The sequence below is a fragment of the Pseudomonas sp. RIT-PI-a genome (genome assembly GCF_001187875.1).
Classification (GTDB): Bacteria; Pseudomonadota; Gammaproteobacteria; order Pseudomonadales; family Pseudomonadaceae; genus Aquipseudomonas; species Aquipseudomonas coleopterorum.
Genome location: NZ_LGIR01000011.1, coordinates 452,160 through 567,502, shown reverse-complemented (window position 1 = coordinate 567,502; position 115,343 = coordinate 452,160). Strand labels below are relative to the sequence as shown.

Sequence of the window (115,343 nt, the reverse complement as noted above, 5' to 3'; positions counted from 1 at the left end):
CACCTTTTCGACGCCCAGGGCATTGCCGTGGCCAAACCGCTCCAGGCCGCTGCCTGATACAGGACCGATGATGAAACTCAATCGACAGAATCTGCACCAGCTCGCCGAACACATCCAGTTGCCGACCTACGATCCTGCGACCCGTGCACATGGCATCGTCCACATCGGTGTGGGCGGTTTTCATCGCGCACACCAGGCCTTCTATACCGATGCGTTGATGAACACAGGAGAGGCCGAACAGTGGGCGATCTGTGGCGCCGGACTGCGCAGCGAAGACCGCAAGGTCCGCGACGCCCTGGCCGAGCAAGACTTCTATTACACCCTGGTCGAGCTGGGCGATACCCCGGACACCGAAGTGCGCGTGATCGGCGCGATCACCGACATGCTCCTGGCCGAAGACGGCGCTCAGGCGTTGATCGATAAACTGGCCCAGCCTTCCGTGCGCATCGTCTCGCTGACCATTACCGAAGGCGGCTATTGCATCGATGACAGCAACGGCGAGTTCATGGCCCACCTCCCACAGATCCAGCACGACCTGGCGCATCCGCAGGCACCCGGCACGGTGTTCGGCTTTCTCTGCGCAGCGTTGAGGCAACGTCGCGATGCCGGTATCGAAGCATTCACCGTGATGTCCTGTGACAACCTCCCGCACAACGGCGCGGTCGCCCGCAAGGCCCTGCTGGCGTTCGCCGCGCTGCATGATCCAGCACTGCACGACTGGATCGCCAGCCATGTACAGTTCCCCAATGCCATGGTCGACCGCATCACGCCCATGACCAGCGATGCCCACCGCGCGCAGCTGCACGAGCGCCATGGTGTCGACGACAGCTGGCCGGTGGTCTGCGAGCCATTCGTGCAATGGGTGCTCGAAGACAAGTTCGGCGCCGGTCGGCCCGCGTGGGAAAAGGTCGGCGTGCAGTTCACCGACGATGTCACACCCTATGAAGAAATGAAGATCAAACTGCTCAACGGCAGTCACCTGGCCCTGACCTACCTTGGGTTTCTGAAGGGCTACCGCTTCGTTCATGAAACCATGAACGATCCACTGTTCGTGCGCTACATCCGCGCCTACATGGACCTGGACGTCACCCCGCAACTGGCGTCCGTTCCCGGTATCGACCTCGAGGGCTACAAGGACACCCTGATCGAGCGCTTTTCCAACCAGGCCATCGCCGATCAACTGGAGCGCGTCTGCTCGGATGGTTCTTCGAAGTTTCCCAAGTTCACCGTACCGACCATCAACCGGCTGATCGCCGATGGGCAGAACACCGAGCGTGCGGCGCTGGTTGTGGCGGCCTGGGCGCTCTACCTGGGCGGCGTCGACGAAAACGGCACGCACTACAGCATTCCCGACCCGCGCGCTGCGTTCTGCCAGGCACTGGTTGCCGACCCGGCCTCGCTCACCGAGCAGCTGCTGGGCGTCGAGGAAATCTTCGGCACCCGGATCCCGCAGTCGGCGGAGTTCGTGGCAGCGTTCGAACGCAATCTGCACAGCCTGCGTACCCAGGGCGTGCAGGCCACCTTGGAACATATGCTGGACGGCAAGGAGTAAGCGGCCATGTTTCTCGGGATCGACTGCGGCACCCAAGGGACCAAGGCGTTGATCCTTGACGCCGACAGCGGCCAGGTCATGGGCCAGGGCTCGGCTTCCCATCACATGATCAGCGGCGAAAACGGCCGTCGCGAACAGGAAACAGGTGATTGGCTCACCGCTTTCGAGCAGGCCACTGCCCAGGCGCTGGCTCAGGCCGGCATCGATGGTCAGCAGATTCTGGGTATCGGCGTGTCCGGGCAGCAGCACGGGCTGGTGTTGCTCGACGCCGATGGTCAGGCGCTGCGGCCGGCGAAGCTGTGGTGCGACACCGAAAGCACGCCGCAGAACGAGCGCCTGCTGGCCGAGCTGGGCGGTGAGCAGGGCTCGCTCGAGCGCCTGGGGCTGGTGATCGCGCCGGGCTATACCCTATCCAAGCTGCTCTGGACGCGGGAGCACCATCCGGAGATCTTCGAACGGATCGCCCATGTGCTGCTGCCCCACGATTACCTGAATTTCTGGCTCACCGGGCAGGCCCGCGCCGAATACGGGGATGCTTCGGGCACCGGTTATTTCAACGTGCGCGAACGCCAGTGGGATCTGGCCCTGCTGCAGCAGATCGATCCGAGCGGACGTTTGGAAGCCGCGTTGCCGCGGTTGATCGAGGCGCACCAGCCGGTGGGTACGATTCGCCCGGGCATTGCTGCGCGCCTGGGCATCAATCCCCTGGCCGTGGTCGCCAGTGGCGGGGGCGACAACATGATGGGCGCCATCGGCACGGGCAACATTCACCCTGGGGTCATCACCATGAGCCTGGGGTCTTCAGGCACGGTGTACGCCTACAGCGACCGCCCTGCCGTTTCGGAGGAACCGGCGGTGGCAAGCTTCTGCTCTTCGTCGGGAGGGTGGTTGCCATTGATCTGCACCATGAACCTGACCAACGTCACCACAGCGGTGCGCGAGCTGCTTCAACTGAACATCAGCGGATTCAACCAGGCGGTGGCACAGGCGCCGATCGGGGCGGAAGGCATCGTGATGCTGCCGTTCCTGAACGGTGAACGGGTGCCTGCCCTGCCCCACGCCACCGGGTCCGTGCTGGGCTTGACCACCAACAATCTGAACCCTGCGAACCTGTGTCGCGCGGCCGTGGAAGGCACGACCTTCGGCCTGCGCTATGGCCTCGATCTGCTGCGTGCCGGGGGCCTGCAGACTCATGCCATACGCCTGATCGGCGGCGGTTCGAAAAGCCCGGTGTGGCGCCAGTTGGTGGCGGACGTCATGGACGCGCCCGTCGTGTGTACCGAACAACCGGAAGCGGCAGCCCTGGGCGCAGCCATTCAGGCTGCCTGGTGCGTCGGTCAGGATCCTCAAGGGTTGGCTGCGTTGTGCAAACGCTGCGTGCGGCTGGACGACACCAGCCACACCCAACCTATCCCTGCCAATGTCCTCGCTTACCAGGTTGCCTATCAGCGTTACCGCGACCACATTCCGCTTTGATAACGAGCACAGGGGTGTAGCCATCTCGTAGGAGCGGTCATCGGCCGCGAAGCAGGCGCCGCGGTGTACCTGCTAAACCGCAGAAGCCCTTTCGCGGCCGCGGACCGCTCCTACAAGGCGGTTACAGGTCGGGCTGGATGATTTCGACCCAGTAACCGTCCGGGTCCTTGATGAAGGCAATGCTCTTCATCCGGCCATCGGTCAGACGCTTCTGAAAGTCCACGCCCAACGTTTCGAAGCGCTCACAGGCAGCGTGGATATCCGGCACCGACACACAGATGTGCCCGAAGCCACGGGGATCGCTGTTACCGTCGTGGTAGGCGAAATCCGCGTCGTTTTCGGTGCCGTGGTTATGGGTCAGTTCCAGAATGCCCGGCATGGATTTCATCCAGGTGGTACGCGCCTTGTCATCCACCGGGATGGTCGACTTGTCCACCAGCGCCAGGAAATACAAGCTGAACTGCGCTTCGGCGAAATCACGCTTTTCAACCAGACTGAAACCTAATACGCGAGTATAGAAGTCCAGCGACTTCTCGATGTTCTTGACCCGCAACATGGTGTGGTTGAAGACGAACTGGGATGTGGCGGCTTCAGGTTGCGCGGTAACACCGGGCACATTGTTCAAATGATCGAGGCTCATGAAGGCTTCCTTGAATGAATGGGCAGTAGCTGCAGTTGATGATACGGAACGGTGCGGATGATGCCAAACCAGATACGGCATCGAACGCGCGACACGGAGACGCGGGGGATTGAAACAGGAGGAAAGTGCGAAACGCGGGCAATAAGAAGCCCGCCGAAGCGGGCATTTGGGGCGCTGTTCCATCAGCGGATTTCATAGTGGAACAGTGGCTGTGAAAAGGATGTGAAAACATCGAAGAGCATCTGCTGTTTTTTGTGGCGCTGCCGAACGGTCACATCCGACTGTATAAAAGCATGCAACTCCAGTGCGATATAACTGGGGCAACCGTAGTTGCGTAAGCGCTGTACAGGAAGTGTATAAGTCAAAAGCGACGCGGCTTGCGCCGCTGCTACAGAGACCGCGCTCCCCTGTAGCAGCGGCGCAAGCCGCGTCGGCGGTACACCCGGTGCGCCTGGATGAATGCGTTGCGGCTTGACGCGGCTCGCGCCGCTGCTACAGGGGGCTTTCCCGTTGTATCAGGCCGGGGCGGACGTGCGGATCAGGTGATCGAATGCCGATAGCGACGCCTTTGCGCCCTCGCCGACCGCGATGACGATCTGCTTGTAAGGCACGGTGGTCACGTCACCGGCGGCAAAGATACCCGGCAAATCGGTTTCACCGCGGGCGTCGACCATGATCTCGCCACGGTTCGACAGCTCGATGGTGCCCTTGAGCCAGTCGGTGTTGGGCAGCAGGCCGATTTGCACGAAGATGCCTTCCAGCGCGATTTCATGATGTTCGCTGCTCTGGCGATCCTTGTAGCGCAGGCCATTGACGCGCTGTCCGTCACCGGTCACTTCAGTGGTCAGCGCACTGGTGATGACCTTGACGTTGGGCAGGCTGTGCAGCTTGCGCTGCAACACGGCGTCGGCACGCAATTGTGTGTCGAACTCGATCAGGGTCACGTGGGCGACGATACCGGCCAGGTCGATGGCCGCTTCCACACCCGAGTTGCCACCGCCGATCACCGCTACGCGCTTGCCCTTGAACAGCGGACCATCACAGTGCGGGCAGTAGGCCACGCCGCGGTTACGGTATTCCTGCTCGCCCGGCACGTTCATTTCACGCCAGCGCGCACCGGTCGCCAGGATCAGCGTCTTGGCCTTGAGCGACGCGCCGCTGGCGAAAATCACCTCGTGAGGTGCACCGTCCTTGCCCGGCACCAGTTTCTCGGCGCGCTGCAGGTTCATGATGTCCACGTCGTACTGCTTGACGTGCTCTTCCAGGGCGACAGCCAGCTTCGGACCTTCGGTTTCCTGTACGGAAATGAAGTTCTCGATGGCCATGGTGTCCAGCACTTGCCCGCCGAAACGCTCAGCCGCAACGCCGGTACGGATACCTTTACGCGCCGCATAGATAGCCGCCGATGCACCGGCAGGGCCGCCGCCGATCACCAGCATGTCGAACGCCTGCTTGGCGTTGAGCTTTTCCGCCTGACGATCACTGGCGCTGGTGTCGATCTTGGCCAGAATCTCTTCCAGACCCATGCGGCCCTGGCCGAAGTTCTTGCCGTTGAGGTAAATGCTTGGCACAGCCATCACCTGACGCTCTTCGACTTCGGCCTGGAACAGGGCGCCGTCGATGGCCACGTGACGAATGTTGGGGTTGAGCACCGCCATCAGGTTCAGTGCCTGGACCACGTCCGGGCAGTTCTGGCACGACAGCGAGAAGTAACTTTCGAACAGGAACTCGCCTTTCAGGGCAGCGATCTGTTCGATGACCTCGGCACTGGCCTTGGACGGGTGGCCGCCCACCTGCAGCAGCGCCAGTACCAGCGAGGTGAATTCGTGACCCATGGGGATACCGGCGAAACGCAGGCCGATGTCCGCTCCGGGGCGATTGATGGAGAACGACGGCTTGCGCGCATCGTTACCGTTGTCCAGCAGCGTGATCTTGTCCGACAGTGCATCGATGTCACGCAGCAGACCGAGCAATTCTTGGGATTTCGCGCCGTCATCAAGGGACGCGACGATCTCGATCGGTTGGGTGACCCGTTCCAGATAGGCTTTCAACTGGGCTTTAAGATTGGCGTCCAACATGAGGGCGATTTCCGTTTTGAGTGTTTCGAAGACGACAGTTGCCCGCCAGGGCGCTGAGCCCCGCGTGAGCGAGATACTTTTGGAAACGATGATACGAAAGCGGTCCGTTACGGAGGTGTCGCGATCCCGTAACGGATGTCGCGATCCCGCGGGAAGTGACCCGCGGGACACAGCTCGGGAAGCTGCTTAGATCTTACCAACCAGGTCCAGCGATGGAGCCAGGGTGGCTTCGCCTTCTTTCCACTTGGCTGGGCAGACTTCGCCTGGGTGAGCAGCAACGTACTGGGCAGCTTTGACTTTGCGCAGCAGCTCGGAAGCGTCGCGGCCTACACCACCGTCGTTCAGTTCGACGATCTTGATCTGGCCTTCTGGGTTGATCACGAAGGTGCCACGGTCAGCAATACCGTCGGCTTCGATCAGCACGTCGAAGTTCTTCGAGATGACGTGGGTCGGATCGCCGATCAGCGGGTACTGGATCTTGCCGATGGTGTCCGAGGTGTCGTGCCAGGCTTTGTGGGTGAAGTGGGTGTCAGTCGACACACCGTAGATTTCCACGCCCAGTTGCTTGAACGCTTCGTAGTTGTCGGCCAGGTCGCCCAGTTCGGTTGGGCAGACGAAGGTGAAGTCGGCTGGGTAGAAGAATACGACAGACCACTTGCCTTTCAGATCGGCGTCGCTGACCGGCACGAAAGCGCCGTTGTGGTAAGCGGTAGCGTTGAATGGCTTGACTTGGCTGTTGATGATCGGCATCGGTGACTCTCCTTCAGGGGGTTGAAATCGTGTTTGAATTCGATAGGGAGCATCCTAAACACATGCTCGCCTGATAGCTCATTGGCAAACTGGATGCTAGTGATTGGTTTTGCCTATCGAAGCTACCCATAATAAAGAAGAATTGTGAACGAGGGGCAATGCTGCCGCGTTTTGTCGACTTTTCTCACGTCTGCATACACGTCCTCCTTACAGCCATGCCCTCGCACCACGGCTAGCATGAGGCCCGCTTTCGCAGATGAGATCAACCAGGTGACTATCAAAACCATCGTGGCCGACGACCATTCGGCCGTTCGACTCGGGCTGCGCATCGCCTTGGAGCGTGCACCGCGTTCACGCTTCAGCGTGATCGATGAGGCCGAGAATGCCAGCCGGGTCCTCGAATCGTTGCAGCAGCATGCCTGTGATCTGCTGATCACTGACTACCACATGCCCCAACAGCACGGTGGCGACGGCCTCGCCCTGCTGCGTCAAGTGCGTCAGCGCTACCCACGCCTGCCGGTGCTGGTATTGACCACGCTGGACAACCCCATGGTCCTGCGCGCCATTCTCGACAGCGGCGCGCGAGGCCTGTACGACAAGCAGGAGTGCCTGAGCAACCTGAGCACGGCGGCGTACAGCCTGATGCGCGGCAACAACTACCTCAGCGCCCGCTTCACCCGACGCCTGGCCGAGCACGAAGTGGAACACAGAGGTACCCACGAGCGACTGTCGACGCGCGAGCTGGAAGTGCTGAAGCTGTTGGTGGGCGGCATGAGCGGGCGAGACGTCGCTGCGCATCTGGATCGCAGCGAGAAGACCATCAGCCGCCAGAAACGCTGCGCCATGGAAAAGCTGGGCATCAGCCACGATGCCGCGCTGCAGGAATACGCCGCCGTGGTTGGCCTGCCGGACTGACCGGCAGGCCCAAGGCTCAAGCGTCTACCGGTGTACGCATGGTGACGAACTCTTCGGCGGCCGTGGGGTGCACGCCGATGGTTTCGTCGAACACCTGCTTGGTCGCGCCCGCCTTCAAGGCGATGGCGAGGCCCTGAACGATCTCGCCGGCATCCGGACCGACCATGTGGCAACCCAGCACCTTGTCGGTATCGGCATCGACCACCAGCTTCATCAGGGTACGCTCCTGGCTGTGGGTCAGGCTGAACTGCATGGGCCGGAAACGGCTTTCGAAAATCTGCACCGAATGACCCTGTTCCCGCGCCTCTTCCTCGGTCAGGCCGACGGTTCCGATGTTGGGCAGGCTGAACACAGCGGTTGGAATGTGCCTGTAATCCACGGGGCGATACTGCTCCGGCTTGAACAGCCGACGCGCTACGGCCATACCCTCGGCCAAGGCCACGGGCGTCAGTTGCACCCGGCCAATCACATCACCCAGCGCCAGGATCGATGGTTCGGTGGTCTGGAACTGCTCGTCGACCTGGATGAACCCCTTGTCGTCCAGCTTCACACCGGTGTTCTCCAGCCCCAGGTTGTCCAGCATCGGCCGACGTCCGGTGGCGTAGAACACGCAATCGGCCGCCAACTCGCGGCCGTCCTTGAGGGTGACCTTGAGGCTGCCGTCGTCGAGCTTGTCGATGCGAGCGATGTCGGCATTGAACTGCAGGTTCATGCCGCGCTTGGTCAGCTCTTCGCTCAGATGTTTGCGCACCGAGCCGTCGAAGCCGCGCAGGAACATTTCACCGCGGTAGAGCAAGGTGGTGTCGCTACCCAAACCATTGAAGATCCCGGCGAATTCGACGGCGATGTAACCACCCCCTACCACGATCACCCGCTTGGGCAACTGCTCCAGGAAAAACGCCTCATTCGAAGTGATGGCATGCTCGCGCCCCGGCACGTCGGGGATCTGCGGCCAGCCACCGGTTGCCACAAGGATGTGCTCGGCGCTGAAGCGCTGGCCGTCCACTTCGACCGTATGCGGGTCGACCAGGCGCGCATGGCCTTCGATCAGCTTGACGCCGCTGTTCACCAGCAGATTGCGGTAGATGCCATTGAGCCGTTCGATTTCCTTGTTCTTGTTGGCGATCAGGGTCGACCAGTCGAACGAGGGTTTTTCCAGGTTCCAGCCAAAGCCGCTGGCATGGTCGAAGTCGTCTGCAAAGTGCGCGCCGTAAACCAGCAGCTTCTTCGGTACGCAGCCCACGTTGACGCAGGTTCCACCCAGGTAGCGGCTCTCGGCCACTGCCACCTTCGCTCCGAAACCTGCGGCAAAACGCGCTGCGCGCACACCGCCGGAACCGGCGCCAATCACGAATAAATCGAAGTCATAGCTCATGTTGCTCTCCTGGCACCTGCACGACCCGCCAACGGGCCGTAGCCATAAACAAGAACGCCGCTGTCCGAAGAGCAGCGGCGTCGATCATGCAAGCCGGTGAGGCGTCAGATGAACGCCTTGCCGGTTTTGTAGAAGTTTTCGAAACAGAAGTTGGTGGCGTCGATGTAGCCTTCCGCGCCGCCGCAGTCGAAACGCTCGCCCTTGAATTTGTAGGCCAGTACGCAACCGTTCTGGGCCTGCTTCATCAGGGCATCGGTGATCTGGATCTCGCCACTCTTGCCTGGCTCGGTCTGTTCGATCAAATCGAAGATGTCCGGGGTCAGGATGTAGCGGCCGATGATGGCCAGGTTCGATGGGGCATCTTCGGGCTTTGGCTTTTCAACCATGCTGGTCACGCGATAGATGTCTTCACGAATCATGTCGCCGGCGATCACGCCGTACTTGTTGGTTTCCTGAGGATCGACTTCCTGAATGGCGACGATCGAGCAGCGGAACTGGTTGTACAGCTTGACCATCTGCTGCAGCACGCCGTCGCCTTCCAGATTCACGCACATGTCGTCCGCCAGCACCACGGCGAACGCCTCGTCACCGATCAGTGGACGACCGCTGAGGATGGCGTGGCCCAGGCCCTTCATCTGCACTTGGCGGGTGTAGGAGAAGGTGCACTGGTCGATCAGTTTGCGGATGCCGACCAGGTACTTCTCTTTCTCGGTGCCCTTGATCTGGGTTTCCAGCTCATAGCTGATGTCGAAGTGGTCTTCGATCGCGCGCTTGCCGCGACCGGTGACGATGGAGATCTGGCTCAAGCCAGCTTCCAGGGCTTCTTCGACGCCGTACTGGATCAGTGGCTTGTTGACGATCGGCAGCATTTCCTTGGGCATTGCTTTGGTCGCTGGAAGGAAGCGAGTACCGTAGCCGGCCGCTGGAAACAAGCATTTCTTGATCATGTGAGTCCTTACAAAAGAGCAATGCTGACGAGGTACGGCACAGTCGGTTTCAGGCGTCGACTACTTCACAATGTCTGCCGCTGGCCAATTGATTGGTTGATAGAGAAATCCTGATGCATATAGTTCCACTGCAGGGTAAATATTGCTACATCGGTCGAGCAACGGAATTTTTCCTTGCACAACTACCCTTGCCGCTTGCCAGTGTATAGCATTGGGCCACCGCATAGCGGCCCCCTTGTCTACCTGAAGAATCCCGCCCCATGAACACCCTCCTGCGCACTACCCTGTCTTGCATCGCCGTGCTCGCCGTTTCGGCCTGCGCGAGTACTTCCCCCACCATTTTGAAGAACGGCCAACAGGGCTTGAACATCGACTGTTCGGGTCAGGCCATGTCCTGGGACAAGTGCGACGAGCAGGCGAGACTCGAGTGCCCCGGCGGCTACCAGACAGTAGCGACTCAGGGCGTGCCGCGACGTGCGGACGAGGCTGGGCTGGCGGATGCCGACCTGGGCAACTACCAGACCCGCAGCCTGGTGGTGATCTGCAAGTAGGATCGGCTCAGCCGGAAATGCATTTCTCGGCCGCCTGGCGCACGTCAGCCGGGCGCAGAGGCACATTGGACAGGCGCTCGTGCACCTTGATGCTGCTGCCGCCGGAACGATCGTCGACGATCAGCACGGCGGCCGGATCCTTGGAGAGTTTCTGCGGAACGATGATGCGATAGCCGTCGTGTTTCTGTTCGATCACCGACGGTCCGCGGCTGTCGCTCAACTGGGCAACCACACAGGTGGAATATTCCTTGGGGGTCTTGCCGGAAATCACACTCATGGTCTCGGGGCTTTTCTCGATGTCCGTCACGGTGGCACAACCACCGAGCATTACCACTGCCGTCAACCAGGCCCACTTCATGATGCATCTCCGTCATTAAATACCCTGTGACCGCAAGGTCATGAATTTGCTCCATGCATCGGTAGAATTTATCCGCGCTGCGATGCACATGATATCGTTGCGCTTTTTCGCGCACCTGTAACTGTGGAGAGCCCATGAAATTCGTTCACCAGCGCGAGCACCTCAATGAAGACGATCTGGTTGTCATCGAGTGCTCCCAGCGCTGCAACATCCGCCTGATGAGCGACGCCAACTTCCGCAGCTTCAAGAACGGTGGGCGACATACCTATCATGGCGGCGCGTTCGACACCTTCCCGGCCAAGATCACGGCGCCCAGTACCGGTTTCTGGAACATCACCATCGATACCGCCGGCACCAAGCTGTCGAGCGTCACGCGCAAGAGCACGTTCACCCACAAGATCAAGATCGTGCGCCGCACGGCTTCGAAATTCACCTGATGCAGGGGCACCCATGATCAAGTACGTGATCCGCTACAACCTCGACGGGCAGCGTCGCTGGGACTTCGCGCACCTGGAAACGGGCTCGCTGGAAGAAGCCAAGGCGGCGTTGGTCGCCCTGCATGGCGACGACGCCGCGAACATCAGCGACATCCATATCAGCAAGGCGCTCTGATCCCGCTGATGCGGGCATATCCTCTCCTGTGGGAGCGGGCTCTGCCCGCGAAAAGTTCACTGTGGTTCCGCAGGCACTGCGCGGTGTCCCCTTCGCGGGCAGAGCCCGCTCCCACAGCATGACCGCTCCCACAGGGTGAACACTTCCATGGGCATATGCATTCTGGTTCGGTGCATATACTCAAACGTCACTTTTACGTCTATTTACAAACTGTTATCTTCCGTCGGCTCTGCTAAGAGTGCGCGACCGTGCGCGTGCTTTTTCTGATGATGCGAAAGACAGCCTGAGAACAGGATCACCATGTACGTTTATGACGAGTACGATCAACGGATCATCGAGGACCGCGTCAAGCAGTTCCGGGATCAGACCCGCCGCTACCTGGCTGGCGACCTGAGCGAAGAAGAATTTCGCCCGCTGCGCCTGCAGAACGGCCTGTACATCCAGCGTTTTGCCCCGATGCTGCGCGTCGCCGTGCCCTACGGCCAGCTGACATCGCGCCAGACGCGCATGATGGCCAAGATCGCTCGCGATTACGACAAAGGCTACGCCCACATCAGCACCCGGCAGAACGTGCAGTTCAACTGGCCGGCCGTGGAAGACATTCCGGACATTCTCGCTGAACTGGCCACCGTGCAGATGCACGCGATCCAGACCAGCGGCAACTGCCTGCGCAACGTCACCACCGACCAGTTCGCCGGCGTTGCCGCCGACGAGGTGATCGACCCGCGCCCCTGGTGCGAGATCGTTCGTCAGTGGACCACCTTCCACCCCGAATTCGCCTACCTGCCGCGCAAGTTCAAGATTGCCGTCAACGGCGCCAGCACCGACCGCGCAGCGATCGAGGTGCACGACATCGGTCTTGAGCCCGTGCACAACGACGCCGGCGAGCTGGGCTTCCGCGTCCTGGTCGGTGGCGGCCTGGGCCGCACGCCGGTAGTGGGCGCGTTCATCAACGAGTTCCTGCCGTGGCAGGACCTGCTCAGCTACCTGGACGCCATCCTGCGCGTGTACAACCGCTACGGCCGTCGTGACAACAAGTACAAGGCGCGCATCAAGATCCTGGTCAAGGCCCTCACGCCAGAGGTCTTCGCCCAGAAAGTCGACGCCGAGATGGAGCACCTGCGTGGCGGCAGCACGACCCTGACCGAGGCCGAGCTGCACCGCGTGGCCAAGCACTTCGTCGACCCGGATTACAAGGCATTGCCTGATTTTGCGGCTGACCTGGCCCAGCTCGACAGCGAGCACCCCGGCTTCGCCCGCTGGCGTTCGCGCAACACCCTGGCGCACAAGAAGCCCGGCTATGTGGCGGTGACCCTGTCGCTCAAGCCGACCGGCGTGGCCCCTGGCGACCTGACCGACAAGCAACTCGACGCCGTCGCCGATCTGGCCGACAAGTACAGCTTCGGCCAGCTGCGCACCTCTCATGAGCAGAACATCATTCTGGCCGACGTCGAACAGGCCCAGCTGTTCAGCCTGTGGAACCAGCTGCGTGAAGGCGGTTTCGCCACGCCGAACATCGGTCTGCTGACCGACATCATCTGCTGCCCAGGGGGGGATTTCTGCTCCCTGGCCAACGCCAAGTCGATTCCGATCGCCGAATCCATCCAGCGTCGTTTCGACGATCTGGACTACCTGTTCGACATCGGCGAGCTGGATCTGAACATCTCCGGTTGCATGAACGCCTGTGGTCACCACCACGTCGGCCATATCGGCATCTTGGGCGTGGACAAGAAAGGCGAAGAGTTCTACCAGGTGTCCCTGGGTGGCAGCGCCAGCCGCGACGCCAGCCTGGGCAAGATCCTGGGTCCCTCCTTCGCCCAGGAAGCCATGCCCGATGTCATTTCCAAGCTGATCGACGTGTACGTGGAAAAACGCACTGAAGATGAGCGTTTCATCGATACCTACCAGCGGATCGGCATCGACCCCTTCAAGGAGCGCGTCTATGCAGCGAATCATTAAGAACAACGAAGTCGTCGACGAAACCTGGCACCTGCTGCCCAAGGACACCCCGTTCGACGGCATCAGCAACTGCGATGACCTGATCGTACCGCTGGCCCTGTGGCGCGAACACGGTCCGGCGCTCCAGGCCCGCGATGGCGGCCTGGGCGTGTGGCTGGACAGTGACGAGGAAGCCGAAGAGATCGGCGAGGTGGCCAACCAGTTCCAGGTCATTGCCCTGAACTTCCCGGCCTTCACCGACGGCCGCAACTACTCGAACGCACGCCTGTTGCGCGATCGTTATGGCTTCAAGGGTGAACTGCGCGCCATCGGTGACGTACTGCGTGACCAACTGTTCTACCTGCACCGTTGCGGCTTCGATGCCTTCGCCTTGCGCGCCGACAAAGATCCGTACGAAGCACTGGAAAGCCTCAAGGATTTCTCCGTGACCTATCAGGCGGCCACCGACGAACCGCTGCCCCTGTTCCGTCGTCGCTGAACGCAAAAAGGCTGGCGGGGCTCTCGCCGCGCCAGCCTTTTGCTCCTTCTTCCCGGATGTCCTTTACTGGACGTTCGCTGCAGTCACCTCTTCAGACAGGGTTCTGATCAACCCTCGGGTTGCCTTGGTACGACCCGTACTGATCGAGGCGTACATCTCCAAGGCCGCCTGATCCGTCATCACCACGCGCAGTGGCTCTCCTTGCGGCCCGGTCCACAGGGTTTCCGGGGCCAGATCGCCGAGTGCCTTGAGCACAGCGCCCAGGTTCTCCGGCTCCACACTGAACAGATCCAGCGTCTTCGCCTCTTCGAAATGGATCAGCACGTTCCCCCACAAGGTCTCGACCGCTTCGAAGCGCTGCGGATACACCCGACGCAGGTACAGGCTCCAGAACGGCTGTTCGGCGAGCCAGTCCAACAGCCCGCTGGCGGTTTCATCCGTGAGCACTGCGTTACCCACTTGCCGGGTTGTCTCGGTGGAGAGAATTTCGCTGTACAGCATCGATGGCTGCGCACGCAGTGCCAAACGCGCCTGCAGACGGTTACGCAGCAGCAAACGAATCTCGACCTCGTCCGGGGTGCCATCAAGCAGTTGCGCGTCCGTGATCTGATCCATGGCGTGCAGCGCAGGTGTTTCCGGGCTGTTCTGAATCAGGGCGGCACGTCGATTCAAGCGTCCCTGAGTGATGGCCGCGGCATACTCATCCACCAGTGCCGCCCGGTACAGCTGGCGTCCCAAGCCCAACAACGGCTGCAGCATCGCCTCGCCACCGGCCACGGCCGAGGACGCCGCCTGCCAAGCCAGGGTTCGAGTCTCGAAATAATCCAGCACAACGCTCATGCCGTCCCCGCAACTGCCGTCTACCAGCGTCGCATGCTCGAACAGCTGCTCGCGCAAGTCACCCGTCCCCAGCCCGTCGCCTACTGCCTGGGCATCGGCAACCACCGCGCGCATCACCGACCACATTCGCGCCTTGAACGGCTCGGGGTGGCGTTTGTAGGCGTCGGTGGAAGTCAGTCGGGCCATCACTCGATAGAAGGCAGCCGCTTCCGGGGTGCTCTGGTCCGCCTCGATACTGGCACGCAAATCGGCGGGGCAGTCGGCTAGCCAGGCATTGCTGGCCTGCTCGTGTCCGCTGCCTGTCGTGTTGCGCTCGCCCCATTCGAAGCTGACGCGCGCCCGTCGCAAGCGCCGCCGCGAGAGCTCCGAAAGCGGGTTGCGGTCGAGGTTGAAGTGGAACTGCTCACGCAGTATGAAGGAGCGCATCATGCTGACGTAGGTGGTTCCACCGATGTCGGGCAGCTCGGTGAGGTTGTTGTCGCTCAGGATGATCCAGCGCAATGGCGTGGCGTGACGGTTCATCAGGAAGCTCAGACCCTCTGGCCACTCGGTGATACCGGTGGAACGCAGGATCAGCTTCTCCAGCATGCGCATGCGGGTAACGTCCGGCGCCTGCCCCAGCTCGGTGAAGCTCAGGTTCAGGGACTTGAGGCGTGTCAGCCGGCTGATTGCCTGACGACCCTGATCCGTCAACGTCTGGAACGTGTTTTTCAACGACAGCTCTTCCAGTTGATTCATGCGACCCAGGATCGTCATGCCCCGGTCGTCGATGGTGAACGTATTGTTGGCCAGAATCAGAGAACGCAGTTGCTTGAGTCGCGCAAGGCTGGTCATCGCCTGCTCGCCGATGAGTATCGCCTGCGCGTGGCCGTCTACCACGCTCGGCACATAGGCGCGATCCAGATTCAACACCCGCAGGGCGCTGTTGCCATCCTCGGTCAGGTCGGCGAACACATCCGCTGCCGGCTCCAGCACATTGAGCTGCAGGTCCAGGTGTTTCAGTGCCTTGAGCGCTTTGATCTGCGCGGGGATGGCGCGTAGAAAGTTCTGCGCCAGGGACAGTTTTTCAAGCATCGGGAAGCGCGAGAGAAAGAAGGAAGGGTCTTCGGCCAGGCTCATGCGCTCCAGCTTCAGTTCGACGATATGGCTGAAATCCGCGGTGATCAAAGGCAAAGCGCCAATGACCCTGCCGCTGAGGTTGACGCGCAGGGTTTCGCCACGCCACGCCCTGAGCAGGCGCGTACGTGCCTCGGCGCGTGCGACGGCATACTCGGGCAACGCTTTGCTCCAGAGATCCAGCGAGCTGTCCAGTACCTTGTATTCCTGCTCCAGTCGCTGAATCGCCAGCTCGAAACTCTCACCCGGCCTGCGCAGCACTCGACGCAACTCGGCCATGTCTCGGTAACTGAGGCTGGGGTACAGCGCTCGCAAGCGTCGACGCTGGCCCCACGAGGCATCCCCTCGCCCACTGAGCGGGTAACCCGCCCCGTGTTCGGTGAGCAAGGGCAGCTTGAACCAGGGCTGTAGAACCCTTTGCCCGAGCAATTGACCGGCCCGCGTTCGATCGGCCGCGGCCAGCGCGGCCAAGCGCGTGCGCAGCCCCTGGCTGTCCCAGCGCGAAAGCGACAACGCCGTGAGCTCGGTATCCGGCAGGGCACTGCACAGCGCCCCGAACACATCCTGCTTGCCGGCCAGCGCCTGCTCCCGTGCATCGAACGCCTGGTATTGGCCATCCTGGCTGACCAGATACTTCACCTCGGTGGCCGACTCAGCGCCCACCGAGGCCAGTTCACGGCCCTGGACGTAGCCGGCACGGAGCTCGATCCGAGTGTTTCCCGACCAGCCCGGGAGGTGCGCGAGCAGGCCGAGCGCCAGGCTATCGCGATCCTCGGATGTACAGGACGGGTCGATCAACCCCTCGCAGGCCTCATTCAGACGCTGTTCGCGCAAGTACAGGCGCGCCTGTTCGGCCAGGCGCACCGACAGCCGTCCGCTGCTCTGTAACTGACTCACCTCCCAGTCCTGCGCCTTTGCCGCCAGGTCATTGGCCGCACGTCCGGACAGGCCCGGGAACAGGCGCTTGACCGGCGCCGCCTCGGTGGTCACCGTGGGCTCCTGCTGGGCGTAGAGCCCGGCGGCAATGTCAGCGCTGGCCGCCTGCACTTCATTGGCCAGGGCTTGCGACAGTGCCGAGGATTGACCTTGTACCGTGTTCTCCACGCTGTCGGCAAACAGACGCTGTTTGCGGGTGGTATCGAGTTGCTCGACGATGCGCTCGCACAGGTTGCCCGCCAGCCAGTCGCGGCGCTGGACCACAATCGGCTCGGCATCGTTCGGGCCGTACTGCACGAAATGGCCATCGTCCGCGACCACACGCACTGCCCAGCTTTCCTGCCAGCCGGGTATGCGCTGCAGCAGCGGCAGGCAGTAGGCGGCGCCCTCCCCTGGAGGCTGTGCCTGGCGAACGTTCGCCACCAGGCGCTCGACATCGCGCCGGGCGCGATAACGCAGCAGCGCGTCCTGCAACAGCGCGGGAGCAGGCTGTCGATTCACATGGATGTCGCGCAACTGTTCGGGAGTAAACCCGCAAGCATCGCTGACCTGCAGCAGTTGCACATCGCTCAACCGATCGGTGATAGCGCCGAACCGACGCAACAGTCGAGCACCTTGCCATTGCAGTGGCTGCTCGTGAATGTGCTGCCAGGCCCCGGCCTCGTTGTGGGTCAGCACCGGACGATAGCTGTCGCGCAGCTTCGGGTGTTCGATCACCCAGTTTCCGCTCGCCTCATCCAGCACTTGCTGGTAGTAGTGCTCATCGATGCGTACGTAGGTGCGCTCATCGAGCTGATATTGGCCTAGCGCGTTGGGCGTAACCTCGGCAGGCAGGTTGATGTCAGCGGCATACGCCGTCAGATCCGGATGCAGCAAACGTCGCGTGCCGGCACTGTCGGTGACCGGGACGAGCGCTTCCATGAACGGCGAGTGGGCCAGGGCGATGCCTGCAGCCGCTCCGCTGGCCAACAGGGCTACGTTCTGCGCCACCGCGCTGAATTGGCTGATCGCTTCCACCGTCTGTCCGTGCTTCCAGTCATCGACCCCCAGGCACAGGTTCTTGACCAGTTCCACCGCACCCACGGCCAACCCCAGTTCACCCGCGCCAGGTATCACGAACGTGGCGACATCGAAGGCGCTCGCCAACAGACCTTCCCACCACGCCAGGCGCTGTTCACGGGCCAATTGATCCTCGTCATCGGTCGGCACCACCGCCAGCCGCGCACTCTCACCCAGCTTGATCAGTTGCTGGCTGTACAGAAGGTGCACAAGCTTGCCCTCGACGGGATACGCGCGCAGGCCGATGTCCGCCGCAGGGTCGGGGACCGGCGGCTTGGCGAACTCGCCCGGCACGATCCAGGGTATCGGCGACAAGGTATTGACCAGCCGATCGGTAAAGGCCGCCTGGCTGCGCTGGGCGACGAAGCGCGCGAAGTGGTCACGGTAAGGCACCGCGCGCAATTTCTCGCGCAACGTATCGGCAAAGGCCTGGCGCGAAGCATATTCCTTGAGTGCATGGTCCGGCTCGCCGGGCAGGTAAGCCAGGCAAGCCGGCCCGCCCACCTGCTCGATCAGCACCATGCCCAGCAGGCTGTAGCCGGTGCTCAGCGGTGTGTGCAGCAAGCCCAGCTGGCAGAACTGCAAGGCCTTGCCCTCCCAACGCGGGGGCTGCAAGTCCGCCGGCTGCGTGATCTGCTTGAGCGCCTGGTAGGCCGCTTCGCTGATGTCTCCGCGGATACGCGCGGTGACGGCCGCTGCATCCAGATTGTCGGCAATGGCCAGGCTGAAGGTGGTGGCGGTGTCGGCCTGCTCGGCGTCCGCACTGGGTGTCTGCCCGAGGGGGCGAAACACCGACTTGAAGTGCTCCTGGTACTGACGGCCCAGATCCAGCGTGCGCACCAACGCTGCAAAATCATGCACGTCAAGCTTGACACGGGCACTGTCCGGGTAGCGATACAGCAGGCTGCCGTCGTCGTTGAGGGTAAAACCGAACGCGCCTACGGGCAGAATGACCGAACCGGCTTCCAGCCCACCCGGCTTCGCTTCGCTTGGCAGGAAGTTCTGCAATGCCGCTTCAAGCAGGGTCTGGTGCCTGGGGGTCAGCTGGGTGGTCAACCCGTGGCGAGTACGCACCATGCGAATCAATTCGTGCTTGTCGACGTCCAGCCCCAGGGTTGGATAGGCCTTCTGCAACGCCGCCTGCAGCAGCGGCGCGCAGAACGCCGCAGGCGTCTGGAGGCGCGCGCTCAACTGCGCGGCATTCGCACTGGACCGCGCACTGAGCAGGGAACTTGCGAAATAGGCCTCGCGTAATTCCGGTACTGCTGTCGTCAACCACGGCGGCAGTACCGTTTCGATCAATGACTGATAGGACGCGATTTCGCCGGTTACGGCAGGATCAAGGGTCATGGCTGTGCTCCATGGCAATGCCCGCTACGGGGTTGTAGCGGGCGAAGCACCAGTGGAACAAAGCCCAAGGCTGGGTTTGCGGTAGATAGGTGTGCCCGCTCAGCCGCCCATGGCCTGCTCGGTCAGCGCCCGCAACAGGCTCGCTTCAGCGGCGTGTTGCTCGACCTGCAGCGCCACCAGTTGCTCGTCGTACCCTTCAGCGTACGGTGCCGCTTCCAGCGCCTGCTGCCGCGCAACGAATGGCGCCAGGGTCTGTTCCAGGCGATCGGCGAACGTGCGGCGCAGGTAGCCCAACCAGTAGTCCTGCAGCATGTGCCACTCCAGCAAAGCCTCCCTGGTCTCAGCCTGATGAACCTGTTGCGCGGCGGCTTCGAGCTGCTGTGCCGTAACCGGTTCGATATTGGCGAACAACATGCCATGGGGCTGATTGGGCAATTCCAGGCGTTGCGCCAGGCCAATTCGGTACGCCAGCAGCACCTCGACCTCCTCGAACTCGTCCGGCTCGATCTGCCGTTCGCGTACCCGTCGCTGCACCTCGGCCCGCGCCAGCGATTCGACCCGGCTCAGGCGAAACAGGCTGCGCGAGGTGGCGAGCAGCTCAGTGGCCCGTTGCGGACCGTCCAAGGTGGCATCGTTGGCCCTGGCAAACAGCAGCTGTGCCTCAAGATCATTGAACAGCGCGATGACTTGATCGCCGCAGGTATCCGGGCGCTGCGCAAGTGAGAACAACTCGTCGCGCAACGCCGGTGATTGGGCAGCGCCGTCGATCACAGCCCAGGCGCGACTGGCCAGGTTGTCCGGTGCAAGCGTCCGGTCCGCAGTTTCGCCCAAGCGGTCGAGCAATTGGATGAAACGTGTCGATTGAGGGTGGGCGCGAAGCTCACGGAGCCGCTGTAGCCCTTCAGGGCTGGCAGTGGCGGCCAATACGTCGAGGTACTTGAAGGACACGCCCACGGCTTGCAGCCGGCGGACACTGAGCTCGCTCAGCCCGGCATAGGAGAGGGTCAATGGGGTCGTCACCTGCGGTTCTTCCCGGAAGAATGCCAGCTCGGCCAGCGACGGCACCTCGGTAATGGCATTGTCGTCGAGCGCGACGCGGCGCAACGTCAGCGGATCGCGCGACATCAGCTCAGTCAGCCCTCGAGGCCACTGGGTCAAACCGCAGTCACGCAAGTTGAGGGCACCGATGACCGGCAATTCCGCCAGGTCCAGGTGCTCGCCCAGAGGATTGCCCGACAGGTCGAGGTAGTCCAGCAATGGCATCGAGCGCAGCGCTTGCATGGCAGTTGGCGTGAGCTGTAAATCATTGTCGCTCAGCCAGAGGTTTTCCAGGTTGGGCAGCCGGGCCAACGTCGGCAGGTGCTCGGCCATGGCGACAGTGTCGGTGCCGCTGAGCCCCAGGTAGCGCAGAGGCGTCAAACTGCTCAACGTCTGCACGGCGGCAGCAGGCAGACGCATCGGGTTGTTGCGCAGGACCAGCGCCTGAAGTCGGTCGAGCCTGCGCAGGGCATCGAACATCGTCGGTGAAGCGGTGAGCCGGTTGTTCTCCAGCGCCAAGGACTCCAGATACGGCAAGGCGGCCACGTCGGCTGGAATCTCGGTGAGCAGGTTGCCTTGCAGATCGAGCACGGTGAGGTTGGGAAAATTCAGCAGAAAGCCTGCCGGCAGGCTTGCATGCCCCGCTCCTTCCAGGGTGATGTAGGACACATGGCTGAAATTGGCGGTCAATGTCGGCAAGGTCCCCACACGCAGTTCCGACAAGTCGAGCAAATACTGCGGTGGGCCGCCCGCCATGCCTTCCACTCGTGGAGCGACGCGGTGCCAGGCAGCGCGCAGGCGTTGTGCGGCCAGGCTGCGGTCTGCTGCTTCCACGGCTACCGGATTACCGTCTTCATCCGCCACGGTGGCCGGCTCGACAGCCCACTGGTCCAAGACGGCCTCCAGTCGTGCGCCCTCCGCCTCGCGGCGCGCTTGCATCAAGTCTGCAGCCATATGAGGCAGATCCGGTGCCTGCACTGGGCGCCCACGACCACTGAGGCGATAGCCGATCCTCCCGTCATCCAGTCGCTCTGGCCCATTGAAAACGGGCGCCCGACGCTGGCCTATCAGGCGTGCGGCGCGGTCACGATCGGCCACGGCAAGGCGGACAATGCGCTCGGCAGAGGCGGCAGCACGTTCGCTTTCAGGCAGCAGATCGAGCAGCCCCTGGCGCAGCTTGACGCTGCCGGGGTGGGCCATGGACGGCAACACCAGCCCGCTGATGGCACGGTTCAAGCGCACTTCACGAATGCCTTCATGGGCCATCAGCGCCAGACGCAGCGGTACTCGCTGCTGCATCAGTTGCTTGCGCTCCTGGGCGTTGGCCTGGCGATACAGTGCTTCGCCCAATTCCCGAGGCAGGCCCGGGAAATCTCGGTGCAGGGCGTGAACGGCGGACTGCTCAGGCCAGTCATGGGGCAGCGGCTTGAGGCCTTGGGCGGCGCGAAAGTCTGCGGCAGCCAGGCGCAAGGTGGCCGGAAGCGGCAGGCCTCGGCCGTGGATCTGGCGGATCTGCGCAGCAGTGATTCCCGTGACGTGGCGAATGCGCTGCAACGTGCCCGCCGAGAAGTCTTCGAACAGCGGGCCCAAGCGCCTCATGGCCTGCTCTACGCCCCAGCGCGCCGGGTCTTCATGGGCCACCCGCCACGCACCTTCGCCATTGTGCTCAAGCGCCAGGCGCAGACCGTTTTGCGGGTCGGGATGCTCCAGGTACCAGCGGCCGGGCTTGGCATCCTCGCTTAGCCGGTACGCAACGCCGTCCAGCTTGATATAGCGGTCAGCGCCATACCGATACTGGCCGGCCCGGTCTGGGCCCAGGTGCGCGGGCAAGGCCTGCGGGTCGGCAAAATCGGTCAGTTTCAGGTTACTCAACCGTGTAGTGCCGTGGCGGTCGATGACCGGCAGCATCCCTTCGACGAAGGGTGAGCGCGCCAAGGTGATTTCGGCGACCGAAGTGGCGGCAATCAGTGCCGCGTTCTCGGCCACATCGAACAGGTGATCCAGTGCCTGCTGGGTCTGTCCGTGCTCCCAATCATCGATGCCCACGAACACCTCGCCGAGCAGTTGAGCGACGCCGACGGCCGCCATCACTGCACCGACGCCGGGCACGAAGAACGCTGAGGCGTTGAGCAAGGTGGTACCCACTTCCAGGTACTTGAGCAACCGCGCCTCGCGGGCGGCCTGGTCGACATCGGCCGTAGGCACGATAAAGGCACGTGCGTTGGCTGCAACCAGGCTCAGAATGTCTTCGTACAGTCGCTCGACCAAAGCGCCGGTGCGGGGTTCGAGGCGCAGGCCAATATCGGCGTTGGGGTCATCGACGCGGCCTTTGGGGGTCCACAGGGAAAGCGCTTCGGGCCGTAACGTGTCGTTCAAACGCTCGAAGAAACCGTGACGGTCTGCCTCGCCAATGAACCGCGCGAAATAATCGGCATAACCCGGACGGCGCAGTTTGTCGCGCAGGGCATCGGCGAATGCCTGCAGGCTGGCGTATTGCTTGAGTGGAGACTCGGGATCACCCGGCAGGTAGACCACGCAAGGCGCCTGCGCGCTGGCAGAGGCCTGAACGATGAATGTGCCTGACAGCACCGTACCCCCTCTGAACCAGGTGACCAGAGCGCGGAGGCCGGAAACCACGACAGGAGTACCGTTCCAAATGACATTGCTGGCAGACCCATCCAACAGCTGCTGCAGCACCTGTTCACACTGGGCAGTGATGTCACCGCGCAGCACTGACCTCAGGATCTGCACCTGCAGATCGCTGCGAAAGCCGGCTTCCAGCAATTCGCGTGCATCACCGGATTCCGGCTCGAGCGTTTGGAACACCTGCTGCACATGATCTTGGTAGGCTTGGCCCATATCGATTTCTCGACAGGCAAGCGCAAACTGATCAGGTGTGATGGGCAGCACCTGGCTGCGGTCCAGACGCCAGGCGAACTGGGGACCGACCAGCAACTCCAGGGCACGGGGCGGCAACAACATCGTGTCGCTGTCATAGGCTCCCTTATCGCTTTCCTCAGGCCCGAAGTTGGCCATGGCCACTTCGAGCAGTGTCTGGCGCCGCACTGACGTCACGCGCCGGTCGATACCATAGCTGCGCTCGAACCGGACCCATTGCATGCTGCTCAGGTCGACGTCCAGGTTGAAGCGCGAGCGCAAGGCCGGGCCCAAACGCTCGGCGGCAAATGCGGCAGGCGCCTTGAGGGTGTTCATCAGACGTTGCACCTTGGCGTCAGCGGCGTGACTCACGTTCAGTGCTTGCTGGTACTGGGCGCGGCATTGGGCACTGGCGCCGGTCAGCCAGGTGGGCAGCAGACGAGCAACAAGATCATGATGAGCAGGCGTAGCGCCTGGGCTCGGGGAAGGGATTTGCAGGGTCACGGCACGGCTCCAGAGAGATTACCCGGCAGCGAAAGACTCCCGGGCAATCAGTGGAGCAAGGTTTACATCAGGCTCTGCACTACATAAGGCTGACCGCTACCAGAAGCGCTGCTGGGTGAGCTTGCCCCATGCCTTGCTCGCCACGTGCTCGAGCGAACTGCTGGCCGCCAGCCCCACACGCTCCTGCAGGCTTTTGCTCTTGGCGTAATGCAGGTGAAAGACTTCGGCCTGCTTGGCGCGCTCGGCCAGGTACTCGTCACTGGTCTTGAGCTCATCCACCAGTTGCTTGTCGAGCGCTGCCACGCCCAGCCAGACTTCCCCGGTGGCGACGTCGTCGATGGACAACTGCGGCCGGTAATGGGCCACGAAGCTCTTGAACAGCTTGTGGGTGACGTCCAGGTCTTCCTGGAATTTCTCCCGGCCCTTCTCGGTGTTCTCGCCGAACACGGTCAAGGTGCGCTTGTATTCGCCGGCCGTCAGCACCTCGAAATCGATGTCATGCTTCTTCAGCAGCTTGTTGACATTGGGCAGTTGCGCAACCACGCCGATGGAGCCGAGGATCGCGAACGGAGCGCTGATGATCTTTTCACCGATGCAGGCCATCATGTAGCCGCCGCTGGCAGCGACTTTGTCGATGCACACCGTGAGCGGCACCCCAGCCTGGCGGATGCGCGCCAGTTGCGAAGACGCCAGGCCATAGCTGTGGACCATGCCCCCGCCGCTCTCCAGGCGCAGCACCACTTCGTCATTGGGCGTCGCGAGGGTCAGCACGGCAGTGATTTCATGACGCAGGTTTTCGGTGGCCGAGGCCTTGATGTCACCATCGAAATCGAGGACGAACACCCGATGCTTGCTGTCGGGCTTTTTCTTCTTGGCTTTCTTGTCGGTCTTGGCCTGCTCCTTGCGCAAAGCCTTGAGCTTGTCCTTGTCGAACAGTCCGGCTTCGAGCCGTTCGCGCAGGCCCTTGTAGAAGTCATTCAGCTTGCTGACCTGCAACTGCCCGGCCGGTTTGCGCCGGCCCTTGGCACGCAGCGAGGCAATCGCGGCCAGCACCACCAGGATGGCAACGACCAGGGTGACGGTTCGGATCAGAAAACCGGCGTAATCGGCGAGAAACTCCACGGTGACTCCTTACATGCATGACGCCCGCCAAACCAGGGGACGATTGAATGGGCCCAGCATACCGGGGGGCAAAGCCTTGGGCCAGCCGTGAAACGATCGGCATCAAACAAGCCTTTCAAACGCACGTATGATTTTTCGTTGACAGCTGTCGATGCCCCCCCTAACCTCGCAGGACGTTCACTGTCACATCGAGCCTTGGCCCCCCAAGACTGCGCGCTTGCCGCATGCTTCCAACAGGCACACTTCCAAAAAAGGACCGTACCATGACCTCCGTAGCCGACGCCGTACAAGCCATGAAAGCCAAGTTCAATCCAGCCGCCGCTCAAGGCCTGGATCTGGTGTTTGGTTTCAACATCACCGACGAAGACAAGCACTATGCGCTGCACGTGAAGGACGGCACCTGCGAACTGGAGGAAGGTGAAAACCCGGACGCCAACGTCACCCTGGTGATGGACAGTGAAACCCTCAAGGGTATCGTCAGCGGTGAAACCGACGGCATGCAGGCTTTCATGGGCGGCAAGCTGCGCGCCGAAGGCGACATGATGCTGGCCATGAAGCTGAGCGAGCTGTTTCCGGTCTGATCGTTTGCCGTGTCACCAGACGCCTCGGCCCGTGCCGGGGCGTTTTTGTATCCAGCCAAAGCCTCAGGCGACACATATCTACAGCTTTCAAGAATCGCGCAGGTCCTAGCGTAGGCGCTCCGCGAGCTGGCAATGACCGGCTTGCCCCACAAGGAGTCTGCCTCGATGTCCAACACCCTGCCCTGGTTCCATGCTCGCTCACTGGCGCAGCGCATGTCCCGCCACCTGCTGCAAGCCTTGGAAGAGGAACGCTTGAGCGTGATCGAGCACGACTGGCTGCGGCAACTGCCCGAACAGCCCAGTCTGCCCAATGGCATGCGCATCAGCCTGTTGACCAACGCGGCGCCAGGTATTTTCAGCGGTCTGATGATTGCCCATGCCGACATCGCCAAACCGGCGGTGTACTTCTACTCGCCGATGGCCGGGATATTGCCCTTTTTCGATCGCGACGAGCTCGAAGCGGCCTTGCTCGAACCCGGTATCGGATTCGAGCTGGAAGGTTCGTATGCGCGTTGGCTGTCGGTGTCCAGGACGCCCTTTCAACGCTGGATGGAAGCGATCATTCAGGCCAATGTCAGGCGTCTGAAGCCTCTGCTGGTGTGCCTGCGAGGCCTGCCGGCATTACGTACCGTGCTGGACCAGCAGTTGACCGGTGCCCTGCGCACTGCCCTGCCCGCCAGCGATCCTATCGTTCCGGCGTTGCACCGCGTGCAGCGCCGAGTGGGCACGCCCGGCGCCGTCGAAACCACCCAGAACCTGATCGAGGTCGGTCTGGATGTTCTGACCGGCCGCGCCGGGCCGTCCGTGGAGCATGTCTTCACGGGTGTGTATGGCCAGGCTTTGAGCGTCGCCGAAGCGGCCACCTTCACCACCACGATAACGACTACCGTCGCGACACTCCCCCGTGCTTTCGATGACGCGCTGGTCGGTTTCTGGGCGTCCACGCCGCCCGCGGCAGCGTCCAGCTACCGCACGCTGATGAGCCAACATCTGAAGCACAGCTACCTGAACGCGGTGCTCGAGATCCAGGCACATCTGGGCTACAGCCCAGCGCAGCGAACATTGCTGATGGACGCGGCCCAGGCCAAGCCCGGCGCGAACATCGTGCTGCAAGGCCTGAGCTTTGCCGCTGACCCGGCCAAAGCCGACCGCGCAGTGCCGTGGCCAGGCGTACTGGTGATCAGCGACAGAAGCGACACTTCGCTGGGCTATTGCGTGTACAGCTGCGACCAGGGCTTCACTCTGTGTAACGACTTTGCGGCGTTGCATCAGCACTTCGATACCTTGATCGCGCAAGCCCCGACCAGTCCACGAATCATCGCCAGCCAACGTGCGCTATTCAACGCCACCATTGTGCCGAGACCGCAGCTGATCCCCTTCCTCGGCAGCCCTTGGGAGGCCCTTGCCAACGGATTCATCGACCTGCAGCGCCGTCGCGCTCAGGACTGTTTCGCTACCCCTGCCCAGCTGCACGCCAACCCACTGGCCGCCCTGGCTCAAGCCACTGCGCTTCTCGATTTGCTCGAGCCGAACCTGGGCTGGCTGGGCGAGGCAGGCAAGCACGTCCGCCCAGCCAGCGCGACGGGCAAGGAGCCAGGCGACGTGCACGGCCAGACCTGGCTGCGCGAACTGCAATCAATGCAGCATCAACTGGATGGACAACGCAAACGTTCGCTGAGCCTGGTAGAAGGGGTGCAACGGTTGCTGGCACCCGGGCTACTGGCGATCCAGTCGACCCTGGGGGTCGACGAACTGCACCTGCGTATCGCGGGCGCCCCGCAATTGTCGTCGATCAGGCTGGTCGACTACTTTCTGGAGCGCTGCAGCGGGGCTATCGTCCAACCTCTGTCCAGCGTCGACGACGTGCTGGACGCGCGTGGCAATACGCTTCGATGGCCCGACACCCTGCAGATAGAAAGGCTGATCGGCGAACAAAGCCGTCGCCTGCCCCGCGCATTTGCGGGCTTGGCCGCTCGCCATGACCAAGCGCCCCACGCGCACTACCGCGGCACCTACGACCTGCAGGGGCAGCGACGAGCCATCACCGAGCGCTGCCTGCGCATCACACTGGGGTCGGCGCGGCGTGAAGGTCGAATCGACGAGAACATGCTCGGATGGTTGGACATTGTGCTGAATCGACCAACGGCGGCCTTGCGCAACGCATTGGACGTGGAGGTACAAAGCCTTTGCCTGCGCGCGCGTAGCGATCGCAGCGAGGTCGTGCTGAGCAATCTGTTCCTCGTCCATCGGCGTTCGCAACCCGAAGGCCCGGTACTGATGTGGTCAACCCAGGATGGCCTGCGGGCTTTCAGTTCTGCCCAGCAGATGAAAGAGACCGTTGCCACTGTCGTGACCCAGCCTCAAACGTCCCGACATCTGGCAAGCGGTCGCTACTTCAGGGACCGCTCAGGCCCTATTCAAGACAATGCCAAGCTGGGTGGTGCGTCCGACCTGACGACCCACATCCTGCGCGGGGATTTCATCGACGAACTGTGCGCACTTGAATTCAATCGACGCCTGTATTACCTGAAAAGCAATCTGGAGCTTGGCATCGACTGCCACTTCTCCACCCAACTGATGCAGGGCAATACCGATTTCGGACGCAGCGACGACACGTTGGCGGCGGCCCTTGAATGGCTGGGTACGGAAATCGCCAACAACCAACTGGTGGAACTGCTGCCCAACTGGCTGAAGCAGGCCTCGAAAGCACAGATCACTCGCTACACCGAAATCCTGAGGCGTTGTGTGTGGACCACTGACGTTCAAGGCAACTACCTGGCCAACATCCCCTATATCCTGGATTTCTCCCGAGACCGGTTGAAAGAGGCGATGCGCAAGGCGTGGCCCCAGGGACCCTATAACCCTGATCGGGTGCAGATCACGCTGACCGACACCAGTGGAGGGGGCGTGAACGCCGGTGGCGGTATCGCGCTGGGCAACACTGCCAGTGTGACGCGGTCGCTGACGCAATGGGCCGTCGACCAGTTCGGTGGCTCGCTGAGCAGCGCGATGACCATCGCGCTGGACCCACCCAGCCAAACCATCACCCCGCCGAGCACCTATCAGATTCGTACCTTGGTAGACCAGGCCGATATCGGTGGAGCCTATCGAACAATGCTCGCCGAACGGCTCGCACCTACGGCGTCTGACTATGCCGAACGTCGCCGCCTGTTCGCCCGCGGTGTGCCGCCGCAGATGCTGCGCTACGCCGCTGAACGGCAAATGCAGGGCAAGCTGAGCAATGAGGCCGTCAACCTGCTCGAGCAGGTCATGGAAATGCCCGACGGTCTGGCGCGCGAACCGCTTCACCACCACAACATCATCATCGCGCCGTTCGGTCTGGTAGCGGACATCGACGTTGCTGCCGATCGGGCCTGTGCGATGTTCCTCATAGCACCTGACGACAAAACCGCCGGGCCGGTGGTGCTGTACAGCGCCTATGGCGGCGAACAGACGCTACTCGAATTCGCGGACCGCGCCAGCCTGCTGGCTCAGGTGAAGACCGATAACGGTCTGCAGGCGCTGATCATGTCGCGGCTGCCCGAGCAGGCCAAGCCCCGCTACCAACACGGCGGCTTCAAGGAACCCCATATCCCATGGACCACGGAAGTCAGCGATGGCCAGCGGCCAGGGCGTCCGCCTGCGATCACCCTGTCGGACGAAGCCTACACAGGGAACGCGCTGTTTCTGATTTTCGAAGACACCATGAAGCTGATCCAGCTGGCAGCCAAGGAGCAGACCCTGTCCGCCGGCGAGGCCACCTGGAACGCATTCTGTCACTTGCTGGAGCTGGGCCTGCAACAGGGCTCGGTGATGTTGCCCAGCGCCGTGGCCTCCCTGGTGGCGCTGTATCAGGGCGTTGTGCTGGTACGTGATTCGGTAGAGGCCGCCAAGGAACAGAAATGGGGTGAAGCGGTAGCCGACCTGGTGGCTGCCCTGGCATCCGTCGTCGGGTCGCGCCAAGCGCTGGATGACCTGGAATGGCGCGACTCGTCCAAGCGTCGGCCCAGTGCAGAAGTGGCGGCCTCTGAGCAAGGCTCATTGGGGACATCCGGGCTGACCGCGCTGAAAAACGCTCAAGCCACCGATGTGGTGCTCTCGCAGCTGCACTTCGATCCGCTGCTCAACCTCTACAAAAGCGTCGACGGTAGCCATCGGTATGCCGTTGTAGGGGGGCGCGTGTTCGAGGTGGCGGACGCCGACGTGGGCTTGAAGATCATCAGCGCGCAAGGCGATGGCCCGACCATCGAGCTGGATGAACAGCAAAAGTGGCGGGTGGATGCAGAAGTGCTGCGCATGGGCGGGGGTTATTCCATCGCCGAGCACTATGACATCTGGGTCGCCGAGCAAAACCTGGTGGATCTGTTCATGACCCAGGCCGAGGGCGCCCTACAGATGCGCCAGCAATACCCTCGTCGTCATCGACAACTGGTGGACGCCCATGCCCACAGCGTGGATTGCCTGCGCAACACCTTGGCCAACCTGAATCAAGCAGCACCCCATATGCCGCTCGCTGCCGAAACCAACGCCGTGCTCACCGACATCTTCGAGGTCGATGTCACACCCGCCATACTCCATCAGATCCGCAGCAGTTGCCTGCGCCTGCTCAGCGAGTTCACCGCTCCCGGTTTGGACCCGCAGACATCGCCCCGCTATTGGATGGGCATGAACAAGCAAGGGCACGCTGGCACTCACGCGTTCGTCTGGGAAACCGATCCACTGCAGCGCATCTTCCTGACGGAGCAGTTTTACGTGCTTCCGCCGGAAACCGTCATGTACTCCAATCTGCATCGCAGCCAGAACGACATGTTCGTCCATCATCAGGCGTCTTCACTGCTGCATGAAGTCAGCCACCAGGTGCTCAAGACGGTGGATATCGCCTACATGGACAGCTTCAGACCGCTGCTCGAGCAATACGACAACCTGGGTGGGCCTTACAGCCAGGCACAATTGTATGCCCATAGCCTGAACCGCGTACGGCACGAGGCGCTGTCCTTGAGTACGCCGGACAAGACCCTGTTCACCCGTCGCGGTACCAATGGCCGGCGTGACTTCCGCAACTACGATGGGCGGCAGCGCGAAATGATCCTCAAGTTGTCAGGGAAATCGACGCTGGCTGAAGCCAGGGTGGCCTTTCGCGGCAATTCTGAGGTGCGTGCGAAGATCATCCTGGCGAATGCCGATTCGTTGACACTGCTGGTGCTTCGCCTGGGTCAGGAGGTGTTCGGCACCACGGGTTGATGCCTTGGGATCGATGTCCCTGTTGGGGCGGCAACGGCGCAGCGCGCAGTCCCGCCCCTTCCTGAAGATTTGTTCAGCTTCCGCTCGGCGCAAAGATCAAGCGCTCTGTTCAATAATGAGTATCATTATGTTACAAGTTAGCATCCTTATTACTCCTCGAGCGGTGCGAAGTGCTGGTTCCATTCTTGATCATGCTGCGCGAAGGGATTGAAGCCGCGCTTATCGTTGGCATCATCGCCAGCTACCTGCAACAGACCGGCCGTGGTCAATGGATGCCAGCGGTCTGGATTGGCGTCTTCCTGGCCGCAGCCGTGGCCCTGTTGGTCGGCGGTGGTCTGGAATTGATGAGCGCGGAATTTCCGCAGAAACAACAGGAATTGTTCGAAGCGCTCATCGGCCTGGTGGCCGTGGTCATCCTCACCTCCATGGTGTTCTGGATGCGCAAGGTCGCCCGTTCCGTGAAGCATTCGTTGCAAGCTGCGCTGGACCAGGCCCTGACCGGCTCCCGCCACCAGGTCACTGCGCTCATTGCCATGGTGTTCTTTGCGGTTGCCCGTGAAGGCCTGGAAACCGTGTTTTTCCTGCTCGCCGTTTTTCAACAGAGCGAGGGGCCTGGCGCGCCCATTGGCGCCCTGCTCGGCCTGCTGGTCGCCGTGGCGGTCGGCTTCGCCATCTACTCGGGCAGCATGCGCCTGAACCTGTCGCTGTTCTTTCGCTGGACGGGTCTGTTCATCCTGGTGGTAGCGGCCGGGATTCTCGCCAATTCCGTGATGGCCCTGCACGAAGCCGGGGTCTGGAACAGCTTGCAGACCGTGGTATTCGACATCAGCGCCACGCTGCCCATGGACGGTCCGACCGGATCGGTGCTGGCCGGCATGTTCGGCTATCAGGATGCGCCCACCGTCAGCACATTGGGCGCGTACCTGATCTATCTGGTCGTGGCACTGGTGGCGTTCTTCATGCCCCATGCCGCGCCGACGCCGGTTCCCTCCTCCCCTGCCACTCATCAGTAAGGCCTCCATGTCCAATCCAGTCAATGGCGCGCCACCGCGCCTGATGCGTCTGGCGCTCGCCGGATCGGTGGTCGTGATGATCGCCGCCGGCGGCCTGTTCTACTACGCCTCGCAAGTCGCTTCGAACAAACGTCAGGCCAGTGCCCAGAACGAAATCGTGGTGAACATTCATCCGCACAACTGCGAACCTGCTGCACTGACCGTGCCTGCCGGACGCACCAGCTTTCGCATCGTCAACCGTTCCGAGCGCGCCGTGGAATGGGAAATCCTCGACGGCGTGCTGGTGGTCGAGGAGCGCGAGAACATCGCGCCCGGCCTGAGCCAGGTGATCAACGCCAACCTGCAGCCGGGTGACTATCAGATCACCTGCGGCTTGTTGAGCAACCCTCGTGGCACGTTGAAGGTGACGCCGACGGCCGAGTCCGATGCGGCCGCCAAAGCGCGACCGTCGATGGTGGCATTCGTCGGACCGCTGTCGGAATACCGGGTGTACCTGGCGACCCAGGGCAGCGGCTTGATTCGCGCCGTGGATGCGTTGAACCAGGCCATTGTTGCCGGTGATCTGGCACAGGCGCGCCATCTGTATGCACCGGCGCGCGCAGCCTATCAACGCATCGCGCCCGCTGCTCAGCGTCTGGCCGAGCTGGACAATGCCATCAACGCCCGCGCGGACTACTACGAGAAGCGTGAGCAGGACCCGGCCTTCGGCGGCTTCCATCGCTTGGAATACGGCCTGTTCAAGCTGAACACCTTGGATGGCCTGGCGCCGGTGGCGAAAAAACTGGCAGCCGACGTCACCGAGTTGAAACGCCAGTTGCTGGCGCAACCGCTGCCGCCCGAACAACTGGTGAGCATCGTCTCGCGCAACCTGCGTGGGCTGGCGGACATTCGCACCAACGGTGAGGAAGAGCGCTACAGCCATACCGATTTGAATGGCTTCGCCGCCAACCTGGAAGGCGCGCGCAAGGTCATCGACCTGCTGCGTCCGCTGTTGGCCAAGTCGGCCGCCGAGTTGCTGCCGGGCATCGATGCCGCCGCCGACGAGCTGGCCATGCAGTTGGCGAGCCTGCGCAGCGGTGACGGTTACCAGAGCTACGAAACGGTCAGCGCCGAACAGCGCCAGCAGATTGCCGCGCAAGCCAAGGCCCTGGCCGATGCCCTCGACGGCATCGATCCGGCCCTTGGCCTCTCCACCCTGTAGCAGCGGCGCGAGCCGCGTTGGCGGCCTCTGCGGTGTGATGGAGTGGTTGCAGTGAAGCCCGACGCGGCTCGCGCCGCTGCTACAGGGGCTATGGCGAGCCGCGTTGGCGGCCTCCGCGGTGTTATTGGCTGGCCGCAGTAAAGCCCGATGCGGCTCGCGCCGCCGCCACACGTGCGGCGAATGGAAAAGATACGAGGTCAACAATCATGAGCAACACCGACAACCCGAATTCACCGGTCGACGCCCAGCGTCGGCGCGTGCTGCTGGGCCTGGGCGCTGCCGGCGCGGCACTGGCCGGCGCGGGGCTCAGCTGTCCGGCGATGGCGGCCCCCGCCGCCAAGGTCACCGAAGCACCGAAAAGTGAAAAGACCCAGGACCGCCACGACTACGAAGGCCAGCACCAGGCCGGGATCGTCACGCCACGACCGGCCGCCGGCATGATGGTCGCGTTCGATGTCCTGGCCAGCGACCGCGCAGACCTGGAGCGCCTGTTCCGCACCCTGGACGAGCGCATCCGTTTTCTGATGACCGGCGGCCCCGTCGCACAGGTCGACCCCAAGCTGCCGCCCCTGGACTCGGGCATCCTCGGCCCGGTGGTGGTGCCGGACAACCTGACCATCACCGTGTCGGTGGGCGAGTCGCTGTTCGACGAGCGCTTCGGCCTCACCGACGTCAAGCCCAAGCGCCTGTCGCGCATGGTCGGCTTCCCCAACGACGCATTGGAAGCCGATCAGTGCCACGGCGACCTGACCCTGCAGTTCTGTGCCAACACGCCGGACAGCAACATTCACGCCCTGCGCGACATCGTCAAGAACCTGCCCGACCTGCTGTTCGTGCGCTGGAAGCAGGAAGGCACCGTGCCGCCGCAGGCGCCCGCCAAACCGGGCGAACCCGAGCAGAGCGCGCGTAATTTCCTCGGCTTTCGTGACGGCTCTGCCAACCCGGATTCCAACGACAATCGGCTGATGAATGCGCTGGTATGGGTGCAGCCCGACAGCGACGAACCTGCGTGGGCCGCCCATGGTAGCTATCAGGCGGTGCGCATCATCCGCAACTTCGTCGAACGCTGGGACCGCACTCCCCTGCAAGAGCAGGAAAACATCTTTGGCCGGGTGAAGACCACCGGCGCACCCATGGATGGCCGGCTCGAAAGCGATGTGCCGGACTACGCCAAGGACCCCGAAGGCAAGATCACCAAGCTGGACGCACACATCCGCCTGGCCAACCCGCGCACGGTTGCGTCGCAGCAGAACCTGATCCTGCGCCGCCCGTTCAACTACTCGAACGGAGTGAACAAGAACGGCCAGCTGGACATGGGCCTGCTGTTCATCTGCTACCAGGCAGATCTGGAAAAAGGCTTCATCACCGTGCAGACCCGTCTCAACGGCGAGCCGCTCGAGGAGTACCTCAAGCCCGTCGGCGGCGGCTATTTCTTCACCCTGCCGGGGGTGACCGGCGCCCAGGACTTCATCGGCCGCAGCCTGCTCGACGCGACCAGAACCACCACGACCAACGCTTGACCACTTGAGACCACCGGGGAACCCCTCATGACAAAGACGCCACTCGCTCTGCTGCTGACCCTAGGCCTGTTGAACGCGCCGCTCTCGGCCTTCGCCGCGACCCAGTCGCCCCTGGACCTGGTGGGCCCGGTTTCGGACTACAAGATCTACGTGACCGAAAAGGTCGACCAACTGGCCGAGGAAACCGCCAAGTTCACCGACGCGATCAAGAAGGGCGACCTGGCCACCGCCAAGAAGCTGTACGCGCCAACCCGCGTTCACTACGAAGCCATCGAGCCGATCGCCGAGCTGTTCAGCGATCTGGATGCGTCGATCGACTCCCGGGTCGACGATCATGAAGCCGGTGTGAAGGCAGAAGATTTCACCGGGTTCCATCGCCTGGAATACAGCCTGTACTCGGAAAACACCACCAAGGGTCTGGATGCCCTGGCCGATGGCCTGCTCAAGGATGTGAAGGACCTGCAAACCCGCATTGCAGAGCTGACCTTCCCTCCGGAAAAAGTGGTCGGCGGTGCTGCCGCGCTGCTTGAAGAAGTGGCGGCGACCAAGGTGTCGGGCGAGGAAGATCGCTACAGCCACACCGACTTGTATGACTTCCAGGGCAACATCGACGGCGCGAAGAAGATCGTCGACCTGTTCCGCCCGCAGATCGAAAGCCAGGACAAGGCGTTCGCCGCCAAAGTCGACAAGAACTTCGCCACCGTGGACAAGATCCTGGCCAAGTACAAGACCAAGGACGGCGGCTTCGAAACCTACGACAAGGTCAAGGAAAACGACCGCAAAGCCCTGATCGGCCCGGTCAACACCCTCGCCGAAGACCTCTCCACCCTGCGCGGCAAACTCGGCCTGAACTGACCGCCCGCTGCTTCCCGCATGCCCTCATGAGGCCCCTCTTGCCAGGGGCCTTTTTGTGGGAACGGCTCTGCCCGCGAAGGTCATACCGCTGCACATCCAAAACACCGTAGGAGCGGTCATCGGCCGCGAAAAGACCAACGCGCTCTTCCTGACCCACCGCGGGGTTCCCTTCGCGGCCACGGACCGCTCCTACAAGCCGTATACACTGAACTGCTTGGCCGCCACCTTGATCTCCGTGACCGACATATACCGTCACCAATACGCCCTACCCAACTCATCACTGCACGCTACATTCAAACCTCCCGCCATGGAGGCCGTCATGCCACTCTACAAAAATTGCAGGTTACGCACGGGCCGCTTTTCGCAGCGCGGAGGCATCTATCTCTTGACCGCTGTAGTTAAACATCGCACGCCCGTATTCCGGGATTTTGTATCAGGTCGCTGTGTAGTCAAAGAGATGATGAACGCCCAGCACTGGAACCAGGCCCAATCGCTGGCTTGGGTGGTGATGCCTGATCATCTTCACTGGCTGATGCAACTTGAGGCTGCATCGCTGGAAAGCCTGATGCGCCAGGTCAAATCGCGGTCGAGCAAGGCAGTCAACGAACGGATCGCAAGGACCGGTCAATTATGGCAGGCCGGTTTCCACGACCGAGCACTGCGCAAGGAGGAGGATCTACTTGCCAGTGCCAGGTACATTGTGGCCAACCCGGTACGCGCTGGCTTGGTGAAAAGAGTCGGGGATTATCCGCTTTGGGATGCGGTCTGGTTACACAACCATCAACCACCCAGCTCCCCGCCCCTATGAGCGGTCCGTAACCTGTAGGAGCGGTCCGTGGCCGCGAAGGGAACGCTGCGGTGGGCCAGTAAGATTGCGTTGGTCTTTTCGCGGCCGATGACCGCTCCTACAGGTCGCAATCACTCGGCGGGTCCGTGGCCTGTGGGGCGTTGCGGTGGGTCATAAAGAGTGCGTTGCCTTTACGTCCGGGCGCCCAGCTCGGCGCAGACGGCCTGGGCGGCTTTTTGGACGGTAGGGACCAAGGACTGCATCTTTTCCAGCGGCATATACGGCACCGTGCTGGCGACACTGATTGCAGCCACGATCTGTCCGCTGGCGTCGCGGATCGGCGCGGCGACACAGCGGATCGAGGGTTCGTTGTCTTCCAGGTCGAACGCATAGCGACCCGCAACGTACGTTAGCATGCGGGCCTGAAACTGCGACCAGGTCAATTGCGGATGGTCGGGCCATAGCGCCGACTTCGCCGCCACCGCCTCTCCCTGCTCGAACAAGCGCTGCCATTCGGCTTCGCTGGCATCGAGCATCAACGCCTTGCCGATGCCGGTGCGTGCCAGCGGCATGCGATGCCCGACCCGCGAACGCATCTCCGGGCCATTGCGCCCCGGGGTCTTGTGCAGGTACAGCACCTCATCGCCGTCGCGAATCGCCAGGTGAATGGTGTCGCCGGTCAGGGCCGACAGCTCATCGAGCCAAGGGGTCGCCAGCATCACCAGCGGCACCTCCTCCCGCGCCTGGAAACCCAGCTCGATCAGGCGCGGGCCCAACAGATACCCCACCTGAGGCAACACCCGCAGGTAGCGCTCGTCCACCAGGCAACTGGCCAGTCTGTGGGTGGTGCTGCGGGTGGTGCCGATGCGCCGCGCGATCTCCTTGAGATCGCGGGCGCCGCTAGCCACGGCCTGGATCACCGCCAGACCGCGCAGCAAGGTCTGTGTGCCGGTCGGTACGGCGGGGGGCATGTCGTCCTGCATGGTCAACCTTCGCGTCGAGAAAAAGCAGGCGCATTATGTTCGCCTGCTTGCAAAGCGGTCAAAGCTCGATCCGCTCGACCTTGCCCACCAGCAGGATATAAGACAACGCCCCAACCAACGCCGTGACCGCGATGTAGGTAATCGCCGGCGCGAACGAGTCCCCCGTCGCCAGGAAACCGATGGCGATCGGCGTGGTGATCGCCGACAGGTTGCCGATGAAGTTGAACACCCCACCCGTAAGCCCCAGCAAACGCGCCGGCGCCAAGGTCGAGACCAGGGACCAGGTGATCGAGGCCAACCCGTTACCGAAAAATGCCAGCGCCAGGCAAGCGATCACCAAGGCTGTGGAATCCACATAGTTGGCGCCGATGATGCAGGTCGAGATCAGCAGTCCACCGATGATCGGCAACTTGCGCGCCAATCCGATGCTCGCGCCGCGACGGATCAGCCAGTCGGAGAAGAACCCGGAGCACAGCACGCCGACGAAAGCTGCCAGGAACGGCAGCGAGGCGAGCATGCCCGACTTGATGAAGTCCATCCCGCGGTATTTGACCAGGTAGGTCGGAAACCAGGTCAGGAAGAACCACAGGGTCGAGTTCAGGCAATACTGACCCAGGTAGATGCCCCAGAGCTTGCGCTTGCTCAGCACGATACCCAGGTCGGTCCAGCTGAAACCGGCCTTGGCCTGACGTGCCGATTTCTGCATGTCGACCAGGCCGCCGCCGTCGCTGATGAGCTGGATTTCGGCAGCGTTGGCGCCTTTGAAATCACGCGGCTCGCGGTACACGGTGTACCAGATCACCGCCCACACGATACCCACCAGACCGGTACTGACGAACACCATGTGCCAACCGAATTCGTGTTGCAGCCAGGCCAGCACAGGGGTCAGGAAGGCCAGGCCGACAAACTGGCCCGACGTGTAGAAACCGATGGCGGTGGCGCGTTCGCGCTCAGGGAACCAGGTCGTCACCACACGGCTGTTGATGGGATACGCCGGGGCTTCCAGCGCACCCACCGCCATGCGCAGTACGAACAGGGCGATGAAGCTGCCGGCGAAACCGAGCATGACCGTGGCGATGGACCACAGGGCCAGGGCCACACTGTAGAGAATGCGCGGCGGCACGCGGTCCACCAGCCAGCCACCGGGGATCTGCATGGCCGCGTAGGTCCAGCCGAAAGCCGAGAAGATCAGGCCGACGTGAACCGGATCGATACCCAGGTCGCTGGTCAGCGCCGGTGCGGCGATGGACAGGTTGCTGCGGTCCAGGTAGTTGATGACCACGGTGATGAACAGCAGCACCATGATGAAGAAACGCTTGCGGCTGGGCGTCGCCAGCGCCGGAGCGGTGGTTGCGGTTTGCGTGTGCATGGGGTGCCTCTTATTGTAGTTGTAGAGGGTGATGCGGCGCCCTGGCGGACGCTTTCGCAGGCAGATGGCTCACCGCCTGCCCCGCTCTCACAAAGGTGTCGATATCCGTGTGGGAGCGGGCTCTGCCCGCGAAGGCCGCGCCGCAATATCAGCGTCTTCTCACCACTCGGCAAAGCTGCCATCGGCGTGGCGCCAGATCGGGTTGCGCCAGCGATGGCCGATTTCGGCCCGCTCCCGCACGTACTCCTCGTTGATCTCGATGCCCAGCCCCGGCCCATTGGGGATCTTCACGAACCCGTTGTCGTAGTCGAACACCTCGGGATGGGCCACGTAATCGAGCAGATCGTTGCTTTCGTTGTAGTGAATGCCAAGGCTCTGCTCTTGAATGAACGCGTTGTAGCAAACCGCATCCAGCTGCAGGCAAGCCGCCAGCGCGATCGGACCCAGCGGACAATGCAGCGCCAGCGCCACGTCATAGGCTTCGGCCATGTTGGCGATCTTGCGGGTCTCGGTGATCCCCCCGGCGTGCGACGCATCGGGCTGGATGATGTCGACATAGCCTTCACTGAGGATCCGCTTGAAATCCCAGCGCGAATACAGACGCTCACCCAGCGCGATGGGCGTGCTGGTCAGCGGCGCCAGCTCCTTGAGCGCTTCATAGTTCTCGCTCAGTACCGGCTCTTCGATGAACATCAGCTTGAACTGATCCAGTTCCTTCATCAGCACCTTGGCCATGGGCTTGTGCACCCGGCCATGAAAATCGACGCCGATGCCTACGTTCGGCCCGACCGCATCACGCACGGCCGCCACACTGGCCAGGGCGCGATCGACCTTGTCGAAGGTGTCGAGGAACTGCAGCTCTTCAGTGCCGTTCATCTTCACCGCCGTGAAACCACGGGCGACGGCTTCACTGGCCGCCCGCGCCGTATCGGCCGGCCGATCCCCGCCGATCCAGGAGTACACGCGGATGCGATCACGCACCTGACCGCCCAGCAGATCGCTGACCGAAACACCCAGGGCCTTGCCCTTGATGTCCCACAGCGCCTGGTCGATACCGGCCAGCGCACTCATGTGGATCGCACCGCCGCGGTAGAAGCCGCCGCGGTACAGCACTGTCCAGATGTCTTCAATGTTGCGTGGGTCCTTGCCGATCAGGTAGTCCGACAATTCGTCGACCGCGGCAGCCACGGTATGCGCGCGGCCTTCCACCACCGGTTCGCCCCAGCCGACCACGCCTTCGTCGGTTTCGACTTTCAGGAAGCACCAGCGCGGCGGAACAATGAATGTAGTGAGTTTGGTGATTTTCATCGGTTGTCTCTCTTGTTCGATGGACGCTCAAGCGCCTGGAAATTTTACCGTTGCCGCCCGTACCGATTGCGTGGGAGCGGTCTTTGGCCGCGAACCAAGCGGCGTGGTGGATCAGTCACTGCGCTGTGCCCTCTTCGCGGCCGATGACCGCTCCTACAGGGGCGCGCAGCGTGTCAACCTTTCAGCGACTGCCACGCCTGCACATACGCCTTGGCGTTATCCGCGACCTGCTGCACCGTCATGCCCGGCTTGAACAGGCCCGAGCCCAGGCCAAAGCCCGCCACGCCCGCGTCGAGAAACGGCTGCATGTTGTCGGGGCTGATCCCGCCTACCGGCACCAGCGACGTGCCCTTGGGCAACACCGCCAATAACGCCTTGACCACCGCAGGTGTCAACGACTCGGCCGGGAACAGTTTCAACACATCGGCGCCCGCAGCGAGGGCGGCGAAGGCTTCGGTTGGCGTCACCACGCCCGGCGCCAGATACAGGTCGGCCTCCTTGGCCGCCTTGAGCACCACAGGGTCACTGTGGGGCATGACGATCAACTGCCCGCCTGCGGCTTTCACCTGCTGCACCTGTTCGGCCGACAGCACTGTTCCGGCGCCGATCAGGCAGTCGGCGGGCAGGCTGTTGCGCAACAGCCGAATGCTGTCGAAAGGCTGAGGGGAATTGAGCGGCACCTCGATGATGCGAAACCCGGCGTCATACAGCACTTCACCGATGGCCACCGATTCCTCGGGGCGCAGGCCACGCAAAATGGCGATCAGCCCGTTCTGGGCCATTGCTTGCTTGAGCATGTCAAACCTCTTGGAGCTGTTGAGCGACGAGCCCGGCGGCCAGCGCCAGGCTCCAGAGACCGCGTTCGGTGGCCTGTTCGGCCTGGCTGACGCTGGAAAAACCGCAAAGGGCCAGGGCTTGGCTGTAGCGCTGGCACAAGGCCCCATTACCGATCAGGACCACCGCCGGCAGCGCCGTCTGGCCACTGCGCTGGCGCAGCATTTCCGCCAACGCCCGCAGCTCGTGCCCGATCATCAGGCCGGACAGGTAGTCAGCCTGCTCGCTGCTGGACAACTGGCCGGTCAAGCCGAGGCTGCGCGCGCTGAACATGGTCGACAGCACGCCGATGCTGCCCTCGGCCGACATCGCCACAGCAACGCCGCGCTCGAAGGCCACGCTGTCGAACGACGCACTGCGCTTTTGCGTGCGGCCGAGAATGGTGTGGGCACTGGCAGCGGCGAACAGCTCGCCGGTCATGAAGGTGTCGAAATGTTCGATGCGCTGCTCGACCACCCTCGCCCACTTCGAGTGGCTGCCGGGAAGACCGACCAGCAGGGTCTGGTCGCGCTCGGCCGGGGGCAGCGACTGCAACAGACCGAAGATCTGGGTTTCCTCGCCGCGCATCACGTTGGGCAGCGCCGAGCGTTGCAGGACGCCGGGCACAAGGTGCACATGGATGCCGCGCAAGGTGCGTACCCATTCCATGCCAGCGGCCACGTCGGCGGCCTGGGCAGGGCTGGCGCAATAGGGGACTTCACGCCAGCCCTGGGCGCTGCCGACCATGCCGCAGGCGATCACGGCAACGTCGGGGTAGGCGTCGAGCCAGTCGCCACAGGCTTCGTCGAAGGTCAGTTCGAAACCATCGCGGGTGGATTCACCGCAGATGGTTCGGGGGATGGTGGATAGCTGCATGATGCCGCGATCCAGCGAGCGCTGGTCGAGTACATGGCCTTCAGGGCCGAGCAGATAGGCTCGCAGGGAACTGGTCCCCCAATCGAGTGCAACGAGTTGCGGCTGCATCGCTTCACCTTGTTTGTTTTTGGTAGTGAATGGCGGTGTGTGATGGCCGACTATAAATCCATTCGAACAGAAATCTCAATATATAATTATCAATCCCATATATAGGGATACACCTGTGGAAGCAGGCTCTGCCTGCGAAGAATTCACCGCGCCCTACCTGCCAGATCCCTGTGGGAGCGGGCTCTGCCCGCGAAGAATTCACTGAGGTGTAACTGGCAGAACGCGGTGCTCCATTCGCGGGCAGAGCCCGCTCCCACAGTTCTGCTTCTTACAGTTCTGCTTCTTACAGTTCTGTTGCCACAGTTCTGCTCCCACAGCTTTGCTTCTCACAGATCTGCCTCACCAGTTCTGCTTCAACAGGTCTGCTGCCTTAAATCGGCCATAAAAAAACCGGCCTGAAGAAGGCCGGTTCGTTGGAGTCAGGCGTACGCCTGCAAGGGGCGGCGTCTGCCGAAGATCCATGCGGTGCCGATGCCAACTGCGCCCATCACCACGCAGTAGCCTACGCACACCCAGGGGCTCCAAGGCATCAGAGCTATCAGCAGCAACGGTGTGGTGCTCGCCCACAGTGCATAAGCGATGTTGTAGGTGAACGAGATACCCGACACGCGAACTTTTGCCGGAAACAGGCCGACCATCAGCGACGGCACCACACCCACCACCCCGCACCCCAGGCCTGCCAACGCATAAGCCAGCGCCAGACTGCCAACGCCGGCGACCAGACTGGCGTACAGCGCAGTAATGCCCAGCGGCAGCAACACGCTGTAAAGAACCAGCGCACGCCAGGCGCCAATGCGATCGACCAGCAGGCCCGCCAGCACGCAGCCGATGTTCAGAAACACGATGCCCAGGCTGCTCAACGCAAAGGTATGCCGGGCATCGAGGCCGAAACGCTGCTGCATCACCGTCGGCGTGATCACCACCAGCACGACCACAGCCGAGGTCAGCACGCACGTCAGCAATACCGCCGGAATCAACGATGCGCGATGCTCGCGTAGAACGGTGCGCAGGGAAAACTCGCTAACTTGCTCGCTGCGCGCGCGCATGGCCAGAAATACCGGCGTTTCGCTCAGCAAGCGACGCAGCCAGACCCCTACCACGCCGAATACGCCGCCGAGCAGGAACGGCAGACGCCAGGCCCAATCGAGAATCTCCTGTGGTGTGTACACCCTCGCCAGCACGGTGGCGGTCAGCGCCCCCAACAGGTAGCCGAAGGTCAATCCGGCCTGAAGAAACCCCAGCGCATAACCGCGTCTGCGCAGCGGCACGTGTTCGGCGACGAACACCCAGGCACTCGGTACCTCCCCTCCTACGGCTGCGCCCTGCAGGATGCGCAAGGCAAGCAGCAGCAGCGGCGCAAAGTAGCCGATCTGAGCATAGGTCGGCATCACCCCGATCAGCAGGCACGGCACCGCCATCATCAGGATGCTCAGGCTGAACACCCGCTTGCGCCCTAACCGGTCGGCAAAATGCGCCATGAGAATGCCGCCCAAAGGACGGGCCAGGTAACCGGTCACGAAAATACCGAAGCTCTGCAGCAAGCGCAGCCATTCCGGCATCTGTGGGGGAAAGAACAACTGACTCAGGGTCAGCGCGAAGAAAACGAAAATAATGAAATCGTAGATTTCCAGCGCGCCACCAAGGGCCGCCAGACCGAGGGTCTTGTGGTCGCTGCGGTTAAGCAGCAGTGGCTGGGCTGAGCTATCGGCAGGCATGGGCAAATCCGCAGGTGACCGACGACGCGTATCCTCGCGCCTGTCAAAGGCGCGCAGGATAGCAAAAAGCGTCGGACGTGGCAGGCGCGAACGGCTACAGCGGAGGGGCGCTCAAGGATTTACGCGTGCGAAGACCGTCCCCGATTACCCGTACGCGGTGCTCCAACGGGGCCTTGGGCGATTCGACAATGGCCATGAACGTTCGCAGAGCTTCAAGATCAGGCAACTGCCTGACGCTGGTACGCAACGGCTCGCCGCTGGCATCGGTCAGTTCCGTTTCGATCTGCTTCTGGCTCTCATACAGCAACGCATGGCGGACCAACTCGGTGTTCTTGCAGAACCGTGGCAGATCAACACCTGAGCGCACCGCCATGTCGGTGTTGGCAATCAACAGATCGAATGGCTCATAGGCGCTTTGCACCATGGTCAGCAATTCGTCGAGAGAACGCACGGGTACGACCCTGAAATAGCCCAGATTGTTGAGCGTTCGCTCGATCTGCACCGCTTGCTGCCCTAGCTCGTCGGCAATCAGAATGCGCAATGTCTTGTCAGCCATCATCCACTTCCCAGGCACGGGCGCGGGACGGTCCCTTACCCGTCGCGCCAAGCCACTACGGCGAGTGCAACGCAACTCGCGTTTTCCTATGAATATCACCCTCGAGGGGTGGCCCGCCGGCAAGCTTACTCTCCCAATCACCCGTTCGGAATGAAAAACGTCGAGCATTTGACGATAATTTACAAACCACCTTTGAGATCTATTGCAACCTGATGTTTTAGAAGCTTTTTTTATGTATTACGAGACGTATGTCAGGTAATTTTCCGACGATCAGCACAGTTCCAGCGTAAAAATGCAACGTCCACATGGAACGAGCGTCACAGACCCACGCTCATAGCTTAAAATCTTCCCACCGCGAAAGATCACTACATCGGTGCCCGGCTCGCCCAGATTGCCGTTGATACAGGAGTTGACGTATTTTGATCACCGGACCCTGTGGGAGTCGGCAATGATTCGCTTTGCCATCATCGCTCCACCCCTACCCAGCCATTTCCAGCCGCTCGAACACTTGGCCATGGAGCTGATCGAACGCGGTCACAGCGTGACGTTCTTTCATCGATCCGACGCCCGAAGCCTTCTGCGTTTCGACCGAATAAAATTCCACGCCGTCGGCCACAAACGCGTTCCTGCGGGGAAGCATTCCGAGAGCCAGGTATTCGCGCCGTATTTCGATACCCTGCTCGGCCGGCGGCGCAACTATGCAGACATGGCTCAAGTGACACAGATGCTGTGCGAAGAACTGCCGGCGGCTCTACGCGAAGATCGCATCGATGCCCTGCTCTGCGATCAAATGGAAGCAGCCGGAGGGCTAGTCGCCGAATCCCTTGGCCTGCCGTTCGTTTCCATCGCCTGTTCCCTGCCGGTAAATCGCGAAGACGCCACAGTGCCGTTGGCCGTCTTTCCCTATTCCTACGAGCGTGGTGACGATGCGCTCAAGCGTTATGCCCGGGCCGAACGGCGTCACGACTGGGTGATGAAACCTCTGCGCCAGGTCATTGCGCGCCAGTCCGCGGCGCTTGGCCTGCCAGTCCGCGAGAGCCTGCATCAGTGCCTGTCGCCGCTGGCGCAGATCAGCCAGACAGTGCTGGAGTTCGATTTCCCTCGGCCCAACCTGCCGCCCTGGTTCCACGAAGTCGGTCCGTTGCGCCGAGTTTCGGATGAAATGAATCACCTGCCCTACACCCTGGACAATACCCGGCCGTTCGTCTTTGCAACCCTCGGCCGCCAGCATGGCAATCGGCTCGGTCTGTTCAAACGCATCGCCCAGGCCTGCAAGCTGCTCGATGCGCAGTTGCTGGTGATGCATTGCGGCGGGCTCACCCATCGCCAAAGCGACCAACTGTTGCGGCATGGTGCCACCTGGGTTACGGACTTCGCCGACCAAGCGATGTTGTTGCAGTACGCCGACGTACTGGTGACCCACGGCGACCTCGATATCGTGCTCGAGGCCGTCGTGGCGGAAACCCCCATATTGGCCTTGCCCATCGCAGCCGACCAGCCAGGTGTTGCGGCGCGCGTGGCCTACAGCGGTTCCGGCGTGCACGCCAGCAAGCACAGCAGCAGCCGGGAACTGGCGGAGCATCTGCGTCATTTACTGGAGAGCCAATGGCCGGAGCTTGAAACCCTGGCCGATGCCATCCACGTGATGGGGGGAACCGAGCGAGCGGCGGATATCGTCGAGGCGGTTATCCCCGACAAGTCCAAGCTCTACCTCATCAGCTCTCGTTGAGGGCCTGGCCATAGGTTGGCTCAGGCTCAAAGCGCAAGCTTCTCGCGATTGCGATCAAACAAGGCTTTGCCTATGCCTTTCACTTCCAGCAGCTCATCTATGGAATCGAAAGGCCCGTAAGCTTCGCGGTGTTTCACAATGGCTTCTGCCTTTGTCCGCCCTATCCCTGAGAGTTCACGCTTGAACGTCTCGGCATCGGCAGTATTCAAGTTGACTCTGTTTGGCAGCGAGCGCTGACTGGCAGCAAGCGTCGATGCTTCAGCCCTGGAAACAGGCGCCGCCTGAACCAGCACTGCGCAATGTGCCAACATGACAACTAGCAAACAGGAAAAAAACCTTCTGTGCACTGTGTACGCTCCATGATTCACGTGAGGTAAGCGGCATTCCAAAGCCGCTCGCACACACTAGCCAATGAAGCCAAACATTCCACTCGCGTGCTGTCAGGAAATATGTCTCAGGGCGGGACATCCTGAAGATCCGAGCGCTGCCGCCCACCTTGGCAAGTGTTAGCAGATGTGCGCCGTTACACTCAACCGGGTAGCCGCGTTGCAAGTTCAGGCTAGGGTCTGTGTGAAAAGTCTTGAGACAAGTATCAAGGCGTTTCACACAGAGCCTAGGATGACCGGCGCCGGGCGTCGAACCAGGTGCGCCAGTAAGCAATGGGGTGCAGGTAACGGTTTTCGCGCTTACCCATACCATGCTTGCCAGTGAAATCTTCCTCGGCATAGTCTCCGTTAATGCGGACACGTGATGCAGTGGTCGCCAGCAAGCATATCTTGGCATTGGCTTGCTGAAGAGCGAACTTGAGTAGACGTTCGGAGTGCAACTTGCGACCCGTGGCCTTGGAAAACTCGAAAATGCGTTCGATTCGGCGACCGTAGGCCCGGTAAACGTCACGCCCGCAAATCGCGAATCGATCATTCAGGCCGCCCCACCACTGCCAGTTGGGGATGTAGGCATTCAAACGGCGCGCGTCAGGCTGATCGAATACATAGCTGGGCAGAGGATCGTGATACTTGAGGTCAGGCCGAACAAAGATGACGAAGTCCGGATCGAACGCTTCCACCCTTGCAGTAACGCTATGCAAGGAGTGCAGTTGCAGCAGCAGGTTGCGGACCGAGGCGTGCTCATCCCCCCAGGTATCGCCCAGTGCCTTGATCCGTTCGAACTCCCACCGCTCCAGCACACCGGTGTCTCGTTCGAGCGCTCCGGTCATGGTCAGGAACGGATCATAATTGGCAGCGATCAGGGCACCATCCTCTCCCGAGCGTCGGTTCGAAACGGTGTCGGTCTGGTACAGATGATAAAAGCACTGCACGTTCGCCCCTTGTGGGATCTGTGCAAGCACCTGCTTCTGGATCGACGGGAAGCATATTGCAGAATTTCTGGGGATGCCAAAGAACGCGACGGCCACTTTCAACACGTGATCTTTCCTGAACGGGTGTGGGTACACTTTTTATCGGCGTTTGAACAAGCGATGCCACCAGCTTGGCTGGCGCTGCAGAGCCAGGGTTTCAACGTCGGCGTTGGCCAGCCAGGCCCGCTCGTAGTCCCAGGCATGCCCGCTCCAGAGCTTGCCGCCATCATTGGAGTAGCCGAGGGTCAGCAGACGGAAGTCCATGCCCTGGTCACGGCGCAGCCAGTCGAACAGTACCAGCGCATTGAACCCCGTCGACGGGCCGACGAATCGTTTGCCGTTGGCATGGGCACTGGGATAATTCCACAGCGCAGGCAACGGAATGCGTTCGCGAAACAGCGAGACACCTTTGACAGGTGACATGGGATGGGCAACACCCACCAGTATCGTAAAGCAGCGAGCCTCGGGAGCTTGCCACAGCGCCTGCACTCCAGGCCCATAAGGCAGACCGAAGAAATACTGGTCAGGCGCATTGTAGCCATGGATGAAGATATTCGCGCTCAGACTACTGAGCAGCGGCCACTTCAGGCAGGTATTGAAACTGACCACTGCATCTCGGGGGCCGAGCGCCAGGGCGTCGACGTCGGCCTGGCCAATGGCAGGATTATTGGCCACCAGCACCACCCGCTCGGCACTGCGCAGGCAGTCGAGCAAACCTTCGTCGAACGCACCGAGGATATCCTGATCCCCCCCGGGCAAGGCGGCCAGGTCCATATCGCCGTGGTTCACTGGCTCGGCACCTTGAGCCCGAAACGCATCTTCACCCACCACTGCGTCAGCGGCCCGGGCGCTTGCCAGCGACGCATCGGCGCCTGGATCGCCGCTGCCAGATCCCGTCCCACCCGCGCGAAGCTGTAGTTGTCGCGGGCGAATGCCTGGCCATTTTCAGCAATCCTCGCCGCCAGCACCGGGTCGCTCTCAAGCAAGGCAATTTTTTCCAATGCCTCGGCCTCTGAACGGTAGAACACCACGTTGTGCATGTCCTCGAACCCCAGCAGGCGGTCCTCCTCACCCTGACTCCAGGCCAACAGTACGCAACCACAGGCCAGCGCTTCGAAGTTCTTGATCATGAACTCGCCCATACCGATATCGGCACTGACGAAGACCTTGATGCGGTTGAGTGTCTGCAGGTACTCCTCGCCCGATGCGGTCTTGGCGATCAGCATCCCCGTCTTGCTGGCCAGGGACTCGAGGATGGCGCGGCGTTGCGCATATTCCTTGCTTTTCAGGCTGCCCAGAAAGCCCAGGGGAATGTCACGCGCTCCGCCCAGATTGTGCAGCATGGCGTCGTCATAGCCCTTGGAAATGAACAGTGCGTCTATACCTTCGGCCTGCATGCGCTGCGCGACCACCGCACCGGAGACCAAAGCCCGGCAAGCAGGCAGGCGAGCATACAGACGGGAATACATGTGGCGGTATTTGCTGTTGGGCATGTAGTTCTGATAGGCGTCATGTTCCAGGAATATCAGTCCGGGCACACACTTCAGGACTCGCCATTGAGGCGCTAGACGCTTGACGCGGGAGAACACCACCACGCGGTCGAAGTTCTGATGGTTCACCGACGCAAGAAACGGCCCCAGGTTCATCTGCTGCGCCTTGGTGAGCCGCATGATCACGCAGTCATCACAATGCTGGCGAATAATGTCGTACAGGCGGTCAAGCAGCACACGCTGCTCGTCCATCACCAACAGCAAGACTTTCATACCTCTACCTCAGTACACGAATGCATCGACGCCACCTGCCTGCGCAGTGATCCAAGTGGATGTGACATCAGCGTCCAACCACCGTCACGGTCTTGCCTTTTCGCTGGGGGAAGCTGGCCAGAACCTTCATGTGATGTTCGGCCATCCACGCCTGCAACCAGGGCTCGCTTTCGGCGGCTTCGAAAACGAAGTACTGGTAACGCTCGAGACTGCCAGGAGCGATCGCAGTCTCACGTGGGAGCGTGGGCTGCGGATACCCGCGCCCGGCGTAGTAGGAGATACGCCCATCTTCATAGAACACCGGCGTCTGCTCTTCGATGTGCTGCGCAACCCATTGGCCAGCGGCGACGAAGTTGGTTTTCTTGCCGCCCAGGGAGATGACGTTCGCCAGCATCATCAGTACGCCCAGCACCAGCATTGCCTTGCCCAATTTCGGATACGCCTGGGCCAGGCGCGCCAGCGCAACCGCGAGCAGTGGCAGGAGCAGCACATCGAGGAAGCTAAGGTAGCGGCCGATCATGAACTGCGAATGGATGAAGAACAGCATCATGACGACCAGATAGGCCGCCGCCACGTAGGCAAAAGGACGGAAAGACTTCCAGTACAGCTGCCAAAGGCTCCAGGATCGTGGCCAGAGAAACGGCAGGGCAAACGGTCCCATCATGCTGACTGTCTTGATCAGAAGCGACGCCAGCAGGCCGAAAAAGACGATGCGACCGGCTTCATCGACAGAGTATTTGTTGATCAGTGAACTACCGAACTGATGGGCCAGTGTATTGAAGTTGGTCAATATCGATTGCGGGCTGATCAACGCCATCATGAGTTCGATACGACTGGACTGCCAGTCTACATACACCGCCAACACGGCCAGTACCGGAACGAGCAGCACCAGCGGCAGGCAGAAAAACTCCAGGAATTGCCGGCGCCGCCCGCTGATGAACAGATTTGGTAATTGCCACACACCCAATGCAACCAGAAGCGTCAAAGCTTCGAGCCGGAACAGCACGGCGGCAGCGACGGCCAGGTAGATAGCCGAGGCGCGCAACCAGCCACCACAGGTTTCCCAGCGCAGCGTGAGCCACAGCGCCAGCGTACAGAAGAACCAAAAGCCATCCTCGCGGATGATGTCCCAGCGAAACTGGTTGATCGCCGGCATGGCGAGCACGACAAGGCACGCCCACCAGGTCGCCTCTGGCACACGCTGGCGGATACAGTCGACCAGCAGCGTACAGGTGCCGGCCATGAACAGCGCGCAATACAGGTGGGCGCACCACTCCAGCGGCAGGCCGGTCACCGAATGCGTGCCCGCGATCAGCAGCGCAAACCAGGGCCAATTGAACATCTCCAGCGCAATACTTGAACCGTGGAGACTCGCCTGGTAAGCAATGTCCATGTAGAACGCGGCATCACGCGCCAGGATGTCGGTGCCTGCCATCGCTATGAGCGACAACACCAGGCTGCCGATGAAGGTCAACCACAAAGGCGAAAGCTTGTTGAATACCGAAGACGGTGAGTTATGTCTCGCCGCTGAAACCGCTGACCACATGCAGGCTAATCCTTGAAGAACAAATTGATGGCCTTGCGCAGGTAAACCCAGCGCAACGCCTGCGGGCCACTGAGGTACAGGGCTCGTCGGTAGTAATGGAGCGCTTTGGAGCGTTCCTTCTGGCGCAGTGCTGCGCGAAACAGAGAAAGGTAGCGCTGCGCCTGGTAACGTCGGCGCAGCGGCTGGCATTCTGCCGGTAGCGTTGAAAACACTTCCGTAGTCATTGCCAAGGCCAACGACTCTTCATCCCGTCGGTCGTTGCGCAAGCTGTCAGGGTGTTTGTGGATGCGGGCGATCACCTGGTCCGTGATCATGATCTTCTGCGCAGTCACCAACAGATACGCGAACACGGGAATGTCCTCGCCAGAGCGCAGTTGCTCCGCGTAGGGTCGCTTGATCAGGAGTTCGCGGGTGATCAGGATGCTGCTGGGCGCAAATGAAATACGCTTTTGCAGCAGATACCGACAGATCTTGGCCTTGGCACTCATGTCGGGCACCGGGGCGGGAAGCCGAGTGCGTTCGCGGCCGTCCGGATGGACTGACACGTGGGCACCGATGATCACGTCGGTGCCAGGAGTGGCTTTCACCATCGCGCGCAGCACCGCGATTGCACCTGGAATCAGTTCGTCATCGGCATCCACTGGCAGGATGAAACGACCTTTCGCCACGCGGATGCCATGGTTGCGAGCCGCTGCCGCACCGGCGTTCGGTTGGTAGAGATAGTGTATGGATGCAAAGCGTGGCAAGTAGCCGTCCACGATCCTGGCGGTGTCATCGGTAGAGCCATCGTCCACGATGATCAGTTCCAGATCATCCGCCCACTGATCGAGAATCGAGTCCAGGACGCGATGTAGGTATCGACCGTAGTTGTAGGTGGGCACGACGACGCTGATCAATGTCGTAGGTGGCGTCATGCGGGAGCCATCGCCTGCAATGGTTTACCCAGATCGTGGCAACCTAGGTCGCATCGGCGCTCGAGCCTTGAGGCGCAGCACATGCCGAAGAGGGTCGAAACCAAGGACATAACCTCTATCAATCTAGGCGCCGCGGTGCAGACGGAGGGCCCTAGGAACTTAAAAAACCGAGTATAACCCAAACCTACCGCTCGTCGCTGATGGCTGCGCGGGAGCGGTTGTCGGCATCGGAAAGGCCGGCGCGGCAGGTCAATCGCTGCCACCACGGTGCTGCTGCAGGTGCAGCCAATCGACGATCTCGCCTTCTGGCGCGTACCCGCTCACCGCTTCCTGCAGGATCTCGCGAACCCGGTCGAAATCGGTGTCGTCGAGTGCGCGCAGCAACGCGGCCAGTTCACCCTTGAGCCCCTCCCACGACAAATGATCCTCATGGGCACTCATGATCATCGGGTGTCGGGTGGCAACCACGTTGTTGCCGATCAGCAGCTCCTCGTACAACTTCTCTCCCGGCCGCAACCCGGTGAACTCGATGCCGATGTCGCCCTGCGGATTCTGTTCGGAACGGATACTCAAGCCCGACAGGTGAATCATCTTCTGTGCCAGGTCGATGATCTTCACCGGCTCGCCCATATCCAGCACGAACACCTCGCCCCCGCGCCCCATGGAACCGGCCTGGATCACCAATTGCGCGGCTTCTGGAATGGTCATGAAATAGCGAGTGATATTCGGGTGGGTCACCGTCACCGGGCCACCGGACTTGATCTGCTTGTGAAACAGCGGGATTACCGAGCCTGAGGACCCGAGCACGTTGCCGAAACGCACCATGGTGAAGCGCGTCTTGTTGACCCGCGCCACATTGGCCGGGTCGCCGAACAGCACCGGTGCCACCTCGCGGCTGAGCGCCTGCAGGGTCATCTCCGCCAGGCGCTTGGTGCTGCCCATCACATTGGTCGGGCGCACGGCCTTGTCGGTGGAGATCAATACGAAGTTGGCCACTCCGGCCTGCAGCGCTGCCTGGGCGCAATTCAGCGTGCCGAGTACGTTGTTGCGCACGCCTTCGGCGATGTTGTGTTCCACCATCGGCACATGCTTGTAGGCGGCCGCGTGGTACACCGTGTCCACCTTCCAGGTGGTCATCACTTCGAGCAGCTTGGCCTGGTCACGCACGGTGCCCAGGGTCGGCAGCATTTGTACGTTCAGCCCTTCGCGAGTCGCACGCTGCTCCAGCTCGCCGCTGATGGTGTAGAGATTGAATTCGCCATGGTCCAGCAGAATCAGCAGCGCCGGCTCCAGGCCCAGAATCTGTCGGCACAGCTCGGAGCCGATCGACCCCCCTGCCCCGGTCACCAACACCGACTTGCCGGCAATGCAGTGCTCCAGCAGGTCATCCTGGGCAGGCACCGAATCGCGCCCCAGCAGGTCCGCGATGTCCACTTCCTGAATGTCGTCGACCTTGACCTCGCCGCTGGCCAGCGCCGTGAAGTTGGGCACGCTGCGCACATGCAGGGGAAAGCCTTCGAGAAAACTGAGAATCTGGCGCCGACGCGAACGCGAGGTCGACGGCAGCGCCAGCAGCAGTTCTTCGGCGCCGGTCATGTCGATCATGCGTTGGATATGCTTGGGCTTGAACACCTGAAGACCGGCGATCACCCGGTCGGAAATGCTGGGGTCATCATCGATGAACGCCACCGGACGCATTACCCGGCCCATGCGCAGCGCGGCGACCAGTTGATTGCCCGCCACACCTGCACCGTACACCGCCACCTTGGTCAAGCGATCGTCGCGCCCGGCGAACGGCACGTTGTGCACCGCGTTGAACCAGTCGCCCATGAAGTACTGACGCATCGCCAGGCGCAGGCCGCCGATGATGACCAGGCTGATCCACCAGTAGTTGAAGATGATCGAGCGCGGCACCACGGTCTGGTGATTGCTGTACCAATACACCACCAAAGCCAGGATCAACGACGAGAGGCTGACCGCCTTGACGATGGCCACCAATGCATCGTTGCCAAAGTAGCGCATCACCGCTCGATACATCCCGAAACGAATGAACAGCGGTATCGCCACCAGCGGCGCGGCCATGAACAGCCAATCGTGCGCCCGAATCGGGTTGTACATGTCCTCGACGCCCAGGCGCACCAGGAATGCCATCCACAGCGCTACCCAGACCAGCACAATGTCCGTGACCACCTGCAGCATGCGCTTCTGGCGACGTGGCAAACCCAGCAAGCGTGTACGTAACTTATCCATCGACATTCGACCCAATTGGCCCCTGACCCTGACGGTCGGTTGCAGCAACTACGTAACCATAAGTGCGATCAGTGGATTGCACCAGCGCGCGGACGCAATTTCATATGCGTTCCAATTCGCCCGCATGATAACGAAAAGCAAGCCACAACAAAGGGATGTATGCAATGACGGTGCCCAGCACAGAGTTTAGACCGAAAACCGTCACATACAGGGCGATGGGTAACAGCCACCCCAAGGTGATCAACGCCGTTGCAACGGTGATCGGCAGGTGCCTGCCGTAAACCCGTGAAGCGTACTGATAGGCATGGCTTCGGTGGGCCTGGTACACCTTGTCGCCGCGCAGCAGGCGGCGCAGCAGGGTGAATGTCGCATCGACGATGAACACCCCCAGCAGGATGACCCAGGCCCAGAAATAATTCGGCTCGACCCACGCGGCCTGGACCGAAAGGATGGCCAGCACCAGCCCGAGAAACCCGCTGCCCGCATCGCCCATGAAAATCTTCGCCGGCGGCCAGTTCCACAGCAGAAAGCCCGCCACCGCTGCAGCGAGCAAGGCCGGCAGCCACATCAACTGAGGGTGCCCGCCCACGGCATAGATCACGCAGGCCCCGGCGCACACGCAGATGGCCTCGACACTGGCGATGCCGTCGATACCGTCCATGAAGTTGTAGAGGTTGAGCATCCACACCAGATACAAAAGGCCGAACGCCCACCACACCGGCGCAAGGCCATCGACTGCACCGAGCACACCGGGCATGCCGCCCAGCCACATCAAAGCCCACGCGCCCGCACCGAAATGCCCAAGCAGACGCCAACGCGCGGCAATGTGATTATGGTCGTCGAGAAAACCCACCACCGCCACCAACGCACCACTGCCGAACAGCGCCAGCCAGGAGCAGCTGTCCAGCGTTACATTCAGGGTCAGCAGCGTTATGGCCGCAAGGAACACCAGCACGATGGCGACCCCGCCGCCGCGCGGTGTCGGCACCGTGTGGGAGCTGCGCGCATTGGGTACGTCCATCAGGCTGCGCGCCAGCGCATAGCGGCGCAATGCGTAGGTCAGCCCGTAGGCCATCACCAGAACGATTACCAACCACAGCAGCATGCTCATCGGCGTCGCGCTTCCACGTAGGGCCGCGCGGTGGCGAGCAATGCATCGGCCATTCGGGTGGAGGGTTCCCAACCCAACAGCTGGCGATTCTTGTCGATGTCCACTTCCAGCGACTCGAACAGACGCTGCGTGACTGCGCCCTGCCCCAGGGCTTTCGCCACGCGGCTCATCCACGGCAGCGGCACATCGAGCAGACGCGGCTTCTTGCCCAGCGCCGTTGCCATGGCTTGCACCAGACCTGCGGTCGACACCGCTTCGCCGTCACTGACCAGGAAGGTTTGATGGGCGGCCGCTGGATGCTCCAGGCAAGTGCATACCAGGTCTACAAGGTTATCTAAAGCGACCAGGCTGCGGCGATTGCTGGTTCTGCCGAATGGCAACGGTACGCCTTTGTTGACCAGGCTCATCAGCGCCTGGAAGTTCGCCCGTACGCCTGGCCCGTACACCAGCACCGGACGAATGATCACCACTTCCATGCCCGTAGTCTCAGCCAGCGCACGCAGGCCCACCTCCGCTTCCAGCTTGGACACCCCGTAGGCGTCCTGCGGTGCCGGCTCGTCGTCGGCACGAAACGGCCGGCCCGGCTCGGTGGCTTCGCCATTGACCTTGATCGAGCTGATGAACATGAAGCGTCGAACCCCGGCCTGAGCGGCCTGACGGGCGAGGTTCAAGGTGCCTTCTACGTTGACCCGGCGAAACGCCGCCAAGGGGTCGGCCTGGGACTCGCGCATGACATGCACCCGCGCAGCGGCGTGGACCACACTGTCGATGCCGGCCAGGGCGCTGGTCCAATCGGTGTCGGTGGCCAGGGTCGGAACCACGCACCCTTCAACGCCCAGAGGCAGTTGCGTGTAGGCGCGGCGAACTGCCGCCCGCGTGTTGGGGCAGCCCAGCTGCACCAGACGCGCCGCTACGGCGGCGCCGACGAAACCCGACGCGCCAGTGACCAAAACAGGTTTCGAGATCATGAGCCAGTACCTTGGTCGAGTGGGTTAACGCTGCAATACGTCGTGATACAACTGCACATAACTGTCCGCCATTCCTTGTGCGGTAAATAACTGCTGGAAACGCCGGGCCGCGGCGGCGCCCATGGCACTGGCCATGGCCTCGTCGTTCCACAGGGTCTGCATGGCCGCTGCCAGCGCCTGCGGATCGCGGGGTGGAATCGCCAGCCCGGTTTCACCGGCACGATTGATGTAGCTCATGCCGCTGCCGATGTCGCACGAGATCATCGGCTTGCCGTACATCGCGCCTTCAAGCAGCGAAATACCGAACGACTCGGAGCGCAGGTGCGAAGGAAAGACAAAGGCGTGGCACAAGGTGAGCAGCGCCGCCTTGTCTTCATCCGGCAGGCCGCCGAGAAAATGCACGTTGCTCACGTCCAACTGCTGGGCGTAAGCCTTGAGTTCGGCCTCCAGGTGGCCACCGCCGAGAATCACCACCGGCAGCCCAGTGGCTTTTGCTGCGTCCAGCAGGTAGTTCAAACCCTTGTAGTAACGCAGCGCGCCAACGAACAGAAAGAACTTGCCCGGAAAGCGACCACGCCAGTGCGTCAGGCGCTCGGCGCTGGGTTGGGGATAGGTCGCCGGGTCGAGGCCGAAGGGAATGACCGACAGTTTCTCGGGAAAACGCTGCAGTACCGGGCTGCTCGCCGCGTAATCAGGCGAAGACACGACAATGCGGTCCATGGCCCCAAGAAAGCGGTTCATCAGCGGCTGGTACAGCTTGAGCAAAGTCTTCTGCTTGATGATATCGGAGTGGTAACTGACCACCGACGGCTTGCCCGTACGGCTGGCAAAATGCACCAGGTCCATGAACGGCCATGGGAAGTGGTAGTGGATCAGGTCCGCCTGGCTGGCCAATGCCTTGAAATCGCCCAGCGCCGACCAGGAAAATCCGGTGGAAGCCACATGCAGATCAAGTTTCGAGCGATGGGCGATGTGGTGCCCTACCCGCTCGTTGCGTGCGGCGCCGCGATCACTTAGGTACAAGACCTCGGACTGCACACCGCCAGCGGCACAGCCTTCGGCCAGCTGAAAGATCACCTGCTCGACGCCGCCCATGGAATCGGGAAAGTAGGTCTTGAAAAAATGCAGCACCTTGATCATCGGTTTTCCAGCGTCTTGCGATAGGCGATCAGCGTTTGTGCGGTGCAACGGTCCCACGAGAAGCCGTTGGCGTGGGCCAAGCCCCGTTGACGTGCGTCCGCGCGCCATTCAACGTCTTCCAGTGCCTGAGCCATATGCTTCGCCAAGGTCTCGACATCCATCGCTTCGCACATCAGGGCCGCATCACCTGCCACCTCCAGCAGCGAGGAGTTATCTGAGCAGACCACCGGCACGCCCGAGCTCATCGACTCCAGCACCGGCAGGCCGAAACCTTCGTACAGCGACGGAAACACGAACAACCGTGCGCCTGCGAACAGGATCGGCAGGTCCTCGGCGGACACGAATCCTAGATAACGCGCCCAGCCCTGGCGCTGCGCCGACTCGATGCGCGCAAAAATGGCGTCGTTGCGCCAGCCCCGATAGCCGGCAAGAATCAGCGGCCAACGCTGACGCGTGGCCAGCGGCAAGGTTTCATAGGCCGTGAGCAGCGTTTCGATGTTCTTGCGCGGCTCGATGGTGCCGGCAAACAGGCTGTAACCCTCATGGGTCAGGCCATAACGGGCGAGCACTTCGCTGGTTTCGGCGGCGCTGCGTGGATGAAATTCCGGGGAACTGGCCAGCGGTACGGCATCGATCCGCTCGATGGGCCAGTCGAAATACTCGGCCAATTCGCGCCGAGTGAATTCGGAATCAGTGATCAGGCGATCAGCCCGCTTCAAGGTCAGCCGTAGTTCTTTCTGCAGGTAGCGCGCCAGCTGTGGTGCATGACACTGGGACCAGGTGAACGGCGACAAATCGTGAAACGTCGCGATGCGAGGCCCTTTGAACGGCGGCAGATAGTAGTTGGGGCTGTGATACAAGTAGTCGCCATGAGCCTTCAAGGCCCGGGCCTTGAGCAGCGGCATCAGCAGGCGATAGGCCTCGATGGCGAGAAAGTTCTTTTGCACCGCACGCTTGAGGCTGTAGCCACTGCCAGAGGCATCGGCCGCACTAGGCAAGCCTGGCAGGAAACTGCGACCAGCAAAGAACTGCAGGTCAGTGATCTCGGGGCTTTTCTGCAGACGCCGCGCCAATTCATAGGTGTAACGACCGATGCCCGTCAGCGGAAAGCGGACAGGCTCGACGGAAAGGACAACCTTCATTTATTGGGCAGCCAACATCCATTGCAGGGTGTCGCGTAAGGGCGGGGTCTGCCAGTCGCCGACCAGCGAGCGCAGGCGAGTATTGTCTCCGCACAGCGTCTTAACTTCGTTGGCGCGCACAAACGCGGGGTTCACTTCCACGCGGATGCGGTGGCCAGTGATGCTTTCGCACAACTCGATCACTTCGCGCAGAGAATGGGTGACACCCGAGCTGACGTTGACGGTCTGCCCCAAAGGCTTGTTTTCCAACAGCCCGCGGTAGGCAGCCACCAGCGCACGAACGTCGCTGAAATCGCGCCATACATCGAGGTTGCCCAACTCGATGACTTCGGCTTTGCGGCGGAAGTGCGAAACGATCTTGGGCAACAGGAAATTGTCCGCCTGCCCCACCCCGGTGTAGTTGAACGGCCGGGTAATGACAATCGGCAAGCGGGTTTGCCACAGGCTGGCCATGTATTCCATGGCCAGCTTGCTGACGGCGTAATCGTTGGCCGGCGCGGGCGCCGTGCCTTCGTCCAGCATGCCTTCGGATGCATTGCCATACACATTGGCGCTACTGGCCAGCAATACACATTCAGGCGCCTTGCCCGAAGCGGCGAGCGCTTCGAGCAAGTTGCGCGTCCCGATCAGGTTGACCTGATAGAACGCATCAGCCACACCATGGCCCACGAACGCCAGCGCGGCGAGGTGGACCACATAGTCAGGCTGCAGCTCTGCCAGCAAGGCGGCGAGCCTGGGCGCATCGTTCAGGTCGGCCTGGTAGTAACCAGGCTCCTCTGACGGCTGACTGCCCAGGCCGATGACTTCATACCCATGGGCCGTCAACTCGGCCGCCATGTAGCGACCGGTGAAACCCTGGATACCAGTGATCAATGCACGCTTGCCGACATTAGCCATCAGAACGAGAACCCTTGCTCATTGCGGCGCAGGTCGGCCTCGACCATCATGCGGCACAGCTCTTCCAGCGACGTTTTCGGCGCCCAGCCCAGTACTTCCTTGGCCTTGGCCGGGTTGCCGATCAGCAGGTCGACTTCGGTCGGACGGTAGAACTTCGGATTGACCGACACCAGGACCTTACCGGTCTTGGCGCACAAGCCCTGCTCGGCTTCGGCTTCGCCCTGCCACTTGATCTCGATGTCCGCGGCCTTGAATGCCATGGTGACGAAGTCACGCACGGTTTCGGTACGGTTGGTGGCCAGCACGAAGGTGTCCGGCTCGTCGGCCTGCAGCATGCGCCACATACCTTCGACGTATTCCTTGGCGAAACCCCAGTCGCGCTTGGCGTCCATGTTGCCCAGTTCCAGGGTGTCCTGAAGGCCCAGCTTGATCTTGGCGACGGTGTCGGTGATCTTGCGGGTCACGAACTCACGACCGCGCAGTGGCGATTCGTGGTTGAACAGGATGCCGCTGGTGGCGAAGATGCCGTACGACTCGCGGTAGTTGATGGTCATCCAGTGGGCGTACAGCTTGGCCACACCGTAAGGGCTGCGCGGGTAGAACGGGGTTTCCTCGATCTGAGGAATGGCCTGCACCTTGCCGAACATCTCGGAGGTCGAAGCCTGGTAGAAGCGCGCTTTCGGGTTGACGATGCGGATGGCTTCCAGCAGGTTCACAGCGCCCAGGCCGGTAATTTCGGCGGTGGTCAGCGGCTGTTCGAAGGAAACACCCACGAAGCTCTGCGCGGCGAGGTTGTACACCTCGGTGGCTTCGGTGGTCTGCAGCAAGCGGATGCTGGCGGACAGATCGGTCAGGTCGTACTCAACCAGGTGCAGGTTGGGGTTGTTCTGGATACCCAGCTCTTCGATACGCCAGAAGTTGACGGAGCTGGTGCGGCGGTAGGTGCCGTAAACGGTGTAGCCCTTTTCCAGCAGCAGTTCCGCCAGGTAGGCGCCATCTTGACCAGTGATACCAGTGACAATAGCTTTCATGCGAATTAACCAACTCCATTTAGTGCCGACGAGGCAGCGAAAGAGAAACCGAACAACGCTTGCGGCAGCGCAAAGCACCGGCGCCTTATCTGTAAACCGCGGAGTATACATATACCCGCCAGATCAGCCCAGTCTCCCCGCCTGCGTCATCTACCGTGCGACCTGATACGACCCCTGTAGCAGCGGCGCGAGCCGCGTCCGGGGGCTTCGCGCTCCAACTGACACACTGCGGAAGCCGCCGACGCGGCTCGCGCCGCTGCTACAGGGGCCCCGCGAGCCCGTCCGGGTGCGCAGTGTTCCAACTGACACACTACGCAAGCCGATGCTACAGGGGATGGATCAGGATTTGGTTTTCACCTTGGCAACGTCGCCACCGGGCAGGCCTTGCTCGGGCTCTGGGCTGAGCCAGACGTTGACACTGTCGACACTCTCTTGGTTCAACTGCCCGCTCCAACGATTCAACATGAAAAGGTTGGTAATGAAGTCATATTGGGATTTGAGCAAATCCCTGCGTGCTCTGAACTCGTTCTGCACACTGGTCAACACGTCCACCGCGTTCACTACGCCATAGGCAAAGGCCTTCTGCGCCGCAATGCTGGACTGCTGGGCCGATGACAAGGCGTTCTTGTTGGCGCGGATCTTTTCCACGCTGGCCTGAGCGGTGAGGTAGGCCGTGGTGGTTTCTTTCACCACCTGTCGACGCACACCTTCAAGCTCCTGCTCAGCCGCCAACTGGTCGTCGTACAGGCCACGGACCCGGGCGGAAGTCGAACCGCCACTGTAGATCGGCACTCTTACCCCCAGCGTCGCAACATAGCTGTCGCTGCGCGGAGTCAAGGTATTGTCATAACCCACGTCACTTTGCTGGGCACTTAAGCTCACGCTCAGTTGCGGGTAGTGTCCGCCCTTCCCTTCTCGCACCGCTGCATCAGCGGCTTCGGCACCACTCTGGTAGGCCTTGAGCAAGGGGTTGGCCTCCATCGCTTGAGAAACGAAATTGGCCAAAGGGGCGACTGGCGCCTGCAGCGCCACATCATTGCGCACACGACTCAAACGCTCATCGATGCGGCGCCCGACAATCTCCGACAAGGCTTCGCGACTCACCTGCACCTGATTACGCGCATCCACTTCCTGCGCTGCCAGTGCATCGACCCGCGCTTTGAGATCCAGCTGATCGGTGATCTTGGCCATCTGCCGTTCATACAGCATGTTCACTCGATCAAGGTTCTTCTGCGTCGCCCGACGTTCGGCTTGCACAAGTTCCAGCTCGTCATCGGCAGCCAAGGCAACGAAATAGCGCTTTGCCAGATCCACAGTAGCTTCGGCGTGGGAATCTTCAGCCTGGGCACCTTTCTGCGCCGTTACACTTTTGGCCTTCTGCCAACCTTCCCAGGCGGTCTTGTTGTACAGGTACTGGGTCAGGCTCAACGAATAGCTTTTGTTGTCATAGATTTCCCGCGCCGCATCATCCTTGCGCAGAATCCGGTTGACGTTGCTCTGCGCCGACAACTGCGGCAGCAGACCGCCCAAGGCCTCGCGTTGCTGCTCGGATGCGGACCGCGCCCGGGCATAGGCTGTCAGTACGCGCGGATCTTCCAGGCGCGCCTCACGATAGAGTCCGGCCAAGTCGAGCGCGTAGGTCAACGCCGACACGGGCGGTTTGGGTGGCAAATCTTTGGGAACCACCGTTTCCGCCCCCACTGCTTGCAACACGAACATGCTCAACATCACACCAGGTAGCAAACGCAGCACAGTCATTCCTCGATCATCGACTTGGCGAACATGTTGCGTGCCGGCTTGAGCAGGTATTCAAGCATCGTCCGGTCACCGGCGTTGATCAGCACCTCGGCAGGCATACCGGGCTGCAATTTGCGATCACCCAGCTTCTTCATGCCGTCATCGGACACTTTCACCCGAACCAGGTAGTAGGCTTCGCCGGAACGCTCGTCCTTCAAAGCATCTGCAGAAATCCGCGTGACTTCACCCTCGATCACCGGAGTAGTGGCGTTGTTGAATGCACTGAATCGAATGTCCGCGCGCTTACCCATCTCCAGACGATCAATATCGGCCGGTGCTACACGCGCCTCGACAATCAGTTCAGCCGCTGCTGGCACGATATCCAGCAATGGTGTGCCCGCACTGACTACACCCCCAACGGTGTGCACCTTCATGTCCAGCACCATGCCGCTCTCAGGGGCGCGGATGACTACGCGCGAAAGGCGATCATTGAGCGCCGTTTCCTTTTCTTGAAGATCGAACACCTGGGCCTGCACGTCCGATAGCTCATTGGCCACGTCAGAGCTGAATTTCTTGTTCAACTGCACGATGGACAGCTCGGTCTCGCTAATCTGTAGCTGCGTCTTGACGATGGTCGACTGATGATCGGCTACCTCCGTCTTGAGCATGTCTAGCTTGCGCTCCGATTCGAGCAACCGCTGATTATCGACGAAGCCCTGGGACAAAAGATCTTTGAGTTGCCCGATCTCGCCGTTGTAGGACTTCTCCAGGTTTTGCTTGGTCTTGATCATCCCCTGCAAGCCTACAATCTGCTGCTTGAGCTGACTGATACGTTCCCGCTGTACGGATATTTCGCTCAAGCGCGAGTCGTGGCGGGCCTTGAACACTTGCTGCTCACCCGCCAGCGCTTCCATGGCACGGTCCGAATCGGTTCCGGTCATCTGCACGGGCGGTACGGATTGCAAGCCATCTCGCTCCGCGCGCAAGCGTGCCTCTTTGTAACGCGCCACGATCAACTGGTTGCGCGTGGACTCGTATTCAGCACTCAACTGCCCTTCATCCAAAACAATCAGCGGGTCACCCTGCTTGACCATGTCGCCGTCACGAGCATTGAGTTCCTTAATGATGCCGCCTTCCAGGTGCTGGACGGTCTTACGGTAGGTCTGCACGGTGACGATACCGCTGCCATGCACGGCATTGCTCAAGGGTGCAACTGCTGCCCATGTGCCGAAGATTCCGAAAGTGACGAAGATGATGGTAAAGCCGATGCGGCGGATGCCGCGATCGGAGATGGGCATGTCATCGAAGTTGTGGTCGAACGTGGTAATTGCTTTGCTGGTCATCGATGAAATCCTTTCACACGCCGGTCGATTGGGTGTTGGTCGGGCCGGCGGGGGGCTTCGGTGCGGTTGGCGCGGCGGGCGCAGTCGGCGGGGTCGGCGCAACTGGGGCGCCAGGAGCACCAGGCATCGGCTGGGCCACACGTGGCTGGACCTTGTTCTGCTGCGCCGCCAACTCGGCGATCACCTTGTCACGCGGGCCATACATCGAAATGGTGCCGGCCGACATCACCAGGATGTGGTCGAGACGAGAGAGGATGTTCGGACGGTGTGACACGATGAAGACCGTCGAGCCGTTTTCCTTGACCTTCTGCAGGGCCACACCCAACGCTCGCTCGCCCACTTCGTCGAGGTTCGAGTTTGGCTCGTCGAGTACGATCAGCTTGGGGGTGCCATACAGAGCACGGGCCAGCCCTATCCGCTGACGCTGACCACCGGACAGATTCACGCCGTCGCTGCCGATCAGAGTGTCGTAACCGTTGGGCAGCATCAAGATCATCTCGTGCACACCGGCGATTTGCGCGGCAAAGACGACCTTCTCGGCATCAACCTTTTCGAAACGCGCGATGTTGTCGCTGATAGTACCTTCGAAGAGCTCGATGTCCTGCGGCAGGTAGCCAACATAGGGCCCTAGCTCATGCTTATCCCAGGTACTGATGTCGGCTCCATCGAGGCGCACGACGCCGTGCTGTGGAGGCCAAATGCCCATCAAGGCTCGCACCAGCGTCGACTTGCCTGCAGCACTCGGGCCGACGATGCCGACAATGGACCCAGCCGGTGCTACAAAGCTGATATTGCGGATGACCGGCGCTTTGGCGCCAGGCGGGGCCACCACCAGATTCTCGACCTGAATATGGCCTTGCGGGGCAGGCAAGGCCATGCGTTCAGGCTCGGCGTTGAGCTTGTTCAGCACTTCATTCAGACGGAGGTACTGGACCTTGGCTGTAACGAAGCCCTTCCAACTACCAATCATCTGGTCAATAGGTGACAGCGCACGGCCGAGCAAAATGGAGCCAGCCATAAGCAGCCCTGGATTGACTTCTTGAATGATTACGAGGTAAGCGCCGATCGCCAGCATGATGGACTGCGACCACATACGAAATGTCCGGGAGATGGAGGTAACTGCACCACCCTTATCACTCGCTTCGGACTGCAACATCAATATGCCTCGCTGACGTACTGCCCAGCGGTTCATCAGTGTTTCAAGCATGCCCATAGACTCGATGACCTCCGCGTTACGCAGATTTTTCGTCGTCGCCACGTTGGATTTGACACTTAGCTGGTTGGCATCGGCCAGGGCTTGGGTAGTGAAGCGGTGATTCAGAAATGCCAATACTACTAATATCACACCGCATGCCACAGTCATCCAACCGAACCACGGATGAAAAAGGAACATGACAGCGGTGTAGATTGGAAACCACGGCGCGTCGAAAAATGCGAACAGACCAGGACCTGTCAAGAATTGACGGAGAGCAGTTAGGTCGTTGAGTGCTTGGGCTGTTGCATCCATGCCGCCGCTGTTGAGCGCACGCTTGAAGCTGGCTCGATAGACGTCCCGACTGAGTAGTACGTCTAAGCGGTTACTGATCCGGACCATCATGCGCGAGCGGACCCATTCAAGCGCGCCCAGCGTGATCATTAAAAACGTCAGAATCAGGGTCAGCATGATCAGCGTCGAGCCGCTACTCGTCGGTACCACCCGTCCAGATATCTGGATCATGTAGAACGTCGGGACAAGCATCAGCGAATTGACAAAAAAGCTGAACACACCGATAGAAATGAAGCTGCTTTTGCAGGCCTTGAGGGCGGCCTGTAGGTTACTTTCCGGTAGACGACTCATAGTATCCGTACATAAAAAAGGCGAAAACGATGCGCAGTGTACCACTCGCACTACGCCATAGGGGACGTTCCTTATATAGCTGAACGGCAGCCTCTTAGAATCAGGGCTCGCGGAATGATAGGGAAACGAGTCGCGTGCGAATACAGCAATCTTCCTAATAATTTACTCAGCAAGCGTGTGAACTTAACGAATTCCTTGGGCTCAGGACGCCTACGGAAAGGATTCCGATGCAAACTCTAAGACGTCGATTCGGAATATAGGCAGCTGGGTGACTGACCGCCAACGCACCAGCCTTAGAAACGATAGCTTCAAGCCATCATGCAAACGCCTAAAATCTGTCAGAGCTTAAAACGATCTAGCTTAGAGTACGTAGGCCTATGATTTTTAACGTTTTCTCAGAATTCATCTTCACCAGACATGCAGCTGGAGAAAGACTACGCTCCTTCCGCAACACGTCGAAATGAATGAAATTCCGCCTGCTACATAATACTTAGACTGCGTGTAAGAAATTTTACACCAGAGGATTGACATCTCCCCCCTTCTGGCTCAATCATTCTCCACCGAAGGAACGCCAGCATTGGCCGGGTCATTTGTTACAGGTTTGCCGTTTTTAGATGGCACGTGTGTTCAAGCCAACAGGAAATGGAAATTCATGTCACTGCCTTCGCAAGCACTTGATGGCTTGAAAATCAGCTCGCGGGTTACCCTGCTTGAGCCCGGAATGTATATTTTCCGGTATGCGTCTCAGCCGCCAGCGGATAAGCCTGTTTGCATTTCGCTACAACAGGCGCCGTTGGGTAAAGGATCGATTGATTTCTTTCCTGCCGAAGGTGTAAGCAAAAACATGCTTACCCACTTGGGTGACACCATTGTTGCCCGAGTCAAAAGTGGCATCGCCACTGTCCTGATAACCGAATATCACATGTTCGACGCCGAAATCGACCCGGTCGATCTCCGCATCGACCGTATCGACACCTCCCCTGCCATCATGCGCAACTTTGCAGTGGTAGCGACGCCTGAACCCAGCCCGGCCTTGTTAGTGGAAGCAGCGCCCGCGGCCCTGCGGCTCATCGCCCACCTGCAAGGCGCCGGCGATGTGGAGTCGACCCAAGGCTGGGTCGGCGAACATGACGGCACCAAACGCCTCGAAGGTTTCAGCGTCATCTGGGAAAACAAGCCGGAAGGCGTGGATCTTGTCTACACCTCTACAGTCGCTGGGTCGGGACCCAGTCCCAACGTAGCTGCTGGGACCTTCAGTGGCACTCGCGGCAAGGCGTCTCCACTTATCTCCGCAGGGTTCAGCCTGGTCGGGCCAAACCGCAGTCTTTACGAACTCTCCGGTCACATCGTGTTCTCCGGTTCCATGCCGCAGCGCCTCGTATCCAATCAGATGATGTATGGCCCCACAGGCACCGAGCCTCTGGTGGCGCTGCATCTCTCAATAGATCCCGTCACGAAGACGAACGCCCCCCGCTATAAGTCTCCGTGGGAAAACTCTGCACTGAAGCAGAAAACTAGCAGCACAGGCCAGATGGCCTGAAGTAACAGGAATTACACATGCAATACGATCAGCCTTACTCCGCGTCCGAACTCAAAGGTTCGCTGGCCAACAACCCTACCCTGTTGTCCTCTACCACCGCCGCTGCCATCAGCACTCTCTTAGCACTGGACACTGCTGAATCTGTAAGTGTTGCTTCGTGGGACGGTGTGACCGCCCCAGTCTCGCCAGAAGGCACCGCTCCTGCACTGGTAAGCGCCACCATCGCAGGCGCAGCCGGTGAAAACGTTGCCGTTGCAATTCCTGCTGAGCTTTCCACGGCTCAAGCGTTCATCTTCGAAAGCGAAGCCAACTTGGTCGTATCCTTCGACGCGCCATCGGCCTCTACCTTTGCTGCATTTGCAGTTGAAGGCGATGTAGCTGCCGCTGCTGTTACGGATTCGACTCCAGACCTGATCGTTACTTCGGGCGATGGTAGCGATACCCTTATCTTCACTGGCGAACAGAATGTTTATGTTGACGGCCGTGAGGGCAACGACACGGTCATCACCGCCGGTGGCAACGACACCATCTACGGTGGCGCTGGCAACAACGTGATCATCTCGGGCGCTGGCGATGACCAGATCTTCCTGGCTGGCACTTCCGACGTCGTCAACGCTGGCGATGGCTACGACGTAGTGACCCTGCAGGGTTCGCGCGATGCCTATGACTTCGTTGCAGGCAACAGCTTCAACGTTGATGGCACCGGTCTGCAAACCGCTTCCATCACCAACGCTGAGTTCCTGGCCTTCGACAACAACGAGTCGATCGCTCTGGCAACTTCCGAAGATCAAGCCGCCGCTCTGCGCCTGTACCAAGGCATCCTGGGCCGCGACGCCGACGCAGCTGGCGCCAAAATCTGGGCTGGTGCCGCTGATCAGGGCGTAGCAACGGGTAGCATCGCTCAAGCGTTCCTGAACTCGTTCGAGTTCAAAGCTGACGCCAGCGAAGCCTTCGTTACCAGCCTGTATCAGAACCTGCTGGAGCGCACTGCTCCTGAAGCTACTGACGTCGACTACTGGTCGAACGTGCTGGCCAGCGGCGCGTCGCGTGCCGATGTGGCAGCTACCTTCGCCCTGTCGCCAGATGCCATCGCAGCTGATCAGACCAACAGCGAATACGTTGAAGGCCTGTACCAGTCGGCACTGGGTCGTGCATCGGACGCTGAAGGTCTGAACTCGTGGGTAACCGCACTGTTCAACGGCGCAAGCCGTGGCGACATCGCTCAGAGCATCGTGAATTCGACCGAGGCGGCTACCAAAGTCAACGCCGACTTCATCGACTCTCTGTATAGCAATGCGCTGGATCGTCCTGCCGATGCAGAAGGCAAGGCATTCTGGGTCGACTCCTTGGCTCAGGGCGTCACTCAGGCCGAAGTCGCTGTCGCAATCGTCGGTTCGCCAGAAGCGGTCGACACCATCGACAACGTCATCGTGATCCACGGCCAGGTCTAACCCACCAGTCGTAGCAAGCTGAATGTCGCCCGCCGCAAGGCGGGTGGTATTCAAAAAAGGGGCGACTTTCGGGTCGCCCTTCTTTTATTTTTAGTGAACACGCCAGCCATGTCCCCAAACCTCGACCGTGGGCGAGAAACGCTCATGGACATCTTTCATCGTCATCGCGAAGCGCAAGAGCCCGAACTTGCCGATGCGATGCTCGAGCTTGCGCTGCAGACGCCTGAATACCGTCCAGAAGCACTGATCTGGAAAGGTATCGACGCGCTGTCCAATGACCCCAAGCTGGCCTTTATTTATTTAAGCAACGCCGCTCACGCCCTTCCTGATCGTGCTGACGTGCATGCATTGCTGGGACGGAGCATTCTCGCGCAAGGTCAGCCTGAGCTGGCCACCCGCTACTTGTCTGCCGTGTGGCAAAAACTGCCCAATGATCCCTCGCTGCGCATGATTCTGTGGCAGGCACGTAGTCAGTCGGCCAATCCTGCTGAACTTCGCCGCACGATTCTTGCTCACCTACCGGATATCACAGCCCCTAACGAGCTGAATTTCGTACTCAAGATACTCGCTGCACAAACCGACGCGCCAAGCACGGTCGGCGTAGTGCGCTATCTGCCCGAAGAAAAGGAGATTCAAGGCTGGGCCGTCGACTTGCGCAATGTACACGCACCGGCCGCGCTAGTGCTTGAAGCCAACGCTAACACCCTGTCTGTGGTGGCCAACGTGGCCCATCCCTTGCTCACAGCCGCTGGCCTGCCTGCTACTCATGGCGGTATCCGTATCAAAGTGCCAAATCCCACATTGTCAGTCACCGTCAGGTTTGCTACAGGCTTGCCACTTCTAGGCAGCCCCGTGTCAGCCATGCCTACGTTCGCGTCTCCCCCACCGCTTCCCGATGTGGGTAAGCACCAACCAGTCGACGTTCTGATACCGGTCTACGATGGCCTCGAGGAAACGCTCGAGTGCATCAACAGCGCCATCGCTGCGCGCAAACTCAACCGCACCCCTCACAGACTCGTAGTGGTGGACGACGCTACGCCCGTGCCCGCACTGCGCAAGGCGCTCAAGGTATTAGCCAGCAAAGGCAAGATCACGCTCGTGCAACAGCCAGTGAACCTGGGCTTCATACGCACCATGAACCGTGCCATGGCGCTGAGCCCTCGGCAGGACATCGTCTGGCTGAACGCCGATACCCGCGTGCATGGCAACTGGCTGGATCGCCTGCGTGATACCGCCTATGGCTCTGACGATATCGCTTCGGTAACGCCCTTCACCAATAACGGCGAACTGATGAGCTTTCCGACCAGCCGTGTGAGTTCGCCCATGCCCACGGCCGAGGAACAGGCAGAGCTAGACCGGCTGGCAAGCGACATCGCCAGTCCTGCTGTTGAACTTGAAACCGGGTGCGGTTTTTGCCTGTATATCAAGCGCGCCGCCCTCGACGCGGTGGGTTACCTCGATGAAGTGCATCTGAGCCGGGGCTACGGCGAAGAAACGGACTGGTGTCTGCGGGCGCGCCGTTCAGGGTGGCGTCATATGGGCGCGACACATGTGTTCGTTGCCCATAAAGGGGGCGTTTCTTTTAAAGAGGAAAAGATGCTACGAGTGGCCTACAACAACGCCATTTTGCGCACGCGCTTCCCGACTGCCGAAGCTGATTATGAAGCCTTTTGCAAACGGGACCCGCTGCAACCAGCACGCAATGCCTTGCAAGGTGCGCGTCTGGGCAAGCTGTTGAAGTGGTTCAAAAGCGAAGTCACTCTTGCTGGTGCTTCCATACCTCTTTATCTCCAGCACGAGTCCAGCGACGACCTACCCCTTACCTTCAGCTACCACCAGGGTGATGCAGGGATAGTAGTCACCCTTGAGGCGGCAACTTACCCGCTTAAAACGTCGATCGACTACACCCTGCCCCGAGACAACGAGACACTGCTCCATACGCTTGCACTCCTTATCGACAACGGTGCAGACCGGATACTGAGATCGAAGCGCGAGCACATACCTGAAGAATTGCAGCAGCTGTTCACAGCACTGCGCCTGGACGTTTCGGATGAAGCCGCGGCGTCGATTGACTCTGCTGACTGCATGACTCACCTCCTGGACCAGCGCGCGATCATTGCTGACGATCTGTCGAGACCGGACTTCCTGCACAAGTGGCTCGATCTGGCACGAAAGCTTTCAAAGAATCCCGGTACGCACTTCCCCTGCATAGAAGGCGATACCCCCGCAGCAAGATCACTGCGCACCACTGGCAAGGTACGCGACCTGGTCATCCTCAACGGACTCGATCATGCGCAATGCGCAGCATTGAGTGGCTATGAGAAGTTGGTCAGCTTGAACCCAGGCTCGACTGCTGATGATCATTACCAGCGGATGGCTGCACTGTATGACTTGCCTTTGCACATGCTGGATCATGACAGCTTCACCGAAGCCAATCCCCATGTCTCTGCGCATCTGGACACATCAAGGAAAGAGGCGTCGAGCCTGACAGAACTATGAACGACTTGACTACCACCGGCATGATTTGCGGACAAATCACCGGACTGTATGGTGACGTGCTTCAAGGGTGGGCACTGAATCCCGCCAAGCCTGACATGCGCCTTGTGGTCGAGATCTACATCGACGGCAGCAGTGTGGCATTTGCTAAGGCCAGTGAGTTCCACCCCAACGTGGCCGCTAGCGATGACTTCAATGGGTTTGCCGTACAGCTTCGCGAAAGCTGGCTCGCCGGCGCCAGGACCATTTCGGCACGCGTCGCCAATCAAGAGAACTGGTTGGACGGTACGATCCAGTTGCCAACGCCCTCGCCCTCCGAACCGGCGCCTGCGGCTTCACAGGTCTGGCATACCGGCGGATTGAAAGTCAGTGGCTGGGCCTTCGATGCTAACGACCCCAACCGCACAGTGACCGTCACCGTGAGGAAAGGGACAGAGGTCGTGGCCACGGTTGCGGCTGACCGCCTGCATCACGCACTGACCTACAAGGCCAGTCGCAAGCACGGATTCGAACTCGATCTACCTTGGGCGCTCGCAGATGGCCAGGTGCACTCCCTCGAAGTGCTCAATGATCTGGGCCAGCCGTTGTCAGGCAGCCCGCTGACGTTGTGCTGCTGGCCAGAGGGAGTGGAAGCCCTCCTGCGTAATAATGCAGCGAGCGTAGGTGACGAAGCGCAAGTGGAGTTACTGGCAAAGGTCGCACGTCATCAGGAGCTTCTGTTGCCCAAAAGTGCAGGCTTTCATCACTATGCTGAGTGGTTCGAAGTCTTCCAGAAGCCAAGGCCTCTCAACGCAGAACTGAAATCCAAGTGCGGCGTGCTGATTATCAGCGAAGGTGACGCCCAGATGGATGCGATCTCGCAACTGAGTATCGAACAACAACGCTATCCAGCTGCGGCGATTGAAGTTGTGAGCTCGTCGGATGTAACCCCCGGCCTACGACGCCTGTTCGAACAGGGTTGCGACAGTGTCGTCCCGTTGAGCGCAGGCGATCGGCTCGCGCCTCACGCACTGGATCATTTGATCCCATTGTTGGACAACGAAACCGCTTGGGCCTTCGGTGATTGCGACTGCGATGGACTGGCTGGACAACGATCCTCGCCATGGTTCAAGCCGGTGTGGGATATAGATCTGTTTATAGGAGAGGACGTATTCTCGCCAGGTGCGATTTTTGATAAGGGTACGTTGGAGCAAGCCTTCAGCACAGTCAAGCGGCGTTCTGACAGCCCCAGTGCAAGTTGGCACAACTTTCTCGCAGCAGTAGCTTTTATTACTGAGACAGAAAAGCTGACCGTCGTCCACCTGCCTAAGGTTATATATCACCGCCACGCTAGCCGTGTCACAACTCCGGCGGATGCGTCGCGTTGCGAGTCCCGCGAAGGTGCAGTCGCGTGGCTGGTGGACTCGCTAGCGACCGGAGCGAGCGTGCAGCCTATAGCCGGCTTTCCTGGTCTGCTAAGAGCTTGCTGGCCCGTGCCAGAAGCATTACCACAGGTCTCCATAATTATACCCACTCGAGATCGGGTCGAATTGCTAAAGACATGCGTTGAAGGCCTATTGATGAAGACTGACTATCCAAACATAGAAATCATCATAGTTGACAATGATTCGAGTGATCCCGAAACCTTGGCTTATATGGCATGCCTGGAAGAAAAAGGTATTGTAAGGTTATCGTACCCGCACCCATTCAACTATTCAGCCATGAACAATAGCGGTGTGGAGATCGCGCGCGGAGAGTATGTTTGCTTATTAAACAATGACATTGAGATTCTAAACAAAGACTGGCTTCGCGAACTGATCAGCCATGGTATAAGAAATAACGTAGGCGCTGTCGGAGCCAAGCTACTCTGGCCTAACAGAATGGTACAACATGGCGGCGTAGTACTTGGGGTGGATGGAATTGCAGGTCATGCGGGATATTCTTGCAAAGACACCGATCCGGGTTATTTGGGGTTCAACCAGACAGCTCGTAGGATTAGCGCGCTAACTGCGGCATGCCTACTTATAAAAAAGAGCATCTATGCTGACATCGGAGGGATGGATAAGGAACGCTACCCAGTAACTTTCAATGACCTAGATATCTGTTTGAAAATAAAACTATGTGGCTACCATCTTATTTTTACACCCTTCGCTAAACTTATACATGCCGAGTCCTCTACCAGAGGAAAAAACGATGATGCTCAAAAGAAAGCTAGGTCGGCTAGAGAGTCCAAAAACTTTCTGAATCAGTGGTCATATCTAGTAGTAAATGACCCGTACTACAACCCAAGCCTTTGCCGAGACACACTATCAGGGCCGTATAATGGCCTATCCCTGACTTCCGAAGTTATGAAATCTAGGTCAAATAAGATATTTTTTTAAATAGAAGTAGCGCTCATTAAACATATAGCTATAACCAACCAATTTTAGACTTAGAGTGATAGAGCAATGAAACAAAGTCAAAAAGACCAGGGGAATCCAAGATTAGAAATCAAAGAAACCGATATAGATTTACTACACTTGCTGCACGAGCTTTTTGAAGCCCAGCAACTCGCTCACCGTTTCTATCTAGAGCTAAAAAAAGTCCAGATTGAAAATAATTTGTATGCAGAGCAAATTCAGCGACTATCACTGGCCTTGCCCAGAGACTGGTCTGACGAGCAGCTAATTCTATTAGGTTATACTCATGAAAACAATCAACCTGTCTGGCATTTTCGGTTTGAGAATGCGGAGTTGGCAGACATATATGTAAGCGGATTGGACTTCTATGTTACGGGTAGTCATGGCGCAGCGGGCTTGTTGATAAAAGAACCCCACAAAAATGTGCGAGCGATCGGTTTCCCGTTTAAAGCAAACCAGAGCGATATTTTTTTGCAGCCGGCAGCTGGCAGTTTAACACAACCTGCAAATCTAGCCATTAGCAATCTTTCGCCTGCGGAATGGCGTTTCTTTTGTGAGATAGTACGCAAACTTAAGACAATCATAGAGACACCGAACGGTAAAACCTCATACCCGAATGATGCCTATCTTGTTCACTCTTTAAATAACACCATGAAAGCATTGGCAGCATGGCCGCTAATACTTCGGTATGAAAATATTGACCTGGTAAATATCACTAACAACACATCCGAACTATCGCTGCAGATTCGACTGACGAACCTAGAGCTTGGACATTATCAGTGGGAAAGTCTTACCTATGTAATAGGAACGAAAGAACTAGAACACTGTTATTTCGGCGCTGATCCCTTTTTGAAATTTCCACCAGAGTCTCAGCAGGCATTCGACTACGCTCAGCAACCCAGCACCACCAACAAATTGCTAGATTTCTCTTTCCGAACAAACCAAGCCTTCGAACAAGTGCTATGGGATAGGCTGAGCGAAAAAGATAGACTACTATTAGCATCTTTAGCAAGTAGTCTCCCAAGGCAGCTTGAGTCGATAGAGAATAATGGGAATCCCATACCCAAAGGTATATCAGCTTGGACGATGATCGCTCAAAGAATACGACACTCATTTAATAATGCAAACTTATCTAGATCAAACTAATTCACATACTACTATTATCATGGTGCAAAATGCCAATCACCAATGAAGCACATGCATTATTTCGTGAAGCGAATACGGCATTTGAACTAGGCGACTTGGAGTCAGCTGCTGAAAAATACAGACGCCTCCTGTCGGAAGACGAACCCGTGCGTGGTTTTGCTACCTACAACTTGAATATCCTTCATTCGCTTCAGAAAGATAGCAGTGGAAACATCAGTAGCACAGAAACCGAAGCAATCAAGATAGATAATAACAAACTTAAGGACGCTGAGCGAACTAAGACTTTTTTGTACAGACCAAGTTCTCCAGCCATGGACGACTCAGAAATCGAAACATTGAGGAAACTGGGTGCAGCTTTACTTGGCCCTATCATAGCCTCGTACTTCAAAAATCTGTCGTCATATCTGGAAAAAAACAAAGACGTAAAAAGATTGCATTTTTTAGCTCGGGAGGGTTTCGTACTTCAACACATCAATTCCAGACTTCAGAAGCTTGATTTAATAAAAACGGTCGATACTACCTATCTATTATGCTCGAGAACCCTGCTTTTCAAACTGTGTCTAGGCAGTCCTGAGTTGTGGGACGCAGTTCTTGATCATCATTACACGGGTTCGATTAGAAAATTACTTTCTGACCGTTTCCATTTGGCCAATGATGAAATTAAAATTTTATGTGGAGCAAAAGGATTTCATACAGATCTCGACCGAGAAGACCTGGTTTTACCCCGAGACCGCGAAATTGTTAAAAATTTCTTTGATACACGCAAGATCGAGCTAGTTAGTATGATACAGCCAAAAACAAAAGCCTATCTCAACTATCTAAATAAAATTGGATTTGGTAAACGTCCTACCGAGCATGTGGTTGATATTGGGTATGCAGGTACGATCCAGAAAATACTGACCTCGCTTACGGACAAAAGGACTATTGGCCACTATTTTATTACCACTACTAAAGCTATTGACGGCCCCACAAGCGGATTTATTGGGCATCTGCTGAGCAATCAAGAATTTGGTCTTGGAGTACCGATATTGGATCGGTCGTTATTTATAGAGTCAATGTTAACCGCACCTCATGGACAGGTTGTTGATATCACAGAAACGTCTGGCACTACTGAGTTTACATTTGGCAAAAAAACCGTAGCGCAAATCAAGTACTTTAAGCTTTTTGAAATCATCGAGGGTGCTACGACATATGCGATTCGAGCTCTTCAAAATAAGACAACGATGACACCGGACGAACTGAATAGCTACTATGGCAAGTTCGTATCTACTCCGTACATCTTCCCTCAGAGCGCGCGGGAACTGTTCGAAATTGATGACTCAATCAGCGGGCTCGGAACATTGAATCCAATCGATTTTTTTAAGGCGTAAAAAAAGTGCCTAATATTGCCAAGCTATATGAGAAAGCAATTGCATTAGACTTATTTGATGCGAACTGGTACACCGCCACATATAAATTATCATTCAGTAATGAATATGAGGCGTTCAACGACTATCTTCGAAAATCTCCATATGTAGACATTTCGCCGTCCCTCAACTTCAATAGCGCGTGTTACTTACGCGATAACCCAGACGTCTATCACTCGGGCATATCCCCTCTAGAGCACTATCTATCTACAGGATATATGGAAGGGCGATCCGTATTCCCACACAAAATCGAATGGACACCAAGGCATACAGTGTCTCAAGCTTGGGAAGATGAGCCTATAAAAAAGCAGCATCGATATGCGGTAGTACTCCACATCTTCTATGAAGATTTTGTAGACAGGTTCTATGATGCGCTATATGGTGTAAATTTTAATTTTGACTTATATGTACTGACTACCGAGGTCTCGCTCGTAGATCGGTGTCGGGAGAGGTTTTCAAAAAACCCCCGTATTGACAGAGTCTACGTTAACCATGTTCCAAATCGTGGTCGCAACTTCGGCCCTTTTCTTGTTGAGTTCGGCAAGGAGTTGCTTGAATATGATTATTTTCTACATATGCATTCGAAGAGATCTCTCTACTCGGGGCAAGAGCAAAGCCAATGGGCTAACTATCTGATCGAGTACCTCGCAAAAGACAAACACGTACTTTCTCAAGCACTTCAGATACTTGATCACCACCCAGAATACGGAATATATTATCCAGTAACATTCTGGAACTTACCCCCATGGGTCAATCATTGGCTACAAAACAAAGGAATCGGCCGACATGTACTTGCCAATAAATATGGGATAACGCAGTCCGAGGATTTTTTCGCATATCCGGCTGGGGGCATGTTCTGGGCAAGACCGTCGGCACTCAAAGATATACTTGAGCAGGAATGGGCATACGAATCTTTCCCGCCTGAACCGCTCGCAGCCGATGGTACGGAGCTGCATGCTCTTGAAAGAATTATTCCTTACCTAGTAAAAAACAAGGGGTACAAACAGCTATTTTACAACCCAACTAGTGGCGACTTCACTGAAGATGATTCTTTTATTTACAGATCATATCTTGCAGACAACTATGGGCGCTTGCTTCATGCTGTGAATTGCCATCAGATTATTTCATTCGATGTATTCGATACGATCGTCTATCGAGATCATTTGGAGCCTGACATTGCAAAGTTCAAGATGGCTGAGATCTTGAATCTCGGCGTTTCTGGAATGAAGTTTGTTGAATATCGGAATCAAGCCGAGCTGGAATTGCGAATTGCCAACAACTTTTCTGGCGACGTAGGTATCTATGATATTTACTCAAAATTAGCACCAAGTCTGGCCACTGAGCTAAGCCCAGTGCAGCTTGCAGATCTCGAATTTCAACTCGACCTGGCCATGCTTAGCGGAAAAGCTACAATGGTTGAGCTCGTAAACGCTATAGCGGCCCAAGGGAAGACAATCTTCTTCATAACAGATACATACTATACTCGTGACCATATAGCGACCTTACTGAAGAAATCCGGAGTCACATGCCCGTATGAACTTTTTGTCTCTTCAGACCTTGGATTAAGAAAGGATTCTGGAACAATGTGGAATATGATCGATCGTAAACTGACCACAGAAAACAACAAGAATCGGTTTCTTCATATTGGTGACAGCGTGACTTCAGATGCACAGAATCCAGGAGATAGAGGACTGGGGAATTTCCATATACTTGCTCCGATGGACAAATGGGATGCTATGAACTACCCTAGCATTCGTAAAGAGTTCGACATAAAAAATATTCTACATGTCTTTAAATGGGGACCTGTTGTCAGTCAAGTAGGCGCTCACCCATTCATTTAGGAGACAAAAATCATGCGTCCAAAGATCAAGTTACTGGCCATTGCCAAAGACGAAGCCGCATACCTGCCAGAGTGGATTTTTCATCATCTCTATTTCGGCTTCGACGAAATAGAGATATTGGTTAATCGCACCAGCGATAATACGTTAAAACTGATGTCGGCTATCAAAGACCAGACACCCAGGGTGCGTTTTCAGTCTATAGACTGGATTGATCTGACCGCACCCAATATTTCAGCGCACATACAGCATATTGCTTACGCTTACGGATACGACCAAAGCAAACTCGACAACACGCACGTCATGTTTTTGGATATAGATGAGTTTTGGATCCCCTTGAATTTCAAGGACTCCATACACGACTGCGTTACGAGGCTTGCAGATGCCAGTGCAATATATTTTGAATGGTGCACTGAAGCAGGCACTCTTGATCCCTTCACCTACCTCCAAAGAGCTCACTCTTATAAGTTATCGAGACTCGGAAAATCTCTTATTCGCACTAATTCAAGAGTTAATAGAATTGATATTCACAAGCCCTTGCTCGATCCAGATGAACGCGTTGTCCTAGCAAATGGTGATGACTACATTGGATCTGAATCGGAAGGTTTGAATCATCAGTTCGTATCCCGTGATAAATCATCTATCAAAGATTATATTGTAGTACATCGCATGTCCAGATCTGAAATGGAGTATCTTTCGATGATCTACAACGGCATCCCTGAGGAGCAGGGTAGCTTTAAGCTAAATCGCGCCACCGGCTACGAAAAAATAGGAGAGGGTTTTACCACACTCGAATTTGAATCATCAGCGTGGGCTAGCTATGAGCTTGCTCGCGAACAATTTTTAGCGGGGGAAAATCTCAAAAAAATCATTTCAGAATCAGAAGAATTTGTTACTGCTCGATTCCAAAGAGCTTTAGCTGAACTACCGCACGCACTTAAAACGCATAGAGAAAGTCTCGAAAAAGTAATTCAGGGGCTTTCCTCACCAGCATTGGCTGATATACTTAACGACTATCACAACAGTAAAGATTTTAGGAGCTAAATAATCATGATCTTAGAGGAGCATGCGGACCATTGCTTAGTTCGGGTAGATGACGGCTTTCGCGTGCTTCTAGAGAAAATGGGTATTTTTCAGTATCGGCAAGGAATGGATAACCAAGAGAGAGGTATGTATCTTCATAGGTTGGCCGAAGGAGATATAGTTTGCGTTGGTAAACACGCTGCCATTGAGCAATACGCGACTGTAGCAGATGGTTACAACTTTTTTTCTTGCGGAGCGTTCACCTCATGTGCTTCGGAACTCCGCCATAATACTCTAGTTGGTAGATATTGCAGTATTGCGGAAAATGTCCGCCATTTTGGTTTTCGACATCCAATTGACGCGGTATCCACCTCATCTGCTTTTTTTAATTTTAACCGCGAAAATATCTCAGCTTATATTAGCGACGCACAGGAAAGAGATCATCAGCAGACTATAACACCGCGCGCTGTTCCTACGCCTCAGCCTGATGAGTTGCCGGTAGAAATTGGCAATGATGTATGGATAGGCATGAACGTTAGCTTGGCAGGTGGAATAAAAATAGGAGACGGCGCAATAGTTGCAGCATATTCAGTTGTAACTAAATCCGTAGCACCATATACGATTGTAGCTGGTATACCCGCTGTATTTAAGAGGTTTCGATTCCCCAAACATGTCGTCGATCGCCTAATTTCCAGTCGCTGGTGGGAATATGAACTTACCGATATGTATAAGTCTGGCTTGGATTTCAGTAATCCTGTCAGCTTTTTAGATAAGTTTGAGGATCAGCAGCATAGCCTTAGAAAGCTATCGGTCAAAACTCTTAGTTTGTATGCGACGACAAAGAAAATAGAGCTTGTGCAGCTTTTTGGACTAAACGTTGTCCAACAGCAATTTATAATGACTCAACATGGCACTATTCTTGTTTTTTGTCGCAACACCAATGCATTACGACATGTCACTACTAGAGAGCTTAATGAGCAATTCAGCTCGCTTACTCCGCTGATAGTAGCCGACAAATTCGAACCTAAACTTGCAGTAGTCGAGCACGGCAATATAATGATGTGCTCAACTACAGGAGTCGAGTTTTTAGGTTTGATAGAGCCCAGCGTTTGCGCCAACTATCAGTCAATTCTATTTATTCGCAACCAGCAAAAAAATCATTGTCAATTTAAATGCCAAGACGGATATCTAGGTGCCGCGCCTAATGGAAACGTCTACTTTGATGCGAGAGATGCAAATGAATGGGAAACATTTCAAATAATTTGACACGCTTAAAACATCCATTTATAGCGGGCATCAAAACTAAAATACGAAAATCTGAATAAATAAACTCTTCTAAGTAACATTCAGAATTCAAATTAAAAACTGGTGAAAGGCTTTATTCATACATCGCAGTAGTGCTTTTTATATATAGGCTTGGAAATCTTACTTCTTGGCATCGCTCGTTTTTTCGAACAATGGCTATTTTAGTACGGATTGGTTCGGTTATCGCCTGCTGCCAAGAATTGTTTTTTATGCTTTATCTAAACAGCCGACTGCACAAATCAAGCCGACACAATATCTCTATGCGTTACGCGATTTCGCCATCTGCAGCTATTGGTTTTGGCTAACCCATCACCCACCCATGGATAGGTTTTCCCGGGAATCGTGAGGTGCTACTGGGCCTGTGTATAGCCTCACCGCCATAGAAGCACTATGCGATATTCCGTCAATCAAGTTTGATCATCTGCGTGGGGATATCAGCTGCGGCCGTTTTCCGAATCACTTTCTGATCTTCTGGATCGCTCGCACAGTCGATATTGTCACTTCCAACCACCTCGCAGCAGAGTTTGATGATATTACTCTCGATTTCTGCGCCCGAGCCACTCTCCTACAGATAGAACTCCCTGCAATCAGAATCAGGAAGAAGCTACGAAGGAAGACTGCCGATTGACTCGAATCCCTGCATGACGGATCCCCTTGTGATACCGGCACAGAATCAGCGCGTGTTGCCCCATCGGCCAGCTCGTTAAGGTAGGAACAGCATATATATCAAAACGCGCCGGAGTGCCCTCCAGCGCGTCTTATGACACTCAGTTCAAACTAACCTTAAACTCGATCATCTGCTTACCCGCAACTGTCACAGGAGTCGCAGCATCGCCGCTGAACGTAACCTCTGGGGCCGTCCGGAGAGTGCTTTTCAGCTCGTCCAGGCAAGCCTGCACTTCCGTCAGGAAACACAAGGCATTCTGGGCTGGCTCTTTTTGCAGAGATTCCAGGATCTCTTGAGTCAATGCATGGCCACGGAACGCGCCGCCGTAGACCATGTGGGCATCGCCATCACGCAGCTCTTCGGCCTCGAACACGGTGGGCCAGACATCCCAGAAGCCGCCGATCACGAAGCGTGCCTGGGTTTCATGGGCTACCTTGGCGATTTCCTTCGAGTCGCTGCGCCAGCGCGGATTGACCAGCTCGTTGTAATCCGACTTGAAGCCGCCCAGTGGTAGGAACAGGCAAGCTATCAATCCTGCAATGCAGATAAACCCTACTGGGCGCTTTCTTTCTACCAAGTGGACGGCGATCGCATAGCCCATCAAAGAGGTCAGCAGGATGCCGCACGTGATGTAGTAGCGAATGTTGTAGGCATTGGTTTGCAGCCACTGTGTGCCACATAGCAATACGAACATCGCGACGGCCAACAGTGCGACACCCAGAAATTCAAGCATGGGTTTGTGCTTGTTGGTCACGAAGCAGACTACCGCTATGACCGCACAAACGCTCAGGACAGGCAGGTTGAGGTTCTCGGCCAGCACGCCAAATGCGTGTGGGTAGGCATCGAGGGTGAAGTTCAGGCCAAACGCGGTGGAGGGATCTCCGAACGCTTGTGCGTGGAACTTGGCGATCAGCACAGCGATGCAGTTGATGGCAAAAAAGGGAACGAACCGGCGCCATTCGGCCATGCGCAGCATACCGAAGCCAACAATCGCCGGGATCGAGTACATCAACAGGGCATAGTTAGTGGCATAGGCCACACTGCAAATGAGTAGCACCAGGATGGCTCTGGCGAGCACTGGCAAAGTCGACCAGAAAACCAGGTACGACACTGCAAACAGTACCAACGAGACACCGAAGGTATTGTGCTGGACGTAGACGTTGAACTGAGCGTACTGGCTCATCGAAACGATGAGGATAATATTGGTGATCGCTATCGCAGCCGCTATGACACGTGGGCTGCGTTGAATGAACACCAAAACGCCCAGAGGGGCCAGGTAGGCACACAGGCTGCGGAGAAAGATCTGGAAATGCAGATTCCATTCGACATCCTGGATGGGCGCCGCAAGGGCCGGAAACAGGTTCAGGAGGCGATCCTGCCCCCAGAAGTACCAGGTCAACTGCTGTGTGGAAATCAACGCCGTCAGCACGCCATCGCCGTCTTGGGTACCTGCCAAAGAACCGGTCAGCGGAAAAAGAAGCCCGGCCAGCAAAGCGGTAAATACAAGAAAGATGATAGCGCTGCGGTTACCATGCTCATCATGAGCAGAAACAACTCCTGTCATACCGTACCCCGGGCGGTCTTGGCGCCACAATTCAGGCAGATCTCTTCGACGGTCTTGGTCGAGGTCTTCTTCTCGTCGACGAACATCTTGGAGAAGTCGCATCCACAATGCTCACAGTGCAGCTGGTCGTTGCTGATATCGTGCGCCGGCTTGACCAGATGGCAGATGGCAGTGAGACGCAGCAGGTTGAACATGCCGCGGAAGATCTCCAAAGGTGGAATCTTCGAAACACCAGCATTGCGCTCATGGAAGTGGATCGGGCGTTCGCCCAGTCGCAGTCCGTGCAAATGCGCTTGAACGACCACCGCCAGGAAGAACGAGTAGCCGCCTACCACCAGGGTGTCGAAATCGATCGCGGTCAGGCGGGATACACGGAAGGCGCGATAAGACGTCGTGAATTCGGTGAGCTTGATACCCAGCAGCAGACGCGCTGCCTTGTTCGCGGCCTGGCTGACGCGCAAGCGGTAGCCGGTGTAGTCGCAGATGCCGCCCTTCGCATAGCGTGAGCCGATGACCATGTCGACATCGTCCTGCAGGCCGTCAATCAGTTTCGGAATATCTGCGGGATCGTGGGAGTGATCGCCGTCCATCGTGACCAATACGTCGTACTGATGGAAGATGGCGTATTTCCAGGCCAGCAAGTGCGCCGTACCCAGGCCAAGTTTGCCTGGGCGCACGATGACTTTGAGATTCGAACGAGCCAGACCTGCGAGAATATCCAGCGTGCCATCTTTGCTGTTGTCGTCAACTACCAAGATATCGGCGTCGGGCGCGGCGAGCTCAATTCGCTCGATCATGGAAGCCACGTTGCCTGCTTCATTATAAGTGGCAAAGAACACTAGTTTTTTCATGATTAGATGCTTATTCAGATTTTGACAGGTCGGTCCTTGGCTGAAAGAAGCTTCCAGACAAAGTTATACGACATGAAGTAGTTCCACAAAGACCCGACGACAATGCCGCAGAATGCAGAGACCATAGGCATTACTGTGCGGTCATACACCTCCCCGGAGATCAGCAGGCTCAGGCCCAGCCCCGCTGACGCAATCGACAGGTAAAGCATGTAACCGATCACGATGCGTTTGCCCGAAAGGCTGACGTCGCTATAGGTGGCACGATTGTTCATCAGGTAGTTGAACGTGGCGGCCACGGCCATTGAACAGCCGTTTGCATAGCGGAAGTTATCGGTCACGAAGTACATCAATGTCTTGAGTACCGACATGTGCACTATAAGGCCCAAGGATCCAACGATAAGAAACGAGATCAGCGTGAGCGGTAAAAGCCCTCTAACAATTTTATAGCCAATACCGCTGAGGATTTCGATAAGTCGTGGGATCACTGGTGACTGCCGCCTTGATGGGAATAAGTCCGTGGCCGTAGGCCGCATTTTTCAGACATGAAATGCGGCACACGGTATAAGAATTATGCGCCCCCTGCAACCTCGGCCTTCTCGCGCAAGACCGGCTGCATGGCAGCCCAGAGCGCGTCGGCGCTCTGGCTCCAGGTGAGCCATGGCATTTCGTCCGAGCGCGGATGATCGCCCGTACGATACAGCGCCAGCCACTCGAGTATGGCTTCGCTCAAGGCTTGTGCAGTGGCACCCTGGAAGTAGTGCGCGTGCTGGCCAGCAACTTCACGGAATACCGCAATGTCACGAGCGATGACTGGCAACCCGTGCTGGGCGGCCTCGATCAGCGGCAGGCCAAAACCCTCCCCTCTTGAACCCGCAATCAGACAGGTCGAGGCGTCGTAGATCGCTTCGAGGCTTTCATCGCTCGCCCCTTCGATCCAGAAAAGCTGCGCCCCACGCTGGGGGTGCGACTGCAGTTGATCGATCAGGCTTTCGACCATCCAACCCTGCTTGCCGATGATCACCAGATTGACGCGCTCACCTGCCTTCCACAGTCCTTCGAACGCTTCGAGCACTTGGATATGGCCCTTGCGCGGTTCCAGGGTCCCGACCATCAAAAACGTCGGTGACTGCTTGAGCTTGCTCAAGAGCGTGGACATGTCGTCAGCCAAACCCACCGAGGGCGCAGATTCCAGAATGTCGGCCCCTAGGTGAAACCAATCCAGACGTGGCGTGTGACCCGCAACGGGCGAATGTTCTCGCAGCCATCGGTCGAGATCGCTTTGTACGGCCTGGGAAATACTCAGGATGCCGTCGAAGCGGCTGACCACGTTCAACCAGTCAGTCAGCAGGCCGCCGCCATGCGCCGGGAAACAGTCCGGTAGCCCGAGCAGAAGCATGTCGTAGATCACGAATTGGATCTCTACGCCGGCCCGGTGCATTGCAGTCAGTGCCTGCACTTGGTTGGGCACGATGCTAGGCTGGAAATCGAGACCTATGAATGTATCGCCGGGACCAAAGGTGATGGGCTCATCCACCAGCGCATCCATCGGGCAGTCCAGGAACCCGAGCGTGAAACGTCGGGCATAGAAGTAGCCCGGTGCATCGGCTGTCGCATAGACCGGCTCGACGCGATAGCCCTGCGGCGGATTGAGCAACCAGTGACGAAGAATGCTGCGCACGACTCGCTGGATCCCGCTTCGGGCGTCTCGCTGGCACAGCTCGGAGATATCTACGAACAGTTGCTTCTGATAGAACCTGGGCAGCAGCGAGCGATCGATGCTGTTGGCCAGCAAGGCGCGATCGTGGGCGTCTTGCGGCTGTGCGTCGAACTCCTCCAATGCCTGGATTAAAGAAGGTACGGAGTGCGCGTTGTCTGCATAGAAGTGCTCGATCGCGCGAACGTACTTGTCGGCACAGTAACGCGGAGAGTGATTGCTGTGGACCTCCGCCTTGCCTTTCTGGGACAACAGCGATCGCTCCTCGGAATCGCGCCTCATACGCACCAGCGCTTCTGTCAGTTCAGCCACCTCGAAATCATCCGCCAGCTTCACCACGCACTGATCGGGCAAGTCCGCCATGCCTCCGTTGGCATTGGCTATGGTCGCCAGACCGTGGTTCATGCAGTCCAGAACCGTCGCGGACGTCTCGCCCCGGGAAAAGGTTCGTAACTGAACGCCGATGTCGGCCGCGACCAGATACGACTTGAAGGTCTTGTTGTCAGTCCAACCGGTGATCTTGACCCGCTCTCCACCACTCTGACTCTTGATCCGTTTGAGGATCTGCGCGCCGTACTCGCCGGTCTCGTTTTCGCCCACGAATATCAGCACGCATTTCGGGTCTGCGGCCATGGGTGAAGCCAGCCATGCGTCCAGAAGTCGATCGTTGAGTTTGCTGGGGCCCAACAGGCCGAAGCTGCAGACGATGAAGTCGTAGCCATCGAGACCCAACGCTCGGCGCGCTGCGGTCTTGTCGGCCGGCATGCTGTGATCCGGCACTCGCAGCAGCGGCACGTAGGCCCACTCGCTCTGATCACCTTCCCCATACCACTCGGTAGCCAGTCGCCGCGAGTGCTCGGAGTGAACGATGACCCCGACCGCGTCACGCAGCACACTGAGATTGCATGGATACGCCCAGACTACCTCGGCCTTCTGTTCAACCTTGAATCGATCCTGCACTGCTTTGTAGCCATGCGCCGAATAGAGTTCATGGACCCAGAAGCCAGGCACGATGCTGTGAAATTCCAGATGCGCGACGATGCCCGAAAGAAAGAAATCGTGCAGAACGATAGCGCCTGGGATGCGTTTGATCAGCTCGAACATGTGCTGATGAAAGCTTGAATTGCCGAAGTGGTACAGGACCCGGTCGTACACGCGGTGGTTACGTTGAAACCATTCGACGGAGCGAACCTGGCAATTCGCGTTGATCCACGCATTCGATATCTCATGCTGCGCGACGATCACATCGATATGGTAATGACGCGCCAGTTCCGGCAACAGCTCTGCGCTGTAATCGCTGATACCGCTGCGCTCAGGCGGCAATGGCGATACATAGGCGAGCCGGGGTTTGCGCACTGGATAGGTGGCGCCCTCATGGGCCGAAATATGGTCGGCTACGGCTCTTTCGAGCGCCTCTACCGCAAGGGCAGCCGTCTTTTCCCATGAAAATTTCGCGGCTTGGGCCAGCCCGTGACTTTGCAGTCTGCCGCGGAAGGCCTCATCAGTCAGGACCTGTTCAAGCTTGGAAGTGAACGCCTGTTGATCGCGTGGATCGAACAACGCTTCGTCAAGACCGATGACTTCCGGAACGCTGGAGGTATTGGCGCCGATGACAGCACAGCCGCAGTGCATGGCTTCCAGCGCCGGCAAGCCGAACCCCTCGTGCCAGGACGGGAAAACGAACGCGTGGCAGAGGTTGTAGAGTGCCACCAGGTCTTCTTCCGGCACAAAACCGGTGAGTACCAAGTCATTCGGTTTCAGCCCGGACTTTTTGGCCAGTTCCAGCAGCCTGGCCTTGTCGTGCGGTTGCACCGAGCAGACGATCGCAAGTTGATAGTCAGCTCGCACGCTCTTCGGCAAGCTGGCAAAAGCAGTGATCAAGCCTTCGATATTCTTGCGGTGATCGATCCCGCCGGTGTACATCAAAAACGGCCTGTCCAAATCATGCTTGCCAAACAGTTCGCTGCGCTGGGCCTCGGACAGTTCGATTTGCTTGAATGGTGAGTCGGCGGCTGTGGAGATGTTGGTGACCTTGGCAGCGGGTAACGAAAGATATTTCAGGCCTTCGCTGCGTGAGGATTCTGAGATGGCCAGGACCGCGCTCGCGCTCCTCAGATGACCGATCTTGTTTTCATACCACCGCTCGACGAGCGGGTTTTCAAGGTACGGTTCACGATTGATCAGGGGAATCAGGTCATACAGCACAACGGCCGTGGGCACGTTGGAACTGAGCATTCCAACGCTGGTGACTACATTGTCGACAAGCCCTTCGAACAGGCTGCAGACCAGAACGATGGACGGATTCAACGTCTCCAGAAACGCTTCTCTGACCAGTTCCGCAGCGCGCCGGCGTTTTTCGTTTGCGACGCTGATCTGGCCTACTTCACCGGGTGAATGCCACACCCTGATGTTTTGCGCAGGGATCACGTCAGCCAGAGTGCGACGCAGCTCATCTATGCTTTCGCCGAACGCATCGTTGAGGACTACGATGACTTCATGTTTACCCTGCGCGGCAATTGCCCGGGTCAACGACAGGCAGTAGCGACCGATACCGCGCTTGCGGTTTTCGGCCTGAGCGCCCTGCAGGTCAATAACAATACGCATTACTTCTCAACCTTAGAATTAGCCGCGCTTTCCAACGCTTGGTAGATGGCATTGGCACGCTGAGTCTGTCGCTGCGAGCCCGGTGCAGGCTCGCCCTGCATAGTTACGTTGAAATCGGCCATGGGCGTGACGGCAGCAGCGTAAGGCTGGCTGGCGGAGCGATTACGCGCCATGTTGCTCAGCCGTTGGTGCAGACGCGGGAATTTCTTCAGGCCTCGGTTCAACTTCATGCTCAGGCGCGGGCGCGCCAGCACGAATCGAACGGCACGACTGGCCAGACCGCGAATGATCCCCTTGATCGTGTGTCGAGGTGACCTCAGAACGCGCCCAGCCGTTCGCGCGCAAAAGCGCAGCGGGGCCGTGAGACGCCATGAGGTGCTGGCCAACAGAGCGCGTTGATGCGATTCATAGGCAACGGCACGCGTGTACCAGAGGTGGGCATTGCCCAGCGACTCATCAAGCTGACGCTGCAGCTCAGCGGCACGCGCTTCGGCTGCTTCGCAGCGGACTTTGGCTTCGTTGCCACGAGCTTCGGCTTCCTCGTAGCATGCTTTCGCTTCGTTGCCACGGGCTTCAGCTTCTTTGTAGAACTCTTCGATTTCTTTAGAGCGCGCCTCGACGGTGCTGTACACCGCTTCGGCCTGAATGCGTTGAACCTCCAGCCGAGCCGTCAGCTCTGCCTCTTTGGCCTGCGCTTCGACTCTCACCAACTGCAATGCAGCTTCATGCAATTGGCCGTGCATTTCCTGCAGTTGCTCGTGCACTTGCCCATTTAGACGCTCGGTCAGCACGTCCAGCTTGTGGGCTCTGATCTCGAGTTCCAGTGTGCGATCGGAAACTTGACCGACCAGGCTTTCCAGCCACACCCCATGCTGAGCCTGTGCTTGGGATTGAGTGCGTATTTCTTCGATACTGTTCTGGCGAGCATGGTCGTAGCGCTGAGCCAACGCATCGAGCGCAAGCCCATAATCTTTGCCGAAAGCTTCGTCGAAGGCTTGAAGCTTTTCCAGTGCGGCCGCTTTTTGCGCCACGATGGCGTAGTCAGGGCTGACTGCAGACAGGACCGCAAGCAGGTCCACGGGATGATCCGGATTTTTGAGCTGATCGGGCTCCTGCAGGCGCAGGAGCTTGGAACGTGAGAAACCGGTGTAATCGGTGAGAAAACTCAACAGCAGATGGGGAATCGGCCGCTCGTGCGTAGGATCCAGGTAAAAGCCGTTGGTGCCTACCGCGATGTTCTCGGCATTCGGTGTCTCCAGTATCAACACACCGCCCGGGATCAGCACGCGTAGTGCTTCGGCTACGAGTGTTTGCAGGTCTGGAAAAGGAATGTGCTCAGCAATGTGGAAGCCGCTGACGATCGCCAGACTGTTGTCTTCCAAGGTCGCTAGATAGCTCAATGCATCATTCTGCTGAGCCGGAAGGCCACGCTCTTGGCAGGCTTCCAACATCCCTTCATCGAGATCAATACCATTGGCGTCAAAACCGCAGCCGATCAGAATCTCCAGCCACTCGCCACGACCGCACCCCAGGTCGGCCGCGCGGCGGGAGCCGTCGCCTTCCAGCAGTGGCGTGATGAAGGGCAGATAAACCTTCAAACGCTGACTGATCAGTTCCCGCGTACCTCGATGACGATCTTCGAATGCACGGTAGAAATTTTCACTCACTTGACGTACTCCACCACGGGCGGCAGCCACGAAACACCCACGAAGGGGGACCGGTTCACGTTGACCACGTTGAACACCAGGGCGTGGTCCCGCCACTCGTAGTTATGCGCCATATGGCTGTCGGTTGTATGCAATGCCACCGCTACGGAGTAGGAGCCCACGCCTAGATTCGCGTCGAAGGCGAATCGGTATTCGAGGGTATCGCCAGCCTGCTGTGCGGCCAATTTGCAGCCAAGATGGTGAGTGTTGGTTCCATAGACTTCCTGACCAAGGCGATCCTTGATCATGTAGCCCACTACCAGTTCAGGAATGGCGACATTGACGTCTACCTGAATCCGCAAGGTAACCGGCTCGCCAACGGGCACGTACTCGACGGCAGCACCGGTCGCGTCGGCCAGACTGACGCTCTTGATACTTGCCTCGGCCGAACCTGAACGGGTCTGCACGGCACCGCTGTCCAGAGTGACCACCTTGACTGTGGAATTCTCTTTTTCTGCAATGATCGCATTGTAGAAGTCCATGACTTCTTCCGGCGGACCATCCTTGATGACGGTGCCGGACTCCAGCAGGATGGCTCGGTTACACAAGCCCTGGATGGCGCCACGGTCATGGGAAACGATGAGAAGCGTCGTACCCTGCTGCTGGAATTCGCGAATTCTGTCGAAGCTTTTGTGTTGGAAGTAACTGTCGCCTACCGACAACGCTTCGTCGACGATAAGGATTTCTGGCCGGAAAGCAGTCGCGACCGCGAATGCCACGCGCATCTGCATGCCGCTCGAATAGGTGCGCACCGACTCATCGAAGTACTCGCCGATTTCTGCGAATGCTTCGATATCGTCGATGACCGTGTCCATTTGCTCGCCGCTGAAACCCATCAGGCCAGCCGCATGGTAAACGTTCTGACGACCGCTGAGTTCGGGGTTGAAGCCCATGCCTAACTCAAGAATGGCCGCAATACGGCCATTGACCTGGATGCTGCCTTCGGACGGCTGCAGGGTGCCGGTGATCATCTTGAGCAGCGTCGATTTGCCGGCGCCGTTCTGCCCGACAATGCCGATCGCCTCGCCCGGCTGGATATCGAAGCTCACGTGCTTGAGCACCCAATGCTCTTCGCTTGGAGCTACGGGAAGGAAGAACCATCTGGCAATACGCTGCCATTCGGAACGGTACGACCTGTAGGCTTTGCCTAGGTTATTGACGGTGAGCAGGCTCATAATGCATCCACCATTTCAGCCGATGCTCGGCGGAAGAGGAACAGGCCCAGCAGCATCAAGCCGAACGCCAGGCCAAACGCAGACCAGATGTGATGCATGTCTGGTGATGTCCCATACACGAGTATATTTTGGTAGGAGGTCACGACCGGGTACATAGGGTTGTAGATCAACGCGCCGCGCAAGGCTTCGGGGATGATGTTCACCGAATACACGATAGGCGTGAACCAGAAGAGAATCTGCAGGACGATGGGCACGACTTGCCCGATATCACGAAGAAAAACGTTCAGCACGCCAAGTACCAGTCCGATACCGACGCCCAGGGCAACGACCGACAACGTCATTGGGATCAGCCAGAACATCTGCATCGTCGGAGCATGCCCAAGAATGGCGAACACCGCGAGCACTGCCACGAACAGCAGCAAGTTGTTCAGAAGGCAGGAACCGACGACGATCACGGGCAAGGCTATGCGCGGGAAGCGCATCTTCTTCATGAGATTTCCGTTCTCGATGAAAATGGTCAGGCATCTGGAGACGATTTCGGAAAACAGGTTCCAGGCCAACATACCCGCCATCAGGTAGAGCGCATAAGCATATTTGTTGTCGATGCCTGGCAGCTTGGCTGCCAGGACGTTGGACAGGATGAGGGCATAGATTGCAACTTGCGCCAATGGATGAATAATCATCCAAAGGCCACCCAAACGGCTTCGAGCGAAACGGGCGATGAACTCGTTCTTGATCGAACTAACCACGAAGCTTCGGTATTCCCAAAGCCCTCTCAACATGCCAAACATAATTATCCTTTGATCAAACGCTCAATCTCAGCGACACGCTGAGCCACCAATTCTTCGCTGCCGCGGCTTTCCACGTTCAGGCGCAGCAATGGCTCGGTGTTCGAACCCCGCAGGCTGAAACGCCAGTCGGCGAACTCGACGCTGATGCCGTCGATGCGGTCGACGCTGGGGTTCTGGGCGGTGTAGAACGCCAGGATCTTCTCGATCGAGCCTTTCACGTCGGCGACTTCGTAGTTGATCTCGCCGCTGCACGGGAACGCGGCGATGCGCTCGTCCACCAGTTGGGCCAAAGTCTTGCCGGTGACGCTCATCAACTCGGCGACCAGCAGCCACGGGATATTACCGCTGTCGCAGTAGGCGAAGTCGCGGAAATAATGGTGGGCGCTCATCTCGCCGCCGTACACGGCGTCTTCGGCGCGCATGCGCTCCTTGATGAAGGCGTGGCCGGTCTTGCTCTGGATGGCAACGCCGCCGGCGGCCTCGACCTGTTCGATGGTATTCCAGGTCAGGCGCGGGTCGTGGATGATCTTGCTGCCGGGGTGCTTCTTCAGCAGCATTTCAGCCAACAGGCCGACCAGGTAGTAGCCCTCGATGAAGCGGCCCTTGTCGTCGAAGAAGAAGCAGCGGTCGAAGTCGCCGTCCCAGGCGATACCCATGTCGGCGCCGTTTTCCAGCAAGGCCTTGCGGGTCAGCTCGCGGTTCTCCGGCAGCAGCGGGTTGGGCACGCCGTTGGGGAAGTTGCCGTCTGGCTCGCCGTTGATGACGATCAGTTCCAGCGGCAGCTTGGCCTTGAGCAATTCGATGGTCGGGCCCACGGCGCCGTTGCCCGGGTCAGCCAGGACCTTGAGGGGCTTGAGCGAGTTGACGTCGATGTAGGTCAGCAGGTGCTCGATGTAGGCGCTCTTGTCGAACACTTCGCGAACGTGGCCGGCGGTGGCCGCCTTGTCGTCGAAGTTACCGGCTTCCACGCGGGCACGGATAGCGTCGAGGCCAGTGTCGCCGCTGATCGGCTTGGAATGCTCGCGCACCAGTTTCATGCCGTTGTAACCCTTGGGGTTATGGCTGGCGGTGATCATGATGCCGCCATCGGCCTTGAGGTGGCTGGTGGCGAAATAGACTTCTTCGGTGCCGCACAGGCCCAGGTCGAGTACATCGGCGCCCGCCTCGGTCAGGCCCTTGATCAGGGCAGCGGCCAGGCCTGGGCTTTCCAGGCGCATGTCGCGCCCGACTACATAGGCCTTGCCGTGCAGCTCGGAGACCAGCGCGCGACCGATGCGGTAGGCGATGTCGTCATTGAGGTCGGCGGGAACCTGGCCGCGGATATCGTAGGCCTTGAAGCAACGGGTCTGAAGAGGGGGATACATGGCAATCGCTCGCTCTATGGGGCCGACGCGCAATCGGTGCGGACGTCGGTAGATTGGACGGTCGCTGACGAACGACCAGCACGATTCGGCCCCTGCGCATGTTTTTCGAACACGGGCAGAGGCCGAGGCGGAAGATGTCGGTCAGGCCTTGTCAACGCGGCCGTAGACGTCTTCGAAACGGACGATGTCGTCCTCACCGAGGTAGTCGCCGCTCTGCACTTCGATCAGGACCAGATCGATCACGCCCGGGTTTTTCAGGCGATGCTGGTGGCCGGCACGAATAAAAGTCGACTCGTTGGTGTTGAGCATCAGCTCGCGATCATCGTTGACCACGACGGCCATGCCGCTGACCACGATCCAGTGTTCGCTGCGGTGGTGGTGCATCTGCAGCGACAGCGACGCCTGTGGCTTGACCACGATGCGCTTGATCTTGAAGCGCTCGCCCTCTTCCAGGGTGGTGTAGGTACCCCATGGACGGTGCACGGTGCGGTGCAGCTTGTGCAGGTGGTGACCGTTGGCCTTGAGCTGGCCGACGATGTGCTTGACGTCCTGGCAGTGATCCTTGTGGCTGATCATCAGCGCGTCCGGAGTGTCGATGACCAGCAGGTCTTCGACGCCGACCAGCGCGGTCAGGCGGTCTTCGCTGTGGACGAAGTTGTTGCGGGCATTGTGCGACAGCACTTCGCCTTCGAAACGATTGCCCTGTGCGTCGGCGTCAGTCAGTTCGCTGACCGCGTTCCACGAGCCGATGTCGCTCCAGCCGATGTCGCACGGCACGGTGGCGACTTTGTCCGAGCGCTCCATCAGGGCGTAGTCGACCGAGATGTCCGGCACCTGGGCAAACGCATCGGCGTCCAGCGCCAGGCAGCGATAGTTCGGCGCTTCGCTCAGGCGCGAGGCTTCCTTGACGGCCACGGCGGCGGCCAGCACGTCCGGCGCATGTTTCTTCAGTTCTTCGAGGACGGTGCCGACCTTGAAGCAGAACATGCCCGAGTTCCAGAAGTAGTTGCCGGCGGCGACGTAGCCCTTGGCAGTTTCCAGGTCTGGCTTCTCGACGAAACGGGCGACTTTCAAGGTGCCGTCCAGGCCGGTACCGACGCCAGCTTCGATGTAGCCGAAGCCGGTTTCAGGGTACTGCGGCTGAATGCCGAAGGTGACCAGCCAGCCGTCGGCCGACAGTTTCACAGCCTTGGCGACAGCGGCGGAAAAGGCGTCTTCGTTCTGAATCAGGTGGTCGGCGGCCAGGACCAGCATGTGGGCATCGGGGCCGTGGGAATCATTGAGTTGCAGTGCGGCCATGGCGACGGCAGCTGCGGTGTTGCGGCCGAAGGGCTCGAGGATGAAGCCCTGGGCGTGGCCAGTCTTGTTGACGGTACGGTATTCGTCTTCGGTCTTGAACAGCAGTTCGCGGTTGGTGACGGTCAGCACTTCTGACACGCCGTCGAGCTTGGCGGCGCGCAGGAAGGTTTTTTGAATCAGGTTCTGGCCGTCGGGCAGCGCCATGAATGGCTTGGGATGGGCCTCGCGGGACACGGGCCACAACCGGCTGCCAACGCCGCCGGAAAGAATAACGGGGATCAGGTTCATGCGTATTGGATCCTTTGTTTGCCGGTGTAGCGGCACTGTGAAATCGATCTGTAGACCGTCTGTACATGGGGTAGATCACCCCTGCGCATCGAAGATCTGGCGGCTCCCTGCGCCGCAGACAACATATACGTCAAACCCCTAAAACCGCTCGCTGCTGATGAGTCAAGGAAGTGGCGGCTAGAATATCAGGAAATCCGGGGCCAAGCGCAAATCGTTCGCGCTTGGACAGCTGACCTGGCACGGTAGTTCAGCGACCATCACTTGGCGCTGATTTCAGCCAGCATGCGTCTCACGCCCAGTTCCCAATGGGGCAGCTCCAGACCGAAACGCTCGGTCAGTTTGCTGGTATCGAGCCGCGAGTTCAGTGGACGTCGGGCGGGCGTCGGGTAGGCGCTGGTGGGAATGGCTTCGACCGTTTCCACGGCCAGCTTGGTGCCTTGACTGCGAGCGTTCTCGATGACCAGCTTGGCGAACGCATGCCAGGACGTTTCGCCACTGGCCGCCAGGTGATAGGTGCCTGCCAAGTCGGGTTGGACGAGCGCCTTGGGAATTGCATGAGCCACGACATCGGCCAGCAACTCGGCGCCGGTGGGTGCGCCGATCTGGTCACTGATGACGCTGAGGCTCTTGCGATCCTTGGCCAAGCGCAGCATGGTCTTGGCGAAATTGTTGCCCCGCGGGGCATAGACCCAACTGGTGCGGAAGATGAGGTGCTTGCAGCCGGAGTGGCGAATGGCTTCCTCGCCGGCCAGCTTGCTGGCACCGTAGTAGTTGACCGGCGCCGTGGTGTCGCTTTCGCGCCAAGGCTGGTCGCCGCTGCCATCGAACACGTAGTCGGTAGAGTAATGCACCAGCCAGGCGTCCAAGCCTAGCGCTTCACGGGCGAGCACGGCGCTGGCTTGATGGTTGATCAAGTCAGCGGCTTGTTTCTCACTTTCGGCCTTGTCCACGGCGGTATAAGCGGCGGCGTTGACGATCACGTTCGGCGCGATGCGTCGTACCGTCTCAGCCAAGCCTTCAAGTGCCGCCAGGTCTCCGCAGAGCCCGGCTTCATCGATGTTCCTGCCCAGTGCGACCACCTTGCCCAGCGGCGCCAGCGCACGCTGCAGCTCCCAACCCACCTGACCGTTCTTACCCAGGAGCAATATTTTCACAGTTCACGCCCTTGATAATTCGTATCGATCCATTGCTGGTAGGCGCCGCTCTTCACGCGGTTCACCCATTCGGGATTATCCAGATACCACTGCACGGTCTTGCGGATACCGGACTCGAACGTTTCTACCGGCGTCCAGCCCAGCTCGCGCTGGATCTTGCTGGCGTCGATGGCGTAACGAACGTCATGGCCGGGACGGTCTTGTACATGGGTGATCAATTGCGCATGCGGACGGTGGGGAGACTGCGGGCAGAGCTCGTCGAGCAGGGCGCAGACCGTGTGCACGACTTCGATGTTCTGTTTTTCGTTGTGACCGCCGATGTTGTAGGTCTCCCCTACTTCACCTTCGGTCACTACCTGATACAGAGCCCGTGCGTGGTCTTCGACATACAGCCAGTCGCGAATTTGATTACCTTTGCCATAAATGGGCAGCGCCTTGCCTTCCAGGGCATTGAGGATGATCAGCGGAATGAGTTTTTCCGGGAAATGGCACGGCCCATAGTTGTTCGAACAGTTGGTGACCAGCGTCGGCAACCCGTAGGTGCGCTGCCAGGCGCGGACCAGGTGATCGGAGCTGGCCTTGCTCGCCGAATATGGCGAGCTCGGCTGGTACGGTGTGGTTTCGGTGAACAGGTCTTCGGGGCCTTCCAGGTCGCCGTAGACTTCATCGGTCGAGATGTGGTGGAAGCGAAAGGCCGCCTGCTGTTCGGCATCGAGCTGCGACCAGTACTGGCGCGCGGCTTCGAGCAGTGTGTAGGTACCGATGACGTTGGTTTCAACGAAAGCCGCAGGGCCGGTGATCGACCGATCGACATGGGATTCGGCGGCCAGGTGCATGACCCGGTCGGGCCGATGCTCGGCGAACACCCGATCCATTTGGGCACGGTCGCAGATGTCGACGTGCTCGAAGGCATAGCGCGGTGTGCGCTCGCTGCCCATGAGGGAATCCAGATTGCCGGCGTAGGTCAGTTTATCGACATTGACCACCGCGTCGTCGGTATTCGCCAAGATATGGCGAATGACTGCCGAGCCAATGAAGCCTGCACCACCGGTTACAAGGATTTTCACGTTAAACAACACCATCAAGTGGAGGAAAGGACGCGCTGCATCGATTCAGGACGCGTCTGTCGTAGGCGAACCCGCGCGAAGCCAGATGATACCAAACCACCCAAGGCGTGTCCGCACGGGACATGCAGGCCGCCAGCCAGGTCTGTAACGCGGCTTGTACAGACTGGCGAAAAAGATGTTACTGGAGGTAACTAGCATAGCTTGGAATGAGCATTACAGCTTCGCAGTCGAATTTCGCGAGGCTATTGACAACGTCCTCCGCGCTTTCGTGAATCTCAGTTCCGTTCATCTGACGAAAGGTACGTCCCGCGCCTGGATAGGCGAGCTGATAGAAACGGTTATAGTGCCGGCCTCGCACAAGGAGTGACGGATATGAAAGTGTTGGCAGGTATGGCTTTGGCGGCTTTGCTGGCGGGTTGCGGCACTATCAATACGGTATTTCGCGACGACGTGGTGACCAGTGACAACCTCAAGGAGGCGGAATCGTTTTGCGGCGCCGTGCCTCGGGTTTACAGCGGTGTGGTCTATAACTTCTGCCTGCTCAATGGCAAGGAACCAAGGCCTGGTCGAATCACTACCGGGCCGCAGATGGGTTTCGTGGCGGTGGACATGGCCATCTCGGCCTTCACCGATACGCTGATGCTGCCTTATACGCTGTACCGGCAGCACAACGATGGCAGCATCGAGGTGGTAGGCCGCTGACTGTGATTCTGGCGAGGGTTAGGGATTGAGGAAGCCGTCGAGGCAGGTGACGCAGGCACCGGTGACCTTGATCGACTGGTCGGTGATCGACAGCTGCAGCTTGCCGGCGCGACCCAGCGCGGCGCCTTGGGCGACCCGCAGTTGCGAGCCCAGCGAAGAGGTCTGGCCGGTGGCACGGATGAAGGCAGCGACCGCCCCGCTGCCGCTGCCACAGGCGGCGTCTTCGGTGATGCCGCAGGTGGGCGCGAACGTGCGAACTTCGATGTGCTCGTTGCTCCCCTCAGGGTGCGGACCGAAGATCACCACACCGGTGGTGCTGGTGCGGTGATCGTTGATGGCCATGCGCGCCAGGTCGGGTATCACGGCCAGCACGGTTTGCGCATCGCGCAGTTGCACCACCAGCCATCGCGGACCCACGGTCACGAAGCACGGCCGGCGGTCACGCACTACGCTTACGCCGAGCACGGCCTGCAATTCGCGATGGTCGCTGTCGTTGACCGGCTGGATCGTTGCCGGTGGCAGTTCGAAGGTGATCAGTTGCGAGCCGTCGGGGCCGCGTGCGATGTCGACATCAATCAGGCCTGCAGTGCATTCCTGCACCAGCTTGCCGTTGCGAGGCTCGATGAGTCCGGCTTCGATCAGGGCGTGGGCGCTGCCGATGGTGGCATGGCCGGCGAACGGCAACTCGGAGTTGGGCGTGAAGATGCGCAGCCGGTAGTCGGCGTCGGGATGCGTGGCGGGAAGTACGAAGGTGGTTTCGGAAAGGTTGTTCCAGTGGGCGATCTGCTGCATCTGCTCGCGCGTCAGGCTTTCGGCCTGGAGGACGACCGCCAATGGATTGCCCTTGAATCGTTGGGTCGTGAAGACGTCGACTTGCTTGAACGCTAAGCGATGCATGGTCGGCCCTGCAGATGGGTGTGTGGAGGCAGTGATACGGCGATTTTCTGTAGCAGCGGCGCGAGCCGCGTCCGGCGGCACCGCGTTTTTCCAGACCCGCCGCATGTACCGCCGACGCGGCTTGCGCCGCTGCTACAGGGATCGTGGGAGCCCGGTGATGACGCGTTCCGATTCACTGCGTGTGCCGCCGACGCGGCTTGCGCCGCTGCTACAGGTTACCGGTTCGCGCGGTATTTTTAGCAGCGGCGCGAGCCGCGTCCGGCAGCACCTCGGTTGTTCCGGCCCACCGCGGGTACCGCCGACGCGGCTTGCGCCGCTGCTCCGGGGGCTATGGTAACCGGTTACAAGGTGATTGGTCTGCGGCCAGAGAAAGAATGGGCCAGGGTGCCGCCGTCTACCAACTCCAATTCGCCACCTAATGGAACACCGTGGGCAATGCGTGACGCGACCAGGCCTTTTTTAGCCAACAGCTGGGCGATGTAGTGTGCGGTGGCTTCGCCTTCGACGGTTGGATTGGTGGCCAGGATGACTTCGGCGAAGGTGCCCTGCTCGTCTATACGTGCCATCAGTTGCGGAATACCGATCGCTTCCGGCCCGAGCCCATCCAGAGGCGACAGATGCCCCTTGAGCACGAAGTAGCGGCCGCGGTAACCCGTTTGCTCTACAGCATAGACGTCCATCGGCCCTTCAACCACGCACAGCAGCGTGTCGTCGCGCCGGGGGTCGGCGCATTGCGGGCAGAGTTCTTCTTCGGTGAGGGTACGGCACTGGCGGCAATGGCCGACGCCTTCCATGGCCTGGCTCAGCGCTTGGGCCAGGCGACTGCCGCCGCTGCGGTCGCGCTCGAGCAGCTGCAAAGCCATGCGCTGGGCGGATTTCTGACCGACGCCGGGCAAGGTGCGCAGACTATCGATCAGTTGGCGGATCAGTGGGCTGAAGCTCATGGAGGGCGGCCTGATGTGACGACGAGACGCGGTTTATACCCGCGCCTCTGAACCACGTCAAATGATCAGACGTCGGAGACCTTGACCACCAGCTTGCCAAAGTTATGCCCCTGCAGCAGGCCAATGAAGGCCTCCGGTGCGCGCTCCAGGCCGTCGACCACGTCTTCGCGGAATTTGATCTTGCCATCACGGACCCACGGCACCATGGCCGAGAAGAATTCCGCATGACGATCGCCGAAGTCGTCGAACACGATGAAGCCCTGCATGCGGATGCGCTTGGTCAGCAGCATGCGCGGCAGCAGCGCGAAGCGATCCGGGCCTTCGGGCAGGTCGGTGACATTGTAACCGGCGATCAGGCCGCACACTGGGATGCGCGCGCGGGCGTTGAGCAGCGGCATGACGGCGTCGAAGACTTTGCCGCCGACGTTTTCGAAGTAGATGTCGATGCCTTTGTCGCAGGCCTTGGCCAGGTCATCGGCGAAGGTGTCGCTCTTGTGGTCGACGCAGGCGTCGAAGCCCAGCTCCTCAACGACGTAGCGGCATTTTTCTGGGCCACCAGCGATGCCAACGACCTTGAGGCCTTTGATCTTGCCGACCTGCCCTACTACCGAGCCGACGGCGCCGGAAGCTGCGGCTACGACGAGGGTTTCGCCTTCCTTGGGCTGGCCGATGTGGGTCAGGCCCATGTAGGCGGTCATGCCGGGCATGCCGAGGACGCCGAGCGCCATGGACGGGGTGGGGATGCCGGCAGGCAGCGGCGTGAGGTTGCTGCCATCGGAAATGCAGTGGGTTTGCCAGCCGGTCATGCCGACGACCAGATCGCCTTCACGGAATTTGGGGTGTTTGGACGTTTCCACACGACTGACGGTGCCGCCGGTCATGACTTCGTCGATCTCAACCGGAGCAGCGTAGGACGGCGCGTCGCTCATCCGGCCACGCATGTAGGGGTCCAGAGACAGATACAGGGTGCGCAGCAGGACTTGGCCGTCTTCGAGATCCGGCAAGGCTTCGCGCTCCAGGCGGAAATTCTCCGGCGTGGGTGCACCGGTCGGGCGGGAAGCGAGGACGAAGCGCTGGTTGAGGGTCAGGTCTTGGGACATTGCGGGGTATTCCTTGAGCAAGTGGCTATAGGAAAAGGACAGCGAGGGGTGGCGGGATGTTCAAACGGGTCATGGCTGGATGGCAAGTTACGTTGGTTGTAGGTGAGTAGATTGTGTGAGGCAGGTGAGTTGTGGAAGCAGATGAATTGTGGGAGCAGATGAATTGTGGGAGCAGATGAATTGTGGGAGCAGATGAATTGTGGGAGCAGATGAATTGTGGAAGCAGATGAACTGTGGGAGCGGGCTCTGCCCGCGAAGCGAACGCCGCGGTATGCCTGCTAAACCTCGGCGCGGCCTTCGCGGGCAGAGCCCGCTCCCACAGGGATTGCGCTGCCTTCGTAGCTGCGGCGCGTGCCGCGTTGGCGTCGGATGCACCACAGGATGGCCTGCGCGGGCAGAGCCCGCTCCCACAGGGATTGCGCTGCCTGTGTAGCAGCGGCGCGAGCCGCGAGCCCCACAGTGACCCGGATACAAAAATGCCAGGCTTGGCGCCTGGCATTTTGTTTTAGAACGGCATCTTGAAGCCTGGCGGCAGCTGCATGCCGGAGGTCATGCCGGACATCTTGTCCTGGCTGTTCGCCTCGATCTTGCGCACGGCGTCGTTGACGGCGGCAGCGATGAGGTCTTCCAGCACGTCCTTGTCTTCCTGCATCAGGCTGTCGTCCAGGCTGACGCGCTTGACGTCGTGGCGGCCGGTCATCACCACGCTCACCAGGCCTGCGCCCGATTGGCCGGTCACTTCGGCCTTGGCCAGCTCTTCCTGCATCTGAGCCATTTTTTCCTGCATCTGCTGGGCCTGCTTCATCAGGCCGGCCATGCCACCTTTCATCATGGGGTTCACCTCAAAGGTCGATGGGTATGACCGCGCAGTGCCAGAAGCATCCTGCGCGGGTTCGGGTAGGTTGCTTAACGCGTTGGGCTGGCCACCGCTTCGACTGGTTCAATCGTATCGTTGCGAATGATGGCGCCGAACTGTTGCAGCATTTGTTGAATGTACGGGTCTTGCTGAATCGACTGCTCGGCATCGGCCTGGCGATTGGCACGCCAGCGCGCCGCGGCCTGGGCTGGCGTTTCCTGTTCCGGGCGGATCAGCTCGATGGTCAGGCTGATCGTGCGCTCGTGATACTGGTTCAGTGCATCGTTCAAGCGGCGCTGCTGGGTGCTGTTGAACAGGGCGCTGTGGGCCGGATCCAGGTGCAGCAGCCAGTCATCCCCCTCGACGGCGATCAATGTGCAGTTGGCGGCGATGCTGCCGGTCATGCCCGAAATCGGCAGTTTCGGGAACAGTTCGAGCCATTGCAGGGCTAGACCGGTCGCAGGCTGCGCGGCGGGCAGCACCTCGGGTTCGGCTTCGACCGGGGCTTCGTGAACGGTTTCGCTGGCCAGTTCGTCGAGGTAGCTGTAGGCGGCGCCATCGGTTTCCGGGGCGTAGTAGTCTTCGTCGAGCGGTGGCTCGTCGTCGCGCTCCATGCCGGCGGGGATGTAGTCGACTGGGTCGGTGCCGTCAGCGAGCGGTGTTGCTTCGATTTCCGGGGCATCGGGCACGGCGCTGGCGGGCGTGGGGGCCGGCATGGGCGTGAGTGCGGGCTGTTCGCCGACGACGTCGAGGATCGGCTCTGGCGCCGGTGCGGCGACGGGCGTTACAGGGTCGTTCCAGGGGAGGTCGATGGGTTCTGCGGTTGCCTGATGGACCGTGGGGGATTCTTCGCGGGCAGAGCCCGCTCCCACAGGGGGCGGCGCCGGTGCGATGCGGTCGTTCTGGTGGACCGCGGGGGATTCTTCGCGGGCAGAGCCTGCTCCCACAGGGGGTGTCGCCGGTGGGATGCGGTCGTTCTGGTGGACTGCGGGGGATTCTTCGCGGGCAGAGCCCGCTCCCACAGGGGGTGTCGCCGGTGCGATGCGGTCGTTCTGGTGAACCGCGGGGAATTCTTCGCGGGCAGAGCCCGCTCCCACAGGTTCCGGGTCCATGGGGGCCACGCTTGGAGATTGTGGCTCCAACGGAGACGAGACTGCCACGGGCTGGGTGGAATCAACTGTGGCCTGGCTGATCCCCACTGTCTTTAGGGGTTGATCGGGCCCGTCGCTGGTGCCTGCCGGGCGGAACGCGAGCATACGCAGCAGCACCATTTCGAAGCCGCCTCGCAGCTCCGGGGCCAACGGCAGGTCGCGGCGGCCGATCAGGCCCATCTGGTAATAGAACTGCACATCTTCGGCCGGCAGCGCCTGGGCCAGGGCCAGCACGCGATCGCGATCGCCCTGGCCGTTGTCGACCGCTTCGGGCAGCGCCTGGGCGATGGCCACGCGGTGCAGCACGTTGAGCATTTCGGCCAGCACGCCGTTCCAGTCGGGCCCCTGCTCTGCCAGATGGCGTACGGCCTCGAGCAGCGCACGAGCATCGCCATTGAGCAGTGCCTGCAACACGCCATACACCTGGCCATGGTCCAGTGTGCCGAGCATCGCTCGCACATCGGCTGCCAGCACCTTGCCTTCGCCGAAGGCAATGGCCTGGTCGGTCAGGCTCATGGCGTCACGCATCGAGCCATCGGCGGCGCGGCCCAGCAACCACAGCGCATCGTCTTCGAACGGCACGTTCTCTACACCCAGCACATGGCTCAAGTGCTCGACCACGCGCTCTGGGGTCATGTTCTTGAGCGAGAACTGCAGGCAGCGCGAAAGAATGGTCGCAGGCAGTTTCTGCGGATCGGTGGTGGCAAGGATGAACTTGACGTAGGGCGGTGGCTCTTCCAGCGTCTTCAGCAGCGCGTTGAAGGAGTGGCTGGACAGCATGTGCACTTCGTCGATCAGGTAGACCTTGAAGCGACCGCGGCTGGGGGCGTACTGCACGTTGTCGAGCAGCTCGCGGGTGTCTTCGACCTTGGTCCGGCTGGCGGCGTCGATCTCGATCAGATCGACGAAACGACCCTCGTCGATCTCGCGGCAGACCGAGCACTCACCACAGGGCGTGGACGTGATGCCCGTCTCGCAGTTGACGCATTTGGCAATGATTCGCGCGATGGTGGTCTTGCCCACCCCCCGGGTGCCGGTGAACAGGTAGGCGTGATGCAGCCGCTGGTTGTCCAGCGCATTGATCAATGCCTTGAGCACATGGGTCTGGCCGACCATTTCGCGGAACGAGCGCGGACGCCATTTACGTGCAAGAACCTGATAACTCATCGAAAACCGTCGCGACATGAAAGCGGAAGACCGCCAATGCTAATGGAGCAAGGCCAAAATTGCATCCGCGCCCTGCTCTATTGCTGCGTTGGTTTGTAAAAACGCGGGCGAAAGCTGGCGAAGACGATTGATCGCAGGAGACGAGGACAAGGATGGTAGTTCGAGATGGGCATTGCGATGAACCCGTGCGACGACGAATTCGAAAATAGGTGGCAACCCTACCAGCCACACCCCGGCACACAATGTTCCCGCTGTGGCTGCTTCCTTCCGGATCTGACCAGGTTTACGGGTAATCGTTGCGGGGGGACCGGCAGGGTCACCATAACGACACTCGCTGGGTAGCGAGCGGGGGCCATTGTACCGGTCCTGACGGAAGTTACAACCCGTGACGCAAGATAAAATTTCGAGGGCCGTCAGGGACTTGGCGTGGTGCGCTTGTTGGTGATTGTGTTCGGGAGCGTTTGTTTGCGCGCAAGTGAAGCGACAGACGGCATGTGAATTGGTAACTTCGCCACATGTCTCTTGCCCGGTTGCCTGCGATGAATGTTCTGACGCCCTACCCCGACTTGTCTCCTGATCAACTGTACCAATTGATGGACATCGAGATCCGTCCTGAGCAGAAGCAGTATTCGGGCGATGTGGACATGGCGCTGTATACCCTACTGGGCTGCATGGACGGTGAAATCCGTGGCTTCGCTTTGCTGGTGGATGAAGTGCCCAAAGCGTTTCTGTTGCTGAAACATGGGCGATATGTACCGGAGTGGGCTGATCCGCAAGCGGTGACGTTGCATGCGCTGCAGGTGGATTGGCGGATGCAGGGTCGTGGGCTGGGTCGTGCATGTCTGGAGGGTTTGCCGGAGGCGGCGAGGGCCGCGTGGCCTGGGGTCAAGCAGCTGGAGTTGTCGGTGGATGCCGACAATGTGGCGGGTGTTGGTTTGTATAAGGCGCTGGGGTGGGTGGACCGCGGTGAGGCTTATCGTGGCCGGATTGGTTTCGAGCGCAGGTTTGTGCTGGAGCTTTAGTGGACCTTTGTTGCACCTGGCATAAATCCATGCAGGAACCGGTGATTGTGGGAGCGGGCTCTGCCCGTGAAAGCGTCCGGATGGGCGATGCACAGTTTGGAAGATGTGGTGATTGGGAGTACGTCTTCGCGGGCAGAGCCCGCTCCCACAGGGTCAGGCCTGGACATAGGTTGCACCTGGCATGAATCCATGCAGGAACCGGTGATTGTGGGAGCGGGCTCTGCCCGCGAAGGCGTCCGGATGGGCGATGCACAGTTTGGAAGATGTGGTGCTTGGGAGTACGTCTTCGCGGGCAGAGCCCGCTCCCACAGGGTTCGGCTTGGACATGGAGTGGGGTCCACTTCCACAAGGGCAGGCCTGGACATAGGTTGCACCTGGCATGAATCCATGCAGGAACCGGTGATTGTGGGAGCGGGCTCTGCCCGCGAAGGCGTCCGGATGGGCGATGCACAGTTTGGAAGATGTGGTGCTTGGGAGTACGTCTTCGCGGGCAGAGCCCGCTCCCACAGGGTCAGGCTTGGACATGGAGTGGGGTCCACTTCCACAAGGGCAGGCCTGGACATAGGTTGCACCTGGCATGAATCCATGCAGGAACCGGTGATTGTGGGAGCGGGCTCTGCCCGCGAAGGCGTCCGGATGGGCGATGCACAGTTTGGAAGATGTGGTGCTTGGGAGTACGTCTTCGCGGGCAGAGCCCGCTCCCACAGGGTTAGGCTTGGACATAGAGTGGGGTCCACTCCCACAGGGGCAGGCCTGGACATAGGTTGCACCTGGCATGAATCCATGCAGGAACCGGTGATTGTGGGGGCGGGCTCTGCCGGCGAAGGCGTCCGGATGGGCGATGCACAGTTTGGAAGATGTGGTGCTTGGGAGGTCGTCTTCGCGGGCAGAGCCCGCTCCCACAGGGTTAGGCTTGGACATGGAGTGGGGTCCACTCCCACAAGGGCAGGCCTGGACATAGGTTGCACCTGGCATGAATCCATGCAGGAACCGGTGATTGTGGGAGCGGGCTCTGCCCGCGAAGGCGTCCGGATGGGCGGTGCACAGTTTGGAAGATGTGGTGATTGGGAGGGCGTCTTCGCGGGCAGAGCCCGCTCCCACAGGGTCAGGCTTGGACATGGAGTGGGGTCCACTCCCACAAGGGCAGGCCTGGACATAGAGCGGGGTCCACTCTCACAAGGTCAGGCCTGGACATAGAGTGGGCTCCTCCCACAGGGAGGGGCTCACGCTTGGGGGGCGGGGTTGGCGGGTTCAGACCTGCAGGACGTCATCCGCGCGGCCGCCGGCTTCCTGGACGACGACGTGGATGAAGTGCAGCTTGGCGATCACGGCCGGTGGCAGCACGAAAGGGTAGAAATCGGGCTGACCCATGGCGCGTGACAGTTCGTTGAGCATGCCGGCCAGTTCGATCCAGGCGTTGACGAACGCGAGGAATGCCGGGCCGCTGGTGTGGTCCGGGTCGTACAGGGTCGTCAGAGGGAACGGGGTGTAGTCGAGGTCCATTTCCTTGGCGCTCATGCCGAAGCCCAATGCCGTGTCGACGGCGTCCATCATGTGCAGGTAATGCGCCCAGGTTTCGGCCCAGTCTTCCCATGGATGCATGGTGGCGTAGGCGCTGACGAAGTTCTGCTGCCAGTCGGCCGGGGCACCCTGGTCATAGTGACGCTGCAGTGCATCGGCGTAGCTTTGGCTTTCATCGCCGAATAGACGGCGGTAGTCGGCGACCCAATGGGTATCGGCGATCAGACGATCCCAGTAGTAGTGCCCTACTTCGTGTCGGAAGTGTCCGAGCAGCGTGCGGTACGGTTCGCGCATCTGCACGCGGACCTTTTCCCGATGGGCATCGTCCGCTTCCTTGATATCCAAGGTCACCAGGCCATTGGCGTGACCGGTGGTGGGCGCGTTGCCGTTCATGTCGGTGCCGATGAAGTCGAACGCCAGGCCGGTGTCTTCGTCCTCCGTCTTGGCGATCACCGGCAGGCCGAGGTTGATCAGTTGAGCGATCAGACGGCGCTTGGCGGTTTCGACCTTGCGCCAGTGTTCGGGGTTTTCAGGGACACTGAGGTCGGGGATGGTGCGGTTCAGGCTGCACGCGGTGCACAGGGCGGCGGCGCCCTTCTCTGCCGGCACCAGCCAATTGCAGGCTGCCGGGGTGTCGAGGTTGGCGCAGCGGCGGAAGAGTCCGGCGTCCGGCGCGGCGTGCAGGCGCCAGGTGCCCGCTTCGGGGCCGGCGTCGAGTGTAGATAGCACGTTCTTTTCCGGCCAGAAACCGAGCAGTCCGTGGCAGGCCAGGCATTGGCTGTTGCGGAAGAAGATCGACTGCCCGCAGGTGCATTCCCAGACCTTGCTGTGGCGGTTGTCCGGCTGGGGGACCGGGGGGGTTATTCGGGGCGGGGTTGTTCGAAAAAACGAGACATGGCGATCTCCAGTGGCCTGCCATGACTAGAGCTTGCGGCTGCGAGAAAGGTTTCATCTGCGATGTGGGTGAAACGCGAAATGCGGATGAGAGGTTGAAATACGCCCCTGTAGCAGCGGCGCGAGCCGCGTCCGGTTGCACCACGTTTATCCTGATGCACCGCGTGCGCCGCCGACGCGGCTTGCGCCGCTGCTACAGGGGCCGTGGGGGGCTGTTGACGTGGTGCAAGCCGCGTCCGGTTGTACTGCGTTTATCCTGATGCACCGCGTGCGCCGCCGACGCGGCTTGCGCCGCTGCTACAGGGGCCGTGAGGGGCTGTTGACGTGGTGCAAGCCGCGTCCGGTTGTACTGCGTTTATCCTGATGCACCGCGTGCGCTGCCGACGCGGCTTGCACCGCTGCTACAGGGGCCGTGCGGGGCTGTTGACGTGGTGCGAACCGCGTCCGGTTGTACTGCGTTTATCCTGATGCACCGCGTGCGCCGCCGACGCGGCTCGCGCCGCTGCTACAGGGGGCGTGTTGTTCATTTGTGGGGGATTGAAGAAGCGGTGGGTTTTGCGTTGATTACTTGGCTCACATCGTAGGTGGGCCGACTTCGACAGGGATGTGTCATGATGTTACATATTTTGGGTGAAGGTCAGGCGCGCTGGGGTGGCAGCGCGCTATCTTGTCATGATGTTACATCTTGATCAGGAAGTTCAGGAATTGCTCTTCGTCGAGGATCTCGATGCCCAGTTCGTTGGCCTTGGCCAACTTGGAGCCGGCGCCGGGGCCGGCGACGACGGTGTGGGTTTTGGCCGAAACCGAGCCTGAAACCTTGGCGCCGAGGGCTTCGAGTTTCTGCTTGGCTTCGTCGCGGCTCATCTGTTCGAGCGAGCCGGTCAGCACCCAGGTCTGCCCTGTCAGCGGCAGGCCTTCGACGACTTTCCTTTCACTGGCCCAATGCATACCGAATGCCTGCAGCTGCGCTTCTACCGCCCTCGCCGTCTCGGCGTTGTGCGGTTCCTTGAAGTACTCGCGCACCGCCTCCGCCTGCCGAGCATTGAGCGCCTGGCGCAGGTCGATGCCGTCGGCAGCGATGATCTTGTCCAGGCTGCCCAGCTTGGCCACCAGTTTTTCGGCGCCGGTTGGCCCCACCGAGTTGATGTCCAGCTTCGCGATCATCCCGGCCAGCGTGGTACTGGCGGCGTACTCAGGGTGCACCTCGCCCTCCTCCTGCAACTGCAAGCCGCGCTCGAGCAGTTGCTGAATCACGCTGCGGTTGTGCGGGTCTTCGAAAAAGCTGTGGATTTCAAAGGCGACTTCCAGGCCGATGTCTGGCAAGTATGTCAACACCTGGGGCAGCGCTTCGCTGACGCGCTGCAGCGACCCCAGGGAGCGTGCCAGCACTTTGGCCGTCTCCTCGCCCACGTCCGGGATGCCAAGGGCATAGATGAACCGCGCCAGGGTCGGCCGTTTGCTATTTTCGATGGCCGTGAGGAGATTGTTGCTGGATACCTCGGCGAAACCTCCCAGCTTGACCACGTCGTCGAACTGCAGGGTGTAGAGATCGGCCGGTGAGCTGACCAGGCCTTCGTCGACCAGTTGCTCGACGCTTTTTTCACCCAGACCGTCGATGTCCATGGCGCGCCGCGAGACGAAATGGATGATCGCCTGCTTGAGTTGCGCGCCACAGGCCAGCCGCCCGACGCAGCGATAGACCGCGCCTTCGCTGACGGTCTGCTTGCCCTTGCTGCGCTTGATCAGCTGGGTGCGCTCGACGTGTGACCCGCACACCGGGCAGGTTTCCGGGACGTGCACTGGACGTGCGTCTTGCGGACGACGCTCGGTCACCACCTGCATGACTTGGGGAATCACGTCCCCCGCGCGGCGGATGATCACGGTGTCGCCGATCATCAGGCCCAGGCGTGCGACCTCATCCATGTTGTGCAGGGTGGCATTGGCCACCGTCACGCCGGCCACCTTGACCGGCTTGAGCCGTGCTACGGGTGTGACCGCGCCGGTGCGGCCGACCTGGAATTCCACGTCGAGCAGTTCGGTGAGTTCTTCCATCGCCGGAAACTTGTGGGCAATGGCCCAACGCGGCTCGCGGGCGCGGAAACCCAGCTCGCGCTGCGCCGCCAGGCTGTTGACCTTGAACACCACACCGTCGATTTCGTACGGCAGCTGGGTCCGCCGTGCGCCGATGTCGTGGTAGTACTCCAGGCACTGCTCGATGTTCTCGGCGACCTTGAGTTCGCGACTGATCGGCATGCCCCACTGCTTGAGCTGTTCGAGATTGCCGGTGTGGGTGGTGGCGATGTCCTGGGTGACCTGGCCGATGCCGTAGCAGCAGAACTCCAGGGGGCGGCTGGCAGTGATTTTCGAATCCAGCTGGCGCAGGCTGCCGGCTGCGGCGTTGCGCGGGTTGGCGAAGGTCTTGCCGCCGACTTCCATCTGACTGGCGTTGAGCCGTTCGAACCCGGCCTTGGACATGAACACCTCGCCGCGCACTTCCAGCACCGGCGGCCAGCCGCTGCCGTGCAGCTTGAGCGGGACGTTGCGGATGGTGCGAACGTTGACGCTGATGTCTTCGCCGGTGGTGCCATCGCCGCGGGTCGCGCCGCGGACCAGCGCGCCGTCCTGGTAAAGCAGCGACACGGCCAGGCCGTCGAGCTTGGGTTCGCAGCTGTAGTGAATCGCCGCACCGCTGCCGAACAGGTCACCAGTGGGCAAGTCGAGGCCTTCGGTGACACGGCGGTCGAACTCGCGCAGGTCGACTTCTTCGAAGGCGTTGCCGAGGCTGAGCATCGGGATTTCGTGGCGAACCTGGGTGAACGCGGTCAGGGCCGCATTGCCGACGCGTTGGGTGGGCGAGTCGGGGGTGATCAGGTTCGGGTGGTCGGCTTCAAGGGCCTTGAGTTCGCGGAACAGACGGTCGTATTCGGCATCGGGGATGCTGGGTTCGTCGAGCACGTGGTAGCGGTAGTTGTGCTGGTCGAGTTCGGCACGCAGTTCGAGGATACGGTTGGCGTCGTTCATGATCGGTTCTCGCTTGAAGCAAAAGAGCAGCCTTGGCTGCTCTTGGGTTGAATCTGGGGGGTTGGCGGTGGGGCTTTCGCGGGCAGAGGGCTCGCCGCCCGCCCCGCTCCCACAGATGGGAACGCGATGTCTGTGGGAGCGCTGCGGTTTATGGCCTAGCGCTTGTGGGTCAAGGCGCGGCGTTCGAATTCGACGATGCGCTGGCGATAATGCTCGATGGTCTGCGCGGTCAGCACGCTGCGCTGGTCATCCTTGAGCTCGCCGTCCAGTTCGTGGGCCAGCTTGCGGGCTGCGGCCACCATCACGTCGAAGGCCTGCTTGGGATGACGCGGGCCGGGCAGGCCGAGGAAGAAGCTCACCGCACGGGTGCTGAAGTGGTCGATGTCGTCCAGATCGAAAATACCCGGCTTCACCGCGTTGGCCATGGAAAACAGGATCTCGCCATTACCGGCCATGCTTTCGTGACGATGGAAGATGTCCATCTCGCCGAAACGCAGACCGCTCTCCAGAATGTTCTGCAGCAGCGCCGGGCCACGGAAGCCGCTTTCGCTGCGGGAAATGACGCTGATGACCAGGACTTCTTCGACCGGCGGCAGATCCTTCTCCACAGCCGGAGCACCGGTGCTGGAGAAGCCTTTGGCATCGCTGGCAAAGTCTTCGTTGCTGTCACGCGCGGCTTTCATCGGCGGCTGCGGCTTAACCGGCTTGGGCTCGCGTGGGGGTTTGGGTGGACGCGGCTCGCGAGGCTCCTTGATTTCGTCCGGCTCCACGGCCAGGTTCAAGTCGGCATGATCAGCCACGGGCTCGCGCTTGGCGCGCTTGCTGCCGCCGTCGCGTTGGGCGCTCATGGACGGCAGGTCGTGCTCGTCCAGTTGCGGCTCCTTGTGATCGTCCAGCACCCGGGGCGGACCCAGCACTTCGGCGCCGGTGTCTTCGTCGGGCAGGTTGGAAAGGTTGCGATCCAGACGAAACTTAAGTTTGCCCTTGCCACCGCGCATCCGGCGCCAGCCATCGAAAAGAATACCGGCAATGACAATGATGCCGATGAGGATCAGCCACTCGCGCAGACCGATTTCCATGTAATCCCGTGCCTCTAATAAAAATGCTGAAAAATAAAGGGCTTGAACCCTCTTTAAGACGTGGCGCCAACTCTATGTTCTGACAGGCGTTTTCTCCACGCGTAAATACGATGCGGTAAAACTAGCACGACCAGAAACAACTTTACACCGTCTGTCGCACATGGCTCGATTTTAACGTCGGTTTGAGGGTTTTTCAGGCCTCGACCATGGCCAGGGCCTCCTCTACATCCACCGCCACCAGACGCGAACAGCCCGGTTCATGCATGGTCACCCCCATCAATTGATCGGCCATTTCCATGGCGATCTTGTTGTGGGTGATATAGATGAATTGCACCGTCTGCGACATCTCTTTCACCAACCGCGCGTAACGACCGACGTTGGCGTCGTCCAACGGTGCATCGACTTCGTCGAGCATGCAGAACGGTGCCGGATTCAATTTGAAGATGGCGAAAACCAGGGCCAGTGCGGTCAGGGCTTTCTCTCCACCGGAGAGCAAATGAATGGTGCTGTTCTTCTTGCCGGGCGGACGCGCCATGATCGTTACCCCTGTATCGAGTAAATCTTCGCCCGTCAGTTCCAGATAAGCACTGCCGCCACCGAAAACTTTTGGAAAAAGAGCCTGCAAACCGGCATTGATCTGGTCGAAAGTGTCCTTGAAACGGCTGCGGGTTTCCTTGTCGATCTTGCGGATGACGTTTTCCAGAGTGTCCAGCGCTTCGGCCAGGTCGGCATCCTGGGCGTCGAGGTAGCGTTTGCGCTCGGATTGCTGCTGGTACTCGTCGATAGCGGCCAGGTTGATCGCGCCCAAGCGCTGAATGCGGCCATCGATGCGCTGCAGTTCTTCCTCGGCTTCCTGTTCGCTGGTCAGCACGTCGAGGGTGGCGAGCACGCCGTGCAGGTCGTAGCCGTCGGCGTGCAGTTGTTCCTGCAGGGTCTTGCGGCGCACGCTCAGCCCTTGCCATTCCAGGCGGTGCTGCTCCAGCTGGCCGCGCAACAGCTGGCTCTGCTGCTCGGCCTGGGTACGGCGTTTTTCAACCTCGCGCAGGTCACGATCGGCGTCGTCCAGGGCCAGTCGCGCGTGGCGCATTTCGTCGTCCACGGCCATGCGTTGTTCGAGCAAACCTTCCAGGCTCAGGCGCAGCTCTTCGAGGGGCGCTTCGCCCTCCTCCAGGCCCAGAGTCAGTTGCTCACGCTTTTCCGTCAGGCGTTCGGCCTGCAGTTGCAGGCGCTCCAGTGCCTGGCGCGTGGAATCGTGCTGGGCGCGCAGCGAGCCCAGGCGGACCGCCAACTGGTGAGCCCGATCCTTGTGCTGACGCGCGTCCTGGCGAATGCGCTCCAGGCCCTCGCGCAGCTCGTCGCGCTGCGCCATCAGTTGCTCACGGTGTTCGGTGTCGCTGGCCATGGCGTCGAGCGCGCCCTGCAACTGCAGGCGCGATTCGCCGACCTGCTCATGCTCCAACGCGCGCTGCTCGGACAGCTCGCTCAACTCTTCGTCGAGCCGGCGGCGGCGCAGCGACAATTGCTCGGCCTTGGCCCGGCTGGCCGAGAGCTTGGCCTTGAGCTCGCCCTGCTGGCGGTTTTCATCCTGGATGCGGCGACGCAACTGCTCTCGCAGTTGTTCTTCGGCTTGCTGCTGCTCGCGGCAGGTGAGCAATTGTTCCTGCCAATGCGCCAGGGTCGCCTCGTGGGTCTGCACGTCTGCCTGAAGGGCTTGCAGCTCCTGGCCCCGGGCCAGGACGCCGCGACTGGCGTCGTTGCCACGGCTGACCCGCAGGAAATGCCGTCCCAGCCAGTAGCCGTCCTGGCTGACCAGGCTCTCGCCTTCGGCCAACTGGCTGCGCAAGGCCAGCGCAGTGTCGAGGTCAGCGACGCCGCGCACCCCGGCCAGCCAAGGGCTGAGGTCGACGTCGCTGTGGACCTTGTGCAGCAGGCTGTCTGCCGAGGCTGGAGCGCCCTTGGCAGGGCTGACCAGACGCAGCTCGCCCTGGCCGAAGCCGGCCAGGTCCAGCCCCGCCAGATCATCGACCAGCACCGCTTGCAGGTCGGCGCCCAGAACGGTTTCCACGGCCAGCTCCCAGCCTGCATCGACCCGCAGGCCTTCGGCCAGACGCGGATGTTGGGCAAGGCCCTGATGGTCCAGCCACTGCGCGGTTCCCGTGCCCGGGTCCAGCGCGGCCTGCTGCAGCGCTTCCAGGGAGGCCAGGCGGCCGTTGAGTCGCTGCAACTCGCCCTGAGCCTGCTGTTGGGCCTGGGTAGCCTCTTGCAGTTGCTGACGGGTGGTTTCCAACTGCTCGGCCTGCTGGTGTTCGTGCGCGGTCCACTCTTCGATGAGCATTTCGCTGCTGGCCAGTTGTTCGTCCAGCTCGAGGATGGCGGCATCCTCAGGATCGGCTGCCAACAGCTCACGTTCCTCGCTGTGGCGCCGCTGCCGCTCGGCCAGGCGCTGCATCGACAATTCCAGCTGGGCAATCCGCGCCTGCTGGACTTCGGCCTGGCGCCGCGGCTCGGCGGAGCGTGTGTTGAACCGATCCCACTGTTCCTGCCAGCCGTGCATGCGGGTCTCCGCTTCTTCCAGGGCTGCGGCGGCCTCCTCGGCGGCTTCAGTACTGATGGCCTGTTCAGGCTCGAGCATTTCCAGCTCCTCGCCCAAGGTCGCCAGCAGTGTGCGGTCGTGGCCCAGGTGCGATTCGGTTTCCAGGCGCGCGCGCTCGGCTTCCTTGAAGTCGTCCTGCAATTGGCGCAGACGCTGCTGGCCGTGCTGGATGTTCTGCTCGACCCGGGCGATGTCGCCGCCTACCGAATAGAAGCGTCCTTGCACCGTATTGAACCGCTCGGACAGCTCGTGATGACCGTCGCGCAGGCGCTCGATGCTGGCATCGGCGTTGCGCTGTTCGGCAACCAGGGCCTCGAAGGCCACTTCCTGATCGGCGATGACCGCTTCGCGCTGGCCGACCTGCTCGTTCAGGGTCTGCCAGCGCAAGGCCGACAGCTGCGCCTTGAGCTGGCGCTCTTCGGACTTGTATTGCTGATATTTTTCCGCGGCCTGGGCCTGGCGGTGCAGGCGTTCGAGCTGGCGTTCCAGCTCCTCGCGCAGGTCGGTCAGGCGCGCCAGGTTCTCGTGGGTACGACGGATGCGGCTCTCGGTTTCACGACGGCGCTCCTTGTACTTGGAGATGCCCGCCGCTTCTTCGATGAAATTGCGCAGGTCTTCGGGCTTGGCCTCGATGAGCTTGGAGATCATGCCCTGCTCGATGATCGAGTAGCTGCGCGGGCCCAGGCCGGTGCCGAGGAAGATGTCGGTGATGTCGCGCCGACGGCACTTGGTGCCGTTCAGGTAATAGGTGTTCTGGCTCTCGCGGGTGACCTTGCGGCGGATCGAGATTTCCGCGTAGGCGGCGTACTCGCCGACCAGGGTGCTGTCACTGTTGTCGAACACCAGTTCGATGCTGGCCTGGCTGACCGGCTTGCGGCTGGTGGAGCCGTTGAAGATGACGTCGGTCATCGACTCGCCGCGCAGGTTCTTCGCCGAGCTTTCGCCCATGACCCAGCGCACCGCATCGATGATGTTGGACTTGCCGCAGCCATTGGGCCCGACCACGGCGGCCATGTTGCTGGGGAAATTGACCGTGGTGGGGTCGACGAACGACTTGAACCCGGCCAGACGAATGCACTTGAGGCGCATGCTCAGCGGACCGCCAAGGCGCTGAGCACCAGTTCGCAGCTGCGTTGGCAGTATTCGCCCAGCACCTTGCGGATGAGCGGCAGGTCGCGGGCGGACACCGCTTCCAGCAAGCGCCCGAACAAGGCCAGGTATTCGCTCATCGACGCCTTGCGTTGTTCCAGCGCCAGGTAATAGGTGCGGTTCATGGCCGGTTGCAGGTTCTCGACGGTTTCTTGCAGGTACGGGTTGTTGGCGAAGGGATAGGCGGCGCGCATGACGTTGAAGCTGTCCTCGACGAAGGCGTTGATGTCCTGGCGTTCGAAGCTGGTGTGCAGCCGCCGCTGGATGACCAGAAACGGCGCCAGGTCGGCTTCGCTCTGCCAGCGCTGGGCCACGGCCTCGCCGAGCATGATGTACATCTCGCCCATCAGGGCGCACAGGCTGCGCACCTTGTGCTCGCTGAGTTCACTGACCTGGGCGCCGCGCCGCGGCAGTATGTCGACCAGATGACGCCGTTCCAGAATCAGCAGGGCCTCGCGCACCGAGCCACGGCTGACGTTCAGCGCCTGGGTGACCTTGAGTTCCTGGATGCGCTCGGCCGGCTTGAGCTCACCGCTGATGATGCGCTCGGCCAGATGATGGGCAATTTGCTCGGCGAGGCTGTCCGGCGCCTTGAACGTCATGGTTTTCCTTCGACAATCGGGAATCGGTGATCGGCTGTCTGTGATCGCAGCATGGCGCGCAGTGTACCCCAATTGCCGGGCAAAGGCGGCAGGTTGGCACGGATGTGGCTTGGCAAAAGGCATGACTGCCGGGGTGCAGGAAACGGGCTCGCTCAACTTCTTGACCCGCAGGTCAACTAATCGTTGACCGCTCCCCGGCCGCCGCATAGATTCTGCTTGAGGCAGACCCAAGAATCAGGTGTCGTGAGGCCATCCGTGATCCAGTTCCTTTTGAATCAAACGCTGCACACCGAGCATGCCCTGGACCCGAATCTGACCGTGCTCGAGTACCTGCGCACCGATTTGGCGCGTCCGGGCACCAAAGAGGGCTGTGCCAGCGGCGATTGCGGTGCCTGCACCGTGGTGATCGGCGAGCTGGTCGAAGACCAGGGTCAATCACACATTCGTTATCGCAGCAGCAACGCCTGCCTGACGTTCGTTTCCAGCCTGCACGGCAAGCAATTGCTCAGCGTCGAGGACCTCAAGCATCAGGGTCGCCTGCACAGCGTGCAGCAGGCCATGGTCGACTGCCACGGCTCGCAGTGCGGGTTTTGCACCCCAGGCTTCGTCATGTCGCTGTTCGCTTTGCAGAAGAACCAGCCGCAAGCCAACCGCGAGCAAGCCTGCGAGGCGCTGTCCGGCAACCTCTGCCGCTGCACCGGCTACCGCCCGATTCTCGACGCCGCAGCCCAGGCCTGCGGCGGACCTGCCTTGCCCGATCAGTTCGACCGCCAGCAGGCGCAGACCGTCGCCCGGCTGAAAACCATCGCGCCGGCGCAGACCGACGAGCTCAACGGTGGCAACAACCGCTGCCTGGTGCCCTTGACCGTGGCCGATCTGGCCGAGCTGTACAGCGAGCAGCCCGAGGCGCGACTGCTGGCCGGCGGCACCGATCTGGCATTGGAGGTGACCCAGGCGCATCGGGTCCTGCCGGTGATGATCTACGTGGGCCATGTGGCCGAGATGAAGCGTATCGAGACCTTCGACGACCGCCTGGAGATCGGCGCGGCCACGCCGCTGACCGATTGCTATCAGGCCTTGACGAACGAGTACGCGGATTTCGGCCATCTGTTGCACCGTTTCGCCTCGTTGCAGATTCGCAACCAGGCCACCCTGGGCGGCAACATCGGCAACGCCTCGCCGATCGGCGACAGCCCGCCCCTGCTCCTGGCTCTTGGCGCGCAACTGGTCCTGCGCAAGGGCGCGCGCAGCCGTACCTTGCCCTTGCAGGACTACTTCATCGACTACCGGGCCACCGCCCGCGAAGACGGCGAGTTCATCGAAAAGGTCATCGTGCCCCGCGCCGACGCTCGCCGCGTGTTTCGCGCCTACAAGGTCTCCAAACGGCTGGACGATGACATTTCCGCGGTCTGCGCCGCGTTCGACCTGCTGATCGAAGACGGCCGCGTTCATGATGTGCGCATCGCCTACGGCGGGATGGCGGCCATTCCCAAGCGCGCCGCTGCTTGCGAGGCCGCGTTGCTCGGCAGACCATGGACACAGGCGAACGTGGAGGCCGCCTGCGCCGCCCTGGCCGATGACTTCACACCGCTGT

At 59.7% G+C, this 115,343-nt stretch carries 81 protein-coding genes, 1 other RNA gene and 1 pseudogene (2 of these 83 cut by a window edge); 29 read left to right on the top strand and 54 right to left on the bottom strand.

The window, feature by feature from the left end; genetic code table 11:
• The 3 genes in view from AC788_RS04815 to xylB are tightly spaced (at most 13 nt apart) and all read left to right on the top strand, a layout consistent with a single transcriptional unit that may run on beyond the window.
• A protein-coding gene (locus AC788_RS04815; RefSeq protein WP_049859461.1) for an ABC transporter ATP-binding protein crosses the window boundary here: on the top strand, window positions 1-57 show its final stretch. The gene continues 1,047 nt to the left of window position 1, outside the view; 57 of the gene's 1,104 nt are visible here — the last part of the coding sequence; its start codon lies off the left edge, out of view; its stop codon occupies window positions 55-57.
• 13 nt (window positions 58-70) lie between these two features.
• Window positions 71-1,552 carry a mannitol dehydrogenase family protein gene (locus AC788_RS04810; RefSeq protein ID WP_049859460.1) on the top strand — a complete coding sequence of 494 codons (1,482 nt, stop codon included), beginning with the start codon at window positions 71-73 and terminating at the stop codon, window positions 1,550-1,552.
• Between the two features lie 6 nt (window positions 1,553-1,558).
• Window positions 1,559-3,028: a xylulokinase gene (gene xylB, locus AC788_RS04805; protein ID WP_049859459.1), complete on the top strand. Its 1,470-nt coding sequence runs from the start codon at window positions 1,559-1,561 to the stop codon at window positions 3,026-3,028.
• A 121-nt stretch (window positions 3,029-3,149) separates the two neighbouring features.
• Here xylB and gloA read toward each other — a convergent pair whose 3' ends face one another.
• From gloA to ahpC, 3 genes are all read right to left on the bottom strand, one after another.
• On the bottom strand, window positions 3,150-3,668 hold the full coding sequence (gloA, locus tag AC788_RS04800) for a lactoylglutathione lyase (protein WP_049859458.1): 519 nt from the start codon (window positions 3,666-3,668) through the stop codon (window positions 3,150-3,152).
• A gap of 515 nt (window positions 3,669-4,183) precedes the next feature.
• Window positions 4,184-5,746, bottom strand: coding sequence for an alkyl hydroperoxide reductase subunit F (gene ahpF, locus AC788_RS04795; RefSeq protein WP_049859457.1), 1,563 nt, complete (start codon window positions 5,744-5,746; stop codon window positions 4,184-4,186).
• A 186-nt stretch (window positions 5,747-5,932) separates the two neighbouring features.
• Entirely contained in the window at window positions 5,933-6,496 is a 564-nt protein-coding gene (gene ahpC / locus AC788_RS04790; RefSeq protein ID WP_043189224.1) for an alkyl hydroperoxide reductase subunit C, read from the bottom strand.
• A 270-nt stretch (window positions 6,497-6,766) separates the two neighbouring features.
• On the opposite strand from ahpC, the gene AC788_RS04785 reads away from it, so the two are divergent.
• Window positions 6,767-7,411, top strand: coding sequence for a response regulator transcription factor (locus AC788_RS04785; RefSeq protein WP_161804285.1), 645 nt, complete (start codon window positions 6,767-6,769; stop codon window positions 7,409-7,411).
• Window positions 7,412-7,427: 16 nt separating this feature from the next.
• Here AC788_RS04785 and gorA read toward each other — a convergent pair whose 3' ends face one another.
• Both gorA and galU read right to left on the bottom strand, forming a co-directional pair.
• Window positions 7,428-8,786, bottom strand: coding sequence for a glutathione-disulfide reductase (gene gorA, locus AC788_RS04780; RefSeq protein ID WP_049859455.1), 1,359 nt, complete (start codon window positions 8,784-8,786; stop codon window positions 7,428-7,430).
• A gap of 104 nt (window positions 8,787-8,890) precedes the next feature.
• Window positions 8,891-9,733, bottom strand: coding sequence for a UTP--glucose-1-phosphate uridylyltransferase GalU (galU, locus tag AC788_RS04775; protein WP_049859454.1), 843 nt, complete (start codon window positions 9,731-9,733; stop codon window positions 8,891-8,893).
• A 260-nt stretch (window positions 9,734-9,993) separates the two neighbouring features.
• Between galU and AC788_RS04770 the strand changes: the two genes are divergently transcribed.
• Window positions 9,994-10,284: a hypothetical protein gene (locus tag AC788_RS04770; protein ID WP_049859453.1), complete on the top strand. Its 291-nt coding sequence runs from the start codon at window positions 9,994-9,996 to the stop codon at window positions 10,282-10,284.
• A 7-nt stretch (window positions 10,285-10,291) separates the two neighbouring features.
• Here the strand turns inward: AC788_RS04770 and AC788_RS04765 are convergent, their stop codons facing one another.
• Window positions 10,292-10,642, bottom strand: a complete 351-nt coding sequence (locus AC788_RS04765) for a hypothetical protein (RefSeq protein ID WP_049859452.1) — start codon at window positions 10,640-10,642, stop codon at window positions 10,292-10,294.
• Between the two features lie 134 nt (window positions 10,643-10,776).
• On the opposite strand from AC788_RS04765, the gene AC788_RS04760 reads away from it, so the two are divergent.
• The 4 genes from AC788_RS04760 (at window position 10,777) to AC788_RS04750 (ending at window position 13,691) form a co-directional block, all read left to right on the top strand.
• Window positions 10,777-11,079 carry a DUF1883 domain-containing protein gene (locus AC788_RS04760; protein ID WP_049859451.1) on the top strand — a complete coding sequence of 101 codons (303 nt, stop codon included), beginning with the start codon at window positions 10,777-10,779 and terminating at the stop codon, window positions 11,077-11,079.
• A gap of 13 nt (window positions 11,080-11,092) precedes the next feature.
• Complete coding sequence (locus AC788_RS21840) at window positions 11,093-11,254, top strand: hypothetical protein (protein WP_177327943.1); 162 nt, start codon at window positions 11,093-11,095, stop codon at window positions 11,252-11,254.
• A 300-nt stretch (window positions 11,255-11,554) separates the two neighbouring features.
• Window positions 11,555-13,213: a nitrite/sulfite reductase gene (locus AC788_RS04755; RefSeq protein ID WP_049859450.1), complete on the top strand. Its 1,659-nt coding sequence runs from the start codon at window positions 11,555-11,557 to the stop codon at window positions 13,211-13,213.
• Window positions 13,197-13,691 carry a DUF934 domain-containing protein gene (locus AC788_RS04750; RefSeq protein WP_049859449.1) on the top strand — a complete coding sequence of 165 codons (495 nt, stop codon included), beginning with the start codon at window positions 13,197-13,199 and terminating at the stop codon, window positions 13,689-13,691. Before AC788_RS04755 ends, AC788_RS04750 begins: the two co-directional genes overlap by 17 nt.
• 63 nt (window positions 13,692-13,754) lie before the next feature.
• On the opposite strand, the gene AC788_RS04745 is transcribed toward AC788_RS04750, so the two are convergent.
• The 3 genes from AC788_RS04745 to sohB all read right to left on the bottom strand — a co-directional run bounded on the left by AC788_RS04745 (window position 13,755) and on the right by sohB (window position 24,533).
• Entirely contained in the window at window positions 13,755-18,992 is a 5,238-nt protein-coding gene (locus AC788_RS04745; RefSeq protein WP_049859448.1) for a dermonecrotic toxin domain-containing protein, read from the bottom strand.
• Window positions 18,993-19,091: 99 nt separating this feature from the next.
• Window positions 19,092-23,411, bottom strand: coding sequence for an NEL-type E3 ubiquitin ligase domain-containing protein (locus tag AC788_RS04740; protein WP_049859447.1), 4,320 nt, complete (start codon window positions 23,409-23,411; stop codon window positions 19,092-19,094).
• Between the two features lie 96 nt (window positions 23,412-23,507).
• Window positions 23,508-24,533 (bottom strand): protease SohB, encoded by a 1,026-nt coding sequence (gene sohB / locus AC788_RS04735; protein WP_049859446.1) that lies wholly within the window; start codon window positions 24,531-24,533, stop codon window positions 23,508-23,510.
• A 263-nt stretch (window positions 24,534-24,796) separates the two neighbouring features.
• On the opposite strand from sohB, the gene AC788_RS04730 reads away from it, so the two are divergent.
• The 7 genes from AC788_RS04730 to AC788_RS04700 all read left to right on the top strand — a co-directional run bounded on the left by AC788_RS04730 (window position 24,797) and on the right by AC788_RS04700 (window position 35,752).
• The gene (locus tag AC788_RS04730; protein ID WP_049859445.1) at window positions 24,797-25,114 is read left to right on the top strand and encodes an SCP2 sterol-binding domain-containing protein; all 318 of its coding nucleotides are present in this window, start codon (window positions 24,797-24,799) and stop codon (window positions 25,112-25,114) included.
• A 165-nt stretch (window positions 25,115-25,279) separates the two neighbouring features.
• Window positions 25,280-30,355 (top strand): dermonecrotic toxin domain-containing protein, encoded by a 5,076-nt coding sequence (locus tag AC788_RS04725; RefSeq protein WP_049859444.1) that lies wholly within the window; start codon window positions 25,280-25,282, stop codon window positions 30,353-30,355.
• A gap of 170 nt (window positions 30,356-30,525) precedes the next feature.
• Window positions 30,526-31,368 (top strand): iron uptake transporter permease EfeU, encoded by an 843-nt coding sequence (efeU, locus tag AC788_RS04720; protein ID WP_049859443.1) that lies wholly within the window; start codon window positions 30,526-30,528, stop codon window positions 31,366-31,368.
• Between the two features lie 7 nt (window positions 31,369-31,375).
• Window positions 31,376-32,569, top strand: coding sequence for an iron uptake system protein EfeO (gene efeO / locus AC788_RS04715; protein ID WP_049859442.1), 1,194 nt, complete (start codon window positions 31,376-31,378; stop codon window positions 32,567-32,569).
• A 206-nt stretch (window positions 32,570-32,775) separates the two neighbouring features.
• A complete protein-coding gene (efeB, locus tag AC788_RS04710; RefSeq protein WP_049859441.1) occupies window positions 32,776-34,089 on the top strand; it encodes an iron uptake transporter deferrochelatase/peroxidase subunit in 1,314 nt (437 codons plus the stop codon).
• 27 nt (window positions 34,090-34,116) lie between these two features.
• A complete protein-coding gene (gene efeO, locus AC788_RS04705) occupies window positions 34,117-34,944 on the top strand; it encodes an iron uptake system protein EfeO (protein ID WP_049859440.1) in 828 nt (275 codons plus the stop codon).
• 319 nt (window positions 34,945-35,263) lie between these two features.
• The gene (locus AC788_RS04700; RefSeq protein ID WP_049859816.1) at window positions 35,264-35,752 is read left to right on the top strand and encodes an REP-associated tyrosine transposase; all 489 of its coding nucleotides are present in this window, start codon (window positions 35,264-35,266) and stop codon (window positions 35,750-35,752) included.
• A 170-nt stretch (window positions 35,753-35,922) separates the two neighbouring features.
• Here AC788_RS04700 and AC788_RS04695 read toward each other — a convergent pair whose 3' ends face one another.
• The 7 genes from AC788_RS04695 to AC788_RS04665 all read right to left on the bottom strand — a co-directional run bounded on the left by AC788_RS04695 (window position 35,923) and on the right by AC788_RS04665 (window position 43,459).
• A complete protein-coding gene (locus tag AC788_RS04695; protein WP_049859439.1) occupies window positions 35,923-36,714 on the bottom strand; it encodes an IclR family transcriptional regulator in 792 nt (263 codons plus the stop codon).
• A gap of 58 nt (window positions 36,715-36,772) precedes the next feature.
• Entirely contained in the window at window positions 36,773-38,083 is a 1,311-nt protein-coding gene (locus tag AC788_RS04690) for an MFS transporter (RefSeq protein WP_049859438.1), read from the bottom strand.
• 159 nt (window positions 38,084-38,242) lie between these two features.
• A complete protein-coding gene (gene dgoD / locus AC788_RS04685; RefSeq protein ID WP_049859437.1) occupies window positions 38,243-39,391 on the bottom strand; it encodes a galactonate dehydratase in 1,149 nt (382 codons plus the stop codon).
• A gap of 173 nt (window positions 39,392-39,564) precedes the next feature.
• Window positions 39,565-40,188: a 2-dehydro-3-deoxy-6-phosphogalactonate aldolase gene (locus AC788_RS04680; protein WP_049859436.1), complete on the bottom strand. Its 624-nt coding sequence runs from the start codon at window positions 40,186-40,188 to the stop codon at window positions 39,565-39,567.
• Between the two features lies 1 nt (window position 40,189).
• Complete coding sequence (locus tag AC788_RS04675; protein WP_049859435.1) at window positions 40,190-41,188, bottom strand: 2-dehydro-3-deoxygalactonokinase; 999 nt, start codon at window positions 41,186-41,188, stop codon at window positions 40,190-40,192.
• Between the two features lie 419 nt (window positions 41,189-41,607).
• Window positions 41,608-42,903 (bottom strand): MFS transporter, encoded by a 1,296-nt coding sequence (locus AC788_RS04670; protein ID WP_049859434.1) that lies wholly within the window; start codon window positions 42,901-42,903, stop codon window positions 41,608-41,610.
• Between the two features lie 94 nt (window positions 42,904-42,997).
• On the bottom strand, window positions 42,998-43,459 hold the full coding sequence (locus AC788_RS04665) for a hypothetical protein (protein ID WP_049859433.1): 462 nt from the start codon (window positions 43,457-43,459) through the stop codon (window positions 42,998-43,000).
• A 448-nt stretch (window positions 43,460-43,907) separates the two neighbouring features.
• Here AC788_RS04665 and AC788_RS04660 point away from each other — a divergent pair, with 448 nt between their 5' ends.
• Window positions 43,908-45,188, top strand: a complete 1,281-nt coding sequence (locus AC788_RS04660) for a glycosyltransferase (RefSeq protein ID WP_049859432.1) — start codon at window positions 43,908-43,910, stop codon at window positions 45,186-45,188.
• A 26-nt stretch (window positions 45,189-45,214) separates the two neighbouring features.
• Here AC788_RS04660 and AC788_RS22185 read toward each other — a convergent pair whose 3' ends face one another.
• From AC788_RS22185 to AC788_RS04580, 16 genes are all read right to left on the bottom strand, one after another.
• Window positions 45,215-45,397 carry a ComEA family DNA-binding protein gene (locus AC788_RS22185; RefSeq protein WP_442962740.1) on the bottom strand — a complete coding sequence of 61 codons (183 nt, stop codon included), beginning with the start codon at window positions 45,395-45,397 and terminating at the stop codon, window positions 45,215-45,217.
• 404 nt (window positions 45,398-45,801) lie between these two features.
• Window positions 45,802-46,611 carry a hypothetical protein gene (locus AC788_RS04650; protein WP_049859431.1) on the bottom strand — a complete coding sequence of 270 codons (810 nt, stop codon included), beginning with the start codon at window positions 46,609-46,611 and terminating at the stop codon, window positions 45,802-45,804.
• A 33-nt stretch (window positions 46,612-46,644) separates the two neighbouring features.
• A complete protein-coding gene (locus AC788_RS04645; RefSeq protein WP_049859814.1) occupies window positions 46,645-47,319 on the bottom strand; it encodes a hypothetical protein in 675 nt (224 codons plus the stop codon).
• Between the two features lie 11 nt (window positions 47,320-47,330).
• A complete protein-coding gene (locus tag AC788_RS04640) occupies window positions 47,331-48,308 on the bottom strand; it encodes a glycosyltransferase family protein (protein WP_049859430.1) in 978 nt (325 codons plus the stop codon).
• A 67-nt stretch (window positions 48,309-48,375) separates the two neighbouring features.
• Entirely contained in the window at window positions 48,376-49,854 is a 1,479-nt protein-coding gene (locus AC788_RS04635; RefSeq protein ID WP_236690480.1) for an ArnT family glycosyltransferase, read from the bottom strand.
• Window positions 49,855-49,859: 5 nt separating this feature from the next.
• The gene (locus tag AC788_RS04630; protein WP_049859428.1) at window positions 49,860-50,768 is read right to left on the bottom strand and encodes a glycosyltransferase family 2 protein; all 909 of its coding nucleotides are present in this window, start codon (window positions 50,766-50,768) and stop codon (window positions 49,860-49,862) included.
• 249 nt (window positions 50,769-51,017) lie between these two features.
• Window positions 51,018-53,018, bottom strand: a complete 2,001-nt coding sequence (locus AC788_RS04625) for a polysaccharide biosynthesis protein (protein ID WP_049859427.1) — start codon at window positions 53,016-53,018, stop codon at window positions 51,018-51,020.
• A 100-nt stretch (window positions 53,019-53,118) separates the two neighbouring features.
• Window positions 53,119-54,123 carry an MraY family glycosyltransferase gene (locus tag AC788_RS04620; protein ID WP_049859813.1) on the bottom strand — a complete coding sequence of 335 codons (1,005 nt, stop codon included), beginning with the start codon at window positions 54,121-54,123 and terminating at the stop codon, window positions 53,119-53,121.
• 2 nt (window positions 54,124-54,125) lie between these two features.
• Window positions 54,126-55,097, bottom strand: coding sequence for a UDP-glucose 4-epimerase family protein (locus AC788_RS04615; RefSeq protein WP_049859426.1), 972 nt, complete (start codon window positions 55,095-55,097; stop codon window positions 54,126-54,128).
• Between the two features lie 24 nt (window positions 55,098-55,121).
• Window positions 55,122-56,237: a glycosyltransferase family 4 protein gene (locus tag AC788_RS04610; protein WP_082223569.1), complete on the bottom strand. Its 1,116-nt coding sequence runs from the start codon at window positions 56,235-56,237 to the stop codon at window positions 55,122-55,124.
• Window positions 56,234-57,379: a glycosyltransferase family 4 protein gene (locus tag AC788_RS04605; RefSeq protein ID WP_049859425.1), complete on the bottom strand. Its 1,146-nt coding sequence runs from the start codon at window positions 57,377-57,379 to the stop codon at window positions 56,234-56,236. The genes AC788_RS04610 and AC788_RS04605 overlap by 4 nt, the downstream gene beginning before the upstream one ends.
• On the bottom strand, window positions 57,380-58,276 hold the full coding sequence (locus AC788_RS04600; RefSeq protein WP_049859424.1) for a GDP-mannose 4,6-dehydratase: 897 nt from the start codon (window positions 58,274-58,276) through the stop codon (window positions 57,380-57,382).
• Window positions 58,276-59,307: a GDP-mannose 4,6-dehydratase gene (gene gmd, locus AC788_RS04595; protein WP_049859423.1), complete on the bottom strand. Its 1,032-nt coding sequence runs from the start codon at window positions 59,305-59,307 to the stop codon at window positions 58,276-58,278. The genes AC788_RS04600 and gmd overlap by 1 nt, the downstream gene beginning before the upstream one ends.
• Window positions 59,308-59,646: 339 nt before the next feature.
• The gene (locus AC788_RS04590) at window positions 59,647-61,026 is read right to left on the bottom strand and encodes a TolC family outer membrane protein (RefSeq protein WP_442965532.1); all 1,380 of its coding nucleotides are present in this window, start codon (window positions 61,024-61,026) and stop codon (window positions 59,647-59,649) included.
• 35 nt (window positions 61,027-61,061) lie between these two features.
• On the bottom strand, window positions 61,062-62,387 hold the full coding sequence (locus AC788_RS04585; RefSeq protein WP_049859421.1) for an HlyD family type I secretion periplasmic adaptor subunit: 1,326 nt from the start codon (window positions 62,385-62,387) through the stop codon (window positions 61,062-61,064).
• A 13-nt stretch (window positions 62,388-62,400) separates the two neighbouring features.
• Window positions 62,401-64,224 (bottom strand): type I secretion system permease/ATPase, encoded by a 1,824-nt coding sequence (locus AC788_RS04580; RefSeq protein ID WP_049859419.1) that lies wholly within the window; start codon window positions 64,222-64,224, stop codon window positions 62,401-62,403.
• A 721-nt stretch (window positions 64,225-64,945) separates the two neighbouring features.
• On the opposite strand from AC788_RS04580, the gene AC788_RS04575 reads away from it, so the two are divergent.
• The 9 genes from AC788_RS04575 (at window position 64,946) to AC788_RS21240 (ending at window position 78,768) form a co-directional block, all read left to right on the top strand.
• Window positions 64,946-65,764, top strand: coding sequence for a hypothetical protein (locus AC788_RS04575; protein ID WP_049859811.1), 819 nt, complete (start codon window positions 64,946-64,948; stop codon window positions 65,762-65,764).
• Between the two features lie 17 nt (window positions 65,765-65,781).
• Window positions 65,782-67,215: a DUF4214 domain-containing protein gene (locus AC788_RS04570; protein ID WP_049859417.1), complete on the top strand. Its 1,434-nt coding sequence runs from the start codon at window positions 65,782-65,784 to the stop codon at window positions 67,213-67,215.
• A 144-nt stretch (window positions 67,216-67,359) separates the two neighbouring features.
• Window positions 67,360-69,714 carry a glycosyltransferase family 2 protein gene (locus AC788_RS04565; RefSeq protein ID WP_082223568.1) on the top strand — a complete coding sequence of 785 codons (2,355 nt, stop codon included), beginning with the start codon at window positions 67,360-67,362 and terminating at the stop codon, window positions 69,712-69,714.
• Window positions 69,711-72,071, top strand: a complete 2,361-nt coding sequence (locus AC788_RS04560) for a glycosyltransferase family 2 protein (RefSeq protein ID WP_049859415.1) — start codon at window positions 69,711-69,713, stop codon at window positions 72,069-72,071. The genes AC788_RS04565 and AC788_RS04560 overlap by 4 nt, the downstream gene beginning before the upstream one ends.
• A 66-nt stretch (window positions 72,072-72,137) precedes the next feature.
• Window positions 72,138-73,235 (top strand): hypothetical protein, encoded by a 1,098-nt coding sequence (locus AC788_RS21580; protein WP_152965705.1) that lies wholly within the window; start codon window positions 72,138-72,140, stop codon window positions 73,233-73,235.
• A 29-nt stretch (window positions 73,236-73,264) separates the two neighbouring features.
• Window positions 73,265-74,605, top strand: a complete 1,341-nt coding sequence (locus tag AC788_RS21575; protein WP_152965704.1) for a tetratricopeptide repeat protein — start codon at window positions 73,265-73,267, stop codon at window positions 74,603-74,605.
• Window positions 74,606-74,610: 5 nt separating this feature from the next.
• Window positions 74,611-76,482, top strand: coding sequence for a rhamnan synthesis F family protein (locus AC788_RS04550; RefSeq protein ID WP_152965703.1), 1,872 nt, complete (start codon window positions 74,611-74,613; stop codon window positions 76,480-76,482).
• 12 nt (window positions 76,483-76,494) lie between these two features.
• Window positions 76,495-77,523: a glycosyltransferase family 2 protein gene (locus tag AC788_RS04545; RefSeq protein WP_049859412.1), complete on the top strand. Its 1,029-nt coding sequence runs from the start codon at window positions 76,495-76,497 to the stop codon at window positions 77,521-77,523.
• Window positions 77,524-77,529: 6 nt separating this feature from the next.
• Window positions 77,530-78,768: a CatB-related O-acetyltransferase gene (locus AC788_RS21240; RefSeq protein WP_082223566.1), complete on the top strand. Its 1,239-nt coding sequence runs from the start codon at window positions 77,530-77,532 to the stop codon at window positions 78,766-78,768.
• Between the two features lie 806 nt (window positions 78,769-79,574).
• Here AC788_RS21240 and AC788_RS04540 read toward each other — a convergent pair.
• The 11 genes from AC788_RS04540 to rfbB all read right to left on the bottom strand — a co-directional run bounded on the left by AC788_RS04540 (window position 79,575) and on the right by rfbB (window position 95,051).
• On the bottom strand, window positions 79,575-81,038 hold the full coding sequence (locus tag AC788_RS04540; RefSeq protein ID WP_152965702.1) for a hypothetical protein: 1,464 nt from the start codon (window positions 81,036-81,038) through the stop codon (window positions 79,575-79,577).
• Window positions 81,035-81,877, bottom strand: a complete 843-nt coding sequence (locus tag AC788_RS04535; RefSeq protein WP_236690460.1) for a polyprenol monophosphomannose synthase — start codon at window positions 81,875-81,877, stop codon at window positions 81,035-81,037. The genes AC788_RS04540 and AC788_RS04535 overlap by 4 nt, the downstream gene beginning before the upstream one ends.
• Window positions 81,878-81,903: 26 nt before the next feature.
• Entirely contained in the window at window positions 81,904-82,422 is a 519-nt protein-coding gene (locus tag AC788_RS21235) for a GtrA family protein (protein WP_082223565.1), read from the bottom strand.
• A 35-nt stretch (window positions 82,423-82,457) separates the two neighbouring features.
• Window positions 82,458-86,207, bottom strand: a complete 3,750-nt coding sequence (locus tag AC788_RS04525) for a glycosyltransferase (protein WP_049859408.1) — start codon at window positions 86,205-86,207, stop codon at window positions 82,458-82,460.
• Entirely contained in the window at window positions 86,207-87,874 is a 1,668-nt protein-coding gene (locus tag AC788_RS04520; RefSeq protein ID WP_049859407.1) for a class I SAM-dependent methyltransferase, read from the bottom strand. Before AC788_RS04520 ends, AC788_RS04525 begins: the two co-directional genes overlap by 1 nt.
• On the bottom strand, window positions 87,871-89,088 hold the full coding sequence (locus AC788_RS04515; RefSeq protein WP_049859406.1) for an ABC transporter ATP-binding protein: 1,218 nt from the start codon (window positions 89,086-89,088) through the stop codon (window positions 87,871-87,873). The genes AC788_RS04520 and AC788_RS04515 overlap by 4 nt, the downstream gene beginning before the upstream one ends.
• Window positions 89,085-89,879 carry an ABC transporter permease gene (locus tag AC788_RS04510; protein WP_049859405.1) on the bottom strand — a complete coding sequence of 265 codons (795 nt, stop codon included), beginning with the start codon at window positions 89,877-89,879 and terminating at the stop codon, window positions 89,085-89,087. Before AC788_RS04510 ends, AC788_RS04515 begins: the two co-directional genes overlap by 4 nt.
• A 2-nt stretch (window positions 89,880-89,881) precedes the next feature.
• Entirely contained in the window at window positions 89,882-91,243 is a 1,362-nt protein-coding gene (locus tag AC788_RS04505; RefSeq protein ID WP_049859404.1) for a phosphomannomutase/phosphoglucomutase, read from the bottom strand.
• 141 nt (window positions 91,244-91,384) lie between these two features.
• Window positions 91,385-92,830: a mannose-1-phosphate guanylyltransferase/mannose-6-phosphate isomerase gene (locus AC788_RS04500; RefSeq protein WP_049859403.1), complete on the bottom strand. Its 1,446-nt coding sequence runs from the start codon at window positions 92,828-92,830 to the stop codon at window positions 91,385-91,387.
• Between the two features lie 257 nt (window positions 92,831-93,087).
• A complete protein-coding gene (gene rfbD / locus AC788_RS04495; protein ID WP_049859402.1) occupies window positions 93,088-93,984 on the bottom strand; it encodes a dTDP-4-dehydrorhamnose reductase in 897 nt (298 codons plus the stop codon).
• Window positions 93,981-95,051, bottom strand: a complete 1,071-nt coding sequence (gene rfbB / locus AC788_RS04490) for a dTDP-glucose 4,6-dehydratase (RefSeq protein ID WP_122742825.1) — start codon at window positions 95,049-95,051, stop codon at window positions 93,981-93,983. The genes rfbD and rfbB overlap by 4 nt, the downstream gene beginning before the upstream one ends.
• Before the next feature lie 372 nt (window positions 95,052-95,423).
• On the opposite strand from rfbB, the gene AC788_RS04480 reads away from it, so the two are divergent.
• Window positions 95,424-95,753 carry a YceK/YidQ family lipoprotein gene (locus AC788_RS04480; RefSeq protein ID WP_049859399.1) on the top strand — a complete coding sequence of 110 codons (330 nt, stop codon included), beginning with the start codon at window positions 95,424-95,426 and terminating at the stop codon, window positions 95,751-95,753.
• Between the two features lie 18 nt (window positions 95,754-95,771).
• Here AC788_RS04480 and AC788_RS04475 read toward each other — a convergent pair whose 3' ends face one another.
• The 6 genes from AC788_RS04475 to ffs form a co-directional block, all read right to left on the bottom strand.
• On the bottom strand, window positions 95,772-96,650 hold the full coding sequence (locus AC788_RS04475; protein WP_049859398.1) for a PhzF family phenazine biosynthesis protein: 879 nt from the start codon (window positions 96,648-96,650) through the stop codon (window positions 95,772-95,774).
• 341 nt (window positions 96,651-96,991) lie between these two features.
• Entirely contained in the window at window positions 96,992-97,594 is a 603-nt protein-coding gene (gene recR / locus AC788_RS04470) for a recombination mediator RecR (protein WP_049859397.1), read from the bottom strand.
• Between the two features lie 65 nt (window positions 97,595-97,659).
• The gene (locus AC788_RS04465; RefSeq protein ID WP_049859396.1) at window positions 97,660-98,694 is read right to left on the bottom strand and encodes an NADP-dependent oxidoreductase; all 1,035 of its coding nucleotides are present in this window, start codon (window positions 98,692-98,694) and stop codon (window positions 97,660-97,662) included.
• 505 nt (window positions 98,695-99,199) lie between these two features.
• The gene (locus AC788_RS04460; RefSeq protein ID WP_043189078.1) at window positions 99,200-99,526 is read right to left on the bottom strand and encodes a YbaB/EbfC family nucleoid-associated protein; all 327 of its coding nucleotides are present in this window, start codon (window positions 99,524-99,526) and stop codon (window positions 99,200-99,202) included.
• A gap of 74 nt (window positions 99,527-99,600) precedes the next feature.
• The gene (gene dnaX, locus AC788_RS04455) at window positions 99,601-101,868 is read right to left on the bottom strand and encodes a DNA polymerase III subunit gamma/tau (protein WP_049859395.1); all 2,268 of its coding nucleotides are present in this window, start codon (window positions 101,866-101,868) and stop codon (window positions 99,601-99,603) included.
• A gap of 216 nt (window positions 101,869-102,084) precedes the next feature.
• Window positions 102,085-102,181: signal recognition particle sRNA small type (gene ffs / locus AC788_RS21230), an RNA gene on the bottom strand.
• A 226-nt stretch (window positions 102,182-102,407) separates the two neighbouring features.
• Between ffs and AC788_RS04450 the strand changes: the two genes are divergently transcribed.
• Window positions 102,408-102,890: a GNAT family N-acetyltransferase gene (locus tag AC788_RS04450; protein ID WP_049859394.1), complete on the top strand. Its 483-nt coding sequence runs from the start codon at window positions 102,408-102,410 to the stop codon at window positions 102,888-102,890.
• Window positions 102,891-104,141: 1,251 nt separating this feature from the next.
• Here the strand turns inward: AC788_RS04450 and AC788_RS04445 are convergent.
• From AC788_RS04445 to AC788_RS04425, 5 genes and pseudogenes are all read right to left on the bottom strand, one after another.
• A pseudogene (locus tag AC788_RS04445) lies at window positions 104,142-105,307 on the bottom strand (zinc-binding metallopeptidase family protein).
• Between the two features lie 676 nt (window positions 105,308-105,983).
• On the bottom strand, window positions 105,984-108,326 hold the full coding sequence (gene ligA / locus AC788_RS04440) for an NAD-dependent DNA ligase LigA (RefSeq protein WP_049859392.1): 2,343 nt from the start codon (window positions 108,324-108,326) through the stop codon (window positions 105,984-105,986).
• A 155-nt stretch (window positions 108,327-108,481) separates the two neighbouring features.
• Window positions 108,482-109,405, bottom strand: a complete 924-nt coding sequence (gene zipA, locus AC788_RS04435; protein WP_049859391.1) for a cell division protein ZipA — start codon at window positions 109,403-109,405, stop codon at window positions 108,482-108,484.
• Between the two features lie 193 nt (window positions 109,406-109,598).
• On the bottom strand, window positions 109,599-113,087 hold the full coding sequence (gene smc / locus AC788_RS04430) for a chromosome segregation protein SMC (protein WP_049859390.1): 3,489 nt from the start codon (window positions 113,085-113,087) through the stop codon (window positions 109,599-109,601).
• 2 nt (window positions 113,088-113,089) lie between these two features.
• Entirely contained in the window at window positions 113,090-113,749 is a 660-nt protein-coding gene (locus tag AC788_RS04425; protein ID WP_049859389.1) for a GntR family transcriptional regulator, read from the bottom strand.
• A gap of 255 nt (window positions 113,750-114,004) precedes the next feature.
• Between AC788_RS04425 and xdhA the strand changes: the two genes are divergently transcribed.
• Window positions 114,005-115,343: the 5' portion of a xanthine dehydrogenase small subunit gene (xdhA, locus tag AC788_RS04420; protein WP_049859388.1), read on the top strand. It continues 116 nt past the right edge of the window; 1,339 of the gene's 1,455 nt are visible here — the first part of the coding sequence; it begins with the start codon at window positions 114,005-114,007; its stop codon lies beyond the right edge, outside the window.

Coding starts and splice junctions, on each gene's coding strand:
- AC788_RS04810 (WP_049859460.1), top strand. CDS start 71: ATGAAACTCAATCGACAGAATCTGCACCAGCTCGCCGAACACATCCAG.
- xylB (WP_049859459.1), top strand. CDS start 1,559: ATGTTTCTCGGGATCGACTGCGGCACCCAAGGGACCAAGGCGTTGATC.
- gloA (WP_049859458.1), bottom strand. CDS start 3,668: ATGAGCCTCGATCATTTGAACAATGTGCCCGGTGTTACCGCGCAACCT.
- ahpF (WP_049859457.1), bottom strand. CDS start 5,746: ATGTTGGACGCCAATCTTAAAGCCCAGTTGAAAGCCTATCTGGAACGG.
- ahpC (WP_043189224.1), bottom strand. CDS start 6,496: ATGCCGATCATCAACAGCCAAGTCAAGCCATTCAACGCTACCGCTTAC.
- gorA (WP_049859455.1), bottom strand. CDS start 8,786: ATGAGCTATGACTTCGATTTATTCGTGATTGGCGCCGGTTCCGGCGGT.
- galU (WP_049859454.1), bottom strand. CDS start 9,733: ATGATCAAGAAATGCTTGTTTCCAGCGGCCGGCTACGGTACTCGCTTC.
- AC788_RS04770 (WP_049859453.1), top strand. CDS start 9,994: ATGAACACCCTCCTGCGCACTACCCTGTCTTGCATCGCCGTGCTCGCC.
- AC788_RS04765 (WP_049859452.1), bottom strand. CDS start 10,642: ATGAAGTGGGCCTGGTTGACGGCAGTGGTAATGCTCGGTGGTTGTGCC.
- AC788_RS04760 (WP_049859451.1), top strand. CDS start 10,777: ATGAAATTCGTTCACCAGCGCGAGCACCTCAATGAAGACGATCTGGTT.
- AC788_RS21840 (WP_177327943.1), top strand. CDS start 11,093: ATGATCAAGTACGTGATCCGCTACAACCTCGACGGGCAGCGTCGCTGG.
- AC788_RS04755 (WP_049859450.1), top strand. CDS start 11,555: ATGTACGTTTATGACGAGTACGATCAACGGATCATCGAGGACCGCGTC.
- AC788_RS04750 (WP_049859449.1), top strand. CDS start 13,197: ATGCAGCGAATCATTAAGAACAACGAAGTCGTCGACGAAACCTGGCAC.
- AC788_RS04745 (WP_049859448.1), bottom strand. CDS start 18,992: ATGACCCTTGATCCTGCCGTAACCGGCGAAATCGCGTCCTATCAGTCA.
- AC788_RS04730 (WP_049859445.1), top strand. CDS start 24,797: ATGACCTCCGTAGCCGACGCCGTACAAGCCATGAAAGCCAAGTTCAAT.
- AC788_RS04725 (WP_049859444.1), top strand. CDS start 25,280: ATGTCCAACACCCTGCCCTGGTTCCATGCTCGCTCACTGGCGCAGCGC.
- efeO (WP_049859442.1), top strand. CDS start 31,376: ATGTCCAATCCAGTCAATGGCGCGCCACCGCGCCTGATGCGTCTGGCG.
- efeB (WP_049859441.1), top strand. CDS start 32,776: ATGAGCAACACCGACAACCCGAATTCACCGGTCGACGCCCAGCGTCGG.
- efeO (WP_049859440.1), top strand. CDS start 34,117: ATGACAAAGACGCCACTCGCTCTGCTGCTGACCCTAGGCCTGTTGAAC.
- AC788_RS04700 (WP_049859816.1), top strand. CDS start 35,264: ATGCCACTCTACAAAAATTGCAGGTTACGCACGGGCCGCTTTTCGCAG.
- AC788_RS04695 (WP_049859439.1), bottom strand. CDS start 36,714: ATGCAGGACGACATGCCCCCCGCCGTACCGACCGGCACACAGACCTTG.
- AC788_RS04690 (WP_049859438.1), bottom strand. CDS start 38,083: ATGCACACGCAAACCGCAACCACCGCTCCGGCGCTGGCGACGCCCAGC.
- dgoD (WP_049859437.1), bottom strand. CDS start 39,391: ATGAAAATCACCAAACTCACTACATTCATTGTTCCGCCGCGCTGGTGC.
- AC788_RS04680 (WP_049859436.1), bottom strand. CDS start 40,188: ATGCTCAAGCAAGCAATGGCCCAGAACGGGCTGATCGCCATTTTGCGT.
- AC788_RS04675 (WP_049859435.1), bottom strand. CDS start 41,188: ATGCAGCCGCAACTCGTTGCACTCGATTGGGGGACCAGTTCCCTGCGA.
- AC788_RS04670 (WP_049859434.1), bottom strand. CDS start 42,903: ATGCCTGCCGATAGCTCAGCCCAGCCACTGCTGCTTAACCGCAGCGAC.
- AC788_RS04665 (WP_049859433.1), bottom strand. CDS start 43,459: ATGGCTGACAAGACATTGCGCATTCTGATTGCCGACGAGCTAGGGCAG.
- AC788_RS04660 (WP_049859432.1), top strand. CDS start 43,908: ATGATTCGCTTTGCCATCATCGCTCCACCCCTACCCAGCCATTTCCAG.
- AC788_RS04645 (WP_049859814.1), bottom strand. CDS start 47,319: ATGGACCTGGCCGCCTTGCCCGGGGGGGATCAGGATATCCTCGGTGCG.
- AC788_RS04640 (WP_049859430.1), bottom strand. CDS start 48,308: ATGAAAGTCTTGCTGTTGGTGATGGACGAGCAGCGTGTGCTGCTTGAC.
- AC788_RS04635 (WP_236690480.1), bottom strand. CDS start 49,854: ATGTGGTCAGCGGTTTCAGCGGCGAGACATAACTCACCGTCTTCGGTA.
- AC788_RS04630 (WP_049859428.1), bottom strand. CDS start 50,768: ATGACGCCACCTACGACATTGATCAGCGTCGTCGTGCCCACCTACAAC.
- AC788_RS04625 (WP_049859427.1), bottom strand. CDS start 53,018: ATGGATAAGTTACGTACACGCTTGCTGGGTTTGCCACGTCGCCAGAAG.
- AC788_RS04620 (WP_049859813.1), bottom strand. CDS start 54,123: ATGCTGCTGTGGTTGGTAATCGTTCTGGTGATGGCCTACGGGCTGACC.
- AC788_RS04615 (WP_049859426.1), bottom strand. CDS start 55,097: ATGATCTCGAAACCTGTTTTGGTCACTGGCGCGTCGGGTTTCGTCGGC.
- AC788_RS04610 (WP_082223569.1), bottom strand. CDS start 56,237: ATGATCAAGGTGCTGCATTTTTTCAAGACCTACTTTCCCGATTCCATG.
- AC788_RS04605 (WP_049859425.1), bottom strand. CDS start 57,379: ATGAAGGTTGTCCTTTCCGTCGAGCCTGTCCGCTTTCCGCTGACGGGC.
- AC788_RS04600 (WP_049859424.1), bottom strand. CDS start 58,276: ATGGCTAATGTCGGCAAGCGTGCATTGATCACTGGTATCCAGGGTTTC.
- gmd (WP_049859423.1), bottom strand. CDS start 59,307: ATGAAAGCTATTGTCACTGGTATCACTGGTCAAGATGGCGCCTACCTG.
- AC788_RS04590 (WP_442965532.1), bottom strand. CDS start 61,026: ATGTTCGTGTTGCAAGCAGTGGGGGCGGAAACGGTGGTTCCCAAAGAT.
- AC788_RS04585 (WP_049859421.1), bottom strand. CDS start 62,387: ATGACCAGCAAAGCAATTACCACGTTCGACCACAACTTCGATGACATG.
- AC788_RS04580 (WP_049859419.1), bottom strand. CDS start 64,224: ATGAGTCGTCTACCGGAAAGTAACCTACAGGCCGCCCTCAAGGCCTGC.
- AC788_RS04575 (WP_049859811.1), top strand. CDS start 64,946: ATGTATATTTTCCGGTATGCGTCTCAGCCGCCAGCGGATAAGCCTGTT.
- AC788_RS04570 (WP_049859417.1), top strand. CDS start 65,782: ATGCAATACGATCAGCCTTACTCCGCGTCCGAACTCAAAGGTTCGCTG.
- AC788_RS04565 (WP_082223568.1), top strand. CDS start 67,360: ATGGACATCTTTCATCGTCATCGCGAAGCGCAAGAGCCCGAACTTGCC.
- AC788_RS04560 (WP_049859415.1), top strand. CDS start 69,711: ATGAACGACTTGACTACCACCGGCATGATTTGCGGACAAATCACCGGA.
- AC788_RS21580 (WP_152965705.1), top strand. CDS start 72,138: ATGAAACAAAGTCAAAAAGACCAGGGGAATCCAAGATTAGAAATCAAA.
- AC788_RS21575 (WP_152965704.1), top strand. CDS start 73,265: ATGCCAATCACCAATGAAGCACATGCATTATTTCGTGAAGCGAATACG.
- AC788_RS04545 (WP_049859412.1), top strand. CDS start 76,495: ATGCGTCCAAAGATCAAGTTACTGGCCATTGCCAAAGACGAAGCCGCA.
- AC788_RS21240 (WP_082223566.1), top strand. CDS start 77,530: ATGATCTTAGAGGAGCATGCGGACCATTGCTTAGTTCGGGTAGATGAC.
- AC788_RS04540 (WP_152965702.1), bottom strand. CDS start 81,038: ATGACAGGAGTTGTTTCTGCTCATGATGAGCATGGTAACCGCAGCGCT.
- AC788_RS21235 (WP_082223565.1), bottom strand. CDS start 82,422: ATGCGGCCTACGGCCACGGACTTATTCCCATCAAGGCGGCAGTCACCA.
- AC788_RS04525 (WP_049859408.1), bottom strand. CDS start 86,207: ATGCGTATTGTTATTGACCTGCAGGGCGCTCAGGCCGAAAACCGCAAG.
- AC788_RS04515 (WP_049859406.1), bottom strand. CDS start 89,088: ATGAGCCTGCTCACCGTCAATAACCTAGGCAAAGCCTACAGGTCGTAC.
- AC788_RS04510 (WP_049859405.1), bottom strand. CDS start 89,879: ATGTTTGGCATGTTGAGAGGGCTTTGGGAATACCGAAGCTTCGTGGTT.
- AC788_RS04505 (WP_049859404.1), bottom strand. CDS start 91,243: ATGTATCCCCCTCTTCAGACCCGTTGCTTCAAGGCCTACGATATCCGC.
- AC788_RS04500 (WP_049859403.1), bottom strand. CDS start 92,830: ATGAACCTGATCCCCGTTATTCTTTCCGGCGGCGTTGGCAGCCGGTTG.
- AC788_RS04480 (WP_049859399.1), top strand. CDS start 95,424: ATGAAAGTGTTGGCAGGTATGGCTTTGGCGGCTTTGCTGGCGGGTTGC.
- AC788_RS04475 (WP_049859398.1), bottom strand. CDS start 96,650: ATGCATCGCTTAGCGTTCAAGCAAGTCGACGTCTTCACGACCCAACGA.
- recR (WP_049859397.1), bottom strand. CDS start 97,594: ATGAGCTTCAGCCCACTGATCCGCCAACTGATCGATAGTCTGCGCACC.
- AC788_RS04465 (WP_049859396.1), bottom strand. CDS start 98,694: ATGTCCCAAGACCTGACCCTCAACCAGCGCTTCGTCCTCGCTTCCCGC.
- AC788_RS04460 (WP_043189078.1), bottom strand. CDS start 99,526: ATGATGAAAGGTGGCATGGCCGGCCTGATGAAGCAGGCCCAGCAGATG.
- dnaX (WP_049859395.1), bottom strand. CDS start 101,868: ATGAGTTATCAGGTTCTTGCACGTAAATGGCGTCCGCGCTCGTTCCGC.
- AC788_RS04450 (WP_049859394.1), top strand. CDS start 102,408: ATGAATGTTCTGACGCCCTACCCCGACTTGTCTCCTGATCAACTGTAC.
- ligA (WP_049859392.1), bottom strand. CDS start 108,326: ATGAACGACGCCAACCGTATCCTCGAACTGCGTGCCGAACTCGACCAG.
- zipA (WP_049859391.1), bottom strand. CDS start 109,405: ATGGAAATCGGTCTGCGCGAGTGGCTGATCCTCATCGGCATCATTGTC.
- smc (WP_049859390.1), bottom strand. CDS start 113,087: ATGCGCCTCAAGTGCATTCGTCTGGCCGGGTTCAAGTCGTTCGTCGAC.
- AC788_RS04425 (WP_049859389.1), bottom strand. CDS start 113,749: ATGACGTTCAAGGCGCCGGACAGCCTCGCCGAGCAAATTGCCCATCAT.